Source organism: Streptosporangium sp. NPDC000239 (genome assembly GCF_040300765.1).
Taxonomy (GTDB): domain Bacteria; phylum Actinomycetota; class Actinomycetes; order Streptosporangiales; family Streptosporangiaceae; genus Streptosporangium.
In genome coordinates this window covers 112,472-227,814 of the sequence record NZ_JBEPEI010000009.1, presented here as the reverse complement: position 1 = coordinate 227,814, position 115,343 = coordinate 112,472, and the positions used below count along the sequence as shown (strand labels likewise).

100 protein-coding genes, 1 tRNA gene and 1 pseudogene (2 of these 102 running past the window's edge) are annotated in these 115,343 nt (G+C 69.0%); 44 read left to right on the top strand and 58 right to left on the bottom strand.

Going from position 1 to position 115,343, the window contains the following annotated elements; all coding sequences use genetic code 11:
• The 6 genes in view from ABT340_RS23335 to ABT340_RS23310 are tightly spaced (at most 50 nt apart) and all read right to left on the bottom strand, a layout consistent with a single transcriptional unit that may run on beyond the window.
• Nucleotides 1-69, bottom strand: the 5' end (the start) of a protein-coding gene (locus ABT340_RS23335) for a sugar phosphate isomerase/epimerase family protein (RefSeq protein WP_352012913.1). It extends 810 nt beyond the left edge of the window; the window shows 69 of its 879 coding nt (coding positions 1-69); it begins with the start codon at nt 67-69; the stop codon falls past the left edge of the window.
• Nucleotides 66-1,139, bottom strand: coding sequence for an alcohol dehydrogenase catalytic domain-containing protein (locus tag ABT340_RS23330; protein ID WP_352012912.1), 1,074 nt, complete (start codon nt 1,137-1,139; stop codon nt 66-68). Before ABT340_RS23330 ends, ABT340_RS23335 begins: the two co-directional genes overlap by 4 nt.
• Entirely contained in the window at nt 1,136-2,152 is a 1,017-nt protein-coding gene (locus ABT340_RS23325) for an arginase family protein (protein ID WP_352012911.1), read from the bottom strand. The genes ABT340_RS23330 and ABT340_RS23325 overlap by 4 nt, the downstream gene beginning before the upstream one ends.
• On the bottom strand, nt 2,149-3,942 hold the full coding sequence (locus ABT340_RS23320) for an ABC transporter permease subunit (RefSeq protein WP_352012910.1): 1,794 nt from the start codon (nt 3,940-3,942) through the stop codon (nt 2,149-2,151). Before ABT340_RS23320 ends, ABT340_RS23325 begins: the two co-directional genes overlap by 4 nt.
• Nucleotides 3,943-3,987: 45 nt before the next feature.
• Nucleotides 3,988-5,097, bottom strand: coding sequence for an ABC transporter substrate-binding protein (locus ABT340_RS23315; RefSeq protein ID WP_352012909.1), 1,110 nt, complete (start codon nt 5,095-5,097; stop codon nt 3,988-3,990).
• A gap of 50 nt (nt 5,098-5,147) precedes the next feature.
• Nucleotides 5,148-6,299 (bottom strand): ABC transporter ATP-binding protein, encoded by a 1,152-nt coding sequence (locus ABT340_RS23310; protein WP_352012908.1) that lies wholly within the window; start codon nt 6,297-6,299, stop codon nt 5,148-5,150.
• A 280-nt stretch (nt 6,300-6,579) separates the two neighbouring features.
• Here ABT340_RS23310 and ABT340_RS23305 point away from each other — a divergent pair, with 280 nt between their 5' ends.
• The 3 genes from ABT340_RS23305 to ABT340_RS23295 all read left to right on the top strand — a co-directional run bounded on the left by ABT340_RS23305 (nt 6,580) and on the right by ABT340_RS23295 (nt 9,469).
• Nucleotides 6,580-7,344, top strand: coding sequence for an IclR family transcriptional regulator (locus tag ABT340_RS23305; RefSeq protein ID WP_352012907.1), 765 nt, complete (start codon nt 6,580-6,582; stop codon nt 7,342-7,344).
• 130 nt (nt 7,345-7,474) lie between these two features.
• Nucleotides 7,475-8,056, top strand: coding sequence for a signal protein (locus ABT340_RS23300; RefSeq protein ID WP_352012906.1), 582 nt, complete (start codon nt 7,475-7,477; stop codon nt 8,054-8,056).
• Nucleotides 8,057-8,239: 183 nt separating this feature from the next.
• Nucleotides 8,240-9,469: a cytochrome P450 family protein gene (locus ABT340_RS23295; protein WP_352012905.1), complete on the top strand. Its 1,230-nt coding sequence runs from the start codon at nt 8,240-8,242 to the stop codon at nt 9,467-9,469.
• An 88-nt stretch (nt 9,470-9,557) separates the two neighbouring features.
• On the opposite strand, the gene ABT340_RS23290 is transcribed toward ABT340_RS23295, so the two are convergent.
• The 3 genes from ABT340_RS23290 to ABT340_RS23280 form a co-directional block, all read right to left on the bottom strand.
• Nucleotides 9,558-10,799, bottom strand: a complete 1,242-nt coding sequence (locus tag ABT340_RS23290; RefSeq protein WP_352012904.1) for a vWA domain-containing protein — start codon at nt 10,797-10,799, stop codon at nt 9,558-9,560.
• The gene (locus ABT340_RS23285; RefSeq protein ID WP_352012903.1) at nt 10,796-12,034 is read right to left on the bottom strand and encodes an AAA family ATPase; all 1,239 of its coding nucleotides are present in this window, start codon (nt 12,032-12,034) and stop codon (nt 10,796-10,798) included. Before ABT340_RS23285 ends, ABT340_RS23290 begins: the two co-directional genes overlap by 4 nt.
• A gap of 62 nt (nt 12,035-12,096) precedes the next feature.
• Nucleotides 12,097-13,446 (bottom strand): hypothetical protein, encoded by a 1,350-nt coding sequence (locus tag ABT340_RS23280; RefSeq protein ID WP_352012902.1) that lies wholly within the window; start codon nt 13,444-13,446, stop codon nt 12,097-12,099.
• Between the two features lie 329 nt (nt 13,447-13,775).
• Between ABT340_RS23280 and ABT340_RS23275 the strand changes: the two genes are divergently transcribed.
• The 5 genes from ABT340_RS23275 (at nt 13,776) to ABT340_RS23255 (ending at nt 20,500) form a co-directional block, all read left to right on the top strand.
• The gene (locus ABT340_RS23275; RefSeq protein ID WP_502992525.1) at nt 13,776-14,684 is read left to right on the top strand and encodes a prolipoprotein diacylglyceryl transferase family protein; all 909 of its coding nucleotides are present in this window, start codon (nt 13,776-13,778) and stop codon (nt 14,682-14,684) included.
• A 546-nt stretch (nt 14,685-15,230) separates the two neighbouring features.
• A complete protein-coding gene (locus tag ABT340_RS23270; protein ID WP_352012900.1) occupies nt 15,231-15,992 on the top strand; it encodes an ABC transporter ATP-binding protein in 762 nt (253 codons plus the stop codon).
• Nucleotides 15,989-18,838 (top strand): ABC transporter permease, encoded by a 2,850-nt coding sequence (locus tag ABT340_RS23265; RefSeq protein WP_352012899.1) that lies wholly within the window; start codon nt 15,989-15,991, stop codon nt 18,836-18,838. The genes ABT340_RS23270 and ABT340_RS23265 overlap by 4 nt, the downstream gene beginning before the upstream one ends.
• 145 nt (nt 18,839-18,983) lie before the next feature.
• The gene (locus tag ABT340_RS23260) at nt 18,984-19,712 is read left to right on the top strand and encodes a dienelactone hydrolase family protein (protein ID WP_352012898.1); all 729 of its coding nucleotides are present in this window, start codon (nt 18,984-18,986) and stop codon (nt 19,710-19,712) included.
• A 350-nt stretch (nt 19,713-20,062) separates the two neighbouring features.
• Entirely contained in the window at nt 20,063-20,500 is a 438-nt protein-coding gene (locus ABT340_RS23255) for a nuclear transport factor 2 family protein (protein ID WP_352012897.1), read from the top strand.
• A 149-nt stretch (nt 20,501-20,649) separates the two neighbouring features.
• Here ABT340_RS23255 and ABT340_RS23250 read toward each other — a convergent pair whose 3' ends face one another.
• Together ABT340_RS23250 and ABT340_RS23245 are read right to left on the bottom strand one after the other, a co-directional pair.
• Entirely contained in the window at nt 20,650-22,266 is a 1,617-nt protein-coding gene (locus tag ABT340_RS23250; RefSeq protein WP_352012896.1) for an RICIN domain-containing protein, read from the bottom strand.
• A gap of 313 nt (nt 22,267-22,579) precedes the next feature.
• Nucleotides 22,580-23,284: a DUF6461 domain-containing protein gene (locus ABT340_RS23245; protein WP_352012895.1), complete on the bottom strand. Its 705-nt coding sequence runs from the start codon at nt 23,282-23,284 to the stop codon at nt 22,580-22,582.
• A gap of 223 nt (nt 23,285-23,507) precedes the next feature.
• Between ABT340_RS23245 and ABT340_RS23240 the strand changes: the two genes are divergently transcribed.
• The 3 genes from ABT340_RS23240 to ABT340_RS23230 all read left to right on the top strand — a co-directional run bounded on the left by ABT340_RS23240 (nt 23,508) and on the right by ABT340_RS23230 (nt 26,005).
• A complete protein-coding gene (locus ABT340_RS23240) occupies nt 23,508-24,071 on the top strand; it encodes a hypothetical protein (protein WP_352012894.1) in 564 nt (187 codons plus the stop codon).
• A gap of 182 nt (nt 24,072-24,253) precedes the next feature.
• A complete protein-coding gene (locus ABT340_RS23235) occupies nt 24,254-25,330 on the top strand; it encodes a ParB-like protein (RefSeq protein WP_352012893.1) in 1,077 nt (358 codons plus the stop codon).
• A 219-nt stretch (nt 25,331-25,549) separates the two neighbouring features.
• Nucleotides 25,550-26,005, top strand: coding sequence for a hypothetical protein (locus ABT340_RS23230; RefSeq protein ID WP_352012892.1), 456 nt, complete (start codon nt 25,550-25,552; stop codon nt 26,003-26,005).
• 21 nt (nt 26,006-26,026) lie between these two features.
• On the opposite strand, the gene ABT340_RS23225 is transcribed toward ABT340_RS23230, so the two are convergent.
• Entirely contained in the window at nt 26,027-26,401 is a 375-nt protein-coding gene (locus tag ABT340_RS23225; RefSeq protein WP_352012891.1) for a DUF5997 family protein, read from the bottom strand.
• Nucleotides 26,402-26,456: 55 nt separating this feature from the next.
• Between ABT340_RS23225 and ABT340_RS23220 the strand changes: the two genes are divergently transcribed.
• Together ABT340_RS23220 and ABT340_RS23215 are read left to right on the top strand one after the other, a co-directional pair.
• Nucleotides 26,457-27,191 carry a LysR family substrate-binding domain-containing protein gene (locus ABT340_RS23220; RefSeq protein WP_352012890.1) on the top strand — a complete coding sequence of 245 codons (735 nt, stop codon included), beginning with the start codon at nt 26,457-26,459 and terminating at the stop codon, nt 27,189-27,191.
• Nucleotides 27,192-27,438: 247 nt separating this feature from the next.
• Nucleotides 27,439-28,401: a LysR family transcriptional regulator gene (locus tag ABT340_RS23215; protein WP_352012889.1), complete on the top strand. Its 963-nt coding sequence runs from the start codon at nt 27,439-27,441 to the stop codon at nt 28,399-28,401.
• On the opposite strand, the gene ABT340_RS23210 is transcribed toward ABT340_RS23215, so the two are convergent.
• Genes ABT340_RS23210 through ABT340_RS23185 form a run of 6 tightly spaced genes read right to left on the bottom strand, consistent with a single transcriptional unit; the run spans nt 28,388 to nt 34,784 of the window.
• Nucleotides 28,388-29,236 carry an alpha/beta fold hydrolase gene (locus tag ABT340_RS23210; protein ID WP_352012888.1) on the bottom strand — a complete coding sequence of 283 codons (849 nt, stop codon included), beginning with the start codon at nt 29,234-29,236 and terminating at the stop codon, nt 28,388-28,390. The two genes, ABT340_RS23215 and ABT340_RS23210, sit on opposite strands and share 14 nt — an antisense overlap.
• Nucleotides 29,237-29,246: 10 nt before the next feature.
• Complete coding sequence (locus ABT340_RS23205) at nt 29,247-30,146, bottom strand: ATP-binding cassette domain-containing protein (RefSeq protein WP_352012887.1); 900 nt, start codon at nt 30,144-30,146, stop codon at nt 29,247-29,249.
• Nucleotides 30,143-31,177, bottom strand: coding sequence for an ABC transporter ATP-binding protein (locus ABT340_RS23200; RefSeq protein ID WP_352012886.1), 1,035 nt, complete (start codon nt 31,175-31,177; stop codon nt 30,143-30,145). The genes ABT340_RS23205 and ABT340_RS23200 overlap by 4 nt, the downstream gene beginning before the upstream one ends.
• Nucleotides 31,170-32,156 carry an ABC transporter permease gene (locus ABT340_RS23195; protein ID WP_352012885.1) on the bottom strand — a complete coding sequence of 329 codons (987 nt, stop codon included), beginning with the start codon at nt 32,154-32,156 and terminating at the stop codon, nt 31,170-31,172. Before ABT340_RS23195 ends, ABT340_RS23200 begins: the two co-directional genes overlap by 8 nt.
• Nucleotides 32,153-33,082, bottom strand: a complete 930-nt coding sequence (locus ABT340_RS23190; RefSeq protein WP_352012884.1) for an ABC transporter permease — start codon at nt 33,080-33,082, stop codon at nt 32,153-32,155. Before ABT340_RS23190 ends, ABT340_RS23195 begins: the two co-directional genes overlap by 4 nt.
• Nucleotides 33,069-34,784 (bottom strand): ABC transporter substrate-binding protein, encoded by a 1,716-nt coding sequence (locus ABT340_RS23185; RefSeq protein ID WP_352012883.1) that lies wholly within the window; start codon nt 34,782-34,784, stop codon nt 33,069-33,071. The genes ABT340_RS23190 and ABT340_RS23185 overlap by 14 nt, the downstream gene beginning before the upstream one ends.
• A gap of 1,096 nt (nt 34,785-35,880) precedes the next feature.
• Here ABT340_RS23185 and ABT340_RS23180 point away from each other — a divergent pair.
• Both ABT340_RS23180 and ABT340_RS23175 read left to right on the top strand, forming a co-directional pair.
• On the top strand, nt 35,881-36,252 hold the full coding sequence (locus ABT340_RS23180; RefSeq protein ID WP_352012882.1) for a YciI family protein: 372 nt from the start codon (nt 35,881-35,883) through the stop codon (nt 36,250-36,252).
• Nucleotides 36,253-37,917: 1,665 nt separating this feature from the next.
• Nucleotides 37,918-38,745: a hypothetical protein gene (locus tag ABT340_RS23175; RefSeq protein ID WP_352012881.1), complete on the top strand. Its 828-nt coding sequence runs from the start codon at nt 37,918-37,920 to the stop codon at nt 38,743-38,745.
• Nucleotides 38,746-38,999: 254 nt separating this feature from the next.
• Here ABT340_RS23175 and ABT340_RS23170 read toward each other — a convergent pair.
• Nucleotides 39,000-39,260 (bottom strand): annotated as a pseudogene (locus tag ABT340_RS23170) (hypothetical protein); the annotation flags it as partial.
• 604 nt (nt 39,261-39,864) lie between these two features.
• Between ABT340_RS23170 and ABT340_RS23165 the strand changes: the two are divergent.
• Nucleotides 39,865-40,821 (top strand): HNH endonuclease, encoded by a 957-nt coding sequence (locus tag ABT340_RS23165; protein ID WP_352012880.1) that lies wholly within the window; start codon nt 39,865-39,867, stop codon nt 40,819-40,821.
• A gap of 137 nt (nt 40,822-40,958) precedes the next feature.
• Here the strand turns inward: ABT340_RS23165 and ABT340_RS23160 are convergent, their stop codons facing one another.
• From ABT340_RS23160 to ABT340_RS23135, 6 genes are all read right to left on the bottom strand, one after another.
• Nucleotides 40,959-42,170, bottom strand: coding sequence for a hypothetical protein (locus ABT340_RS23160; protein WP_352012879.1), 1,212 nt, complete (start codon nt 42,168-42,170; stop codon nt 40,959-40,961).
• A gap of 569 nt (nt 42,171-42,739) precedes the next feature.
• Nucleotides 42,740-46,102, bottom strand: coding sequence for a helicase-related protein (locus ABT340_RS23155; protein WP_352012878.1), 3,363 nt, complete (start codon nt 46,100-46,102; stop codon nt 42,740-42,742).
• An 81-nt stretch (nt 46,103-46,183) separates the two neighbouring features.
• A complete protein-coding gene (locus ABT340_RS23150; protein ID WP_352012877.1) occupies nt 46,184-50,170 on the bottom strand; it encodes an Eco57I restriction-modification methylase domain-containing protein in 3,987 nt (1,328 codons plus the stop codon).
• A 670-nt stretch (nt 50,171-50,840) separates the two neighbouring features.
• Entirely contained in the window at nt 50,841-51,314 is a 474-nt protein-coding gene (locus tag ABT340_RS23145) for an NUDIX hydrolase (protein ID WP_352012876.1), read from the bottom strand.
• A gap of 189 nt (nt 51,315-51,503) precedes the next feature.
• Complete coding sequence (locus ABT340_RS23140) at nt 51,504-52,406, bottom strand: phosphotransferase family protein (RefSeq protein ID WP_352012875.1); 903 nt, start codon at nt 52,404-52,406, stop codon at nt 51,504-51,506.
• Nucleotides 52,403-52,660 (bottom strand): hypothetical protein, encoded by a 258-nt coding sequence (locus tag ABT340_RS23135; protein ID WP_352012874.1) that lies wholly within the window; start codon nt 52,658-52,660, stop codon nt 52,403-52,405. The genes ABT340_RS23140 and ABT340_RS23135 overlap by 4 nt, the downstream gene beginning before the upstream one ends.
• Nucleotides 52,661-52,703: 43 nt before the next feature.
• Between ABT340_RS23135 and ABT340_RS23130 the strand changes: the two genes are divergently transcribed.
• Nucleotides 52,704-53,168 (top strand): site-specific integrase, encoded by a 465-nt coding sequence (locus ABT340_RS23130; protein WP_352012873.1) that lies wholly within the window; start codon nt 52,704-52,706, stop codon nt 53,166-53,168.
• A 55-nt stretch (nt 53,169-53,223) separates the two neighbouring features.
• Here the strand turns inward: ABT340_RS23130 and ABT340_RS23125 are convergent, their stop codons facing one another.
• The 5 genes from ABT340_RS23125 to ABT340_RS23105 all read right to left on the bottom strand — a co-directional run bounded on the left by ABT340_RS23125 (nt 53,224) and on the right by ABT340_RS23105 (nt 56,079).
• Nucleotides 53,224-54,033, bottom strand: a complete 810-nt coding sequence (locus ABT340_RS23125) for a hypothetical protein (protein WP_352012872.1) — start codon at nt 54,031-54,033, stop codon at nt 53,224-53,226.
• A gap of 62 nt (nt 54,034-54,095) precedes the next feature.
• Nucleotides 54,096-54,168: transfer RNA gene (locus tag ABT340_RS23120), tRNA-Arg, on the bottom strand.
• 108 nt (nt 54,169-54,276) lie between these two features.
• Nucleotides 54,277-54,579: an ArsR/SmtB family transcription factor gene (locus ABT340_RS23115; RefSeq protein ID WP_352012871.1), complete on the bottom strand. Its 303-nt coding sequence runs from the start codon at nt 54,577-54,579 to the stop codon at nt 54,277-54,279.
• A 63-nt stretch (nt 54,580-54,642) separates the two neighbouring features.
• The gene (locus tag ABT340_RS23110; RefSeq protein WP_502992526.1) at nt 54,643-54,975 is read right to left on the bottom strand and encodes an integrase core domain-containing protein; all 333 of its coding nucleotides are present in this window, start codon (nt 54,973-54,975) and stop codon (nt 54,643-54,645) included.
• A gap of 531 nt (nt 54,976-55,506) precedes the next feature.
• A complete protein-coding gene (locus ABT340_RS23105) occupies nt 55,507-56,079 on the bottom strand; it encodes a hypothetical protein (RefSeq protein WP_352012870.1) in 573 nt (190 codons plus the stop codon).
• A 141-nt stretch (nt 56,080-56,220) separates the two neighbouring features.
• On the opposite strand from ABT340_RS23105, the gene ABT340_RS23100 reads away from it, so the two are divergent.
• Nucleotides 56,221-57,447 (top strand): sensor histidine kinase, encoded by a 1,227-nt coding sequence (locus ABT340_RS23100; protein WP_352012869.1) that lies wholly within the window; start codon nt 56,221-56,223, stop codon nt 57,445-57,447.
• Between the two features lie 562 nt (nt 57,448-58,009).
• Nucleotides 58,010-58,651: a response regulator gene (locus ABT340_RS23095; protein ID WP_352012868.1), complete on the top strand. Its 642-nt coding sequence runs from the start codon at nt 58,010-58,012 to the stop codon at nt 58,649-58,651.
• Nucleotides 58,652-59,609: 958 nt separating this feature from the next.
• Here ABT340_RS23095 and ABT340_RS23090 read toward each other — a convergent pair.
• Complete coding sequence (locus tag ABT340_RS23090) at nt 59,610-60,914, bottom strand: hypothetical protein (protein WP_352012867.1); 1,305 nt, start codon at nt 60,912-60,914, stop codon at nt 59,610-59,612.
• Entirely contained in the window at nt 60,911-61,384 is a 474-nt protein-coding gene (locus ABT340_RS23085) for a SigE family RNA polymerase sigma factor (RefSeq protein WP_352012866.1), read from the bottom strand. Before ABT340_RS23085 ends, ABT340_RS23090 begins: the two co-directional genes overlap by 4 nt.
• Nucleotides 61,385-61,490: 106 nt before the next feature.
• Here ABT340_RS23085 and ABT340_RS23080 point away from each other — a divergent pair, with 106 nt between their 5' ends.
• Nucleotides 61,491-62,669, top strand: coding sequence for an esterase-like activity of phytase family protein (locus ABT340_RS23080; protein ID WP_352012865.1), 1,179 nt, complete (start codon nt 61,491-61,493; stop codon nt 62,667-62,669).
• Nucleotides 62,670-62,812: 143 nt separating this feature from the next.
• Nucleotides 62,813-63,622, top strand: coding sequence for a type IV toxin-antitoxin system AbiEi family antitoxin domain-containing protein (locus ABT340_RS23075; protein ID WP_352012864.1), 810 nt, complete (start codon nt 62,813-62,815; stop codon nt 63,620-63,622).
• Here ABT340_RS23075 and ABT340_RS23070 read toward each other — a convergent pair.
• The 6 genes from ABT340_RS23070 to ABT340_RS23045 form a co-directional block, all read right to left on the bottom strand.
• Nucleotides 63,603-63,884: a hypothetical protein gene (locus tag ABT340_RS23070; protein ID WP_352012863.1), complete on the bottom strand. Its 282-nt coding sequence runs from the start codon at nt 63,882-63,884 to the stop codon at nt 63,603-63,605. The genes ABT340_RS23075 and ABT340_RS23070 overlap by 20 nt on opposite strands.
• A complete protein-coding gene (locus tag ABT340_RS23065; RefSeq protein ID WP_352012862.1) occupies nt 63,881-71,485 on the bottom strand; it encodes a nucleotidyl transferase AbiEii/AbiGii toxin family protein in 7,605 nt (2,534 codons plus the stop codon). The genes ABT340_RS23070 and ABT340_RS23065 overlap by 4 nt, the downstream gene beginning before the upstream one ends.
• A 1-nt stretch (nt 71,486) precedes the next feature.
• Nucleotides 71,487-71,849, bottom strand: coding sequence for a hypothetical protein (locus ABT340_RS23060; protein WP_352012861.1), 363 nt, complete (start codon nt 71,847-71,849; stop codon nt 71,487-71,489).
• On the bottom strand, nt 71,836-72,279 hold the full coding sequence (locus tag ABT340_RS23055; RefSeq protein WP_352012860.1) for a YbaB/EbfC family nucleoid-associated protein: 444 nt from the start codon (nt 72,277-72,279) through the stop codon (nt 71,836-71,838). The genes ABT340_RS23060 and ABT340_RS23055 overlap by 14 nt, the downstream gene beginning before the upstream one ends.
• Before the next feature lie 99 nt (nt 72,280-72,378).
• Nucleotides 72,379-72,771 (bottom strand): hypothetical protein, encoded by a 393-nt coding sequence (locus ABT340_RS23050; protein ID WP_352012859.1) that lies wholly within the window; start codon nt 72,769-72,771, stop codon nt 72,379-72,381.
• Entirely contained in the window at nt 72,768-73,634 is an 867-nt protein-coding gene (locus ABT340_RS23045) for an SseB family protein (protein WP_352012858.1), read from the bottom strand. The genes ABT340_RS23050 and ABT340_RS23045 overlap by 4 nt, the downstream gene beginning before the upstream one ends.
• Before the next feature lie 297 nt (nt 73,635-73,931).
• Between ABT340_RS23045 and ABT340_RS23040 the strand changes: the two genes are divergently transcribed.
• On the top strand, nt 73,932-74,681 hold the full coding sequence (locus ABT340_RS23040; protein ID WP_352012857.1) for an SDR family NAD(P)-dependent oxidoreductase: 750 nt from the start codon (nt 73,932-73,934) through the stop codon (nt 74,679-74,681).
• A 192-nt stretch (nt 74,682-74,873) separates the two neighbouring features.
• Here the strand turns inward: ABT340_RS23040 and ABT340_RS23035 are convergent, their stop codons facing one another.
• Together ABT340_RS23035 and ABT340_RS23030 are read right to left on the bottom strand one after the other, a co-directional pair.
• Entirely contained in the window at nt 74,874-75,296 is a 423-nt protein-coding gene (locus ABT340_RS23035) for a YjdF family protein (RefSeq protein WP_352012856.1), read from the bottom strand.
• Between the two features lie 149 nt (nt 75,297-75,445).
• The gene (locus tag ABT340_RS23030; RefSeq protein ID WP_352012855.1) at nt 75,446-76,075 is read right to left on the bottom strand and encodes a histidine phosphatase family protein; all 630 of its coding nucleotides are present in this window, start codon (nt 76,073-76,075) and stop codon (nt 75,446-75,448) included.
• Nucleotides 76,076-76,215: 140 nt separating this feature from the next.
• Between ABT340_RS23030 and ABT340_RS23025 the strand changes: the two genes are divergently transcribed.
• Nucleotides 76,216-77,772 carry an alpha/beta hydrolase gene (locus tag ABT340_RS23025; RefSeq protein WP_352012854.1) on the top strand — a complete coding sequence of 519 codons (1,557 nt, stop codon included), beginning with the start codon at nt 76,216-76,218 and terminating at the stop codon, nt 77,770-77,772.
• 99 nt (nt 77,773-77,871) lie between these two features.
• Here the strand turns inward: ABT340_RS23025 and ABT340_RS23020 are convergent, their stop codons facing one another.
• The 6 genes from ABT340_RS23020 to ABT340_RS22995 form a co-directional block, all read right to left on the bottom strand.
• On the bottom strand, nt 77,872-78,543 hold the full coding sequence (locus tag ABT340_RS23020; RefSeq protein ID WP_352012853.1) for a hypothetical protein: 672 nt from the start codon (nt 78,541-78,543) through the stop codon (nt 77,872-77,874).
• A 4-nt stretch (nt 78,544-78,547) separates the two neighbouring features.
• Complete coding sequence (locus ABT340_RS23015; protein WP_352012852.1) at nt 78,548-80,470, bottom strand: M48 family metalloprotease; 1,923 nt, start codon at nt 80,468-80,470, stop codon at nt 78,548-78,550.
• Nucleotides 80,471-80,473: 3 nt separating this feature from the next.
• On the bottom strand, nt 80,474-80,959 hold the full coding sequence (locus ABT340_RS23010; RefSeq protein WP_352012851.1) for a hypothetical protein: 486 nt from the start codon (nt 80,957-80,959) through the stop codon (nt 80,474-80,476).
• Between the two features lie 180 nt (nt 80,960-81,139).
• Complete coding sequence (locus ABT340_RS23005) at nt 81,140-82,108, bottom strand: NAD(P)-dependent alcohol dehydrogenase (protein WP_352012850.1); 969 nt, start codon at nt 82,106-82,108, stop codon at nt 81,140-81,142.
• A 41-nt stretch (nt 82,109-82,149) separates the two neighbouring features.
• Complete coding sequence (locus ABT340_RS23000) at nt 82,150-82,374, bottom strand: helix-turn-helix transcriptional regulator (protein ID WP_352012849.1); 225 nt, start codon at nt 82,372-82,374, stop codon at nt 82,150-82,152.
• Entirely contained in the window at nt 82,368-82,796 is a 429-nt protein-coding gene (locus ABT340_RS22995) for a hypothetical protein (RefSeq protein WP_352012848.1), read from the bottom strand. Before ABT340_RS22995 ends, ABT340_RS23000 begins: the two co-directional genes overlap by 7 nt.
• A 130-nt stretch (nt 82,797-82,926) precedes the next feature.
• On the opposite strand from ABT340_RS22995, the gene ABT340_RS22990 reads away from it, so the two are divergent.
• The 9 genes from ABT340_RS22990 to helR all read left to right on the top strand — a co-directional run bounded on the left by ABT340_RS22990 (nt 82,927) and on the right by helR (nt 92,374).
• Nucleotides 82,927-83,160 carry a DUF2283 domain-containing protein gene (locus tag ABT340_RS22990; protein ID WP_352012973.1) on the top strand — a complete coding sequence of 78 codons (234 nt, stop codon included), beginning with the start codon at nt 82,927-82,929 and terminating at the stop codon, nt 83,158-83,160.
• A 98-nt stretch (nt 83,161-83,258) separates the two neighbouring features.
• The gene (locus ABT340_RS22985; RefSeq protein ID WP_352012847.1) at nt 83,259-83,849 is read left to right on the top strand and encodes an RNA polymerase sigma factor; all 591 of its coding nucleotides are present in this window, start codon (nt 83,259-83,261) and stop codon (nt 83,847-83,849) included.
• Nucleotides 83,842-84,957, top strand: a complete 1,116-nt coding sequence (locus ABT340_RS22980; RefSeq protein WP_352012846.1) for a CU044_5270 family protein — start codon at nt 83,842-83,844, stop codon at nt 84,955-84,957. Before ABT340_RS22985 ends, ABT340_RS22980 begins: the two co-directional genes overlap by 8 nt.
• 190 nt (nt 84,958-85,147) lie before the next feature.
• Nucleotides 85,148-86,407, top strand: a complete 1,260-nt coding sequence (locus tag ABT340_RS22975) for a sensor histidine kinase (RefSeq protein WP_352012845.1) — start codon at nt 85,148-85,150, stop codon at nt 86,405-86,407.
• Nucleotides 86,392-87,036, top strand: a complete 645-nt coding sequence (locus tag ABT340_RS22970; RefSeq protein WP_352012844.1) for a response regulator transcription factor — start codon at nt 86,392-86,394, stop codon at nt 87,034-87,036. The genes ABT340_RS22975 and ABT340_RS22970 overlap by 16 nt, the downstream gene beginning before the upstream one ends.
• Nucleotides 87,037-87,105: 69 nt before the next feature.
• Complete coding sequence (locus ABT340_RS22965) at nt 87,106-87,819, top strand: hypothetical protein (protein WP_352012843.1); 714 nt, start codon at nt 87,106-87,108, stop codon at nt 87,817-87,819.
• Nucleotides 87,820-87,853: 34 nt separating this feature from the next.
• Complete coding sequence (locus ABT340_RS22960; protein ID WP_352012842.1) at nt 87,854-88,810, top strand: inositol-3-phosphate synthase; 957 nt, start codon at nt 87,854-87,856, stop codon at nt 88,808-88,810.
• Between the two features lie 163 nt (nt 88,811-88,973).
• On the top strand, nt 88,974-90,194 hold the full coding sequence (locus ABT340_RS22955; protein ID WP_352012841.1) for a glycosyltransferase: 1,221 nt from the start codon (nt 88,974-88,976) through the stop codon (nt 90,192-90,194).
• Complete coding sequence (helR, locus tag ABT340_RS22950) at nt 90,191-92,374, top strand: RNA polymerase recycling motor ATPase HelR (protein WP_352012840.1); 2,184 nt, start codon at nt 90,191-90,193, stop codon at nt 92,372-92,374. Before ABT340_RS22955 ends, helR begins: the two co-directional genes overlap by 4 nt.
• Before the next feature lie 3 nt (nt 92,375-92,377).
• On the opposite strand, the gene ABT340_RS22945 is transcribed toward helR, so the two are convergent.
• Complete coding sequence (locus ABT340_RS22945; protein WP_352012839.1) at nt 92,378-93,913, bottom strand: DUF2079 domain-containing protein; 1,536 nt, start codon at nt 93,911-93,913, stop codon at nt 92,378-92,380.
• Nucleotides 93,914-94,366: 453 nt separating this feature from the next.
• Between ABT340_RS22945 and ABT340_RS22940 the strand changes: the two genes are divergently transcribed.
• From ABT340_RS22940 to ABT340_RS22930, 3 genes are all read left to right on the top strand, one after another.
• Complete coding sequence (locus ABT340_RS22940; protein ID WP_352012838.1) at nt 94,367-94,774, top strand: hypothetical protein; 408 nt, start codon at nt 94,367-94,369, stop codon at nt 94,772-94,774.
• 176 nt (nt 94,775-94,950) lie between these two features.
• A complete protein-coding gene (locus ABT340_RS22935; RefSeq protein WP_352012837.1) occupies nt 94,951-95,301 on the top strand; it encodes a hypothetical protein in 351 nt (116 codons plus the stop codon).
• Nucleotides 95,302-95,436: 135 nt separating this feature from the next.
• Nucleotides 95,437-95,880, top strand: a complete 444-nt coding sequence (locus tag ABT340_RS22930; protein ID WP_352012836.1) for a GNAT family N-acetyltransferase — start codon at nt 95,437-95,439, stop codon at nt 95,878-95,880.
• A gap of 49 nt (nt 95,881-95,929) precedes the next feature.
• On the opposite strand, the gene ABT340_RS22925 is transcribed toward ABT340_RS22930, so the two are convergent.
• The 4 genes from ABT340_RS22925 to ABT340_RS22910 all read right to left on the bottom strand — a co-directional run bounded on the left by ABT340_RS22925 (nt 95,930) and on the right by ABT340_RS22910 (nt 98,370).
• A complete protein-coding gene (locus ABT340_RS22925) occupies nt 95,930-96,349 on the bottom strand; it encodes a DUF4267 domain-containing protein (protein WP_352012835.1) in 420 nt (139 codons plus the stop codon).
• Nucleotides 96,349-96,858 (bottom strand): cupin domain-containing protein, encoded by a 510-nt coding sequence (locus ABT340_RS22920; RefSeq protein ID WP_352012834.1) that lies wholly within the window; start codon nt 96,856-96,858, stop codon nt 96,349-96,351. Before ABT340_RS22920 ends, ABT340_RS22925 begins: the two co-directional genes overlap by 1 nt.
• Nucleotides 96,849-97,460: a TetR/AcrR family transcriptional regulator gene (locus tag ABT340_RS22915; RefSeq protein ID WP_352012833.1), complete on the bottom strand. Its 612-nt coding sequence runs from the start codon at nt 97,458-97,460 to the stop codon at nt 96,849-96,851. The genes ABT340_RS22920 and ABT340_RS22915 overlap by 10 nt, the downstream gene beginning before the upstream one ends.
• Before the next feature lie 85 nt (nt 97,461-97,545).
• Nucleotides 97,546-98,370 carry an NAD(P)H-binding protein gene (locus tag ABT340_RS22910; RefSeq protein ID WP_352012832.1) on the bottom strand — a complete coding sequence of 275 codons (825 nt, stop codon included), beginning with the start codon at nt 98,368-98,370 and terminating at the stop codon, nt 97,546-97,548.
• Nucleotides 98,371-98,631: 261 nt separating this feature from the next.
• Here ABT340_RS22910 and ABT340_RS22905 point away from each other — a divergent pair, with 261 nt between their 5' ends.
• Nucleotides 98,632-98,919, top strand: coding sequence for a hypothetical protein (locus tag ABT340_RS22905; RefSeq protein WP_352012831.1), 288 nt, complete (start codon nt 98,632-98,634; stop codon nt 98,917-98,919).
• Between the two features lie 216 nt (nt 98,920-99,135).
• Nucleotides 99,136-99,531, top strand: a complete 396-nt coding sequence (locus tag ABT340_RS22900) for a winged helix-turn-helix transcriptional regulator (RefSeq protein WP_352012830.1) — start codon at nt 99,136-99,138, stop codon at nt 99,529-99,531.
• Here the strand turns inward: ABT340_RS22900 and ABT340_RS22895 are convergent.
• The 4 genes from ABT340_RS22895 to ABT340_RS22880 form a co-directional block, all read right to left on the bottom strand.
• Nucleotides 99,516-100,496 (bottom strand): hypothetical protein, encoded by a 981-nt coding sequence (locus tag ABT340_RS22895; protein WP_352012829.1) that lies wholly within the window; start codon nt 100,494-100,496, stop codon nt 99,516-99,518. The genes ABT340_RS22900 and ABT340_RS22895 overlap by 16 nt on opposite strands.
• Nucleotides 100,497-100,608: 112 nt before the next feature.
• Nucleotides 100,609-100,926: a hypothetical protein gene (locus ABT340_RS22890; protein WP_352012828.1), complete on the bottom strand. Its 318-nt coding sequence runs from the start codon at nt 100,924-100,926 to the stop codon at nt 100,609-100,611.
• Between the two features lie 247 nt (nt 100,927-101,173).
• Nucleotides 101,174-101,323: a hypothetical protein gene (locus ABT340_RS22885; RefSeq protein ID WP_352012827.1), complete on the bottom strand. Its 150-nt coding sequence runs from the start codon at nt 101,321-101,323 to the stop codon at nt 101,174-101,176.
• Between the two features lie 147 nt (nt 101,324-101,470).
• Nucleotides 101,471-102,220, bottom strand: coding sequence for an HXXEE domain-containing protein (locus ABT340_RS22880; protein ID WP_352012826.1), 750 nt, complete (start codon nt 102,218-102,220; stop codon nt 101,471-101,473).
• A 136-nt stretch (nt 102,221-102,356) separates the two neighbouring features.
• Here ABT340_RS22880 and ABT340_RS22875 point away from each other — a divergent pair, with 136 nt between their 5' ends.
• The 3 genes from ABT340_RS22875 to ABT340_RS22865 all read left to right on the top strand — a co-directional run bounded on the left by ABT340_RS22875 (nt 102,357) and on the right by ABT340_RS22865 (nt 106,107).
• Nucleotides 102,357-102,983, top strand: a complete 627-nt coding sequence (locus ABT340_RS22875; RefSeq protein ID WP_352012825.1) for a TetR/AcrR family transcriptional regulator — start codon at nt 102,357-102,359, stop codon at nt 102,981-102,983.
• A 402-nt stretch (nt 102,984-103,385) separates the two neighbouring features.
• Entirely contained in the window at nt 103,386-104,822 is a 1,437-nt protein-coding gene (locus tag ABT340_RS22870; protein ID WP_352012824.1) for an MFS transporter, read from the top strand.
• Between the two features lie 349 nt (nt 104,823-105,171).
• A complete protein-coding gene (locus tag ABT340_RS22865) occupies nt 105,172-106,107 on the top strand; it encodes a phosphotransferase family protein (protein ID WP_352012823.1) in 936 nt (311 codons plus the stop codon).
• A gap of 226 nt (nt 106,108-106,333) precedes the next feature.
• On the opposite strand, the gene ABT340_RS22860 is transcribed toward ABT340_RS22865, so the two are convergent.
• Together ABT340_RS22860 and ABT340_RS22855 are read right to left on the bottom strand one after the other, a co-directional pair.
• On the bottom strand, nt 106,334-107,845 hold the full coding sequence (locus ABT340_RS22860) for a DUF2079 domain-containing protein (RefSeq protein WP_352012822.1): 1,512 nt from the start codon (nt 107,843-107,845) through the stop codon (nt 106,334-106,336).
• Nucleotides 107,846-108,814: 969 nt separating this feature from the next.
• Nucleotides 108,815-108,976: a hypothetical protein gene (locus ABT340_RS22855; protein ID WP_352012821.1), complete on the bottom strand. Its 162-nt coding sequence runs from the start codon at nt 108,974-108,976 to the stop codon at nt 108,815-108,817.
• 208 nt (nt 108,977-109,184) lie between these two features.
• Here ABT340_RS22855 and ABT340_RS22850 point away from each other — a divergent pair, with 208 nt between their 5' ends.
• From ABT340_RS22850 to ABT340_RS22835, 4 genes are all read left to right on the top strand, one after another.
• Nucleotides 109,185-109,508, top strand: a complete 324-nt coding sequence (locus ABT340_RS22850; protein ID WP_352012820.1) for a PadR family transcriptional regulator — start codon at nt 109,185-109,187, stop codon at nt 109,506-109,508.
• Nucleotides 109,505-110,137, top strand: a complete 633-nt coding sequence (locus ABT340_RS22845; protein WP_352012819.1) for a hypothetical protein — start codon at nt 109,505-109,507, stop codon at nt 110,135-110,137. Before ABT340_RS22850 ends, ABT340_RS22845 begins: the two co-directional genes overlap by 4 nt.
• 73 nt (nt 110,138-110,210) lie before the next feature.
• On the top strand, nt 110,211-112,064 hold the full coding sequence (locus ABT340_RS22840; protein ID WP_352012818.1) for an asparagine synthase-related protein: 1,854 nt from the start codon (nt 110,211-110,213) through the stop codon (nt 112,062-112,064).
• Nucleotides 112,065-112,123: 59 nt separating this feature from the next.
• On the top strand, nt 112,124-112,726 hold the full coding sequence (locus ABT340_RS22835; protein ID WP_352012817.1) for a DUF6461 domain-containing protein: 603 nt from the start codon (nt 112,124-112,126) through the stop codon (nt 112,724-112,726).
• A 20-nt stretch (nt 112,727-112,746) separates the two neighbouring features.
• Here ABT340_RS22835 and ABT340_RS22830 read toward each other — a convergent pair whose 3' ends face one another.
• Nucleotides 112,747-115,343: the 3' portion of an AfsR/SARP family transcriptional regulator gene (locus ABT340_RS22830; RefSeq protein ID WP_352012816.1), read on the bottom strand. It continues 490 nt past the right edge of the window; the window shows 2,597 of its 3,087 coding nt (coding positions 491-3,087); the start codon falls outside the window, past its right edge; the stop codon is at nt 112,747-112,749.

The window sequence follows — 115,343 nt, the reverse complement described above, 5'->3', positions numbered from 1 at the left end:
CCGTACGGTCGAGAACACCGTGTCGATGGGGTGTGGACGCAGCATCCACGTGTCGGTCGCGATCTTCATCTCGTTCCTCGCTGGTCGTTGTGCGTGATGAGGACCCGGCCCCGTGCCTGGCCGCTTCGCAGCCGGGCGAGTGCCTCGTTGGCGCGGTCGAGGGGGTACTCCTCGTCCAGTGCCGGGGTGATGGCGCTCTCGGCGAGCAGCCGCAGCGCGTCGTGCTGGTCCTTCCTGTCGCCGTTGCGCGAGCCGACGATCTCCAGCTCGCGCTGGGCGAGGACCGTCGAGCTGACGCCGGGGAGGTCGGGCTCCTCGCCGACCACGACGATCCGGCCCCTGCGGCGTACGTACCGCGCGGCGTCGGCCATGGACTCCGACGTTCCGACCAGGTCGATCACCAGGTCGGCGCCGTCGGCGGGGCCCTCGTCACCGGCCCGGGACCCGGCCCAGGCGCACAGGGCGGACACCCGGTCCGCCGACGACGCGGGCACGACGTACTCGGCCCCGTTGTGTACGGCGAGCGCCAGGTTCTCCTGCCGCACGTCGACGGCCGCGGCGGAGATCCCGGCACCGGCCAGGAGTTGGAGGATGATCTGCCCGATGCCGCCCACGCCGATCACGACCGCGGTCCGCACCGGCGTCACGGTGCCGCGCCGGTAGGCGTGCACCGCCGTGACGACCGCGCAGCTCGACAGCCCGGCGATCCTGGGGTCGAGGCCTTCGGGAACCCTCAGCAGGTTCCTCGCGGGGGCCGCGAAGTACTCCGCGAAGCCTCCCGGCAGCGTCACACCGATGATCCCCCGCAGGTGCAGCGCCTGCGCGTCGGCCCCGGCCCGGGTGAAGCGGCACTCCCGCTCGGCGACGAACAGGTGGGGCACGACCACCTCGCCGATCTCGACCCCGGAGACGTCCCGGCCGCGTTCGACCACGACGCCCGCGGGTTCGTGGCCCATGATGTGCGGCAGTCCGGGCACGTAGGCCAGGCCGTCCTGGATGTGCAGGTCGGTACGGCACACGCCGCTGGACAGAGTCCGTACCAGGACCTCGTCCGGCCCGATCTCGGGGACGGGAACCTCGCGGATCTCCAGCGGCCCGCCGACGCGGGTCAGGAGCGCGGCGCGCATGGTGGCGCTCACCGCCATCCCTCGGCCCACCCCGCGAAGAAGGCGTCGGCGGCCTCGGCGGTCGAGTCATAGTAGCCGTAGCACCCCTCGGTGGTCACCAGCGTCGGCAGGCGCAGCCCGGCGATGCGGCGGCCGAGGACGCCGAAGTCCGCGACGTCCAGGCGCAGCAGCCCGAACCCCTGCTCCCGGTGGGCGTCGTAGCCCAGGGCCAGGACGAGGTGGTCGGGTTCGAAACGGGTGATCGCCTCAAGCGCCGTCTCGAACGCGGGCAGGTAGGCGTCGAAGCCCGAACCGGTCGGCAACGGCAGGTTGAGGTTGCCGCCGGGGGCGCCGGGGCCACCGGTCTCCTCGGCGAACCCGGCGACGTGCGGCCAGCCCTCGGCGTGGATCGAGACGGTCAGGACCGACGGGTCGTCGTAGAACACGGCCTGGGTGCCGTTGCCGTGGTCCTGGTCGATGTCGAGCACGGCGACCCGGCCGCTTCGGGAGAGTTCGCGGGCCGCGATGGCGGCGTTGGCGAACACGCACAGTCCGCCGCCCACGGTGGGCAGGGCGTGGTGGCCCGGGGGGCGGGACGGCACGAGCACCAGCCCCGGGGAGGACCGGTCGGCCCGCGCGAGCCTGCGGGCGCCCTGCTGGGCGGCCGCCGCGCTGTGCAGCGCCCCCTGGCAGACCGAGGGGGTGGCCTGGGTGATCTCGTCGAAGAAGTACTGGATGTGCCGTCCCACGAAGGTGCGCGGCTCGGAGACCTTCAGGGCGGGGACCGCGATGACGTTCAGCGGGAACTTCGTGGACCCCTCCTGCCGTCCGCTGCCCTCCTTGACGAAGTCGACGTATTCGGGGCTGTGCACGGTCAGCGCCGCGGCGCCGCCGTCCTCCTCGGGCGCGAGCCGTTCGGCGTCGGGGAACGACCGGCGGAAGGCCGCCAGCGTCGCCGTGACCGAGGTCGGGTAGACGATGCCGGGAAACTCCTGGTTCTCGACATAGGGGGAGGTCATCTCCGCGACGACCGAGGGGGTGTTCATGAGGCTCCCATCCGGCTCAGCGCCACCCGTACGGCGCGCACGAGCCAGGCCATGACGAACCGGAGGAGGACCGCGGCCGCCCCTGCTCCGAGCAGGACGACGGCGACGACGGCTGTCCTCGGGCTCACTTCGAGTTTGATGTCCTGGAACATCCGCAGCGGCAGCGTCACCGCGGTCGGCCCGGACATGAAGGTCGCGACGACGACGTCGTCGAACGCGGCGAGGAAGGCGAACACGAAGCCGCTGACCAGCGCCGGGCGCAGCGCGGGCAGCAGGACGTGTCTGAGCACCGACAGGGGTCCGGCGCCCAGGCTGCGCGCGGCGTTCTCCAGCCGCACGTCGAGGTTGCGCAGCGCCGCCGCCGTGATCGACACCGCGAAGGGCAGCCCCAGCACCACGTACGGCAGGACCAGGCCCAGCGGGGTGCCGACGAGGCCGTGCGGCGCCACGAGCACGAAGAACCCGAGGCTGTAGATCATCGGAGGGACGATCATCGGCATGGCGACCAGGACCGCGACCGGCACCCGCGAGCGCCGTGGGCCCCGTACGAGACCGAAAGCGCCGAGACCGCCGATGACCACGCCGATCGCCGCGGAGAGCGAGGCGATGCCCAGGCTGAGGAAGGTCGAGCCGATCCACGACTCGTCGGCGAGGTAGTCGGCGAACCACCGGGTGGAGTACTCCTCCGGCGGGAAGATCAGGTAGGTCGCGTCGCTGAAGGACCAGATGGCCACCACGACCAGCGGCGTGACCAGCAGGGCGGCGCCCACGAGCCAGCCGCCGACCAGGATGGGCAGGCGCAGCCGTCCGACGACGCCGAGGACGGTGTCGAGCACCCGGGCACGCAGGTCACGCAGCCGCTCATACCGTTCGTCCTGTTTCGCGGACTCCCGGCGGGGGCTCGCGGCGGTGCTCCCGATGGAGAGCGAGGGCGCGAGATAGCGGAAGAGGACGACGAACAGCACCAGGACGACCAGCAGGAGCAGTACGGCCTGCGCCGCGGCCCCGGCGGGATCGACGAGGTTGGAGAACTGGACGAGGATGGACTGGGCGATGAGCGTGTCACCGGGACCGCCGAGCAGCGCGGGCGTCACGTAGAAGCCGAGGGTGCTGATGAAGACCAGGGCGGCGGCGGCCAGGACCGCCGAGGAGGTCGCGGGCCGGTACACATGCCAGTGCGCGACCGCCGGTGAGGCCCCCAGGCTCTGCGCGGCCCGTACGGCGGCGCGGTCGATGCCGCTCATCACGCTGTAGATCGGCAGCAGCGCCAGCGGCAGCAGGATCTGCACGGTGCCGATCAGCATGCCGGTCTGGTTGAACACCAGGTCAGGAGGGTTGTCGATGCCGACAAGCGCGAGCGTTTTGGCGACGAGCCCGCTGGGGGCGAGGATCGCGATCCACGCGTAGGAGCGGATCAGGATGCTCGTGAAGTACGGCACGAGCACCACGACCATCAGCGCGCCGCGCAGCCGTTTGGGCATCCGGGTGAGCGCGTAGGCCATGCAGTACCCGAGGGCGACGCAGATGCCGGTCGAGAGCGCGGCGATGACCAGGGTGCGGCGCATCGCCCGCCAGAAGACCGGCGAGGTCACCTGCTCGTGGTAGTTCTCCAGGGTGAGTCCCTGCCCGCCGCGGAAACTGTCGACCAGCAGTGAGCACAGCGGGACGACGAACAGCAGGATCAGGACCGCCAGGAGCGGAACCAGGGTGAGCCACCGGCGATCCGGCCTGTGCCGTGGGGGGGCGGCCGGATCACCGGTGAACCGCTCCGGGGAGCTGTCGACCGACATGGATCTCCTAGGTCGAGGTCGTCTCGATCGCGGACGGGCCGTGGGCTACTTGGAGACCCACGCCTGCCAGCGCTCGATGGCGACTTCCTCATTGGACTTGGTCGACCCGGGGGCGGTGGAGGTCCACCAGTCGTAGTCCTGGGTCACGGCGGAGGCGACGTTCTTCGGTGACGTCGGCAGCAGGGCGGCGCGGTCCTCGGGGAGCAGGTCGAAGGCCGCCGAGTTCGCCGGCGAGTAGGTGATCGCGTTCGCGAAGTCCGCCTGGGCCTGCGGCTCCATCATGAAGGCCAGGAGCTTCTGGGCGTTCTTGGCGTTCTTGGCGCCCTTGAGGATCGCCCAGTTGTCGTACTGCAGGATCGACTGGTTCCACGTGCTCGCGACCGGTACGCCCTTCTCCTTGGCGCCCGCGACCCGGCCGTTCCACGCGCTGGCGACCGTGACCTGGCCGCCGGTGAGCAGCTGGATGGGCTCGGCGCCGGTCTCCCAGTACTTGACGAGGTTCGGCTTGAGCTTGTCCAGGCTCGCGAACACCCGGTCGTAGTCGATGGGGTAGAGGTCCTTCGGCGCGACGCCGTCGGCCAGTGCCGCGATCTCGAACGTCGCGCCGCCCGCGCCCCAGGCGCCCGGCGCGAGGGTCCGCTTCCCGGGGAACTTCGCGACGTCCCAGAAGTCCGCCCACGAGGTCAGCGCCTGGTCGCCGAGCTTGGCGGTGCTCCAGGCCGGGACGACGGAGATGTAGTAGGCGGGCACCGCGTCGTCGGCGGCCTTCACCGGGGAGATCTTCTCGCGATCCCCGGCCTTCCACAGCGTGTAGTCGACCGGTTCGAGGGCGGCGCCGTCGCGGAACCGCTGGAGTACGGCGCCGTTGATGTTCACCAGGTCGAAGGCGGGGGCACCGGCCTTGACGCCCGTGAGCACCACGGCGGCGTCGAACTCGCCGGGGCTGAGCACGACGTCGATCCCCGTCTTCTTCTCGAACGGGTCGAAGAAGGCCTTCTTCATCGCCTTGCCCAGGTCACCACCGGGGTCGGGGACGACGACCGTACCGGCGGAGGGGGCACCGCCGGTGTCGTCGCCGCTTCCACAGGCGGTGGTCGTGAGCAGGGCTCCGGCCGTCACCGCCGCCCCCAGCACGGTCTTCCGGGAGAACTTCATCAGCCGAACCTTTCTGTCTTGCACATCTCTGACGCGTCCTGGCCCGCGGCTTACCGCCGGCCGTCCGCGTGGTAGCCGCGTGCGGCGTAGGGGTCCCAGTGGACGGCGACCCGGTCGCCGACGGTCCATCTGGTCTCGGTGAGGTTCCTGAACGACAGGCGCGCGTTGAGGTTCCCGATCGCGGTCTCGACGACGTGCAGCGCCGTCGCGCCCTCGTACAGCACCTCGCTCACCACACCCGGTACGGCCTGCGCGCCCGTGCCGTCGGCGCCGTCGGGGGGCAGCAGCGAGACCTGTTCCGGGCGGACCCCGACCTCGACGCCCCGGTCGGGCCTGAGCGAGGCCGCGTTGGCCACCTCACGGCGGTGTTCCGACGAGTCGCCGTCGAGGACGACCCGGACCTGGCCGTCGGCGTCGAGGACGGAACGGCCCGTGAAGAAGTTGGTCTCCCCGACGAAGTCGGCCACGAAGGCGCTCGCGGGTCTCTCGTACAGGTCGGTCGGCGTGCCGAGTTGTTCGACGGCGCCGTCGTTCATCACCGCGACGCGGTCGGCCATGGTGAGGGCCTCGCCCTGGTCGTGGGTCACGTAGATGACGGTCGCGCCGAGGTTGCGCTGGAGGCGTTTGATCTCGACGCGCATGTGCTCGCGCAGCCGCTTGTCGAGCGCGCCGAGCGGCTCGTCCATGAGGAGCAGCGCGGGCCGGAACACGATCGCGCGGGCGAGCGCGACCCGTTGCTGCTGACCGCCGGAGAGCTGGTCGGGGAAGCGGGTCGCGTAGTCCTCAAGTTTGACCAGCTCAAGGGCGTGCTGGATGTGGCCGCGCTGTTCCCGGAGCGGCATCCGCCGCATCCGCAGCGGGAAGCCCACGTTCTGGGCGACGGTCATGTGCTTGAACAGGGCGTAGTGCTGGAACACGACGCCGATCTCGCGTCTGTGCGGCGCCAGCCGCGCGACGTCCCGGCCGTTGATGCGGATCGCACCGCTCGTCGGCTCCTCGAAGCCGGTGAGCATGTTGAGCAGCGTCGTCTTTCCCGCACCGGAGGGACCCAGGATCGCCAGGAACTCACCGCGTCGGATGTTCAGCGAGACACCGCGCACCGCCTCGACGGTCCCGTACTTCTTCGACAGGCCGTCCAGCTCAACCTCACCGCCCGTCGCGACCTGGTCGACGACCTGGACGCCCTCCGACACCTCGGACATCCTCAACTCCTCGGTAAAGTTGCAATCAATGCAACGCGTATGGCTGACGAACTTAGGCAGCCCCGCAAGGCGTGTCAAGGGGTCAACCAGGGGTGAAACAGCACAGATCCGGCACCTTGGACCGGTCCAGCTGCGAAATCGGGCGCTTCCTTGGCCCAACTTGAGCGTGCTATGTTGTCGGCAGCGCAACACACCTCAGTGCGCGGCGCACCCCTGCCCACACTGAGAAGATTCCGAGAAGACGGTCAGTCCAGGATCTTGGTAAGGAGAGAATTTCTCTATGCCAGACAATCCATCACGGGACAACAGCGACCTCGGGAGCATGTCGCACATCAGGCGCGGTCTCATGGTTCTTGAGCAACTGGCCACCAAGTCTGCGACGGCGGCCGAGGTAGGGCGGTTGGTCAACGTGAACCGCAGCAGTGCGCTGCGCATACTTGGCGATCTCGTGGACGCCGGCTACGTCGCCCGCGACGACGCCACCAAGGAGTTCACCATCCGCCCGGAGCGGTTCTACGGGCTGATCGTCAACCATCCCGCGCACGAACAGCTGATAGAGAAGGTCGGCCCGCTGCTCAAGCGGCTGACCGGCGGGACCGGCGAGGCCTCCCTCTTCGCCGCCCCGGCCAGCGGAAACATGGTCTACGTGCAGTACCAGCCCTCGTCCGAGGTGCTCACCCTGCGCGAACGGCTCGGCACCGTACGGCCCATCCACTGTTCGGCGGTCGGCAGGGCCTACCTGTCGACGTTCGACGACGTCGCCCTCGACGAGGTCCTCGGCACCCTGAGCTACTCGGGCGGCACGGACCGCGCCGCCAAGGGCCCGCTCGACCTGCGCCAACGGGTCGAGGAGTCCCGGCTCCTCGGCTACGCCCTCGACATCGACGAGACCCTCGTCGGCGCGTCCTGCGTCGCGGCCCCCCTGAACAACAACGGCAGGTGCATCGGTTCGATCGCCCTGTCCGGACCGACCTCCCGCATGCCCAAGGACCGCCTCGTCGAGCTCGGCTCCTTCCTCGTCGGCGAGATCGCGAACACGTTCTGACCTTCGGCGAGCGCCCACATCGGGGACGGCCCTCGCCGAACGTCACCCAGCGGGCACCGCGCCCTCCCCGGAGAAACCAACGTCACGGACGACACCGCCGACCCGAGATCCGGAGTCCTATGATTCCGGGATGCCCCTCAGATCCGTTCCGTTCCTTCTGCTGATCCTTGGGCTCGTCGCCGGTTGCGGGCTTCGCGGAGCCGGGGCGGAGACGTCGATCCAGGGACGCTGGTGGACCTGGGCGTCCTCGGAGCCCGAGAACACGAATCCGGTCACGGACCCGAGCGGAAGGTTCTGCCACCGGAACCAGCCGCAGGACGTGTGGTTCCTCGCTGGCACCTTCGGCGGTACGGCCCGGCGGACATGCGAGGTTCCCGAGGGACGGCCGATCGTGTTCCCCCTGGTGAACCGGACCGCCACCAGGGCCGAGTGCCGGAGGTTCATGGCCGCCGCCAAGGGTGAGGCCGTCCTCGACGGCGCGCCGGTCGCGTCCGAACGGCTGACCGAGGGCCGCGTCGCCATAACCGGCGTCGCGGGCAACCCGCTGACCGGCCGGAAGGGGAGGATGCTCTCCCCCGCGTGCGGCATCTGGGTACGGCTGCGACCGTTGAAGCCCGGCCGCCACACCCTGACCATCCGCGGCTCCTCCGAGGACTTCCGCACGGGCGTCGACTACACGCTCATCGTCGATCCCCCCGGCCCCCAGGCCTGAGGACCTGTTCCGGGGGCCCTCGCCACGGTGAAGATCGTCCTGGAGGGGAACGGTGGCCTTTCCCTCCGGTCGGGGGATGTACTGAGCGGTCCTCTGTCACAGATGGCCGGGCTGCCCTGTCAACTGTGCGCGGAGAATCGATCTTCAGTGTGCTTCGCCGTCGCGACCGTTAGGAGAAGGCACGTGTCCCACCCCCTCCCGTTCGTCATCGACCCCGCCGGCGCCGACCGGTACACCGAGTACCGGGCCCTGCGGGACCGAGGCCCGGCCACCCCGGTCGACGTCCTCGGCCTGCGCGTCTGGGCGGTCACCGACCCCGCCCTGCTCAGGACCCTGCTCACCAGCCCCGACGTCTCCAAGGACGGCCGCCTTCACTACCCGGCCTTCCAGCGGACGATGGAGACCTGGCCGCTCGCCCTGTGGATCGGGGTTCAGAACATGTTCACCGCCTACGGCGCCGACCACCGCAGGTTACGCCGCATGATCGCCCCCGCCTTCAGCGCGCGCCGCATCGCCGAGCTGAGGCCGACCGTCCAGGCCATGGTCACCGGGCTGGTCGACGACCTCGCCGCGGTTCCCCCGGGACAGGTGGTCGACCTGCGCGAGCGGCTGGCCTACCCGTTGCCCATCGCCGTGATCGGTCACCTGATGGGCGTCCCCGAGGAACGGCGCAACGACTTCCGGCAGCTCGTCGACAACATCTTCGACAGCACCCTCACCCCCGAGCAGGCCCAGGCCAACACCGCGCTGCTCTTCGAGACCATCGAACGGCTGATCACCGACAAACGCGACAACCCCGGCGACGACATGACCTCCCTCCTCATCGCGGCGCGCGACGAGGAGTCGGACGGCACCGGCCTCACCGACGCCGAACTGCGCGACACCATGATCCTGATGATCAGCGCCGGGTACGAGACGACCGTCAACGTCATCGACCAGGCCGTCTTCGCGATGCTGACCTCCCCCGACCAGCTCCACCTCGTCCACGAGGGCCGGGCCACCTGGGAGGACGTCGTCGAGGAGACCCTCCGCGCCGAACCCGCCATCAAATACCTGCCGCTGCGCTTCGCCGTGACCGACATCGAACTGCCCGGCGGGCAGGTCATCGCCGCGGGAGACCCCATCCTCGCCGCGTACGGCGCCGCCAACCGCCACCCCGACTGGCACGGGCAGGACGCCGACACCTTCGACGTCACCCGGGCGGCGAAGGACCACCTGACGTTCGGCTACGGCGTGCACTTCTGCCTCGGCGCCCCTCTTGCCCGCCTTGAGGTCGCCGAAGCCCTGCGGCAGCTCTTCGCGCGTTTCCCCGCCATGTCGCTCGCGGCGCCCGCCGACACGTTGCGGCCGGTCCCCAGCCTCATCAGCAACGGCCACCAGGAACTCCCCGTGCGCCTGCGCGCCGCCGAGTAGCCCGCCGTACGATCCCGGAGGACCTCTGGGCCGGCTACCCGTGCGGGTAGCCGGTCGCCCCGCGCAGGCCCGGTCGGCGACGACCGGGTCAGCCGATGGTCACCACCCGTGCCCACTCGGGTGGCCGATCCGGCACGTAGAAGGAGTCGTCCTCCTCCCACGAGCGAAGCCGCCCCCTCCTGGAGAACAGCCCGATCACCGTCCGGCACGGTGGCCGTACCTCCGGCCAGCGGGTCTGCCCGTCGGTCAGGACCACGACGACGTCCGGCGCGGGCCTCGTCCGCAGCGCTCCGGCGAAGCCCGTACGCAGATCCGTCCCGCCACCGCCGACCAGCGGGATCCCCTCCGCGCGGCACAGCCCGTGCACCGCCTGGACCGCCGCGTCGCACGACAGCACGCCGACCAGGTCACGCCTGCCGCCCACGGCCCGGACGATCGCGGCGATCTCCACGAGCGCGCCGCCCAGTTCGGCGTCGCTGACCGACCCCGAGGTGTCGACGACCACGGACACCCTGGGCGGTCTGCGCCGCAGGCTCGGCAGCACGACGCCGGGCAGGCTCGTCGAGCGCCGCGACGGCCTGCCGTACACGTAGTCCTCACCCGCGCCGGGGCCGGAGAGCGCGGAGCGGACCGCGGCGCCGAGCAGTTCGCGCCACGGCTGCGGCGGGTGGAACGCCTCCTCGGCCCACCTGCGCCATCCCTGCGGGGCGTCGCCGGGACGGCCGACGATGCCCTCCGCCACCCGGAAACGCACCGCGTCCCGCTCCTGCGGGCTGAGCCCGTACGCGCCGTCCGGCCCGAGCTCCCAATCCCGTTCCAGCCCGTCGGCCCCGCTGCCGCAGTCCAGCCAGACCAGCCCCTGCGTGTACGGCCCCAGCGTGAACCGGCGCAGGTAGTCCTCCATCAGCTTGCCCTCGGGCAGCCCGAGGGCCTTCGGATCGACGGCGTCCTCGGGCCTGACCAGCCCGTCCCCGTACACGTCGTCGTTGATCTCGCAGTCCGCGGCGATGTTCATCCGCAGCCGCTCCCCCGGCCCGGTCAGGCCCCGTTCCACGGCGACCCGGTCGCTGCGTCCGTGGTGGTCGCGCAGCAGGTGGGAGACTTCGTGCACCCACACGCCCGCCAGCTCCTCCACGGAGGTCGCGGCGACGAACGGCGGCGAGACGTAGCAGCGCCAGTACCTGTCGACGGCCATCGTCGGCACCCGCCGTGACTCGACCGGGTGCAGCGCGAACAGCGCCGTCGCCAGGTAGGGCCGGGCCCGGACGGCGAGCAGCCGGGCCGCGAAGAGCTTCTCCAGGTCCAGCGTCCCCGTCGCGACGGACGTCATCGGCCCCGCCCCGCGACGGCGGTGATCCGTGCCGCCGCCCTGTCGGCCTGCCCGCCCAGCGACACCACCCCGGCGAGCCTCTCGATCGACGCCGGGACCTCCCAGTCGGCCTGACGCAACGCGGCGAGCGTGGACGCGGGCACGACCACCAGGTCAGGGGCCCCGGTCTCCAGCGCCCTGGCCAGCAGTGCCCACGCCGCCTCCCACCTGGCCCGTTCAGGCCGCCTCCTGACCGCCTCGACCACCCCGTCGAGTACGGCCTGGCGCAGGTCACCCCGTTCCGGCAGGACGGCCGCCGCCGGGTCGGCCAGCAGCGTCTCCGGGTCGGGCAGGTCCATCCTGTCCGTCCAGGCCAGCAGCTCCAGCCCGGGACCGTCCCCGACCGTGCCCCTGACCAGCGTGGACAGCACCTCCCTTGAGGTGTTCGCCGCGGTGGCGAAGGCCGTGAGCCGCAGCGCCATCTCCCAGCTGCGGGGCGAGGGCCACGGCCCGCCCCTGCGGGTCTCCTCGCTCGGCAGCCGGTGCACGAGGGTGGGACGGGCGGCGAGGAGCCCGCACACCGCGCGCCTGGCGAACGTCACGGCCTGCGGCAACAGCTCCGGGTCGAGCCGGGGCAGCGTCGCCCTCGGCCAGGTCCCGCCGAGACCGCGCACCACCACGTCGTGGTCATGAGCCCACCGCAGGTGGACGAACCGGTTGGCCAGGGGCGCGCTCAGCTCCCAGCCGTCGGCCGCCGAGGAACGCGGGTTGGCCGCCGCCACGATCCGCACCCCGGGCGGAAGCCGCAGGGCGCCGACCCGGCGTTCGAGCACGAGACGGAGCAGGGCGGCCTGCACCGCGGGCGGTGCCGTGGACAGCTCGTCCAGGAAGAGCAGCCCCCTGCCCGCCGCGGCCAGCCGTACGGCCCAGTCCGGCGGGGCCATCGGGACGCCCTGGGTCGCGGGGTCGTCGCCGACCACCGGCAGGCCGGAGAAGTCGGACGGTTCGTGCACGCTGGCGATGACCGTGGTCAGCGGCAGGTCGAGGGCGTCGGCGAGCTGCTGGAGGGCCGCGGTCTTGCCGATCCCCGGCTCCCCCCACAGCAGCACCGGCAGGTCGGCCGCCACGGCCAGGGTCAGCGCCTCAAGTTGCGGGTCGGCACGCGGCTCCGTGGTCGTGTCGCCGAGCATGGCGATCAGGTCGGCGGCGACCTCCAGATCGCCGGCGTGAGCGGTACGGGACGAGAATTCGAGCATCGGATCACCTCTGGGTCTGAGAAGGGTTCAGCGGGATGTCCGCTGACGTTCGGTGGGGACGTTCAGCGGGACGTCGTGCGGCGCGAACGCGCGTGGTCGGCCTTGTCGCCTGTCTGGGGCACCTGACCAGGCCAGATGACCGATTCCTTGCCTGGCCCGGTCAGTCCGGTCCGGAACAGCCCGTGCGCGACCCGTCGCCGTGCCGCCGCCTCAAGCTCGTCCCGCAGGGCGCCCTCGGGCAGTGCGGCGCCGGGGCCGAGGAGGTCCTCGACGGCGGCCAGGGCACCGGCGACGTCGCCGTGCTCCAGCCGTGCGCGGATGCCGGGGAGGCCCTCCGGGGCACGGTGCGCCTCCTCGATCACCCGCAGGCAGGGCAGCGGGGTACCGGTCAGCGCGGACAGCAACCTCTCGCGGTGTATCTCGGCGGGGTCGTGGTCGAGCGGCACGAGCACCCCGTCGACGAGCCCGATCCGGTGCCGGGCACCACGGCACTCGACCAGCCGCCACGCCTCCCGGCCACCGGTTCGTGGTGGGCGGGACGGGGAGTGGTCCGGTGCGAGCGCCGACGCGACGAGCGGGTGCAGCCGGTCGGCCTCGATCAGTCCGGCGCGGAGCAGCATCAGGTCGGGCGGCACCCACGTCGCCGCGTCCGGCAGCACGGGCAGCGCCGACCGGCCGCCCCGTGTGGGAGCCGTCGTGATCCGTACCTCAGGGAACGCCGTCAGGTCCAGCACCAGCAGGCGCCGCCTCCCGAGCCGTACGGTGACCGCGTCCCCTTTCTCCTCCTGGAGAAGGGTCCACGCCTCGGCCGCCCACCGGTCCACGGCGCAGCCGGGCTCCAGCGGCACCCCCGGATCCTGAGAGGGAGGGTCGCCGGCCCCGGCGCGGACCCGCAGCTCACCGGCCCTGCGGGCGTCCCACAGGTGGCGGTGCAGGTCGAGGCGGAAACGTCGGTTCGGCCGGGGGTGCGGGTGCCGTCCGGCCCCGGACCCGTCCCACAGCGCCAGGCTGATCCGCTGCCCGGCGCCCGCCCAGGCGGGTGGGGTCCGGGCCACGAGGTGCACCGTGGCGCCGCCGCCGTACGACACAGGGAGGTATCGGGCCAGGGAGACGGTCAGGCCCGGCCGCAGCAGACCGTCGGGGACGATCCGCGGCATGTGCCAGCGCAGCAGGTCAGGAGCCAGGTGACGAAGGTCGTCTCGGACTCGGGCCATGAGCTCCCGGCCGTGGGTGCGAGCCGTGGAGCGCAGGTTCAGATCGATGTCGACGTGCGCCGCCGCGCACGCCCCCGCCCAGTCTCCGACGGTACGGCGGGCGGTCGCTGTCTCGATCATGGAGGGCGGCACGGCGAACTCGCGCACGTGCAGCCAGAGGGAGAGCCGGGAATCCTCGGTCACGGTCAAGGGGCGCATCAGCACTCACCTTGCCGGAACGAGACCCCCAATCCACAGGAGTAGGTATTCATCCCGGCCAGCATAGAGCCTTCCCCACCGGATCCGCCATGCACGAAATACCGGCCCCACCGGAAGGGGGACGATTTTCCGGAGGGATTTCCGTTTTCCGCGCGACCACCCGGCCATAAACCGGTCCTGTGGACAGATTGGTCGTTCCTGTACGCCCCGGTGGCGCGCCTGTAGTGTTCTCCACCGTGATACTCGCGAGCATTCCCAGCCCGGCGACAGCGGTCTGGTACGTGAATCTCGGGTTCTTCGAGATTCCGATCCGGGCTTACACGTTGTGCATGGTCGCCGGTGTCGTCGCCGCGAGCCTCATCACGAACAGACGCATGCGCAGCCGTGGCGCGCCCGCGACCGCCGCCCTCGACATCGCCGTGTGGGCGGTGCCCTTCGGCATCGTCGGCGCCCGCCTCTACCACGTCGTCACCACCCCGGAGAAATACTGGGGCGCAGGCGGCGAGGGCGTCATGGGCACCCTCAGGGTGTGGGAGGGCGGCATCGGCATCTGGGGCGCCGTCGCCGGAGGCGCGCTCGGCGCCTGGATCGCCTGCAGGAAAACGCGGTTGAGCTTCACGCTCCTCGCCGACTGCATCGCCGTCGGCCTCCCGATCGGCCAGGTGATCGCCCGGCTGGGCAACTGGTTCAACAACGAGCTCTACGGCGGCAGGACCGACCTGCCGTGGGGCCTTGAGGTGCACAGGATGTCCGGCGGCGGCCCGGGAGAACCGCCGATCGGCAGCGCGGCGGTCGACGCCGAGGGCAGGCCGGTCCTGCTGGAGGGCCTCTACCACCCCGCGTTCCTCTACGAGATGGTGTGGGACCTCGGCGTGGCCGGGTTCGTCTACTGGCTCGACCGTCGACACAGGTTCGGCAAGGGCCGCGCGTTCGCGCTCTACGTGATGGCCTACACCGCGGGCCGGGCCTGGATCGAGACCCTGAGGACGGACGAGGCCCTGATCCTCTTCGGCCAGCGTCTCAACTTCTGGGTCGCGATCGTGGTGTTCCTGTCCGCCCTGGCCTACTTCGTACTGTGCAGGGGGCCGAGGGACCATCTCGTTCCCGCTCCCGGCGGCGAGGGCTTCCTGACCGTCACCGAGGCGGAGTTCCTCGCCCACAGGGCGGCCGAACCCCGGACCGGCATCGGCGATTCCGCCCCCGCGGACGAGCCGGACGGGGCACAGGCCAAGAACTGACGACCCCTTTACTCTTTCAACGACAATTCATGACCGGAACGATTGTGTCGATTTCCTGAACAGACCGAAGAGAACGGTCGCCGTCCAGGAATCTTTCCTCTCATTCCTGCGAATGTGGACAAGCCATCGAACATGCCTCTCACATTCCATTCACCACATCAAGTGACATACATTATTCCACTTGTCGGACGTCAGAGCCGTCCTTATACTCGCCCGTAAGCCAAGCAGCCTGACGCGATCAGTCACGCGTCATCCCCCATCGGCGGACGCTCCACTCACCAACCCGTCGACGGATCGATGAAAAAGGCCTTCACCTCCGGTGCTTGTGCTCTTGTTGTCGCCATGGCCCCCCGGGCCGCCGACAACGCCACGCCGTACATCGGCGGGGTCTGGATTCACAGAAAAGTCACGAGTCAAAGAAAACAGGAATCAATGGCCACCGATAACCGCACGAAATCACCGGCGACGAGGAATGCCGCCTCCCTCGGCAGGGGCTCCGCGCAGGTTCCGAGACGTGATCGGCGAAGGTGGCCCGCGGCGTCCAAGGTGTGGTCGACGATCAGGGGCGGCGCGAACGGCACCGGCCCGCGGCCCGACGAGACCGGCCGGACGCTGATCCGCGCGAACGGCATCGTCAAGACGTATCGGTCCGGCGAGATGTCGGTGCCCGCGCTCAGAGGCGTGAGTCTCGAAATCCAGGCCGGTGAGTTCGTGGCCATCGTCGGCCCTTCGGGCACCGGGAAGTCGACGCTGATGAACTGCCTGTCCGGAATCGACACCGTCGACTCCGGCACGGTGATCGTCGACGGCCTCGACATCCACGCGCTCTCCGACCGGAGGCGTACGGAGCACCGGGCCAGGCGCATGGGGTTCGTGTTCCAGGGCTTCAACCTGATCCCGGTCCTCAACGCGGTGGAGAACGTCGAACTCCCCCTCCTGGCGGCGTCGGTCAGACCGGCCGAGGCACGCGAACGCGCCCACGCCATGCTGGCGAGGGTCGGCCTGACCGACCGGGCGAGACACCGGCCCGGCCAGCTCTCCGGAGGCCAGCGGCAGCGCGTGGCCATCGCCCGCGCCCTGGTCGGCGGCCCCGCCGTGATCTGGGCCGACGAGCCGACCGGGAACCTCGACTCCTCGACCGCCGCGGCCGTCGTCGAACTGTTCGCCGAACTGAACGAGGGCGGGCAGACGATCGTCATCGTCACCCACGACGACACGGTCGCCACGTGCGCCAACCGGACGATCGAGCTGATCGACGGCCGTGTCGCCACGGTCCCGGTCACCTGGGGTGACTGGAGGCAGTCGTGACGTACGCCGCCGTCGCCGTCCTGGCGCTGCTCGTCCCGCCGATCGTCTTCGACCTCGTGTTCCGCCCGGCCATCCGAAGGATCGGGCTGCGTGAGGTCCTGCGGCGTCCGAGAGCGGCGGCCCTGGTCGTCTTCGGCTCGATGCTCGCGACGGCCCTCATCACCGGGTCGTTCGTCGTCGGTGACTCCTTCGGGACCTCCTACCGCGTCCGGGCGGAGACCCACCTGGGGCCGCTGGACCTGCTCGTCACGTCCGAGAACGTCAAGGACGACCTCCGTACCCTGGACGCGTCGCGCCTGGTGGACCACAGCCCGATCGAGTCGGTCATGGCGGTGCGCGAAGGAGAGATCACCGCCACCGACGGCCACGGAAGGACGCGGCCCCGCACGAGGTTCTGGGAGCTGGAGCCCGCCGAGGCACGCGCGTTCGGCGACGACCTCGACGCCTCAGGCCTGACGCGGCTGCCCGCCAGGCTCGGACGCGACGAGGTGGCGATCAACACACGTCTGGCCCGGAGCCTGGACCTCACCCCCGGAGACGACCTCGAACTGACCGCCGGTCCGACCACCGTCAAACTGCGCGTCGCCAGGGTGCTCCGCGAGCGGGGAATCGCCGGATACGCACCGATCATCGTCACGAAGGGCACACTGAGCGACGCGCTGCCCCACCGGCCCGGCGTCGTCCGGGACATGATCGCCGTCTCGAACGTCGGCGGCACGTACGGCGGGGCGGACAGGACCGTCGAGGCGGAACTCTGGATCGTCGCGGCGCTCGGCGACCGGACCCCCGTCGTCTCCGTGAAGTCACCTGCCCTGGACCGGGCGAACCGGATCGGCGACGAGGCGAAGAACCGGTTCGGCATGGCCGGTGGCTTTCCCTTCGCCGCGGCCGTGCTCCTCGTCATCAGCCTCTTCGTCATGTTCGTGACGGAGCGGAGGGCCGAGCTGGGGACCCTGCGCGCCATCGGCCTGCGGAGGGGACACATCCGCAGGATCTTCGCCGTGAAGGGGCTGGTCCTCGGCCTGCCCGCCACCCTCCTGGGACTCGGGGCCGGGGTGGGCGTCGCGGCCCTGGTCGTCCGCGTGAGCCACGGCTCGTTCGGGGTGGACGAGAACCTCCGGCTCCACCTGGACGTCCAGCCCGCCGCCCTGCTGTCGGGGGCGCTCATCGGGCTGGCCGTCTCGCAGCTCACCGTGCTGGCCGCGACCCTGAGGACCACCGGAGCCGACATCATGGCCGCGATGCAGGACGCCGCGCCACACGGTTCCGGCGGGCCAAGGCGCTGGATCGTCCTCGGCCTGTCGCTGTCCTGCGTGGCGGCGGCAGGCTGGCTGCTGACGTCGGACCGTCAGTTCACGGCGTTCGCCGCGCCGATCGTGTTCGTGCTCGGCTTCCTCCCGCTGCTGATCGACAGGATGGGCCGCAAGGTCGCCGTGACCCTCTGCTGCGGGCTGGCCCTCGTCTGGGCGAGCACCGTCTTCGGCATCCTGACCGGCACCTTCGAGGAGGTCGACCTCAAGCTGCTCATCGTGCGGGGCGTCGTCCTGGTGGGGTTGTCGTCGGTCGTCGTCGCGGTGTTCGACGGATGGCTGGTCGCCCCGATCCTGGCGGTCACCCGGAGGTTCGTCGCACCCCGTCTCGGTCTGGCGACCGTGCTGGCGCGACCGGTCAGGACCGCGTTGCTCACCTCCTTGTACGCGCTCGTCGCCTTCGCGCTGACCTTCACCGCGATCCTCAACACGGTCCTCAGGCAGGAGGAGCCGAACGACGTCGCCCGCGCGGGCGGGGGCTACGACGTCGTCCTGTTCAGCAGCCGTCTGTCCCCGATGACGACGAAGCAGCTGAGAGCGCGGAGCGACGTCGCGTCGGCGATCAGGCTGACCGACGGCTACGCCATGATCACCTCAGCCGCCCTGGACAGGTACGAGGCCGCGCAGGGCCACCGGCACGCCTGGGACTCCGGCACGCCCCGGCCGCTGCGCAGGACCGTCACCCTCGTCACGCCCGAACTCGCGGGCAACCGCCCCCCGAGGCTGGCGGAGCGTTCGCAGGAGTTCGGCTCCGACGCCGAGGTCTGGGCCCACGTCGCCGCCGACGCCTCCGCGGTCATCGTTCCGAAGTACGTCGGCCTCGAAGTCGGCGACAGCGTGCGGCTCGTCGACCGGTCGAACCGTCCGGCCGAGCTAAAGGTCGTCGGCCTCAGCGACTGGAACCGGCTCGTCGGGGCCGGGCTGTACGTCTCGGAGAAACAGGCCGGATCGCTCCTGACCGAGGTGCCGCCCCTGCGCCGTCAGTACGTCGCGGCCGCGCCCGGCACGACGGCGGACGCCCTCGCCGATGCGCTGAACACCGACTACGTGACCGCCGGGGCCGACGCCCACTCCTTCGCCGCGGACGTCGCCGCCGAGTCGGCGAAGACGGGGGCGTTCGTTCAGACCCTGCGGGGTTCCATCGGTCTGGGGCTGCTGGTCGGCATGGCCGGGCTGGCCGTCGTGCTGGTCCGCGGCGTCCGCGAACGACGTGGGCAGCTCGCGATGCTGCGAACCATCGGGTTCAGGCCCGGCGCGCTCAGGAACGCCCTCCTCGTCGAGGTGTCGTTCGTCGGCGTCCAGGGCACCGTGCTGGGCGCCGGGCTGGGCGTGCTGAGCGTGTGGCAGGTCCTGGCGCCGCGGACCGCCACGGCGCGCGGCCTCGGCTTCACGGACCTCACGGACCTCACGGTGCCGGTCGCCTTCCTCGTGGTGCTGGCGCTGTCAGCCCTGGCCGCGGCCCTGCTCGCCGTCCGGGCGGGACGCGCCGTCTCCGCCGAAGCGCTCCGGCCGTCCCACTCCGGCCTTCTCATCTGAACCACTGTGATACCTTCGGCGACGCCGTGCATTATTGCGAATTCGAGGAGGTGAGTCCGATCAACGCTGTGACAGGCCGGGGCTCCCTCCTTCGCATGGCCTAGGGAGCGCCCGCACAAGGCATCCCGAAAGGTCCGAAACGCTGATGCGCTTCACCTCCCAGACGTCGTCGGACGGCGTCACCGAGCAGTTCTTCACCCTCGACGAGATCCCCGGCGTGCTGTGGACGCCGGATGACGCCCCCGGCACGCGGCCGCTGATCCTGCTGGGCCACGGCGGCGGGCAGCACAAAACGGCTCCCGCCATCGTGTCCCAGGCGCGTCGCTACGCCGCCGAGGGCTTCGCGGTCGTCGCGATCGACGCGCCCAACCACGGCGACCGCCCCAAGGACGAGGAGTTCGGCCGCGTCGTGGCCGAGATGCGGGCCGGTATGGCCTCCGGCGAGAACCCGGGCGTCGCGGTCGCCGGCATGCACGGCCACCTGACCGGTCGGTCCGTCGCGGACTGGCGGGCGGTCCTCACCGAGGTCCAGCGTCTCGACCGGGTCGGCGCCGGCCCGGTGGGCTACTGCGGCATGTCGATGGGCTGCGGGCTCGGCATCCCCCTCGTCGCCGCGGAGCCCAGGATCCGCGCCGCGGTGCTGGGCCTGCTCGGCGTGTACGGCCTGGCCGAAGAGGCCGCGCGGGTCACCGTACCGGTGCGGTTCCTGATGCAGTGGGACGACCGGCTGGTGCCGCGTGACCAGGGCCTGGCCCTGTTCGACGCCCTGGCCTCCCCCCAGAAGACACTGCACGTCAACCCCGGCGCACACGGGGACGTGCCGTCGTTCGAGATGGACAGCGCCCTGAGGTTCCTCGCCCGGCACCTGACCTGACCTGCCAGGACGCGCCGGCCGGACCCTCGCTTCCGGCCGGCGCGCACCGGTACGCCGAACCACGTGCGCGTCCGGTACGGCCAAGCCGGGACACCCGGCACGTCCCTGCTCCGACAGAGCGGGGACACCCGTTCGGGCGGGGAGGGGTGTCCGTTCGGGTTAGTCAGGGCGCCCGTTCCAGTGGGCGGGGCACCCGTTCGGGCGAGACGGGGCGGCCGTTCCGATGGGCCGGGGCGTCCGTTTCGGGGCGTCCCTCGGCGACATGATCCCCACCCTGTGGATAGTTGTGCGTCCTTCCTCGCCCCGTATCGTCCTCACCAGTGATCACAGCCGTGTGGGAAAGGGAGGGTATGACCGACGACGTGGTGCGACGCGTTTTCCAGGCGGTGGACTCCTTCGACCCCGAGGAGTTCGTGCGACTGCTGACCGAGGACGCCAGGTTCGTGTTCGGCAACGCCGAACCGCTGGTGGGCCGTACGGCCATCGTCGCCGGGCTGCGGGCGTTCTTCTCCACCATCGGCGGCCTGCGGCACCGGATCGTCAGAAGCTGGCAGGTCGACGCCGACGTCATCGCCGAGACCGAGGTGACCTACCAACGCCTCGACGGCAGGGAGACCGGCGTCGTCGCCGTGTCGATCTGGCGCACCCACGACAACGGCCTCATCTCCGACTACCGAATATTCGTCGACCTCACCCCTCTTTACGCGCCTTGGAACCCGCCTCCAAAGCGTCACGACCACGCCAACAGCTCGGTGGTCTTGCCTGCCCGGGATCTGCCGAGGGCGTGATCCGCCTCCCCTTTCGGCCTCCGGCGGCATGCCGGTGGGCGCGCCGGGTGGCTCCGCCGGACCCTGCTGGTGCGCCCTCGCCTTCTCCGTCCCCCCTTTTCAGCGGGTCGACGATCGAGCGCGGGCAGGCGCACCAGCCGGTCATCGGGTCAGGAGACGCAGCGGCGCAGGGCCACCCGGCCACCGTCCTTGGTCACATCGCTGGAATGCGGGGCCAGACAGAGCTTCGTCCACTGGTTGGAGAAGGTGTAGCGCCCGCCCGGCATCGGGTTGACCGACCAGTACTGGTTGGCCGAGTCCCAGCGGGTCTCGCAGCCCCACCACATGAGCTGCGTGTTCTCCCCGGGCGGGGTGCCGTTGTTGTACGGCGCGGTCAGGCAGTAGCCGTTGGCGTTCTTGATGTTGAACCATCCGCCGTTGCGCGGGGCGGCAGTCCACTTCTGCGACGACTTGCCGTTGCACGAGCGCTGCACGACCATGCCGCCGCCGGAAATCGTCGAACCGCGGTCGAGACACTTGCCGCTCAGCACGTTCTTGTAGGCGGTCGTGTTCACCGACCACAGGTCGTACGCCCCGGTGGGCTTCGGCTTGGGCAGGCTGCCGCAGTCGTACTGCTGCAGCGGCGCGTCGTTGCTCAGCAGGTTGTTGTGGTCGAGCGCCATGCACTTACCGCTCTTGCGGTTGTAGAGATAGAACGCAGGCTGCGCGTCGTAGTGCGGCGGGATCTTCACCGTCACCCGCATCACCGCCCAGTTCTGCTGCGGCGCCGACGGCGTGCAGTTCTGCTGGTCGAGGCTGAGCCAGTCGGCCATCTCATCGCCGGTGACGTCCGCGCACTTGCCGGAGGCGTCGTTCTTCTGCAGGAACGACCCGTCGGCCTGCTTGACCCGGGTCCAGCGCAACGCCGAGGACGTCCCGGTCGGGCAGTCGCGCTGCACGATCCTCGCCCCCGCCGTCTTGCTGTCGTCCTTGACCACCATGCACTTGCCGCTGTGCGCGTTGAACAGCCGGTACTGGCTCGGCAGCCACAGACGGAAGTCCCCATAGGACGACTCAAACGAGGTCGACTCGGTGTAGCCGCTGTCCCCGCCCCCGCCGCTGCCGCAGTACTTGGAGATCTCCCAGTCGCTCATCGGCCGCGAGTTCAGCGCCCAGTCGTAGGAGCGGCTCTTGTCGGGCACGTACACGGTGAGGTTCTTGCCGTACTGCATGCCGTTGCCGTCGTCGTAGTCAGCGGCGATGTCCACGACGGCCTTGATGAGCGGCCGACGTACGGTGATCCACGCGACACCCCAGCCGGGCACGTTCGCGGTGTTGGTGTAGGTGTCGCTGGTGCTCCAGCTCCATGACCAGCCGAGCTTCGGCCCGACGGACGCCTCCCAGTCGCCGAACTTCTTCTTCCCGCCGATGTCGAGCCCGAAGGAGAAGGAGGTCGACGAGCTCTTCATTCCCGCGACCCCGACGCTGCCGCCCGCGGCCCCGCAGGAGCGGGCGACCGGGCGAGGCTTGTTGGAGTCGCCGATCGCGTCGGGGATCTCCGCCTCACCGAGCACCTGCTGGGAACTCTTGTAGGTGAGCCTGCACTCGGGCACCTCGTACACGAGGTCGCCCGCCTGCCGGTAGGTGACGTTGAGGCAGTCGCGAGCGATCTGCTCGGGGGATCTGGCCGCGGCGGCGGGTGAAGGTGAGATGACCATCGTGCCGAAGACGGCGGTGGCCGCCGCGAGCATGACGGCACCGGCGCGAAGCCGGGGGAGGACGTGCATGACGCTCCTGATCAGAGTATTCAACGTGCTCGCGCAGGCTAGAAGTCCAGGGAGGCGCCGGACTGAACGGCTCAGGAACACGACTTGAAATGATCATTCAGGGGCTGGGTGTCGGCTGTCGGCGCGTGCCGCGGTGGTGAAGGCTGGCGGAGCTCGGATCTCGGCTTCGGATATCCGGAGTTTTGGCGTCCCCGCCGTGCGCCCGATCGTCGTGCGGTGGCGCCCACCGCCCCCAACAGCCGCACCCGGTGACCCGGTACCGCCGACCGGCCGCGGCTGTCTCCACCGAGCCGGACCGTTCCCCTTGGCGGTCTCACCGCTCGCGGATCACGTAGCGGGTGTGGGCCCCGTCCATCCACTCCCGGTCGATCTCCCGGTCGATCTCCCGGCCCGTCACCCTGCCGACGAGCGCCAGAGCTGATGTGAGGCAGGTGGCCATGGGCGGGCTGTACCCGTTGAGAGCGAGCGAGATGAAGTCCTGCCACCCGTCGGGAATGTCGTCCTCGTAGTCCTCCTGCCCGCTCTCCAGGCGGGCCTCCTCCCACGCGCAGTACTCCAGCCACCCCGCCGGCAGCTCCGGATCGCTCGTCCAGCCGGTGTCGTTCAGGTCGAACTGCAGTCCCCGCGCGTAGGAGTCGAGCGCCTGCGGATCGCGTCCCCACCGCTCTCCGGGAACGGTGACGCTGAAGCCCGTCACGTGGTCACCGTTGACCGCGTAATCGAGATCACGTGGCCCGTTGATGTTCCAGCTCATCCGCAGCGCCCGCCCGCCGTACGAAAGCTCCCGTAGAGCCCGATCGCAGTCGAACCCCCGCACCTGGATGATCTGCGTCCAGTCCGCCGTCAGCCGACCGGCCCAGACAACCCCCGCGTCACCGTCGGCGGGCCTCCCGCGTACGGCGTCCGCCCAGACGCACTCAACCGCGTCATCCACGTCGGCGACCGAAACCCCCAGGCGTCGTGCCGCCTCCCACACCTCCAGCCCCTCGACCCAGGCCGCCATGAACCATTCGCCCATGCGGTAGGACCGGACAAGATGCCAAAGACGCTCTGATCGCCGCATTCCCGTCCCCGCCTGCTCGGCACTCGTTCCTGAGGCGACCCAATCAGGCACCCCCGACAGTCACCGTGGGAGCGGGCGCCACAACGGGATTCGTCACCCGGTCGTCCGCACCGCCGTCCGGGTCGTGCTCGGGCTCGGTTCCCAGTGGGTCACAAGTCCCGGTCCATAGCGTGCCGCCATGAGTCTACGCACACGGGTCGCCGGTGCTTTCTTCGTTCTGGCGGTCCTCGCGGTGGCGGGCGCCCTGGTCGGCGCCCTCGGGCACTACACGGTTCTCGACCGGCCGGTCCTGCTGGGAACCCTGGCCGTGAGCCTGGTCGTCCTCGCCGGAGCGCTCGTTTTCGGCGGAGGGCCCCGCGGACCCGCCGTCGCGCTCGGGATGATCTGGGCGGCGGTGGGGCTGGTCACCTACGTGAACAGCTGGCAGGTGTACGCCCGGATCCCCGGCCCGACCGGCAGCGGGCTGGAGGTGCGTGTCCTGTACGACGACTGGATCATCCCCGACTGGGCGCTCGTGGTTCGCAGGAACGACGGCCTGCTGACGCGTGAGTGGCCCCTGGTCGAGCGCTTCAGCTCCGAACACTCCGACGGCCTGCCCACGGTGACCTGGGTCGATCCCTCACACGTGCGCCTGGACGACAGGCCGGGTGACGACCGGGCGCCCTGGGGCGGGCAGGTGATCGTCCTGGACCCCGGGACTGGGCGGCCGCTCAAGCCGGACCACCCGGTGAGCGCCTTCTGAGATCCGACCGTCCGGGAGCCGTTGACGTCGGCCGGTGAAAGTCCGCACCTCCTTCGTTCCCCGAAGAAGAACACGAAGTTCGCCGCCGGTTCCCCTGGATGTCATGAACATGCACTCGTACGTTGGTTGGTTACCGGCACTCTCACCGTCGATAGACTCAATGCCGACGAGGAGCACGTGTTATGCGCTTCAGTTCTCCGTACCGCCTGGCCTCGGCACTTGGGGCAGCCGTCGCCGTCACCGTCGGCTCCGGCGCCGCCCTGGCGCCATCCGCTCTGGCCGCACCCGGTGCGCCGGGCACCCGGCCGTCCTTCTGTGAGCACGACAACCGCGACACGCCGTTCGCGAAGTACCTGTGCGCCAAGCCCGGTGACCTGCTCGACGTCCGCATCGGCGACGTGCACCCGACCCAGCCGTCGCTCGGTTACGACGAGGTGTACTACAAGCTCGGCCGCTACACCCTCGGCAAGGACGCGATCAACAAGAAGTTCGACGACTGGTGCGAGGCCGACGGCCGGGAGGAGGCGGCGTCCGTTTCGCCCGGCGCGCGCCTGGACGACCCGTCCTCGTTCACGTGTCAGATCCCGGTCGGCGCGGAGACGCCGGACAGCGTCGCCGCCATGAAGACCGTCGTCATCGGCCCCCATGGCGAGCCGTTCCTCACCGACGGGCACCACACGCTCACCTCCTTCTTCGAGACCCCTGACGGCGGCGCCGACCTGCACGTACGACTGCGGGTGCAGGCCAACCTGAGCACCTTCACCCGGCAGAGGTTCTGGAACGAGATGCAGGCGCGGAAGTGGGTGTGGCTGCGCGGCCCCAACGGCAAGCCGGTCACCGTGAACAAGCTGCCGACCGGCGTGGGCCTGGCCAACTTCACCGACGACAAGTACCGCAGCCTGCTCTACTTCGGCCGTGACATCGGCTACGAGCAGAACGGGCTGCCGTTCCAGGAGTTCTACTGGGGCAGCTGGGTCCGCGACGCCAAGCCGATCGACCTGGCCGGCTGGAACCAGAACGACCACGGCAGCTACCTGGCCACCGTCAAGGCGCTGACCGAGGCGATCACCGCGCTGCCCAAGGGCACCGTCGTCGACAACGGCCTCACCGCCGCCCAGCTGGGCGCGCTGGCCCAGTGGAACAACGGCAAGGCCGCCAACAAGGGCGAGTTCGACAAGCTGAGCAAGCCGTACTCCGACGCCAAGCCAGGAAAGCTGGCCTACACCCTGGAGTACAAGCGCGCGCACGGCCTGGGCTGAGACCTCCGAGACCGTACGGCCGGGCCGCCGGGCGACCGTGCTCGACGGCCCGGCCGGTGTTTCGGCCAGGGGCCGGTTCTCACCCGCTCGCAGGACACGAACGGCCAGGTGGGGCGCGGCGATCTGTTCGCCCGGCACCACGGCGTCCCGAAGATCCACGCGCCGTGGCCGGATCGGGCGGGCGCCGTGTTGTCGTACCCGGTGACTACTCTTCGGCGCATGACGGTCCCCGAGGTCATTCCCATCGCCCACGAGCCCGGCTATCACACCGACACGATCGGCCACTGGGACGGCGGGCAGTTCCTCGGCTCCGTCGTCGCCGCCTTCCCGAACGGCTACACCGTCACCGACGACTGGCCCGCCCACAAGCGCTGGCACGCCGTCCTGCACACCTTCGACGCCTCAGGCCACCACCTCGGCTCCCGCGTCGAACGCACCGGCACCGACGAGAACCACCGGACAGCCGTCGAAACCGCCGAGAACCTGCTGACGCGGTGGCTCGACGCCCTCCCCGGCCACCGTTACGGCGACATCGCCATCCGGCCCTTCCGGCACGAGGTCGACGACGTGCTGTTCGGCCTTGTCATCGAGACCTTCGAAGGCACGGAACACGCCGAGCTCTACCCGGACACCCTGGGCTTCTACGAACCCTGGGACGGTTCGTACGACACCTGACCGTCCCCGGATCTCAGCTGTCTAGCCCTGTTGCTTGAGGCGGAGCGCCTCTTTGCGAACCTTGACCTGGAGGGCCTGCTCGCGCTCCAGCCACTCCGGGTTCTCCGCCTTCAGCGCGTCGATCTCGGCGGTGGTGAGCGGTTCGGTGATCCCGTTCCTGAGCAGACCGGCGACGGAGACCTTGAGCTTCGCGGCGATGACCTGCTTGGTGTGCGGGCCGTTGCGGCGCAGGTCGACAAGCCAGGCCGGGGGCGTCGACTGCAGCTCGTTCAGCTCGTCCCTGGAGACGACACTCGCCTGGAACTCGGCGGGAGTGGCCGAGAGGGGGACACCCAGCTTCTTGGCCGCCGTCGAAGGCTTCATCGTCTGGGTGGTCTTCGGTTTGGGCGAGGTCATGGCGTCAAGAGTAGCCAGCCGGAACGGGTTCTCCTGACATCGATACCCTGGGGAAGTGACCGATGGAGAGACCGGCAGGGTGTTCCGACTGGCGTACGTGCCCGGGGTGACACCCGCGAAATGGGTCAACATCTGGAACGAGAGAATGCCCGGGGTGCCGCTCACCCTGGTCGCGGTTCCCGCCGCCGAGGTGGTGGAACTCCTGCGGAGCGGCGGCGCCGACGCCGGGTTCGTCCGGCTGCCGATCGACCGGGACGGGCTCAGCGTGATTCCTCTCTATGTGGAGGACACGGTGGTCATGGTGCCCAAGGGGCACGTGGTGACCGCCGCCGACGAGGTGACCGTCGCCGATCTCGCCGACGACGAGGTGTTCCACCCTCTTGACGACACCATCGAGTGGGCGGTCCGACCCGGGCAGCCCGCGTTCACCCGCCCTGCCACGACGGCGGAGGCGGTCGAGCTGGTGGCGAGCGGCACTGGGATTCTCCCCGTACCGCTGTCGCTGGCGCGCCTCCACCACCGCAAGGACCTCGCCTACCGGCCGGTGTCGGACGCGCCGCAGTCCCAGGTCGCGCTGAGCTGGCCCACGGACGCGACCACCGACCTGGTGGAGGACTTCATCGGCATCGTCCGCGGTCGTACGGTGAACAGTTCGCGAGGCCGTACCCCCGAAACCCCTGCCTCCTCGGCGAAGAAACCGGCACAGCGGCAGGCGCAGAAACCCGCGCAGAACGGCTCCGGCCGCCGGGCCGTACCGGCCGGTCGTAAGAAGAAGGGCCACCGCCGGTAACGGAGCCCGGTGCGTCGATCGGTCCCGGCGGCGCCTCCCGACCGTGCCCGTCGTGGTCACCCACGCCGACGCGAGAGGAGCGCCCCGGCAGGGTTAGTGATCAAGGACCGGGCCCTTGTGGGCGGCGAAAAGCCCAGGCCGGGACGTTTCACGTCCTGAGGCGCCCGCTAGCATCGGGGTTCCCCGGTCCCGCCTCGCGGACGCTCCTACCGCGACGGACGCCCGGCCGACTCGCGACGGAGCCCGCGTGCCCACGATCGATCCCCGCCGTCTCCTCATCCTCCGCGCCTTCGTGCTGTCCGACTCGGTCACCGCGACCGCGGCGGCGCTGCACCTGACGCCGTCCGCGGTGTCGCAGCAGCTCGCGGCGCTCGAACGCGAGGTCGGTCACGTGCTCGTCGTACGCGCGGGGCGCAAGCTGGCGCTCACCCCGGCCGGGCGCATCCTCGCCGAGCACGCCGAGGAGATCAGCTCCCGGTTGAAGGTCGCCGAGGCCGACCTGGCCGCGCACGCGGGCGGTGTCCTGGGACAGCTCAGGATCGGCGCCTTCCCCACGGCGATCAGCTGGTTGGTTGCGCCCGCCATCGTCGAACTGCGCCGTCAGGCACCGGGCGTCGACGTCACGGTCGTCGACGCGGAGGCCCACATGAGCCACCGGATGCTGATGCGCGGCGACATCGACGTGACCGTGACCATGGAGTACGAGTCCAGCCCTGAGCGCGACTCCCCCGACATCGTGAAGTTCCCGCTCTACATCGAGCGGTTCAAAGTCGTTCTCCCCCACACGCACCCGCTGGCCGGTGAGGAGGGCGTCGGGCTCACCCAGCTCGCCGAGGAGAACTGGATCATGCCCTCACCCGGTAACCCGTGCCGCACGATGGTGTTGCAGGCGTGCGCCGAACTCGGCTTCCACCCGTCGATCACCCATGTCTCGGACGACTACCGCGCCGCGCTGGCACTGGTCGCCGCCGAGGCGGGGATCTGCCTGGCGCCGGAGTCCGCGCTCTCCGCCCGCGACGCCGACTGGGTGGCGATCCTGCCGACGCGCGGCGTCGCGCCGCTGCGCAAGGTGATCATGACGACGCGACGCGACAACCAGGGTCATCCCGTCGTACGCGCGGGGCTTGAGGCGATGCGAGCCGCCGTCGCCTCGCCGGACGCGGAGATCTACGGCCCGCTCGCGCGGTCCGACACCTTCAGTGTCGAGTGACGGCTCCGGCCGGTGGCGCGTTCTCGCGGAGGAAGGCGTCGACGTGCCGGTGGTACTCGTCCGGCTTGTCGCGGCGCACACAGTGGTGGGCACCCTCGATCACGACGACGTCGAAGCCGGGCGCGACGGCCGTGAGACGCTCACGGGAGTGCTTGTCGACGATGACGTCGCCGGTACCGGTGACGAGCAGCGCGGGCACGCCCGCCGGACCGACCGTGATCTGCCGCGCGGTCGGCGTCCAGATCCGGCGCTTCTCGTGGAGCCGCTGCTCCATGTAGTCGGTGTCGACGGCCTTCATCGCCTCGGCGAGCGGACGCAGCTCCTGCTCCGCCCAGTGGGGATAGAGCTCGCGCTGTATCTCCACGAGTTCCTCGACCGACGCCGTGTCGGCGTAGTCGAAGGGGTCCTTGATGGTCTGCTCGACGCTGAGCCACGGGTTGGGACCTGCCTCGGGCACCCACCACGGCGGGTCCTCAAGCACGACGCCGGCCACGAGGTGCGGGGCGTCGGCGGCGACGAAGGCGGCGATCCGCGCACCCATGGAGTGCCCGACGACGAGCGTCCTGCGCCCGGTCTCGTCGAGCATGTCCTTGAGGATGTCGATCGCGTCCTGCACCATCACGTCGGTCGACGGAACACCCTCGTGTTCGGGCAGGCGGCCGGGTGACTTCCCGTGGCCCCGGGCGTCAGGCGCCACGATGTGGTAGTCGCCCCCCCAGCGGTCGACGGCGTCACCGTAACAGGCGCCGGACTCCACGGCGCCGTGCAGGATGAGAATGGCGGGCGCATCTGCTGCGTCCCGCCCGTACTCTCGGACGAACAGGTCGGTTCCCACGTGTCCTCATTCAGTGCTCTGTGGCGCCGGCCTCCGGCCGGCTCACAACAGGGTGATCGTTTGGTGAGACATGGTCGTGATCGTGGCACGCCTCGTCGGCGTCGCGCAACGCTCCCGCAGGCCAGGGGGGCGGCTCCGCCTCCGGTGTCGCCTCGACCAGCGCGCGCGTGCAGGGGTGCCGCGGGGAGCGGAAGATCTCGTCGGACGGACCGGTCTCGACGATACGGCCACGCTGCATGACGGCGACGCGGTCGCTGTAGAGCCGGATCACCGCCAGGTCGTGGCTGACGTGGAGGAACGAGATCCCCTGGTCGCGCTGCAGGTCGGCCAGCAGGTTGAGGATCTGGGCGCGCACCGACACGTCGAGCGCCGAGGTCGGCTCGTCCGCGATGATCAGATCCGGTTTGAGGGCCAGCGCGCGGGCCACGGCGACGCGCTGGAGCTGCCCGCCGGACGCCTCGTGCGGGAAACGCCCCAGGTACTCGGCGCCGAGGCCGACCGACTCCAGCAGTGTGACCAGCTCGGCGGTCGACGTCGTCTCGCCGTGCGCGCGGAAGACGTTCTCCAGCGTCTGCCGTACGGTCTGCCGCGGGTTCAGCGACGCCAACGGGTCCTGGAAGACCATGGCGACGTTGCGCCGCAGCCGCCGTAGTCCTCGCCTGCCGAGGCGGGCGAGGTCCTGCCCGCCCGTACGGACGGTGCCGGACGTCGGCACCACCAGGCCGTTGGCCATCCGCGCCAGTGTGGACTTGCCCGAGCCGGACTCGCCGACCAGGCCGAGCGCCTCGCCTCGCTCGACGTGGAGCGAGACGCCGTCGACGGCGAGGAAACCCCCGCGCCCACGGCCGAAGCCACCGAACGTGCGGTAGCGCTTGCTGACGTCGGTCATCTCCAGGATCGGCTCACTCACCGGGTGACCTCCTGCGGTGCGGGGAGACGATCGAGGTGGCAGGCCGCGAGGTGCAGCCCGCCGACCTCGCTGGTCGGGCGGGCGGTGGGCAGCGGCGCCTCGACGAGGCAGCGTTCGCCGACCTGGTCGGCGAGGCCGCAGCGCGGCGCGAAGGCGCAACCCGGTCCGGCGTCGCGCAGCGACGTGGGCGCGCCGGGGATGGCGCGCAGCCGGGTCCGCCTCCCTCCGGTTTCGAGCCGGGCGTCCAGTCGCGGCGTGGCCGCGCGGAGACCGGCGGTGTACGGGTGGGCGGGCCGGTGGAAGATGTCGCGGAGGCTGCCGTACTCGGCCTGGCGGCCCGCGTAGAGCACCAGGACCTCGTCCGCCGCGCTCCCCACCACCCCGAAGTCGTGGCTGATCAGGAGCATCGCCATGCCGTACTCCTGCTGGAGTTCGCGGAGCAGGGCCAGGATCTGCGCCTGCACCGTCACGTCGAGCGCGGTGGTCGGTTCGTCGGCGATGAGGAGCGCGGGCCGGTTCACCAGGGCCATCGCGATCACCGCGCGCTGCCGCATGCCGCCGGAGAACTCGTGCGGGAAGCGGCGTACGGCGTCCGCGGGCTCGGGGATGCCGACCCGGTCGAGCATCTCGACCGCACGGGCCCGCGCGGCGCGGCGGGTGACCGACGCGTCGTGCAGGCGGAGCGCCTGGGCGATGTGCGCGCCGATGTCGAGGTACGGGCTGAGCGCGGACATCGAGTCCTGGAACACCATGGCGACGTCGCGGCCGCGGGCCCGGCGCAGTTCGCGCTCGTCGGCGGAGAGCATCTCCCGGCCCGCGACGACGATCCGGCCCCTGGCGCTCGCCCCGCGCGGCAGCAGCCGCATGATCGCCCGGCCGGTGATCGTCTTGCCCGAACCCGACTCACCGACCACGGCGAGGGTGCGGCCGCCGTCCAGGCTCACGGAGAGATCCCGGACCACATCGGCGGTGACGCCGCCACTGGTGAACGAGACACACAGGTCCTCGATCTGGAGTACGGGGTCAGACACGGCGGATCCTCGGATCGAGAAGCGGCATCAGCAGATCGGCGACCAGGTTGCCGACGATGATGAGGAAGGCGGAGAAGAGCGTCACCCCGACGACGATGCTCAGGTCGGACTCGTTCACGCCGGACAACAGCAGGTCACCGAGCCCGTGCAGGCTGAACACCTTCTCCGCGATCACCGATCCGCCCAGCAGCGCGGTGACGTCGAGCGCGAACATCGCCGCGACCGGCACCATCACACCGCGGACGGCGTGCCGGTTCACCTGCCGGTTCGACGCGCCGCGCGCGGTCATCGCGACGAGGTGGTCGGCCGAGAGCTCGTTGAGGAGCTGGGTACGGGTGACCCGGATGTATCCGGCGGCGAGGATGAACGACAGCACCATCCACGGGCCGATCAGGTGCCAGGCCCAGTCCGCCGGCGACTCCGAGAACGACACGAAGCCGGAGTACGGCAGCGCGTTGAGCATGAAGCCGAAGACCTGCAGGACGAGCAGGCCGACGAGGAAGGTCGGCACCGACAGCCCGAACATCGCGAAACCGGTCGAGAACCGGTCGACGACCCCGCCCTTGCGTATCGCCGACAACGCGCCGAGGCCGATGCCCACGACGAGGCACAGGACGGCCGCGCCGAGCGCGAGCGACAACGTGACGGGCAGCCGCTCGGCGATGAGCGTCGTGACGTCGCTGCGGTTCGGGAACGAGTAGCCGAAGCAGGGCGCGGGACAGTGCACCTGCTGGGCGCCCTGGCCGTACGTACGGCCGGCGAAGAGGCCCTTCACGAACTCGGTGTACTGCCACAGCACGCTCTGGTCGGTCTGCATGTAGGCGCTGACCTTGGCCCGGGTCTCGGGCGGGCACGGCTTGCCGCACATGGAGCGGGCCGGGTCCTTCGAGGCCCCGAAGAAGAGACAGATCGTCACGAAGGCGATCGAGAGGAGCATGAACACCGCGGTGACCATGCGGCGGGCTATGTAGACGATCATGCGGCATCCTCCGTGCGCACATCGAGGACGTCGCGGAGCGCGTCACCGGCGAGCGTGGCGCCGAACACGATCAGGAACACCACGGCTCCCGGGAAGAGCATGTACCAGACGTCCGCGCCGCTGTAGATCCACGGCAGCGAGTCCGAGAGCAGTTTGCCCAGGTCGGGGACATCACCACGCAGACCGACGCCGAGGAACGACAGCCCCGCGACAACGCTGACGTTGCCGGGCAGCGACATCGCGAACAGGACGACGACCAGGCCGAAGAGGTGCGGCAGCATCTCGCGGCGGATGATCTGCCAGGGCGGGGCCCCGGTCGCGCGCGCCGCCTCGACGAAGGCGCGGGCGTTGACGGCTCCGGCCTGGGCGCCGATGATCCGGGCCGGGACGGTCCAGCCGAAGAAGGCCAGCACCAGCACGAGGACCAGGCCCCGAGGCATCTCCTCGGGCACGATCGCCATGATCGCGATGACGAACATCAGGCCGGGGAAGCCGAACATGAAGTCGATCAGCCGCCCGGCGACGGCACCGAACCAGCCGCCGAAGTAGCCGATCGCCGTACCGAGGACGGCGGCGAAGGCGATCGACAGGATGCTCGCCCCGAACGCGATGAACAGCGACGAGCGGATGCCGTAGACGATCTGGGCGAACAGGTCGACACCCGTCACCGGGACGACGCCGAACCAGTGGTCGGCGCTGACGCCGCCGAAGGCGCCCAGCGGACGGCCGCCGTCCGGGTCGAGCAGGTCGGTGTGCAGGGTGCTCGGGTCCTGTCCCTCGATCCACACGAGCAGCGGGGCGCAGAGTCCCGCGACGAGCGGCACGACCAGCATGACCAGGCCGGCGACGCCGGACCGCTTCCTGAGGAAGCGGCGGAGGGCCGACGTGCCCCGGCCCTCCGCCTGCCGGATCTCAGCTACCGACACCGACGACCAACTCGTTCGCGAACGGTGGGTAGGCGGGGATGAAGTAGTTCATGATCTTCGAACCGGCCAGGGCCTGCGTGCGCTGCACGAGGATCGGCACGATCGGGGCGTCCTCCATGATCTGCTTGTCGATCGCGGCCCACATCGTGGCGGCCTTGCCGAGGTCCGGCTCCGCGACGGCGGCGTCGATCGCGGCGTCCACCTTGGGGTTGGAGTACTTGGAGGCGTTGCCGCCGCCGTCGCCGATCTCACTCGACGCGAACAGCGGCTGGATGGTGCTCATTCCGCTCGGGAAGTCCGCTCCCCAGCCGTTCGTCGTCATGTCGTAGTCGCCGTCGTCGGAAGAGATGAGCTCGAACCAGGTGTCTCCGTCGAGGCCCTTGAGCTCGACCTTGACGCCGATCCGCGCCAGCGAGTTCTTGATGCTCTGGGCCTCCTTCTCCTCGATCGCGCTCACGTCGGTCGGGTAGGTGAGTGTGAGCTTCAGGTCGGAGACCCCGGCCTCGGTGAGCAGCTCCTTCGCCTTGTCGACGTTGCCGGTTTCGCCGCCGTCGTACAGGTTGTACTCGGTGCGGCCGGGGATGCCGGGCGTCATGATGGTCGAGGTGATCTGGCCGCCGAACTTCGGGCCGCCGTACACACTCTGCAGCTCGGCCTTGTTGATCGCGTAGTTGATCGCCTTCCGGACGCGGACGTCGGAGAGGCTCGGGCGCTTGACGTTCATGGCGAGGTAGCGGAAGTAGCCCGACGGGCTGTTGGCCATGCGGTTGGAGATCGACGGGTCGGACTCGATCCGCTGGAACTGCGACGGCGAGATGAGCGCGTTGCTGATCGCGTTCTTGTCCGCACCCTTGTCGTCGATGAGGCGCTGCACGATCGTGTCGTTGTTCAGGCCCATGTCGAGGACGATCTTGTCCGGACCGGCGAGCCGTACCTGGTCGGTGTCGGCCTTCCAGTTCGGGTTGCGTTCCAGTACGGCCTGCGAGCCCTTGCGGAAGCTCGTCACCTGGTACGGGCCGCTGGCGACCGGGCGCTCGCCGTACGTCTCCGGCTTGGTGTCGGCCGCGGCGGGCACCGGCGCGAAGGCCGGCATGCTGACGATCCACGGCCAGTTGCCGAACGGGCGCGCCAGACGGAAGACGATCTTGCGGTCGTCGACGACCTCGATGGAGTCGAGCTTCTTGCCGTCGTACGGGCCGTCGTAGTCGGCGCCACCGACCAGCAGCGTCTTGTGGTAACCGAGGCCGCCCTGGAACATCGGCGCGAACGACCGCTCGATGCCGTACTTCACGTCCTGCGCGGTGATCGGGCTGCCGTCGGAGAACTTCAGGCCCTCCTTCAGCGTGAAGGTCCACGTCTTGCCGCCGTCGTCCGTCGTACCGGTGTCGGTGGCGAGGTCCGGCACGAGGACCGTGTCCTTGTCCGGGAACGTCTGCCACGACGTCAGCCCGCGGTGCACCCACCGCAACCGGCTGGTCGGCACCATCTGCGCGTTGGCTGTCTCGAAGGACTCGTTCGCGCGCCGCGAGAGGTAGTGCAGAGTCTGGCCCTTCGGCACGGACTCAAGCGCCGTCGCGTTCTTGTCCTTCGTCGGCCCGGTGGACTGCGAGCTGGACTGCGAGTTCGCGTTGCAGCCCGCCGTCACGAGGGCCAGGACGAGCGCGAGCCCTACGGGCGCCACTCTCCGGGATCGATTCGCCATAGATCGCGCTTCCTGTGAGGCGGTCCCAATCGTTCGGGTCCGCTGCTGGATCTCAGGAAGGGAGTCTGTTGGCGGGCGAGAGCGCCCGTCCATCGAGGAGTTCTACACGGGATCTTTAAGAAAATCTGATAGATCGCGGAGGCCTGTGCGTGTGACACCCACGATACCCCCCTCTCCGGGTGGCTGGAAGATCACGACGCACACCCGCGGGCGGAGCCCCCTCCTCCGCGCACCGACCCCCTGCACTGGGCCATGGAACCGCGCCTGCCTGTAGCGATATTTGGGACGTTTTCATACCGTTGTCAGGCTTCTGTCATGCCGTTCTCATCCTCACGACACGTTCATTCGCCGGATGAAACGATTAAATACCACAGATAGTGAACTATGCCCCAATATGGCGAAAACCGCATTTAAATCCAGGCCTGCCGTGAAGTGACCACAGGCACGTACAGGCCGTGCACAGGACCACCAGGAGCGGCGACACCGTCTTCACCGAGCAGAACGGCAACCAATGAAACCGCAGAACTTTAACCAGAACTTCAAAATCAACTACCCCTGAACGAGCAGCCCAACGACTCAAGCCCCACCACCCGGCGCACCCTGGCGCCGTTCCCAACCGCCTTCACACCACCCGGTCCGCGCCTCGTCCCCGGGCTACTCCCGCGCCACCCAACACACCCTCACGTCACCCCTGGCCACTTCCACGTCGCCTCTGATCGTCCTCGCGCCGCTCCTGGCCGTCCCCACACCACCCGGCCCGCGCCTCACCTCCGACCACTCCCACGCATCGCCCCTGGCTGTCCCTTCGTCGCTCTTGGCCACCCCCGCGTCGCCTCCGGCCACCCTCACGTCGCTTCTGGCCGCCCCCGCTGTCGCGATGCGCATCCTGCTGTGCTCACGGATTCCCACCCCGAAAACCGGGGCTCAATCACCGCGGCCATCGCGCAGGGGTCACTTCGGCGGGTGAAACGCGGACCGGAAAGATCAGCCACGTCACGGTGAGAGATTTCCCCGAGGCCGTGTCGATTCGCAGGTCGCTCATTCGACGTGTAGATGAGGGAGCCGAGAGGCGGCCCCGACGGACGAGGAGAACGCGATGTCGAAGTACCTGCTGATCATGCGGGGCACCGACGCGTCGAACGCGGCCATGATGGCCGATATCGACGAGATGATGGTCACGACCCGCCTATTCATCGAGGACGCGGTCAAGGCCGGTGTTCTCCTGGCGGCGGAAGGGCTGGACGATCCGGGCCAGGGCGTCGTGGTCGACTTCAGCGGCGAGACCCCGGTGGTCACGGACGGACCGTACGGCGAGACCAAGGAACTGTTCGGAGGCTTCTTCATGCTCGACGTCGCCTCGAAACAGGAGGCGATCGAATGGGCCAAGCGGGTCCCGGTGGCTCGCGGGTCCAAGATCGAGGTTCGGCGGGTACCCGGGGACGACGAGGTCCCGCAGACCAACGATTGACCACCCAGATCTGGACCGGCGGCCGGATCCGATGGGCATGACCGGCACCGAGGCCGTCCTACGGGTTGGTCGGCACGGACTGTCGTCGAGTCGGCCCGATTCACCGGCGACTTCGAGCCGACCGAAGCCTCGACCGGGAGACGGTGACGTCATGGCCGCTCGCCCCTCCGGCGAACCCGGCCGACCAGCTGGACCGTGGAGGATCGACCCGCTCCACCACCCGACCACCTTCCAGAATCGATGCGCCCCGCCGTCGGCCGACTCGACGGTCAACTCAGCCGTCAACGAAGAACCGATCCCGGCAAGACCGATGACGGCGTGTCGGCACCGACGTTCGTCGGCTACCGCCCCGTGTTCTTCCCCGGGGCCAGGGCCGGGCGGGCCGACCCCACGCGAGATCGGTGGCCTGTCCAGCGAGGAGATCGCCCGCGCGTTCCCCGCACCGGCCCGCGTCACCCGGGACGAGAACGGCCGTTGCGCCATCCAAGCTGCCGCCGGCCACCAAGAGCGGGTGGACGGCGTGCCCAGAACCACCTACATGATCTTCTCCAAGGAGCCAACGACCGCGTCGAGGACCGGCCGCCGCGCCCCGACATCGCATACGAGGCGATCCGGCCTTCGCACCGGCCACGCCGCGGCCGGACGAGCTTGGAGGTGCCCGGCCTGATCGAGAGGTCCTCCAAGACCGCAGACCGAACGCCCAAGTACGCGACAGCGGTCACCCTCGAATCCCGGAAAGGCGAGAAGCGCTTCTCGAAGCGTTCGCGGCTCTCACCGTACGAACAGTACGGAAGCCCATCAAGGGCGTGATCCACACCAGCGAGCGGGGCCGAGAAGCCGCACCGGACGTGCCAACGCCTCGCCGTACTGACCTGCCCGGCTCCTGGAAACCACCTGACGGTACAGAACGGTGTGCGCCTCCCGTCAGCGAAGAAGGGGACACCGGGGATCAGCAAGGAGCGGCTCGATCAGGCCTTCCCCATCGAGTGGATCCGCCGCCTCCGAGGTGACCTCGGAAGTCTGACCTCGCGTCCTCAGCCCTGAAAAAGCCCCAGCCTCAACACGTGATACCCACGGATGGTTCTCTGTGTGAGACCGCGTTGCCGTGTCCCGCTGCCGCACGGACAGGAAAGAGGCTTTCGGGAGGGTGCAGAGGGCTCCGACCTGCTACGCGGCCGAGAAAACGCCTTCTGATCCGTAGCCGGTCCGAGAACGTCCGCCCGCGTCTACCAGTGTCAGAAACGCCTGCTCATTGATGCCTTCGCCGCGATCACGTTCTACGAACGTCCATCAGTTTCCAGGCCCGTCGTTGGCAACCGCGCTGGCGGGAGCAGCCGTCATCGTGGCGCGCATGCTCCAACTGAGGGCGCGGGCGGCGGAACTCGGCCGGCAAACGCGAGACATCGGACTGCGCGCGCACGATAAGCACCGCCAACGATGCGAAATGCCCCTTCACCCACTGAGGAGGGCAAGGTCAGCCCGTGGGAGAGATTGGGTTAACCGAAATCACGAGAGCGGACGCAAGAACCACCCCGACCGCCTTCATCGAGGGCCATCACCGCTTGGTGGTCACCGTCCTGCAAAGATTGTTACATCATATCCCTTGTCTCATCTGTACCACCCTCTACTCTTTTCCCTGCTGTATCCCCCTAAGCAAGGACGTTGATGAAACTCTTCTTCGCAGGCCTCGTGGCGACAGCCGTGGCCGTGGGCACGGTGGCCATACCCGCTCAGGCGGCATCCGCCACAACCGTGCAGGCCGCTCCGGTGGACCCGGTGAAAGCCCTGAAGGCCCAACTGGTCCCGGGCAAGGGCGTAAAGATCACCGAATCAGGTGGCATCACCCTCGATTTCACCGTCGACGACCAGGCCATGCAGGTACAGGTGAACACCAGCTCGACCGGCACCGTGGCTTTCGGCAAAGGCAACATAGCGGCTGCCGACCTCCGTGTCCGCACGTCCTCACGCCTGAAAGGGTCCAAACCTCCCTACCGCGTCATCACCGAAGGCAGAAACGCCTACGTGACCAACGCCGACATCGCCAAGGCACTGCCCTCCGGTCGTTCCTGGATCCAGTCGAAGACCAGTGAGCGCGAGAACACCATCCTTAATTTGGGTGTCACCCCAGCGGAATTGAAGTTCATGCTGGACAACGCATCAGAAGTGGCGACCGGCGAATATCAGGGCACCGCCAAACTCACCGACTTCCGGCACGACAAGTCCGCTGGGGAAGGCGATGTCGAGTTCCACCTGTACTTCGACGAACACAACCTGCTCACCCGCACGGTCGTCGACACGACGGCCTACCCGGACAGCGGCAGCTCGGCCTATGACCAGATGGCCTTCCACACCGACACCAGGTATTCGGGCTGGGGCACCAAGGTGAAGATCTCCGCACCGGCAGCCGGCAAGGTCATCAGCGAAAAGAAACTCAACGCGAAGACCCGCAAGGCCGTCACAAAGGCCGGCTACCCGGAGGACGGCCCCTTCTGACCTACGCCAAGAGGGGGCCGACGTCGCCAGGCGAACCCGTGTACGTCCTTCCCATCTGAGCGGTGCCCCCTTCGGAGAGGCACTGAGCCTCCTCATCCATGGCTGAGCCAGTCCCTGCGGATCCGGCGAAGGTCAGCGAGACGACTCGGGGTACCGAGGACCACGCCTCACTGCCTGCCTCTCCGCATGGCTCAACGCGGGCATTCCGTCGAAGCAGGTCGGAGTGGACAGGCAACAGCTGGAGGCTCTTCATGGGGTTCCAGACAGGTCGGCCCGATCCCGTTGAAGCGGTGAATCACATCGCGGACAGTGTCGTCATCGGCGGCCACCAGGCGGGCGATGACCGAGACGGTGTTGCCGCCGGCCGAGGCTGGCAGCATCATCGCCCACCGGTAGCGCACCGAGCTGGTACTGCCCCGGCGCACGACCTGCTGGAGCTTCCACCCTTCCTGGTCGGTCAGCTTGTGGTTCTGCCGCTGCGCTCCCTGCGCCGAGCCGGAGCTGACGACTAACATCCAATCCGCTCAGGCTCAGCGACCGCGAGCAGCGACCCGATGACCCTTCCCTGTCACCACACCAGAGATGCTCGGAGAACGTCGTCCGCCTCACGACGTTGTGCTGGATGACCTCGCCCGTCTTCCGCTCAATGAACCAGTGCAACGCCTTGCGGCAAGACCACGCGGATCCCATCGCCCAAGACGCGAAGGCGCGCTCAACCGGCTGAACAACAACTGGACGGTGACGGCTGAACCCGTAGCTGTACGGACATGAAAGAGGCCCTCCGGGACGATCCCGGAGGGCCTCTGATCTACTGCGCGGCCCAGAGGACTCGAGCCCCTAACCTTCTGATCCGTAGGGAAGCGCAGACGCCTCGTCAAGGGCCTTCTGCCCTGGTGAGGCGGCAGATACGGTCCGGTGCTGTGCGATCGCATAAGACGGCGTTGCTGTACGCAGCTGCTGTACACCGCTTCCGCGGTCATGACCTCGGCCGGGCCGCTACGGCGGTAAAGAAGGCGAGTTCGTCTGCGGCTTCAGCGAGGCGACGTAGGGCCTGTGATGACTTGCTGGATGTGTCAGCAGGGCTACCCATAATGATCATCAGGCTGCACAATTCACTGCATGCGCGCATATGTCGGAGTCACTGACGGCAACTGGTATCGCTTCCTCGCAGACCGCCCGGCCTTGACCGAAGCCAACTTCTGGCGCCCGTCGGGAGGCATGCATTTCCGCGCGCTCAAGCCCGGAGAGCCGTTCTTCTTCAAAACCCATCACGAGGACAAGCGAGTAGTACGCCACGGCCCACACAACCGCGTGGTTGGCGGCGGCTTCTTCGACGCCTTTGAGCCGCTGCCTCTCTCCGAGGCCTGGCAGATATTCGGTGAGGCCAACGGCGCTGCCGACATGGAACAGATGAGACAGCGGATCAGTCAGTACCGCAAGCAACCTATATCCGAGGGTGAAGATCCTGTCATCGGCTGCATCTTGCTCCGAGACACTCGCTTCTTCGACCCTCCTGCGCCGGCTCCTCCTGGCTTCGCCCCCAACATCGTTCAGGGCAAGGGCTATGACCTGGCCGCTCCTGAGGCTGGCTACTTTCATGAGCTGGTTGCCCGCCTGCTCGGCGCCCGCCACGTCGAGGGCGATCTCACGCAACCATGGCGGCGCGAAGGCCCAGTCTTCGGCGATCCCCGACTGGTTCCACAGCGCCTCGGGCAGGGAGCTTTTCAAGCAGTCGTCCTCAACGCCTACCACCGGCAATGCGCGATCACCGGCAGTAAGATCCTCCCTGCCCTCCAAGCCGCTCACATCCGCCCGGTCTCCTCTGGCGGTCAGCATCGCCTGGACAACGGCATTCTGTTGCGCTCAGACGTACACACGCTGCTTGATCGTGGCTATCTGGGCATTGATGCGGAGTATCGGCTATGTGTTAGCCCCCGCCTGCGAGAAAAGTTCGGTGATGGCGATGAGTTCTATCAGCGCGCCGGAGCTGTGATCGCGCTACCCGATGAGCGGCATGACCGCCCCAATCGCGACGCCTTGGGGTGGCATCTAAAAGAGGTATTCTTAGCCTCGTGAGGATCGTGCGCGGGACGCCATCAGTAGAGTTCTCGTCGCACGCGACAGATAAGTGCGGAAATCGCAAAACGAAGGATCGATGAGGCATTCATTGACTGATCGCCTCACCTCCTCGGCATCGCAGGTTCCTGATTACATTACACCCAGAAAGCCTCAAGTGGGGGCAATCCTACGGCGGTAAGATCCTCATCCAGCCATGAGGGTTCGTTGGCGTAAGCAGCAGCCCAAGCATGCGCCATCGAATCAGCCTCCGGCTGGAGAGAGACTATGACCATCTCTCGCGCCAAATGCGGCCCGAGGAGGCGTCGCAGCATTGCGCCATTTGACGTCTCGACGGTGACTTCTTCCACAATCCGATCTGTGGCCCCAATAGAAACAGCCAGACCCGAGCTACAAATAACACCATGCAAATGCGGAGCAACAGAAATAACCGGCTGGAGAACATCATGTAAGAGCGCTACTCGCTCGGTTCCTGGCATACGCGCCCATTCTGTGAACTGAAACACGCCGTCAAGCGCGTCGACTCGAAGCCACGTTGGAACTGACCCAAGGCTCTGGAGGGCTTTTACTCTAACCGTGTGACAAAGACGGCGGCCGATGTCGCGTTCGCGTAGTGCCCCCCGGAATGTTACGGTTTCAGGCGGAGCTGCGTTAACCTGCAGCTTGACCTTCCCGACGTCACTGACGACAGTATGCGTCTCCCTCGCATCCCGGACTTCAGCAGCGGCAGCTTCTATGGCCTCGACCCAGTCTGCGGTGACGGTCTCGTCAACGTGCTGGAAAAGTTCGCTTATCGCATAGATGCCGAAACATCTCTCGACAGCCCGAATCTGCTCGAGAAACCGCTCTTCATATTTCTCACTATTGAGATCTTGTTGAGTGCGGAAGAGCGTTGTCGTTTCCACAAAGAACTCTTGCCCCAGTGCGGAAATGATCAGGTCCGCCCTATGGTCTGATCCAGATAGCACAGGCTCAAAACTGTACGCCCAGCTCGCCGCCTTGGCAGCACGTGCCACCTCCAGCTGAAGTAGAGCATGGCGCCAATCAGAACTGGTGGGTTCCTTTCTCAAGCCACCTAGCACAGGCCTGAACGTTGGCTCGATCGCGGCAGCGCGAAGCCGCATTCCTAGCGTCAGAAACTGCGGGAGGGCGGCACGGTGAGACGCAAACAGCACCACTTCCGCGGGCAACCGCCCACGCTTCCGATACTGCCGTCGAACCCATGAGGTACCGAGTATGTCCTCAAGCAGGTGAAGTACGTGTTCGAGTGCAAGCTTGCCCGCATCGCTGAATCCGGGATTATCAATGAAGCGCTTCAGTAGATCCCATTCGGGCACGTCAACATCCATAGGATCCAGCATGGGGCTTGAGTCACTCAGCTGCCATCAGTTTTCTCGGCGATCATAAGCTGACTTCGAAGAAGAGTGGTACTCATGCTCTCGGTCTGCCATCACTTTGCTGTCAGCTTGTCGTCACAACCGCTCATAACACTCAAGGACCTCGATAGCTTGGAGCACGTCAGTCACCGCGAGGTCGGTATGGTGGTCGGCGCCGGGCCAGGCGCCTCGGTCAATCTAGATCGTTCGGAGCCCTGAAGCGCGTCGGTCGGCTATGTCGGCGGTGAGCTTGTCACCAATCCCCACCCGCCTTCGGCGGAGACTCACGCCATACCCCTTTGACGGGTGATCTCGAATAGGCCAATTTTCAGGCTTGCGGATGCCCTGGGCTCCCGAGAGCGCATAGACGTCGACTGCCTCGGCCAACCCGCTCTGCCGAGTCTTCCCAAAGTTGATACATCTTCGAACATTTAAGAACTGGTGCGCCCCTAATTTTGCGAAGTCGACTTCTTGGAGTTATTGTGCCATTCTTGAGAAGAGAATGGCATGGAACAGAGCGACTAGAGGGTGTCTCGCGCAGATCATCCAGGAGTAACGGCGATCCAGCACACCAAATGGACATCGTCTTCGGTGATCTGCGGGAGAGGCTCAGGAGCGGTTTGGCGAACCAGTCCAAGCCGATCTGCGAGTTCTGCCAGGTGATCCACTCTCTGCCTGACGGTTCCGGGGTGGGCCAGCCCTGCACGGATATCGCGCAAAATTCGGGGGCTGTAAGGCGCTTGAAGACGTCCAACAAGCTCGTCCTGACCTTCGCCGAGATGAATACCATGCTGCCGAACCAGCTCAGCCGCATCCCTCATCACCTTCGGGATACGCGGCTGCAGATTGGCTGGATCAGCATTATGCATCCAGGAATCGCGGATGTGCCGCCTAGCATGCATCCAGGCAGGGAAGGCTGCTTGATAGATCGGGTCAGCTAGGGCCGCCAGCGCCTCAGGATCACCGGGATCGGCGGCGGACAGACAGGACAGGGTGTCGTCCACGACGACAACGTACCCCTGCTCGTCATAGGTGACATTGAGATCGTTGGTGAGAGGAAGGTATCGGAACCACGGCCGGGGATAGTCGCCAATCCGGGCGCAGAATACCAGACCTGGATGAATTCCTCCGATGCGGACGAACCCGGTACCGCTGCCCCAAGGCAGACACCGTACAGCTTCATCGATATGTGGGTTAGCGAGCTGGGCCTGCAGCCGACGCCGATACTCCTCACCGGAGAGGGCCGAAGCACCACCTGTTTCAAAGAGGGCGGCGTCTTCGCGGCGGAGCCGATCGATCTCCTCACGAGTCTCGGTGATGTTGATGTCACGGCCGACGAATCCGGGAAGGACTTCGCCGACTCCAGTGGCAGCGGATGCCTGCTTAAGCTTGTGCTGCAGCCGCTCTTCCAAGCCGAGGAAACGTTCAAGCTGCTGGTCAGGGAAGAAGCAGCGTAGGAAGACTTCCTGATGGTCGGAGCCAATCCGGTCGATCCGGCCATGCCGCTGGACGAGCCGCATTGGATTCCATGGCAGGTCATAGTTGACGATGTGTCGAGCTTGTTGCAGGTTGACGCCTTCAGCCAGCACATCGGTGGCAATGATCAGATCGAACAAATCCTCGTCGGTTCCGCCGCCCGCGGTACGGGGAGCAAATCCGGCGATGACCTGAGAACGTCCGGCTCGGTCCGGACCGGAGGCGGTGGCGACCCGGCCGCGATAGCAGGCAAGACGTGGATCGGACTCGATCGCGGTTAGCAGTCGGCCATGCACGTGTTCGACGGTGTCGGAGTAATAAGAGAAGACGAGAACCTTGAGCTTGTCCCGGGCCTGCTGCTCGGTGATCCCTTCTGTAGCCGCCTCGGTCGCGATAGCCGCGAGCTCCTCGACGAGCGCTTCAGCCTTAGGGTCGGGGCCGACCTGATGCGCCTGCACTTCGTCACGAAAAGACGTCAACAGGGTGAGATCAGCCTCGACGGCAGCGCGAAGCTCTGGTACGTCGAACTGGTCGGCGTTCTTCACCCCATCGGTGTCGTCATCGAGTACGTCGAGGAAGTCGTCGATGGTATCGCTGTCAGAGGACGTCCACTCCCGGAAGGCATCGCCGGTGAGGACCACCCCCTGGTCGAGCGCGGACAGGAACGCCTCATGACCACTGATCATCTTGTCCAGGGTGCGCTGGAAGGCATAAGCCGATGATTCGAATCGCTTGAGCAGCGCGGATCTCAGCAGTCCGGCGTTCTGCTGCTCGTACTGTTTCTCGCGTTCCCCGCGCTGGAAGCGAGAAGGCACGTAGCGGGCCAGGGTGAGGACTTCGCCGGGAGCGTCAAGGATGACCGCCGAGCCGTCGTCATGGTGGTTCAGATGATCTCCGAGGGCGATGGCAAGCCGGTCGAAGAGGCCGGGGAGCGCGTCGTCGAGGTTGTAGTCGACACGGTGCACGCGGGGCGTTGGGAAGCTGATTTGACGCTCGACGCCGTTGATGACCACACGGTCTCCGACATAGTGATTCCGGACGAATCGCCTAGTACGTCGGACCGCTACCTTATCCAGGACGTCAAAGAGATGCTCAGGCGACAGATCGTCGGGATTCATTGCCATTGCTCGGTCAAAGTACCCCTTCAGCGAGGGCACCCCAGAGTCGGCGAACGTTGCGTCGTTAGTGACGAAGTAGGAGATCAAGTTGTACAGGTCGTAGAGGGTGTTGTTGACCGGGGTTGCAGTGAGCATCACCAGTCGTTTCGGGGTGCTGCCAACAAGCAGTTGGCGCAGCGCCTCAGCCCGCTGGGTGGTGGCGTTGCGAAGCGCGTGTGCTTCGTCCACCACGACCACGGCGTATTCATCGGGATCCTGGAGAGCCGCACCGAGCTGTCCGGCGTTCTGCAGGCCGCCAGTCAGCTGCTCGTATGAGACGACGTCCGCGCGAAGGTTCTTATCGCGCAGAAAAGGACCCCAGGTGGAATCGCGGAGCGTCGCCGGCGCGACGATGAGCGCCTTCTGCCGGTTAGTGATCACCGCCTCATGCAAGATTTCTCCGGCGATGAAGGTCTTCCCCAGGCCGACCTCGTCGGCGATGATCACGCCGTTGAGTCGGTCCAGGATTCTCTGGGCACGCCAGACACCGTCGGATTGGAAGCCAGTGAGGTTGAGTCGGGAACGCGTGCGGGCCGACTGCTCCTGCTCCACATCCGTGCCATACAGCTCGTACAGCATCCGGAGGAAGACCTCCCACGGCTGGTGCTGCTGCCACCGCGACTCGTACAGGCCCGCCAGGTCGTATGGGGAGGCTGCCTGCCACATCTCCTCAAACCAGTCCCGTACGGCCTGCACCGTACCGGGCTGGTATTGGCCGAGGTTGAGCTCCTTGTTGCGAGCCAGCCCCGCGTAGGTGAAGTTGCTCGATCCGGCGATGACGCCGGGTATCGAGCTGTCCACGATGAACGCTTTGCCGTGCAGGAACCCCTTCTCGTACCGGCGAACCTCAACTCGGCCAGAGTGCAGCCAGGTGACCAGACGCCGAGCGGCGGCATCAGACTCGAAGGTGAAGCCGAGCAAGTCACGGTCCTCCTCCAGGCGGCGCTGGTGGCCTTCCAACGCCCGCTTGACCTGCTCCCGTTCGGCCCGTCGGCCCAGCCCGGTGGCCAGCGGTCGGATCCTGGGGCGGTCCTGATCTGGGTCGGCGCCCAGCAACAGCCGGACCGGTCCAGTCTGCTCCAACTCGTCGGCCAGCAGCCCGAACCCGCCGGGGTTGAAGTAGGCGGACGCGATCGACACTGGCGGCAGTGAGACGAGGTGCGTGCGCATTCCCTCCAGCAGGGTATTGATCGCATCGGCGACTGTCTGCCCGTCCTCAGGGTGATTGGTGGCGAACGTCGGCCGGAAGTCGTCGGAGGGCGTGACCGACACTGGGTCTTCTCCTGTCTCGGCCGATGCTTCTGCATGGCCACTGCTCAATGACGGTTCGGGGACATGTCGTGACGGATCACGTCATCGCTTGGTTTTGGGCGGAACATGATCGACGCCCAGTTCCACACGCAAATCCATCGGGAGTCCGGTCTCATTGAAGTCCGCCGCGATTAGCTCAAGGGCCTGCTGATCAAGGCCATAACCGTCCAGCGTCAAGCGTTCCAGTCGGGCGCGGAGTGCCGTTTCGGAGGCGCTCCGACCATCAGTGACGGTGATACCGCCAGCCAGGCGGGTGTAACCGTGGCGGGCAAGCAGACAACTCGTGATTTGAGCTGCTTCGTCGATCTGCTCGGGGGACCAGCTGGGAAGAGGAATTTGATTAACAACCGGAGCTGTGACATGTCGATCAACGAACCGGCGAGCCCACCAGTCGACCGCCACCGTGTTTAACAGGCCCAGAAGGGCAAGCCTTTCGCTCGCACTGGAATCAGGGTCATGCATCGCGGCGTGAATATAACCCTTGTTATGGAGCAGTCCAGCCTCGGGCAGAGCAGCCGCAATGATTGTGCGAGAGTCAACGCTGCGACTTGGCCGACGAATGATGATCAGAGGATGCTGGTCCGTAAGGACTGGGACCTTTTTTTCCTTAGCGACCCCGCGTCTCTTCGCAACTAATGCGTCCAGATTACTGACGAACTGTTTGAATTTCACGCTTGGATCGAAGGAAAATTGATCGACATGTGCAGTCATCAGAATTTTCCATGACAGCACGTCCTCCTTTTGATCAGCAAGGCCCTTGTCTGGTCCGCTGCCAGTGAAATCCCAGCGAGCATCATGCGATGCTTTGATCCAGCCCTTACCGGATGCTAGTCGGGGCTTGTGCCGCATGGTATCGAACACCTGCCGGTCGACGGCGCTAGCGAACCAGGGAATGACGTGCGTCTCGGAGAATGAGGCGATGTCGTCCTGGGACAGGAGGATCGCCGTCTCATCTGTCGCAGCGGTGACGTCAGCGGGGCTGTTGGCAACCCAGATACGAGTCATGGGCTCTGGGACTGGTGATGTGCTCAGAAACACCACAGCGTAGGCCGCGTGGACATCTTCGAAGATCCACTCGGCGTGGTTACGGCCTTGTACGATCCGCAGGTCATGTCGGCTGGTCAATTCCTCACGGAGTTTCTTCCACCCTGCGAGAACCATGCTCTGGCGTGGTAGAACCAGTCCCATATGGCCGGAGTCGCGGCGTAGCTTGATAGCCCGCTCTAGCATCAGCTGTGATATTTCCAGGTGCGTGCCGCCGCGGAGCGTGTACGACGTCTTGAAGAGATCTTGGAGAACCGCTCGATGAGTCATCTCTTCTTGCTCCTGAATGGCCTCCATCGGATGGTTCGCTCGGAGTTCTTCGATCTTCGCGTCCCGCGCCTTGTCTTGCAAGGCTATGAGTCCGGGAAAGATCCCGGCCCAGAATGGAGCCGCCTCCCATCGGACTTTGTCCCAGGGCGGGTTGCCAAGGATCACGTCGAACCCCGGACGGGACCGTATAAAAATCTCTGGGAATTGGTAGGGCAGGTGGGTTACACCGAACTGGTCCAGCTTCTCGCGGATCGCCTGGGCCTGCTCGTCATCGGCGGAGATTGAAGCGATGGCCTCGTCAGCGTCAAGGGGAAGGGGAAGGAGACCTAACCGGACGGCCACAGCCGCATCGAGGATGTGCTTGGCGTCGGTGGCATCGACGAGTGCTTGTCGGTAGGCGAGCACAGCATCCTGTACCTCTGCCTTCTTGGCCTCATCGGTACGTGCCACCCGCTGGAGCCGTTCACTGGCGATACGGAGAGCATCCTCGATCTTGTCGGCGTACAGCGACATTTGTCCGAAGGCTGATTTCGGTTCGAGGACTTCGAGTGCTTCGGAAAGAGTGCCGATGCCAGTGAGGCTGTTACCGACGATCAGTCCGTGGTCTAGGGAGGACATCGGCAGGCCCGGCACGAAGGTGTGGATCCAGATACCGAGACGGGCCAGCTCGACCGCCATGAGGTTGAGGTCTAGACCGTAGATGCAGCGGCGGGCGATCTGGCGGCGCAGCAACGCGGAGGTTTCGATCTCTACTTCGGTGGCGTGGTCGCCGAGGGCATCGTGAGCGGCTTGGGAGAGCCGGATCAACTCTTGGCTGACGGCGGTGATGGGGTGCTCGGCGAGGAATGCGGTGAACCGAGCCTCAATCCGGTCAATCGCCGCGACCAGGAAGTGACCTGAGCCCATCGCCAGGTCCGCCACCCGGAAGTCGAAGAACAGCTCGGCCGCCGCAGCCTCGTCTCCGACTTCCAGCAGCGTGCGGATCCGGCCGAGATGCTCGGTGAGCGCCGGCTCCAAGGCGGCCCTTAGCAGGTGCTCGACCGCGAATGATTTCGTGAAATACGAGCCGGTCGACTTCCGCTTACCGGAGCGGTTGTGGAAGTAGACCTGTCCAGCGCGGACTTCGACACGGTCGTTGTCATTCGCCGGAACGAAGGCTCCGTCCTTGTCTACCGTAAGCGGTTCCGGTGCGATCGACAGCGACGATTCCAGAAGCCCTTCGTAGAGGGTGCCGAATTCACGGACGCTCAACGAGCGGAAGTCCACCGGGCCCTGGGTGCCGTCAGGACCGGTGTCCACCAGCAGGGCGCGCAGTACAGGACCGAACTCGGCGTCAGTCAGGTGCATGGCGGCTAGGGCCGCGCCGGACGGACTCGACTCCGGGTCGCGGGAGAATAGGCCGCCGTTGTAGGCGGGCACATCCCAGTTGCTGTTGCCGCCGTCTACTGCATTCCACACACTGACCATGCCGTCCCAAAGGGCGGTAGCTGTATCGTCGAAGGACTGCGTGAGGTCGGCGGCGAAGTCTTTAGCTAGCGTCTTGATCGCGTGCCGGTCGTAGCGGGGATTCCGTCCGTACGGCAACAGAGCACGGTCTTCGGCATAGGAAACGAAGAGCAGCCGGAACAGGATCATCAACGTGCGGTGGTAGGCCTCCTGCAGGTCCGCCTCGGTAGTGCCATTCATCTGCCGGGCGACCGCGACAGCGAGACCTGGCACGACGTCGCGATAGACCCGCTCGCGGAGCCGGCCTCCGAGGTCAGCAGCGAAGTTCGAAGAGGCGCGCAGGATCTCGGTGACCGTCCCCTCGGGGGCGAGCGCCTCGGGCGAGAACAGCAGGTGTAGGTAGGCTGCGTCGCTCTCGGAGAGCAGCGTCAGGTCCAGCTCGGTGAAGGTCTCGCCCTGGCTCTTACGGCCAACGCCGATGGTGGGGTTCACCGGGTGCAGCCGGATCTGGTTGCCACGTAGCACAATCACCCACGGCAGACTCTCTCGGGCGGCCACGGAGATCGCGTGTGAGACGGGGGAGACCGCTCCGAACCGGGGTGAAGGACGGTCGAAGACCTCGTCGTGTTCCAGCAGAACGGCGATCGATCGAGAGGTGCCCTGGTGGGTGAGGAGTAGCGCGGCCGATCCCCGAGCGGTCGTGCCATATCCGAGTGCCTGGATCAGCGAGAGGCCGCTGAGGCCCAGCAGCGGACGGGCCGCCGCAGCCGCAGCCGACCAGTCGGCCCGGCGCGGGACCCCGTTACGGAGTTCGTGCGTGGCAAACAGGCCTTGGTTGATCAGACCTGGCGTGAGCTGCTCCTTAACGGTGGTGAGGAGCCGTTCCAGGGTGCGCAGCGCGGTGTGGCGATCTGGTTCAGCGAGTGTGGCACGGCAGATCCGGCCAAGCTGGTCCACAGTCAGTTCGGTGATCGGGTCGCCGTCGTTTCCACAGGCCGCTGCCCTGGTTGTGCCTGCATCGCTGTATAGGACCACGAGCAGAACTGGAGACGGGCGGTTCCCATGCCGAAGCTTCCACAGACGACGGAGATCCTCCGTCTTGGGTACGCCAGCCTTGCTAAAGGCAATCGCTACTTCTAAGGCCGCGTCTCCGTTGCCAAACAGAATTCGTTCGGTGGCCAGCTCGGGCGGCGTGCCCGTTGGTTCGTTCCACTGCAGGTCGCGGGTGTCGACATCGTCCAGGAACTGCTCCGCGACATCTGCGATCACGCCCGCGACCTTTCGCCCAACACGAAGGAGCACCAATATTGATTCGCTCCGGTAGGCGCGGATTCTCTAACAAATCGATCCCATTTAGCAAGTAGGACTAAAAGAGCTTCTGTCGCGAAAATACCTAAGCACCCGACAGTTCATCCCCTCGCCTGCAAAATGTGACAAATATAATTAAAGTGATATAATGGACACCTGGCTTGTACAGAGAGACGAGGGCGACGGTGTGCTCGACGACTCGCCGATGTCGGCTCGGCCGTCGATTGGAGTCCACGCAGCGGCGGGCGACGCATGCGGTGATCGCATCCGACGGTGGTCACGTACGTGATCGCAGCCAGGATTACACAGCCACCCACGTGTCGCCGTCCGCCGCCTTGCGACCGGGCGGATGTTGGCGGGACCACCCACCGGAGGGAACGTGCCCGCGACTGTCATTAAGGAAGGGAAGCGGCGCGGCAGTCTTACGTAGGGACCGCCTCGGCTTCCGGAAGACTTCTCCGGCCCAAGATGTTCGCCTGATGGACTTGGCCCGCGGGCGGCGCCGATCGCGACCGGCCAAAGAACCGCAGCGCGGCCAGCGGCCGCCCACCGCACGGTGGGCCGCGGAGCGGACCGCCCTTGAACCAGTACAGAGAAGCCACGCTCTACAGTAAGTTGGAAGGTAATGGCGTTAGCCGATATGTATGCCACTTTCGGTCGAATCGTGCGTGATACGTAGACGCATTGAGCGGTCTATGACTATTTTCTTGATTTCGCTAGGCGACACCCAACGGACTTCGCGAGATTCATCGCTGGGAGTAGGCTGGCCGGCTTGGTAGCGGGCGGTGAGGACGAGGGAGAACTCTTGGCGGGCCTCGCTGTTGCTGGTGTAGAGGATGATGTGGCGGGGGTCGGAGTAGGTGCCGGAGATGCCGGCGATCTCGCGCTGGATGCCGGTTTCCTCAAGGGCCTCCCGGACAGCAGCCTGAGGGATGGACTCGCCCAGATCGATGGCTCCGCCGGGAAGGGCCCAGTTGTGGTTATCGGTGCGGCGGATCATGAGGATGTCGCCGGCGTCGTTGGTAATGATGACGTTGACTGAAGGAACCAAACTGTTGGCCTTCGGAGCGTCGGGTTCGTCGAAGAAGTCGATCCGCTTAGCCACAGGTCACGACCTTAATGACATGGCATCGCCTGCGATGACCCTCTGCTGTTCATGCGGAGCAGTGCCCCTGCTCTCCTGAATCGGCACAGGGTTAGAGGGATGTGGACGGCTGTCGCCGTGCGCTCGTGGTGGCCGACGTTGTCGTCAGCGTTGTCATCACCCCTCATGACGTCTCTGCGCAGGTCAGCGTCACCGGCTCACCGCTTTCCAGTGCCAGGGACGGGGACCACTCTCACCGCGGATCGCGGCCAGCCGTACGGCCGCCTCACCTCTGACCCCGTCGTCCTCCATGCCGACCTGGGCCGCCATGGTGACCAGGCGAAGCTCCCGGATGTCCCGCAGCACCTGGTACCCCTCCCACGTCATGACGTCGTAGCCGTAGACCTCGATGAACGCGGCGTAGTCCTCCTTGGAGATCCCGCCGAGGGTGGCGTACTTGACCGCCATGGACACCAGGTCCCATTCCGGCGGCCCGAACGCGCTGCGCTCGAAGTCGGCCAGAACCGCCCGACCGTCCTCAGTTACCAGCACGTTGCCGATCCAGGCGTCCCCATGCACCACACAGGCAGGCAACCCCGACGGCAGCGCGGCGTACCCGCGTTCGAGATCGGCCAGGCGCTCACGCAGCCACTGCCGTTCCTCTGCGGTGTACATACGCGCCTGGTCGATCCGGTCGGTCAGCCGTACGAACGGGTCCAGAGCGGGAAGCGTGAAGTGCTCGGGCGGAGGCAGCCCATGCAACTTCCTCAGCAGGGCGGCGACATCTGCGGCGGTGCCTGGCCGGTGCGGTGGAAGCTCTCGCCAGAACGTCACCGCCCTGCCCTCGGCCTCCACCGGCTGCTCCACATCAGGGAGCGTCCGTACGGCGGGCACCCCGGCGCCTTCCAGCCAGCGGGCCACCTGGACCTCTTTGGCCGCGGCCGGTAGTTGACCGACTCGGCTGACGCGGGCGACGACGCCGTACGGTAACCGGTAGATGGCGTTCTCACTGAAACGGATCGGCTCGGCGTCGCGTGCATCGATCCCGGCTTGCCGACAGGTGCTACGCAGCGCGTTCAGGCTCGCCTGCTCCACGGTGTCGGTCTGGCTCATGCGCCCGAGACCACCTCGACGATGCGGTGCCGCAGCTCGGCCACCTCGGTCAAACGCTCGTGCGGGGCGGCGAGCCGGTGGAGCTCGCGCAGCTCGCCGGCGGTTCTGCGGGAGCGTACGGCGACCGCGTCCCGCAACGCACGGACACCGATCGCGGCGACCTCCTCCGGAGCGCCGGTCACCATGGTCAGCGAGGCGAGCTTGATGCCGCTGAAGGCCCGGGAGCGCACGTAGGTGTCACCGTGACCGGCCACCGCGGCCGAGAGCCGGTTGGACGCCTCCCCGGCGAACCGGCCGTTGACGGCGAGGTCGTACAGGGCGTGCCCAGTCCAGCTTCTTCACCGGGAGACGACCAAGACCGACGACTCGACGGCGTCGCTGCCGCTCCTCGGTCTGTGCGTCACCGCGCTCAAGCACCGTCAGCACGTCCAGGAGGACGCTCGTAAGGCCGCCGGGGAGAAGTGGCAGGACTCCGATCTCGTCTTCACCACGCGGAACGGCACGCCGATCGAGCCGCGTAACTTCAACCGGGCCTTCGAGGCCCACTGCCTCCGGGCGAGCGTGCCGACGATCCGTGTCCACGACACCCGGCACACCTGCGCCTCACTCCTGGCCGCCCTCGACGTCCATCCCCGCGTCGCGATGCGCGTCCTGCGGCACTCACAGATCTCGATGACCATGGGTGTCTACACGCAGATCCCGTCGCCCGAGACCCGGAAGGCGCTCGATCGGCTGAATCAGCGGCTGGACGGAAGCATCTGATCAGGTTGCCGTGGAAGACAGCGGAGGGCCTCCGGGAAAATCAGGAGGTCTTCCGCTATTCCGCAGGATGCCTCCAGAACTGGATCTTAAAGAAGTCCACTTCGTAGGCGTCGGCAGGGAAATCCGGTTCCCGGTCGTTCTTCAGGAACTTCGCCTGCACACGGATCTGCCACGTCGTCTCTCGTCGCCCCAGATCGAAGAAAAGGCGGTCATCGAGTATCCCCCCTGTCTCATCCTCCAGGGGGTAGATGATGCCCGACTGCGAGGAGAGCTCTCCCTCCCATGATCGATGCCAGGACGTATCCGCGGAAGGCGCTGCACTCCACAGTTCGAGGCGTACATAACCTGTCTTCCATCGTCTGCCTCTGAAGCGGACGCTGTTGGAGCCAACGTCGAGCCAATCCTGCCCCGGAGGACTGACCTCATGGCCCCATGGGACAGGCCCATCCGGGTGCCCTCCTTCAACGACCCCCTTGTCGAGCACGTAGAAGGATCCCTCCACCTTGTGCACCGCACTGGCCAGGAGTTTTCCCATGAAGACCACCTTCTCGGCCTTGAAAGGCGCATCGTCTCGGGCGGGTTCGTCTCTTCTCCTGATCACCCAAACAGACGGATGCGACAGTTTCCGGCGGACGGCTCGCGCTGCGCTCATGCCCTCCCTGTCCGACAGCGCGTATGGCGCGTTGCGGTCGAGAAATACGACATGCGCGACTCCGCTGCCGCCACCAGTCGCCTTCTCCTGCTCCGCGAGGCCAGCGACGCACCGGTCGAGCCCGGGAGATTCGGCTACCGGTCTCGTCCGGATGAAGGCATGCCGAACCATGGCTGTCGGAGGGGAGTGAAGGCTTACGGCGTTGCCGTACAACGTTGCTGTACGGACATGAAAGAGGCCCTCCGGGATGATCCCGGAGGGCCTCTGACGTGCTGCGCGGCCGAGAGGACTCGAACCCCTAACCTTCTGATCCGTAGTCAGATGCTCTATCCATTGAGCTACGGCCGCTTGCCTGTCGTTTTGGCCTGGTGGCCTTGGCGACGGGGATAACTCTACCAGGCGTGGGTGGGTGCTCAGCCAAATTATCGGCTGTGGCACCGGAGGTCCCCAAAGTCCTCAGGGGGCGGTCTTGAGGATCGAGGACAGGACGCCGGGGAAGCGGGCCTCCATCTCGGGGAGGCGGAGTTCGTGACGACGGAAACTCCCCTCGGGCGTGACGCGGAGGAGCCCGGCCTCGCGCAGGACCTTCAGGTGATGGGAGAGCGTGGACATGCTCACGGGGACGTCGAACTGGCCGCAGACCACGCCCCCGGCCTCGGCGAGCCGACGGACGACCGTCAGGCGGACCTCGTCGGCCAGGGCGCTCAGCATCATGGGCAGTGTGATCGTCGAGACATCCGGGTGCTGGAGGGGACGCATATCCCGCATGGTACGCAGCGGGGCCTTGGCGAGCATGGTGCCACTTTGACGGGTATCGAGGCATCAGAACTCAGCGAAGCTCACCGGGGTGCCTGGGTTTTTACGGACAGGTGGGTTGGGGGCGTGTGGAGTGCTCAGGGAGTACTTCGAGAGGGTGCGGTAGCCGAGTGCCGAGTGCAGGCGGCGCCGGTTGTAGAAGCCTTCGATGTAGCGGATGACCTGCTGTCTGGCCGTGGTGCGGGTGATGAGGACGAACCGGTCCGGCCACTCGGTCTTGATCATGGCGAAGAACGATTCGGCTGTCGTGTCAGACGCCGGTACCGCCGGCCGAGCGGTGGATCTGCCGGTTGGCGCAGGACTGGTCGAAGGCGTCGTTGGTGTGGTGGGAGCCGTGATCGGTGTGAATGCCCTGCGGTGTCGACGACGGGTGAGGACTGGCCCTGTGGCGACGCCCGGGTTCCAGGGAGAGATTCAGCCGTCGTCGACGCAGGGGAGGGTTCCCGGTCACCAACGCGAGGGTGCCTACGCGGTCCTCCTGAACAGAGCACATTAAGGGCCCCTCCACAGGGAGTCCCACGATTTCCGGACAGGCCTGACCGAAAGCCTGGAAGAGGTAAACACGTGACGCGACGTCGCAGGCAGTTCTCGCCCGAGTTCGGAGAGGAAGTCGTCCGCATGGTGCTGGACGGCCTTCGCTCCGTCGCCGCGGTGGCCCGGGAGTTCGGCATGAACCGCCACTGGATCAACATCCGCAAAGCCACCTGTCCGGAAACCCCCGGGCACCCTACCAGCGAACGGAGCCCTTCGAGAGAACGACCCGGACCCCGGGCAGCGGCACCCGCCAAGAGAACGACTCCCTCTCCACCCGTTGAGGACGCCCCCGCGGCTCGTCCTCAACAGGGCCCCCATGGGAGCGGCCCCGGTCCCTTACCGAACGGAGTGGTCCGAGGGAACGGAGTTCTCCACAGGGGCTTCCTTCTTGGGGAAGAGGGTGTAGCTGAGGGGCCACAGGAGGGAGATGAGGACGATCCTTGGGAGGACGCTTCCGAACTCCAGCAGACCGCTCGCCTTCGACCAGTCGCCGACCAGCCAGCCCAGGCCGTACAGCACGGCGGCGGCGATGGCGCAGGCCAGGACGGTGCGCAGCCACATCATCCATTCGTAGCGGGCCCTGGCCTTGCCGCCGGGTGGGGGCTTCCAGGGCGGCGGCCCTCCGGCGAAACGGTGGGCGAAGCGCTGGTCGGCCCACTTGAGGGTCCGATGGCCGAAGACGATCGAGTAGGCGAGGTAGCCCGCGGCCAGACCGTGGCGCCAGTCCGCCTCGGCGCCGCCGCGGATGTCGACCACCGAGGCGGCCAACAGGATCACGTCGAGCAACGGCACTGCGAGCAGCAGGGCCGTACTGAGACGTCTCATGCGCAGCAGGTAACGCGTGACGAGACCGAGTCCGAGAAGAACCCAGAAGCCGATCTCGCAACCGATGATCACCGCCAGAACCATGGTTCAAGGATCGGCGCGTGCCCCCGGTTCGGGCATCGTCTGCGCTGACGAAGTCCGTGGCCCCGCCTACATCCTTGTGTGTACGACGAACCCGCCCGCCGCCGGATGAGTCGCCGGCCTCGGGATGATGGGATGGAACCCATGAGACGGGACGCCCTGTGGGCCGTGATCGCCCTGGTGATGGGGCTGATCCTGCTCGCCGCCGGAGCCTACAACCGCCAGCCGTTGTCGGCCGCCCTGGCGGACCTCGTGCCCTTCCTGCCCTCGACCGTGCCCGTCCAGTTGCTTGCCGTCCCGCTGCTGCTCACCTGTCTCGGCGTCGTGGTACGGCGCAGCCACCCGGTGAGCGCCCTCGCGCTGGGCACGACGGGGATGACGCTGGATCTGATCTTCGGCTACTCCCTGGGCACGATCGTCGTCTTCACCGACAACCTCTACTCCGCCGCCCTGTACGGCCCGGCCAGGCTGGGCAGGTGGATGTTCGGCACCATCTCGGCCCTGGCGATCCTCATCGGCTGCGTGATCGCGATCCTCTCCCACGACGTGAGGGTCTTCGCGATCGCCGCGGCGCAGTTCGGCCTGCTCGGCACCGCGCCGGTCGTCAGCGCGCTCATCGTCAGGCAGTTCAGGACCCAGGCCGAGCTTGAGCGGGCCAGAGCCGAGCAGGTCGCGCGGCTGGCCGAGCTCGACCGGCGGGAGGCGGTGGAGGCCGAACGGGCCAGGATGGCCCGTGAGCTGCACGACATGATCGCCAACCACTTCAGCGCGATCGCCATCCAGTCCACGGCGGTACTCTCCCGCAAGGATCTCGACATGGCGACCGTCCGGGGCATCCTTGAGTCGGTCCGGGAGAACAGTGTCCAGGGCATGGCCGAGATGCGTTCCATGATCGGGCTGCTCAGGCAGAGCGGGGACGGGGAGAAGGCCGAGGCGATCCGGCGCCGGGTGGCGGAAGTGGACGAGTTGGCGACGCGGGCCCGGGAGGCGGGCCTGGACGTACGGCTGCGCGTCGAGGGCGAGCCCAGGGAACTGCCCGCCGCCGTCGATCTCGCCGGATACCGGATCATTCAGGAGTCCCTGACGAACGCCCTCAAACACGGCGAGGAGAAGGTCGATCTGGTGGTCGAGTACGGCGCCGGGACGATCACCCTGGTCGCCGACAACCCGGTGGGAGCGGCCAGGAGGGCCTCCAGGCGGTACGGTTCCCCCGACCTGCCCAGCGCCGGGGCCGGGATCGTCGGGATGCGGGAGCGCGCGAGCCTGGTCGGCGGCTCCTTCGAGGCAGGGCCGTACGAGGAGGGCTGGCGGGTCCACGCCGAACTGCCGACCGAGGAGTCCTCGGTACTGCCTGGAGGGATGGTGTTGTGACAACCTCCAGGACCAAGTCGGGCAGGGGAACGAGCCCACGCCGAACCGCCGACCATACCGCCCGGCGGCAAAGCGCCGTGACGGCCTCCGAGGCCAGGCCGAACAAAGCACACCGAACCGGCGACCATGCCACCCGAAGAAACCTTCAGGATCAGGCCGGACAAGGGCGCGGTGCCACATCGGCCCAACCGGCGGGAAAGCACCGGACGACCCCCACGACCAGGCCATACGAAGCGCACCGAACCATCGATACCGTTCGAAGAAAAAGCACCATGACGACCACCAGGGCCAAGACTGACAAAAACGCGGGCCCACGCCGAACCGGCGACGATGCCGCCCGGAGAAAGGGTCCCGTGGCAGCCTCCGAGGCCAGGCCACACAGAACACACCGATCCGCCCCGCGGGAAAACATCGTCGCGACCCCCACGACCAGCCCGGACAAGGACACAGGGCCACGCCGGACCATCGGCGATGTCGCCCGGAGAAAGAGTGCCGTGGCGGTCTTTGGGGCCGGGGTGTGCGAGCGTCGGAGGGTGTGTACTGGGCCCGGGGGGAGGGTGTTGTGACTGTCAGGGTTCTGGTGGCCGACGACCATGCGGCGGTGCGTAGTGGGATCGTGCTGATCCTCGACGGGCACGACGACATCGAGGTGGTCGGTCAGGCCGAGGACGGCGAGCGGGCCGTGGCGATGGCCCGTGACCTGCGGCCCGACGTGGTGCTGATGGACATCAGGATGCCCAGGCTCGACGGGATCTCCGCGACCCGCGCGCTGAGCGGGATCACGGACGTGCTGATCCTGACCACGTTCGACCTCGACGAGTACGTCTTCGGCGCGCTGCGGGCCGGGGCGGCCGGGTTCCTGCTCAAGAACACCGACGCCGACGGGCTGGTCGAGGCGGTGCGGGTGGTCGCGCGGGGGGACGGGCTGATCTCCCCGACGGTGACCCGGCGGCTGATCGCGGCCTTCAGGGGGGCGGTTCCGACGCGCGGGCCGGTCCCGGAGGTCGGCGGCCTGACGCCGCGCGAACGCGAGGTGCTGGCGTGCATCGGCCGGGGCCTGTCCAACGCGGAGATCGCCGTCGAACTGGACATGGCGGAGGCGACCACGAAGACCCACGTCAGCAGGCTGCTGAACAAACTGGGCCTGCGCAGCCGCGTCCAGGCCGCGATCCTCGCCCAGGAGTTGTCCCCCGACATCTCCTGATATTTACGACCTCGCCCCTCCCAGTACAGCCCCGCTCCTCCCCATACGGCTTCGCCCCTCCCCGTACGGCTCCCGTACGGGGCCGCCCACTTTCAATACGGCGCGCCCCTTTCAGTACGGCTTCGCCCCTCCCCATCCGCGTCCTCATACTCCCGTCAGGCCGGTTGACCTCTCTCCCGCGCCCGCCCCACCCGTGACAACCACCCGGCCCGCGATGGTGACCGCCCATTCCCCTCATCACGACCGTCCAGCCCGCCAGAGTGACCGCCCGGCTCCTTGTGGTGACCACCCGGTCCTCACCACGACCGCCCTGCCCGCCAGAGCGACCGCCCGGCCCCGATGGGGAGGGCCGGGTGACACGGAGAACCCGGCCCTGACGACCACCCGGCCCCTTGTGGTGACCACCCGGCCCCCATCCACGACCACCCGGCCCCGGCGGCGGGGGGACCGGGCGACGCGAAGCGCCCGGTCCTGACGGCCCCCGGCCTCAGCGTGGGCGAAACGCCGGGGCACCGGACGATGCCGGAACCTGTGTCCTGGCCTCCGTGCGGACGAACCCCGAGAGGGTCGGGGACGGCTGCGGGAGGCATCGGGGCAGGAGGATGGGCGGGGTCTGTCGGAGCCGACGATGTGAACGCCGTCGCGGCACGCCCGGCCGTGTCGCGATGGCGGCCAGGGGGTGTGCCGGGCGCGTCCGCACGGACGCCCAGGGATGCACGGACGCCCGGGGACACACAGACGCCCGGGGATGCACGGACACTCAGGGAAACACAGACACCCAGGGATGCACGAGCACCCGGGGATGCACGGGCCGATTCCTCCGTTGATGTCTGGGGCCGCCTCACCCGGCCCTCCGTGGAGAAGGTCGGGGACGGCCTCGGGAGGCATCGGGGGTGTCTGGCCTGGTTCCTTCGGTCGTCGGCGTCTTGTCGGTGGCCGGAAAGAGCGTGGTGACGAGTCAGGGGGTGAGGATGGCCAGGAGGTTGACGACGAGGTATTTCTCCGTCGTGCACTTCTCCTCGCACGTCGGCTCCGAGGCGTCCGGCCCCTTCGGGATGATCCCCTTGGGGGTCGTGTAGAGGACCGAAGGGAGCGTGGAGGACCTGCCGACGCCGTACCAGCCCTGGTCCTTCGTGGTTCGCTCACCGAATCCCGCAGCCTTGTCGGTCTCCGGGTCGTAGAGGACCGACAGGCGGGGGCTCGGACCCTGGGCGGGGCCCAGGAAACCCGTCGTGAGCATGCGCAGAGGAGCCGCCGACGGACCGGAGAAGGCGGATGGGATCCTGCGGTCGCTTCCGTCGACACGTTGCACGATGTTTCCCTCCTTCGTCAGGCCGGAGCACCAGACGGGACCACACCGGAACTGCTCGGCTCCCTCCGGCGGGTTGACGGGGAGCGTCTGCCCTGTGGAGAGGTTGACCAGTTTCGTCTGGTTCCTGTCGTCGTGCAGGGAGACGTCGGACGCCCAGGGCCATGAGATCAGCGTGAGTCCCTCCGCCCCCGGAACCGGCTGGGGGGCGCCGCCCTCCAGTGGCATGCGATACACCCCGCCGCCGCGTACCGACCACACCAGGGAGTCCCGCGTGACGCCGAACCCCTCCACCTTGGCGAGCGCCCCCGTGACCTCGCCGACCTGCCTGGCCGTACCGCCTGTTCTGGGGGCCACCCAGAAGTCGGCCCACGTGTCGTCGTCCTGGACGTCGCCCCACCAGGCGATGGTGTCGGTCCCCACCTCGATCCTCTGGACGTAGTAGTTCCGCCTGCCCTCGGGCGAGGGTAGCCGGACGAGTGGCTCGCTGTGGCCCGTCGTCGTGTCGTAGGTGTCCAGCCTGGCCGCCCTCTCGAAGGAGGACTCGGCGATCAGCAGCAGCGTCGTCGGGCTCAGTGCCGCCGCGGGCTGGTACGTCAGACCGTCCGCCGCTTTCGTCGGGATCCTGGACACCGCCTTGGGCCAGACCTCGGAGACGGGACGCGGGATGGGCCTCCTGGAGACCTCGACCGTGCCGGGGGCCTCGGAGGCGCCCGCGAACACACCGCCTTCCGGTCCGCTCCCGCCGGGAAGGACGCCTCTGATCGCCCAAGGGCTTGTCGCGATCGCCACCACGGCCGCACAGACGAGCGCCACCCGCGCCCTGTGGGTGCGCCGTCTGGCCTGGGTCCTTACCCGGACCGCCCCGGCCAGGTCCCGGGTGAGGGCGGGCGCGTGGTCGGCTGCGTCGGCCAGTACGCGAATCAGGTCCGCCTCGTTCCTGTCATTCGTCACAACGCCTCCGCCTTCACGGGGGTCATCCGGACCCTGAGCTTTTCGAGGGCGCGGAACGCCTGGCTGCGCACCGTGCCGCGGGAGATGCCGAGCAGGTCGGCGATCTCCTGGTCGGAGAGGTCCTCGTAGTACCGCAGGACCAGCACGGCCCGTTGTTTCGGCGGCAGGCCCCGCAGTTCGTTCCACAGGCCGGTCTCGTCCGGGTGGACGTCGGCGTGGGCTCCCTCGGGGACGGCCGCGACCAGCCGTTCCCTGCGCAGCCTGCGCCAGATGCTGATGTGCAGCCGTGCCATGGTCGTACGGACATATCCCTCCGGATCATCTTTTTTCTTGATTCGGGGCCATGCGTTCCCCAAGCGCATCAACGCCTCCTGGGTCAGGTCGGCCGCGTCCTCGGCGTTGCCGGTCAGGACGTATCCGTACCGGTACAACGCGTCCCCGCGCGCGGCGACGAAATCGGCGAATTCCACGCCCCAGGGACGTATGACCCCGCCCATCTGTTGCACCCCGGATTTCTTCTCCGTACGGCCTGCGGCGCACCACCGCCCGTTCATCCGCGATGCCTAGCGTGCCGCCATGAGACGACGCATGGCGATCACGGTCGGCGCCGCCGTACTGGCGCTGACGATGTCCACCCCCGCGGTGGCCGACCACCGGCCCGATCGCGGCAGGGCCGTGCTGACGGGGTTCGCCTCGCTGCCTGCCCGGACGTTCGTGCCCGGCAGCGAGCCCTCGGGCGCCCAGCTCGGCACGGCGCCGGTCAACGGGGTGACCCCGCCCTTCCCCGGACAGCCGGTGCAGGGTTTCAGCGGGGTCGTACGGCGTGGCGACGGCACCTTCGACGTGCTGTCGGACAACGGCTACGGCGCCAAGGCCAACAGCGCCGACTTCCTGCTCCGGGTCCACCGGATCAGGCCGGACCTCCGGCGGGGGACGGTCAGGGTGCTCGGCGGGTTCGACCTGAGCGACCCGGACGGCCGCGTGACCTGGCCGCTGACCCGCCCCGACCGGAAGCTGACCGGCGCCGACTTCGACGTCGAGTCGATCGTGCGGACCTCCGACGGGACCTACTGGATCGGTGACGAGTTCGGCCCGTTCCTGCTGCACTTCTCGGCAACCGGCAGGCTGCTTGAGACGCCGGTCCCGCTGCCCGGTGTCAGGGCGCCGGAGAACCCGTCCCTGAACGGCGAGCAGCCGAACCTCGCCTCAAGCAAGGGCTTCGAGGGCATGGCCCGTTCGGTCGACGGGCGCACCCTCTACCCGTTGCTTGAGGGGACCGTGGCGGGCGACCCCGCGGGGACGCTGCGGATCAACGAGTTCGACCTGCGCTCGCGCTCCTACACCGGCAGGCGGTGGACCTACCGGCTGGAGAGTCCGGGCAACGCGATCGGCGACATGATCGCGGTGGACGGGAGCCGTTTCCTGGTCATCGAGCGGGACAACCTCCAGGGGGACGCGGCGGCGTTCAAGCGGATCTACCAGGTGGACCTGCGCGACGGGCGCAAGACCCTGGTCGCCGACCTGCTCGACCTGGCCAACCCGGCCGGGCTCGGCGGGTTCGGGGAGACCTTCCGCTTCCCGTTCCAGACCATCGAGGACGTGGTGATCCTCGACGACCGGACCCTGGGGGTGCTGAACGACAACAACTTCCCGTTCTCCGCGGGCCGTACTCCGGGCGAACCCGACAACGACGAGTTCATCACCGTACGGCTGCCGCGCCCGCTGAGGGCCGACCCGCGCGTCCACCGTTCCTGAACCGGCGCGGAGGGGTCGTGTGACGTATCGCTCTCCCGCCTCCGCGAGGCCCCGCACGGCGGATCGCGCGTTAGGTTGGCCATCGACGGTTCACCGCGTGGACATCGTGAAGGCCACGAAGACGGGCGGGAGACGGTGGAGGAATGATGTGGGAAGAGCGGTTCGCCGAGCTGTCGGCCGTCGCCGCGCGCCAGAACGGGATGGTCACCGCGGCGCAGGCGGCCAGGGTCGGCGTCGACGACCGGGGGCTCGCCCACTTCGCCGCCTCGGGGCTGCTCGTCGAGCTTGACTGGTCGGTGTACCAGCTCGCGTGGTCGTCGACGGGGCCGCGCTACGCCTACCCCTACGCCGCCTGGCTGGCGCTGCTGCCCGAGCTCTACCGCTGGGAGCGGCCGCGTTCGGCCGACGAGGACGCCGTGCTCTCCCACGAGTCGGCCTGCCGCCTGCTGGGACTCGGCTCGGTCGCGAGTCCTCTGATGATCTTCACCTCCCCCGAGGCGCTTGAGGCGCCGCGGGCGGTGAAGATCCACCTCGCGCGTCTCACGCCGGAGGAGGTGACCGTGGTCGAGGAAATCCCGGTGACGACGGCGCACCGCACCGTCGTCGACCTGGTGGCCGACTGGACCGACCACGGCGACCTGCGCAGGGTCCTCATGGACGCCGTGCTGAAGGACCTCGTCGACCTGCGCGCGCTCCACGCCGACCTGGCCCCCCTGGCGGAGCGGCACGAGTTCCCCGGCGACGGCGCGCGGTTCGTCGAGTACTTCATCCCGGACGTCGACCCGGCGACCCTCTCCCCACGGAACCGGCGGGGTCACGCCGCCCTGGTCCACCCGGAGCGGATCGCCGCCGTCGAACCGAGGGTGGCCCACATGCTCACGGAGGCCGGGGCCGTACCCGACGAGACCCTGAGCCGGGACATCGCCGCGGAGATCATCTCCCGGGTGGGTTAGGCACCGGCTCGTCCGGATACAGGTCCCCCCACAGTCGCCGCAGGAAGCGTTCGGCGCTGCCGTCGTCGTACCGGACAGCCGTGTACAGCGACGGCGGCACCTGGTCCGGGTCGGTGAGAGCACGGCACAGTTCCGCCTTGAACAGCGCCATCTCCCGGTCGCCGGGCCGTACGGCCAGCCGTCTCAGGCTGTCGTAGGCGTCCTGGTCGGCCTCGGGGTGACAGTAGGTGGCGCACACCCGCAGCAGCACGGAGTCCGTCATGCCGGGTCCGCGAACATGGTGGTGATCTCGTAGCCGTCACCTTGGCGGTTCGGCTGGAAGAAGTACTGCATGCTTCCCCCCTCCAAGCTCGCGATGGGCACGGCCTGCGGCTCGGGGCCGGTCGGCCTGCGGTCCTCCGGCAGGTTCGCGGGGTCGCGGCGCTCCATGACCCAGGACGCCCGGTTCGCGATCGCGGCCTCAAGGCTACCGTTGAGGGGCACGATCCTGTATCCGGAGAAGTACAGGTGGCCGTCGGGGCCGAGCAGTTCCTCGATCGGCACGGTGACCCGGTCCGGACGCCTGTCGGGGTCGAACGGCGTCGTCAGGGCGTTCCGCACGGCCGGGTGCTCGATGCTCCGCGCGACGGCGACGGCGAACGCGACGGGGTCGCTGATCGCCGTGGCCGCGTCGGCGCAGCCGTGCTCCCTGTCCCCCGGCTTGAACGCGTCGGTCGAGCGTGCCCGCTCCCCCTCGTCGAGCTGCGCGGGGTCCTCCAGCCAGGTGACGCGGCGTTCCAGCCTGCCGTCCGCGGCGAAGCCCTCGTGCCGGGCGAGGTGGTGTCCCTGCCCCTGGTCGACGGCGACCAGGACACGCTGGACGGCCGGGTCCAGGTCCGCGACGCCGGCGAGCCACGGCCGGGTGGCGACGTTGTCGGCGATGTACCGCGCGGCCTCCTCCGGCGTGACCTCGGGAAGTCCCGCGACGGTCGGGTCGAAGCGTTCGAGCACCTCCCGTGGCGTCGGCTGCCCCTCGGCGATGGGGATCTCCAGCCGTTCCGCGTACGGCCGGACGGCGTTGCCGGTCGCCCTGTCGATCTCCTCCCCCAGGGTGAGGAGTTCCGCCGGGGTGAGCTGGAACAGCCGTAGCTCCTCCAGCGCCCGCCGGGCCAGGTCGGGCGAGGCGAGCAGCGGCCTGAGCGCCTCGGTGACGGCGACGCCGCGCTCCTCCTGGGCGGTGTCGTAGGCCTGGGCGATCCGGGCGGCGGCGGGGTCGATCTCAGTGTTCGCCGACGTGTTCGCCGGGGAGGTCTCCAGGCTCAGGACCGCGTAGGGGTGCGCGAGGGACAGGCCCTCGTACTCCTGGTCGGCGATGAACTGCGGTTCCAGCACGCCGAGCAGGGCGAGCCGTACGCCGTGCCACTTCCTGCCGACCTCGTCGGGCGTCGTGGCGTCGGTGCCCAGCCACAGCCGGAGCTGGTTGGCGTAGTAGGCGCTGCGCCTCCAGTCCTCGGCGGTCCAGTCGATCCACTCCTTGCCGTCGAGTGAGGAGCTCCGGCCGAGCCGCAGCGGCCACTGGTCGAGCTGGCCGCTGCTCACCAGCCGGGCGATCCGGTCCACGGTGACCGCGAGCCGCGCCGAGTGGTAGACGGCGACCGGCTGTCCTCTCCGGTTGGTGGGGTCGGACAGGTCGGGACCGAACGACACCCTCCGCATCCCGGTCAGCGGGGCGGGACTCGTCTCCTCGACGACGAACCTCGTGACGGGGCGTCCCATCCGGTCGAAGAGCGGGTTGCCCTGGTCGTCGAGGACCTGCTCCGGCCTGCCGAACGTCCAGTCCTGCCAGTAGAGCAGCCAGCGGTTGCCCTTGTTCCCGTCGTGTTCCAGGGCCTCGAAGTAGACCGTGGGCACGCCGAGCATCGCGGGGATCTCCAGCGCCCCGCTCTCCATGCCGATCTGGACCACGTCGTGCTGGGCCGCCAGCCGGGCGAAGAACAGGCCCTGTTCCGCGTAGTTCAGGGCCACCCCCTCGTTGTGCTCCGGCTTCCAGAACTCCACCAGCGTCCGGATGTCGACGCCGTCCAGCACGCCCTCGCGCCGCCAGGCCTCCTCAAGCCCGGGACGACCGGCGAAGACGTCGTCACCGAGCAGGACGACACGCCGCCCCGGGTGCCGTTCGCGCAGCGTCTCGATCGTCTGACGCAGGATCTCGGGCCGGGTGTCCAGGTGCGGGCCGTGCCTGCCGCCGACCGGCTGTCCCCTGGTGTCGCGCACCCAGAGCAGGGCGTACTCCTCGGGATTCCCGTTGGCCGCGCCGAGCCGGTCGACCACCGCCTGCGCGCGGGCCGTACGGCGGGCGGCGCTCTCCTCGTCCGGTCCGAGCATCCTGTCCACCATGCGCCGCCTGGCCTGCTCGGCGTCGGTCTGGATCGCCTGCAGCGTGAGGAGCTGGGCCCGCATCCACTGGGTCTCGGCGTAGTGGCTCTTCTGACTGGTGTTGGCGAAGGCCAGCCGGACCCGGTGCGGCTCGATGCCGTAGTCCTCGATCAGACGCCGCCGCAGCTCCAGGGCGTCCTTGAGCGGCTGGGCGTGCAGGTCGACGAAGTGGTCGGCCAGCGTGGCGGGGTCGAGGTCCGTGACGTCCGGGGTCTTGAGCAGGGCGCGCAGGAAGGCGGCGTTGGCCTGGTCGGCGGTGAGGCCCGCCGGGAGGTCGCCGAGGAAGGCCAGGTGGGTCTGGTGGGAGTCCCACTGGTAGGTCTTGAAGCCCCGGTCGGGTTCGAAGGCGATCTCGACCGTCGTCTCCGGGTCCGCCATCAGCGCCGCCGCGTGGCTGTACAGCTCGCCACGCTGGTGCGCATAGAAGCGCAGGTGCTTGTAGTTCTCGTTCTCCGGGCCGGGGACACGGGTCAGTTCCGTGTAGCCGTTGTCGTACATCAGCCGGCCCTTGACGAACTCCGCCTTCTCCTCGGGGGAGAGGTCGGTCCGTTCCTTGAGCAGCCGCAGTTCCTCGTCGAGGCCTCCCCGGGTCAGGTGGTCCCACCGCTCGACCATGTCGGGGTCGGCGTGGACCGTGGACGCCGGTGCGACGCTGGGGCCCTCCAGCTGCCGGACCCTCGGCGTTCCCGTGGGGGCGGTCGACTCCCCGGCGTCGGTCATGGGAGCGGGGGTCGTCCCGTCGGTCTCGACCCACTGGCGGGTCTGCGGGTCCCAGCGGCTGGCCGGCGGCGCCTCCGGCCGCAGGAGGGGGTCGAGGAACGCCTGCGCGACCGGGATGGCCTCGGCCAGCCCGCCGTACGGCAGGCCGGGTGTCGTCCTGGCGTACTGGTCGAACTTCCTGAACCAGTCGGGGTTGGGGATCTCGAAGGACTCGGGCACCTTCATGTTCTCGCCCTGTTCGAGCCGCCAGGCGAACTCCGCGTGCAGCATGGCGTGCGTCGCGGGCCCGTCCCACGACGAGCTCAGGATGATCATCAGGACGTCGACCAGGTCCTGGCACCGGTACGGCAGGTCACCCGACTTGCAGCTGAACAGGCCGCCCCCACGGGCGGTGCAGTCGAGACAGCGTGTCTCCAGCGTCCTGATGCCGTGCGTGTAGATGCCGGAGACCTTGTGCGCCAGGGTGTCCTCGTAGGAGATGACCCTGATGGCGGGGGCCTCGTCCGGGTGGCCGGTCGACATGATCTGCGGGGGGAAGGCGATGAGGTCCGGCTCCTTCCACACGGGCCTGGTGCGCGGCGGGGCGATGTCGACGCTGAGCTGCATGATCTCCATGTCGCCGCAGTAGACCCTGTGCACCATCCTGACGGCCTTGCCGTGCAGGATGGGGACCTTCGACACCCGTTCGAACCGCAGCATGTCGCCGTGGTCACGGGCCAGCGCGGCCTCGTACTCGGCGGCCATCACCTCGGGGTCGGTGTCCCCCGAGATCCTGACGAGGTCGATGTCGCTGCTCGCGCGCCCCCCGGGGTTCCTGGAGAGCATCGCCTGGCCGCCCTTGAGCATCCAGTCGTCGGGGTTGGCGGTGAAGATCCTGCCGAGCGCGCGCTGGAGGGTGAACTGCTGGAGCTCGTCGAGCACCCCCGTCCCACGGCGGTGCGCCTCGGCCCGCACCTGGTTCATCAGGGTGTTCCAGAACCTCTGGAAAACCCTGGGATCACTGTCGGAGCCACTGTCCGCGCCACGGGAGTCGTCCGGGCTGAGGGCGGACCGCATGGCGAGGGCCGGGTCCGTCGCGACCTGGGGGATCCTGATCCCGGCGCGGCGGAGTTCGAGGACACCGCTCAGCGAGCCCCGGCGTTCGAGAACGGCCCTGCGCGCGGTCTGCCTGCCCGTCTCCCCCGGCCTGGGCGTCACGTCGGCCACGATGCCGGCCAGGGTGTGGATCTTCCGGTTCTCCACCGTGGTGTCCCGGTCCCGGCCGAGCAGTTCGTTGACCTGTTCGGCCAGCGCGTCCAGCCGTGGCGGGGCGTCGCCGAGCAGCAGCTCGGACAGGCCCCGCAGCCGGGCCAGTTCGGTGGTGGAGAAGGAGTACTCCGGTCCGGTGTCGTAGACCTCCTGCGCCATCCGGACCAGCGCGTCGGTGTAGGCCAGGTGGTACGGCGTCAGCGGCCCCTCGTCGGCGAAGAGGGCGTCGGCGCGCTCCAGGAGCCTGAGGTGCTCAAGCAGCGGACGGTCTCCGGCGGGGAACTCCTCAAGGAGCGTCCGCAGGTTCCCCGGCAACCGGCCGGGCTCGTAGTCGGGCCGCGACCACTCCTCGGGCCGGGTCTCGTCCTGAGTCTCGGGCCGGGTCTCGTTTCGCGTTTCAGCCTCGGGACCGGGCCGGGTCTCGGGGTTGTCGGTCGTGGAGTTCTCAGGAGCGAGGTTCTCTGACGTGGAGGCCTCGGGCTCGGAGTTCTCGGCCGTGGAGGACGCGGAGTTCACGGGTCCTGAGGTCGCGGGCGCGGTCTCGGGGCGGGCGGTGAAGGCTCCGCTCTCCGGCAGCAGGCCGTAGACGTGCTCCAGGTGACGGTCGCGGAGCCCGACGGCCTCCGGCACCGGGTGACCGTCCCGGTCGAGCACCGGGTTGCCCCCCGACCAGAGGAGGACCGTGTGCCCCAGCAGGTTGGCGTCGCCCCGGACGCCCGCCGCGCCGAGGTCGGCCCGGTTCCCGTCACGCGCGTCGACGTACTCGTCGAGCATGCCGAGCAGGTGCATCGTCTCGTGCGCGAAGACCACGGGCGGCATCTCCGCGTACCAGCTCGTGTGGTCGATGGGGGCGCGGGAACGGTAGTCCGCCAGCTGGTCCAGCGGTGCGGTGATCACTTCGCCCTCGCCCGACCAGCTCTGGAGGTCCGCGAAGTCGAAGGCGCGGACCCCGGTCCCGGGGTGCAGGTGGACGACCTCGCCGGTCGGGGCCGAGTCAGGCGCGACCACGAACTCCATCCGCACGTGCAGTTGTGAACCGTCAGGCAGCCGGTGCTGGTGGTTGCAGTAGAGGTCAACCCCTTCGAGCACCCTGGCGTAGGCGGCGGCGATCTCCTCGGGACTCATCCGGGGATCGGCGCGGACGCTCACCCGGACGGTGATCTCGGTGACGGGACGCCGCTGTCCCCGCCACGGGACGGACAGTCTGCGCGCCTCCAGGCGGACCGCCCCCGAGGCGTGCGGGACGGTGACCGGTTCCGGGGCGACCGATCCGCGCAGTCCCTCCCAGTCCCTGGCCGAAGGCACCTCGCGGGGGTCGTGGGCGTTGGCCAGCGTCTGCTCCGGTCCCGAGGCGGGCTCCACGTTGAGCTTCGGTACCCGGACCCCGTGGTCGATCTCCTCGGGCGGTGCGGGCCGTCCCCTGTTGATGAGGGCGTCGATGCTCCCCGCGGGCCGGATTCCGCCCCTCGAACCCACGAGCGGTACGGCGGCCTCCGGCGTGCCGTCCGGGGCCGTCCGCGCGGGTGTCCCGCCCGGCACCGGGTCGCCCTGCTGGTCGGCCACGGGTGCGGAGGCGGACGGGGTCGGCCCGGCGAGCGCCGTGTTCCCCTGTCCACCGGAGGCCGGACCCGCCGGGCCCTCCGGTGCCGTCGAGGTCGCCGGGGCCGTCGTGTCGGCCGGGTTCGCGGCGGCGGTCCCCTGGTGACCGGTGTTCGCCGGGCTCTGCTGGCTCTGCGGGTTCGCCGGGTTCTGCGAGGTGGGGGACTGGGTGGTCGAGGTGGGGTCGGTGACGTCCGGTGCGGCCGCCTGGTCGGGGCGTCCCTGCTGTTCCGTCGTGGTGGCGCCGTTCCCCTGCGTCCCCCCGGCCTGCGGAACACCGCCCGTCGGCTGCGCGCCCGTCTGCTGCGTGTCCGGGGAAACCTGCGCGCCCGGGGGAACCTGCGTGTCCGGGGCGACCTGCGTGTCCGGAGCGGTGTCCGAGGCAGCGTCCGGGGCGGTGTCCGGGGCAGGGTGCGTGGTCGGGGAGACGTGCGTGGTCGAGGAGGTCTTCGTCCCCAGGGAGACGTGCGGGGCCGTACCGGGGGAGGCGTGTGTACCCGGCGGGGTCGTGGGAGTGGAGGAGGACTTCGGCGTGGTGGGGGAGACCGGCCCCTGCACCGGCCCCTGCGAGGAGTGCGACCCGCTCCCGGGTCCGTTCCCAGGCCCGCTCCCGGGCCCGGTTCCGGGGCCGGTCCCCGGGCCGCCCCCTGAGTCGTTCCCGGGAGCGCCCCCGGATGACGGGTCCGTCCCGACGCTCGCCAGGTCGGTGGCCGCGGCGGCGTCGATGGCGGAGTTCAACGCGCCCGCCGGGTTCACGAACGCCCCGACCACGTCGGCGTTGAACGGGCTGACCGTGTTCGTCCGGCCGGCTCCGCCCATGAAGCCGCCGACAAGCGAATCGGCCGTCGGGGGCGCCCACTGCCCGTACACCAGGCCGTTGGCGACGAAGCTGCCCGCGGGCGAGGCCACCACGTTGTTCAGGCCGGTGTTCAACGCCCGGCCGGGGAAGCGCTTGAAGGCGTTGCCCCACCCCGGCAGGTCGCCCGCGCTCCGGTTCAACTGGCGGATGCCCGGCAGTCTGTTGGTGAGCCCGGAGACCGAGCCGCCTATCTTGGTCCCGACGACCGCGCCCGCGCCGGCGCCGATGACGGCGGCCATGGTCTTGTTCCAGTCCCAGCTCTTCCTGGTGCCCAGCTGGATCTGCTTGTACTGGGTGTAGGCGTCGATGAAGGTCTCTTCACCGATCTCCTCGAACAGTTCGCGGGCCAACGCGCCGGACAGCAGCTTGCCCCCCGCGCCGCCCGCCAGGGTGGTCAGCTTGCTCGCCGCGGCGACCCCGGCCGGGCGTGCCGCCATGATGCCGAGGCGGGTGAGGATCTTCCTGATCACCTCCCGCAGGGCCGTCGCGGTCGAGCCGACCATCGGGGTGGTCGTCCCCGCGGAGAAGAAGGCCGCGAGCAGTGCGATGGCGATCGCGATGACGGCCACCCAGAAGGCCACGTTGATGGAGATCTTGGAGTACTGCGTCTCCAGTGCGAAGGCGTCCGTCTGCTGGGCGTACCGGTGGTGACCGGCCATCTTGGACAGCACGCCGGTCTTCTCGTCGTACATCTGCCCGATTCGGGAGAACGTGACGGGCTTGACGGGGGCCTCCCAGTCCGCCGCGATCGTCCGCACCGCCGTGCTCGTGGGCTCGAAGGAGGCCGCGTAGACCTCGACGGCCCGCCGGTGCACCTCCCGCAGCTTCCACAGCCCGCTCTCGCTGGCCTCGGGCCAGGCCTGTCCCGACATGAGCATCGGGATCAGCCAGTGGACCACCCAGTCCGGCAGCTGTTCCGTCTCCCACACCGGTCGCACGTCCGTCGCGGACACGCCGCCGAAGTCGTCCTCCGACGGCAGGCCGCCCGGCGTCTGTGAGTTGACGTCCCCCCTACCGGCCATCTCAGGCCGTCACACGTCCCTGGGCCACTGCCTTCGCGTGGCGGGTCATGTCCTCGACGTTCCTGGCGTCGGCCGCCCGGGAGTTGGCGATGGTCTTGCGCAGCAGCGTCCCGGCGTCCGTGATGTGGCCGACCAGTTCGGCTCCCGTCTCGACCAGCCGGTTGGGGCCGTCCCCCTTGAGGTACTGGGCGGCGAACGCCCGCCCCTCGGGGCCGTTCCCCCACGGCGCCGTCGCGTTGAGCGCTTTCAGCTCGGCGGACACCGGCGACAACGCCTCGCTGAGGTCGGAGGCCATGGTGTCCCACTGAGAGATCCCGTTCTCGATGACCGCGCCCAGGTAGAGGACGGGCTCAGAGGTCGCCACTGGTCCTCCCCGCCATCATGCCGGCCAGCTGGTCCATCATCTTCTCCACGTCGCCTTCGATGTAGGCCCGCATCTGGTCGGCGGGGACCAGCGGCTCGAACACCTCGACGACCTTCTGCTGCGCCTTCTCGCCCGCGCGGTGGACGGTGTCGGTGATGGTGTCGGCCAGGGCCCTGGCGTCGGGGTGGCGGTAGATCCTCGGGTCGATGTCGAGCCGGACGAGTTCGCCGCGCGAGTTCACCGTGACCGTGATCAGGCCGTCCTTGGACCTCTCGGTCACCTGTACGGCCTTCGCGTTCCGCAGCAGGTCGAGTCCCTCGTCCTGCAGGCTCATGAAGGTCCGACGCAGTTCGTCGGCGTAGGCCTGCATACCTGTCGCGTCCGCTCTCTCGACCGGCTGCACGTTCTCCCCCGTGGTAAACGCTGTCACTGTGTTCACTCGAACAACACGATCAAGCTACCTAACGTCCACCACAAAGTTCGCTTCTGTTATTTAAATCACAGAACAGCTACAGAAGCCGTACATAAGTCACGAAATCGTGACAGAACGCGCCTCTTCCCTCGCATTCCCCGTTTCCACGCGGGGGGTCCAGCGGCGATAAACTCCCCGCTCGACCCTTTCGAACCCCAGCGAGAGAGCCACCGGCGCCAGACCGCCGGGATACTCCAGCAGCACCTCGTCCTCCCTCTCGCCGACCACCAGGAAGGGTTCGCCGCGCCATTCGCAGACCGTCGTCACGAGGTCGATCCGCTCGCACTCCCCGGCGGGCACCACCACGATCCACCGCCCGGCGACCACCTCCTCGGCCCCCTCGACGGCGTACGGACTCCACAGACGCAGCCACAGTCCGTCCCCGCGGAGTTCGGGAGAGGCCCGGTAGGGGCTCCCGCGCCAGTGGGCCCGGTAGAAGGAGCCGGTCACCGCGCCGCCTCAAGGAGAATCCATCCTCCGAGGTCCCCGTCGTAGACCGCGCGCCGCCGGGTCACCCCGTCGTCGCCCAGCTCCACGATCTCCGCCCCGTACGGCAACGCGACCCCGGCCACCTTGTACTCCCTGATCGTCTGGTCGACGTTCGGCACCAGCCCCAGCCCGACGAAGGGCGGCTCCTCGACCACCCACCCGCCCACGGCGCGCATCGTCTCCTCGTCCACCCCGCCGTAGGGCGTCCGGTAGAGGTCGAACCCGATCGCGGGCCAGCGCAGCACGTTCACCGATCCGCGATCGGTGATCATCTCCTCCTGCAGCAGGGCCTCGGCGAGCACGGCCGGCGTCGCGATGTGCGCCACGTCGAGGGCGTGGTGACAGTATCCGGACACACTCGGCGCGCCGTCGTCGAGCAGCGCCCGGATCTCCTCCGGCCCGACCAGTTTCTGCACGATCGGGATCCCCGGATCGACCGCGTTGTCCTGCGCGAGGGTGGGCGCCGCGAGCCGGGCCACCGTACCCGACTCAAGGAGGAAGGAGGGCTCAAGCCCCGGGTTGACCGCCAGTCCCCAGTGGGGGTCGGGCCATCCCGCGGCGAGTTCGGCCATCAGGACGATCCGGTGGTCGCCGACGGCTCCGCCGGTGCCCGTCAGCAGCGCCTCCTGTGAGGTGTAGGCGATCAGCCAGGTCCGTTCGCCGTCCGTCCAGGTCGGCCAGGCCACGGGCTCGTCCCCCGCCGCCGCGGCTCTGGAGATCGGCATCGCGAAGTCGGCCGCGGCCAGCAGGCCCAGGCACCGGGCGAGGTTCCCTCCTGTCTGCGCCGCGCGGAGCCGCTCTTCGAAAGGAGTGAACCGCCACATACGGCACACCGTAGTCGAGGGAAGTCCGCGGGCCCTCCCCGGCAGGAGGGGAGAGCCCGCGGGGTCCAGATGCCCGCCGCCCCTTTGTGCGAAACGCAAATTACATATATGGGGCGTCCGTTACAAGCCTAATTCGAACAGCCGTTGACAGTGCCCGAGGGGAGCGGAGTATGGAGGGGCGGGGTCAGGCGCCGCCCGCACCAATGCCGGACACCCGGGGTACCCACCCTGGCGACATTCCTCCCCTGCTCCGATGCTTCGATGTTGCGAAGCAAACCAATCGGTTAAGGGGTTTTCATGGACCTGGGACTTGACGGCCGTACCGTGATCGTGACCGGAGCGTCGGGCGGCATCGGCCGGGAGGTCGCGCGGGGTTTCGCCGCCGAGGGTGCCGACGTGGTGCTCACCTATCGCAGCTCACCCGAGGAAGCCGGGCGGGTGGCCAAGGAGATCGGGGAACACGCCCTGGTCGTCCCCTACGAGCTCGGCGACCTCGATTCGGCCCGCGCCGTGGTCTCCGCCGCGCTCGACTGGACCGGCCGGATCGACGTGCTGGTCAACAACGCCCTCTTCACCTGGGGATGGGAGCCCGGCGAGTCGTTCGACAAGGTCGAGGAGGACGCCTGGCGTGAGATGGTGCGGCGCAACGTCGAGGGCTACCTGGAGCTGAGCAGGCTGGTCACCCCCGGGATGCGCGAACGCCGTTTCGGACGCCTCGTGCACATCTCCAGCGGTCTCGTCGACGAGGGCATGGCCGGTGCGGAGTACTACACGACGGCCAAGGCCGCGGTCCACGGGTTCAGCCGGTCCGCGGCCTTCAGCCTCGGCCGGGACGGCGACATCCTGTCCAACGTCGTACTGCCCGGCCTCACCGCGACCGCGCGCAACGAGGAGCGGATCGAGCCGTTCAGCCAGCGCTACATCAACCTGTCGGCCGTCGGCCGGCTGCTCGACGCCCGTGAGGTGGCCAACGCGGTCGTCTACCTCGGTTCGGCCGCCAACACCGGCATCACCGGCCAGACCATCTCCGTCACCGGCGGCGTCTGACCCGCCCGTCCCCGGCGGCGACACCCGAACCCGCCGGGGACGCCGGTCCCTCGGACGGGCGGCGAACCGGACAGGCGGCTCCCCTGGCGGGCGGCTCCCAGGGCGGGCGGCTCCCAGGGCGGGCGGCTCCCAGGGCGGGCGGCTCCCGGGGCGGGCGGTGAACCGGTGACGCGGCCGAAACCGGCCCGCCGGTCAGGTGTCCCGGTGCCGTTCGACGCGCTTGCGCCTGGCGACCTCGCGCTTGTACTCGGCCAGTTCCCGCCTCCTCTCCCGCTGGTCGGTGGCCGCCTCACGCTTGCGGCCCTCCAGCTCGATCCGCATCGCCTCCTGCGAGGCCGTACTCCTGGTGGAGACCCGGGCGGCCTGGCGGGCGGCGAGCTTGGCGGCGCGTTTGGGGTTGACCCGCCGCTCGGCGCGCTCCCCCGCCGGTACGGCGCGCGACTCCGCGGTCCGCGCGAGCAGCGCGCTACCGTGCCGCATCAGGAACTCGTACAGCTCCGGGTCGGTCGGCTCAGAGCCGAGGACGAACCGCGTCACCCGCAGTTCGTCGCCCTCGACCATCTCCAGGACACCGACCCAGAAGGGGCCCTCGTAGTAAACAGCCAGTGAGATCACAACGCCCTCCCAGGTGTATGCCGACGAACGGTCTGACGAGACCGTTTCCGGCACACCGGACATCCCTGGAGAGGGCGGTTACGAGAGCGACATGCCCGGGCTACCAACCGGACCGCGTTTTCGTGTGCGGCCCCATGGTACGCCCCGGATCAGGTGTCGTTGAAGCGGGTGAGCGTCCACCGGGGCGGCGGCCACCGGCCCGGGTCCTCGTCGGTGACCCACTCCGTCACGGAGGCCGGGGAGACCTCCAGGTCGAAGGGCCTGTAGGCGGGCAGCAGCCCGAACACGTTGAAGGAGACCTCGACCGTCTCCGCGTGGCCGACGACGATGACGGTCTCACCGCGATGGCGGTAGGCGAGGTCGGCGACGGTACGGCTGACGCGCGTCACCAGCTCGGCCCAGCTCTCGTTGCCCACCTGGAAGGGCCGGTGGACGCCGCCGCCGTCGGCGTGGAAACGCCGCAGGAACTCCTCGCTCGGCAGCCCGTCCGCCTCCGGCGGGATGTGCCAGGTGCACAGCCCGCAGTCCTGGAAGTCCTGGGAGAAGGGCAGGCCGCAGGCCGCCGAGATCGCGACGGCCGTCTCGACCGCCCTGGGCAGGATCGAGGAGTAGACCGAGGTCCTGGCCTCCCCGATCTCGGCGGCGAGCCGCCTCCCGAGCCGTTCCGCCTGCTGCCTGCCGGTCTCGGTGAGCCCCCGGCAGCCCTTCGGGCCGCCTGTCACCCGCTCGTGCTTGTGCAGGGAGTCTCCGTGTCGCACGAAAAGGACGCGGGTCCGCATGATCTCGATCATGCCGGCCTTCGTGGGGCGGGCGAGAGAGGAATGTCCATATGGTCGAGTTCCATCGACCATATGACCGATCATGATCGACCGCGCGGAACCTAGCTTCGGGGGTGACGACATTCGACAGGGGGCTTTCCGTGCGTGCACGAAAGATCGTCACGGCCGTCGCCGCGGGGGCGACGCTGATGACGGGGATGGCGGTCACCGGCCAGGCGTCAGCGGACGCCGCGGACCTCACAGGGGCCGTAGGAACGTTCCACCGCCAGACACTCACCTGGCACGGCTGCAGGACCGGGCCGGACGACGAGACCGGCGAGAAGCTGGACGCGGCGGGCGCCCAGTGCGCCGAGGTCACCGTCCCGCTGGACTACCGCAATCCCCGGGGGCGGACCATCTCGGTGGCGATCTCCCGGATCAGGGCGACCGACCCGGCCAGGCGCAGAGGCGCCCTGCTGATCAACCCCGGTGGTCCCGGCGGGAGCGGGGTGCCCCAGGTGCTCCTGGCCGGGTACATGCCCACCGTCGCGGCCCGTTACGACCTGATCGGGATGGACCCGCGCTTCGTCGGCCGCAACAGGCAGATCCGCTGCCGGTGGACGACCGACACCCCGACCCGGTCCGCCGGTCCGACCCGCCGCACCTTCGACGAGAGCGTGACCCTCATGAAGGAGCTGGCGGACGAGTGCGCCCAGGGCGACCGTGACCTGCTGCCCCACGCCACGACCCGCAACACCGCCCGCGACATGGACGTCGTCCGCGAGGTCCTCGGCGAGCCCAAACTGTCCTACCTCGGCTACTCCTACGGCACCTACCTGGGCGCCGTCTACACGCAGATGTTCGGCGCCCGCGCCGACCGGGTCGTGCTGGACAGCGCGGTCGGACCGGACGTCTACGGCCCCGACCTGCTGTCGGAGAACGGCCCGGCGATCGCCGCCGCGTTGCGGAACTGGGCGTCGTGGGCCGCCGCGCGCGACGCCGAGTACGGCCTGGGCACGACCGAGGCCGAGGTCCTGGCCACCGTGGAGCGTGTCAACCAGGCCGCCACCCGGAGCCCGCTGCGGGTCGGCCCGTATCGGCTCGGCTCCCAGCACGTCCCCTATCTGCTGTTCATCCGCCTCTACGACGACCGCCCCGAGGCGTACGCCGGCCTCGCCGCCGAGGTGCGGGTGCTGGCCGACGCCGCCCGGGGGAGAACCGTCACCGTCCCGGCGTCGTTGAAGGAGACTCTCGACGGCCTGTTCACCGGTTCGGGGTCGGCGGAGGACCGGGCGGGGACCCCGATCATCTGCGCCGACAAGCCCGCCACCCGCGACCCGCAGTCCTACTTCCGCGACATCCAGGCCCACCGCGCCGACGAGCCGCTGTTCGGGCCGATGACCCGCAACGTCAGTCCCTGCTCCTTCTGGCCGACCGCACCGGTCGAGGCGCCGACCACGATCGGCAACGACGTCCCGCTGCTGGTCGTCGGCGCGACCGGCGACCCGGTGACCCCCTACCCCGGCCAGCGGGCCATGCACCGGGCGTTGACCGGTTCCCGTATGGTCACCTTGCGCGGCGCCTACCGTCACGGCGCCTACCTCGCGGCGGGCGACACCTGCGTCGACGCCACCGTCAACCGGTATCTGGTCGACGGTGTCCTGCCCGGCGGTGACACCGTCTGCGACAGGGACGGTGCCCCGGCCGGGCGACGGTGAGCCGTGCCCGTGTCCCACGGTGGTCCGGCACTCGTGGGACGCGGGCACCTTGACGTGTTCCGCGGGTCCTCACCATGGTGAGGACCCGCGGAACACGTCTCAGACCTTGGCCGCGCGGAGTCTCGCGACCGCTCTGGCGGCGACCGCCTGGGCGGCCGCGGCCTTCGGCGGCCGGAAGGCGAGCTGGCTGAGGACCATGAGGGTGGCGCGCACCCTGGCCAGAACCAGCACCTCCCCGTAGGCCCACTCGCCGTTGACGTTCACGGTGATCCACATGGCCCGGCTCCGGTCGCCGAGGGCGGCCGTCCTGATCGGGGTGACCCGCACGACGGAGACGGCCGGTCGCTCACCCCGGTAGGCGAGGCTGAACGACGAGCAGCGGGGCAGCACCCTCAGGACGCGGTCGAGGTCGTGGTCGGCGACGACGGCCGTCGGGTAGCGCCGCAGGTTCTCCACGACCCACGGGCCGAAGGCCCCCTTGGCGGCGAACCCGGCGAAGGCGTAGTCGATGCCACGGTATCGGGGCCTGCCGAACTCCAGTTCGTCGAGTACGGCGGCGCACTCCGGACTGGTGCTGGTGCTGTAGGGCCTGTACTCGGGCTTCCAGGGGGCGTAACCGGCGGGCAGGTCGGCGAGGGTGAGCAGCCCGCGGCCGAGCGCGGGCACGGCCCTGCCCGTGGTGCCGTCGGCCCGTCCGGCCGACGGCACGAGCAGGACGAGCAGCAGAGGGACGGCCAGGAGAGTACGGCCAAGCGTCCCGGCACGGGACATGGCGTCACCACCCTTCGGTGGGAAACGGGGAGACGGGTTCCGGCACTGGTGCGTCGCGGTAGCGCCTGAGGTGGTCGCAGCGTCTGACGAACGCGGTCCACGCCAGTCCCTCCAGGTCCTGGGACCGGGTGCGGGCGCCGCGCAGGAACAGTTCGCCGACCTGGCGCAGAAGGCCGTCGTCCGAGTCACGCAGCGTCTCCCCCAGCCGCGCCCTGGCGGCGTGGTCGGCGGGAGCGCCGAATCCGGACACACCGACGGTGAACAGCCCCAGGCAGATCACGCCCGCCTGGGGTGAGTCGGGGAGCGCCGCCGCGCGCGTCGTCACGGGCGGAGGGGGCGCGGGAGAGAGGATCAGCAGGCTTGGCGGGAGCACGAGGACGAGGACGAGGAGGGGCGCAGCCGTACGGAGGGGCAGGCGCGGGGCGAGCAGCGCGACCAGCGCGAGGACCAGCAGGAACAGCGCCGCCTGGGGGGTGATCATCAGGCGGGCGAGGTCGGCGGCGCCCCACTGCTCGGAGGCGGCCAGGCGGGCGGCGAGGGACCAGGTGCCCAGCACAACGGCGAGCATCAGGGCCGCCAGGGGCGCCGTGTACCGCCAGGCGCGCGTCCCCGCCCTGGGCGCCCACGCGCGGGCGGCCAGGGCGAGCCAGCCGGTCACCGCCGTGGTCAGCGCCAGGAGCGTCACCGTCATCCAGATCGCGGTGCCCGGCTGGATCTCGGTCGGCTCGGCGACGGTCGTGAAGTCGGGCGCCGTGGGGATCCAGCGGCTCCACCGCACACCCGACCTGGGCGCCAGGACCAGCCCGGCCACCAGTCCCACGCCCAGCCCGAGGCCGCAGGCCAGCACCCGGAGCCGGGTGAGGACCCGGGCCGCCCCCGCCCGCCAGACGGCCAGGCCGACGATCCCGGAGACGGGCACCGCGGCGACGAGACCGGCCACCCAGTAGGCGACGAGCGGCGGCACGGGCAGCAGCGTCCGCAGGCTCACACCGAGTTCGGTGACGACGACGCCCGCCGCGATCCCGGTGGCGACGGCCTCGACGGCGGAGGGCCGCAGCAGCAGGTCCGGGTCGAGCAGCACCCTCAGCCGCCGTTCGTGGGGCGGGTGCAGGCGCAGCAGGCCGCGGCGTTCCTGCTTTCCGCCGGTCAGCAGGGCGAGCATGCCGCCGGGCTGCAGGTCGCCGCCCCACAGGTCGGCGTCGTGCTCGCGTGCCCTGACCACGGCCGCCCAGGTGCCCGTGACCAGCAGTGCGAGCACGAGGTCGCGCCAGGTGACGGCGAACGCCGGGGTGGGGCCGGTGACCAGCAGCGCGGAGAGCCCGACCGGCGCGATCGTCACCAGCGCCAGGCTCGCGACGGCGAAGACGGCCAGGTAGGTACGGTCGACGTCCCGGTTGCGCAGGTGGCCGAGTTCGTGGGCGAGCGTCGCGGTGACCCGCTCGGTGTCCGTCACGGCGCACAGGGGGGTGTCGGAGGAGAGCATGACGCGGTGCCGGTTCCCGCGGCCGTAGACGAACATCCACAGCGGCCCGCTCTGTTCGCTGAGCATCAGCGTCGGCGTCCGGTCGAGTCCCGCCCGCTCGACGGTCTCCCGTATGGCCCGGGGCCAGGGGTCGAGCGGACGGGCGCCGTGCCGGTGGGTGATCACGGTGGGCGCCGCCAGGTGGGCCGACACGGTCAGGACCGCGACCAGCGCGGGACCGGCCAGCGGGACCAGCGCCTGGAGCACCAGGATCCGGGTCGAGCAGTCGAGGAACTCCTCGATCCCGGGCAGTGCGCCGCAGGCCCGGTTACGTTCGCTCCAGCCGTCCTGGACGAGCACCAGGAACCAGTAACCGCCGAAGAGCGCCCCCGCCGCGACGGTGAGGAACAGCAGCCGCAGGCGTTCTACGCTCGTCGAGGGCAGGGTGGGGCCGTTCCCCCGCACGGGTCACCCCCCGGACGCGTCGGGTGGGGCGTCGAGCCCGAGCTCGCGGTGGAGCGCGCCGACGACCGCGTCGGCCAGGAGCCGGGCCCGGGGCTCGGCCAGGCCCGCCGCGAGGGCGTTGGACAGGACGGCCTCCCCGATCCTGCGGCGTTGCCGGTCGTCGAAGGGCGGTAGCGGCTCCTCGATGAGCCGTTTCCTGCCGCGCCGGGTCACCCGGCCGAAGAGGCCGCGTATCCCGGTGCGGGTCTGGTCGGAGATCTCGTCCTTGGCGGCGTCCAGGAGGGCACCGCCGACGAAGGAGAGGACCACGGGTGTCCAGGCGGTGATCTCCACCAGGATTCCGGAGCCCATGAGCCGCTCCCGGGACCGGCCGTCCGTGGGGTTCCTGACGTGGACCGCCCAGAGCCGGGGCAGGAAGGGGAGTTCCTCGGGGCCGAGGTCGGCGATGACCGCCTCGACGATTTCGTAGGGTGTGCGCCGTTGCGACACTGACGCTCCCGATGCCAAGGGAGAATGAGGCGTATCAGAAGGTACTCCTCCCGCCGGAGAATCGCCCCACCCGCCATGGCCTTTCTGCCGGATAAGCCATACCAAAACTGAATATTAACCTTTAAGGAAGATATATCCCTTAAGGGCGATATTTCGTTGTATAGCGGGTTGAACGCCTGGTCAGGGGACGGTGACCACCACCTTGCCCCGCGCGTTCCCCTCCTGGACATAACGGATGGCCTCGGCCACCCGCTCCAGCGGATACGTACGGTCGACGACGGGGGTGACCTTTCCCGCCTCGATGAGTTCTTTCATGAGAAGAAGGTCGGCGCGGTCGTCGGTGTGCACCCGCACCCGCAGGCTCTGCCCGACGAACGGCGACAGCGCGAAGGCCCTGAACCAGCGGTCGGTCCCCCAGAACCAGGGGCCGCCGGTCCCTCCGACGATCACGAGGGTCCCGCGCGGCTTCAGCGCGCGACGGCACTCGGCCAGGGACGGGCTCCCCTGCACGTCGAGGATGAGGTCGTAGCGCTCCCCCCGGTCGGCGAACCTCTCCCTGGTGTGGTCGACGACGTCCTCGGCCCCCAGGGAACGCACGAGGTCGGCCTTGGCCGGGCCGCAGACGCCGGTGACGGTGGCGCCGTACGAACGGGCGATCTGCACGGCGAACGTGCCGACGCCGCCGGAGGCGCCGTTGACCAGGACCCGCTGCCCCGGGCCGATCCGCCCGTCGCGCAGCCCCTGCAGGGCGGTGAACGACGAGATGGGTACGGCGGCGGCCTGCTCCAGGGAGAGATTGACCGGTTTCGGCAGGAGTTGCCCCTCGGGGACGGCGACGTACTCGGCGAAGGAGCCGGCACACCAGCCGAAGACCTCGTCACCCGGCTCGAACTCCGTGACGTTCGCGCCGACCTCCTCGACCCGTCCGGCGACCTCAAGCCCGGCGACGGGGTTCCTCGGCCTGCGCAGCCCGGTCACGAACCGGGCGACGTACGGCATGCCCCGCATGAGGTGCCAGTCGTCTCCCCCGATGGGGGCCGCGTGGACCCTGACCAGCACCTCCCCGTCCCGGGGGACCGGCCTGGGGATCTCCTTGAGCCGTAACACCTCGTCGGGCGGGCCGTACCGCTCGTGGGTGATCGCACGCATGACCGTCTCTCCTCACTGACTGGGGGTCGCGAGGAGCGGGGTCACTCCTCCGTTTCGGGGTACTGGAAGACGTCGTCGAGCGGGACGCCGAAGACCCGGGCGATGCGGAAGGCCATCTCCAGGGACGGCGAGTAGCGGCCCTGCTCGATGGCGATGACGGTCTGACGGGTCACACCGACGCGTTCGGCGAGCTCCGCCTGCGTCATCTCACCCTGGGCGAATCTGAGGGACCGGATCGTGTTCGTGATCCTGGTCGGCTTCACCACGTCTGGAAACCCCTGCGGTAGGCGATGATCTTGGCCGCCGATCCGAGGACCGACGACAGGACGAACGCCAGATAGATCACGTTGGCGATCCAGAAGTGGTCCAGCCTGGCCATGGCCATGCCGAGCGCCGCCACGCCACCCGCGACGACGAACGACCGGCCGACGTACTCGCCGAACCGGTAGATCTCCCGGTCGCGCTGGTCCTTCCTGTCGGCGTCCCCGGGTGAGGCTATCGCGAGCGCCACATCGAGCACGATCGTCGCCACGATCGCCGAGCCGACGGTCCACAGCAGCACCGGAACGTACGGCACGGCGGCCAAGGCGCCCTCTCCCACCCGTCCGAGGACGACCAACACGTAGGTCACGTAGGACACGACCGTGACCACCAGCATGACCCAGGCGCGCTTCTCTTCCGCCGACATGCCTTCAATGTAAAGCAAACAAAACATCATGTCTACTTTTCTTTACATCGCCGATCGTGGCCAGGATGTACGGAGGCGGGGCACTCTGTCAGTGACAGCACGATCGAACATCCGGGGGCCGACCTTGCGCGTGGAACACGACGGGGAGAACGACGTCGCCTACGTCCACCTGGCCGAGGAGATCGCCCCGGGCGCGGCGAGAACCCGGATCGTGGTCGAGGACCCGGCGCTGCGGGGTGAGGTGATCCTCGACCTCGACGAACACGGCCGCCTGCTGGGCGTCGAGGTCGCCGGCGCCTCCGCCGCGCTGTTCCCCGAGACCCTGGCCGAGTCCGAGCAGGAGGGCACACCGTACGAGGGGTGACGCGGCGGTCGCCGTGAAGAAGATGTGCCCGTTTCAGTAAGTAGGGGTGTGAACCCACGAAGAACACCTCTGACGGCCATCGACGCCACCGGTAGAAGATGATCACAACCCCATCGCGAGAGGCCGAGGACGCCCATGCGATCGAGGAGTCCCTCCACGTCCCCGAACGGTTCGCCGTCCTCTACGACCGTTATTTTCCGGACATCCACCGCTACGTCGCGGGCAGGCTGGGCACCCAGACCGCCGACGACCTGACGGCGGAGGTCTTCCTCGCGGCCTTCCGCGGCCGCGAGGGCTTCGACCCCGCCCGGGGAACGGTCCGCGGCTGGCTGTACGGCATCGCCACCAACCTCCTCGCCCGCCACCGTGGCCAGGAGGCACACCACCTGAGCGTCCTGCGCCGGATGTCGGCCGACGACGGGATCGACGCCGGACACGAGGAACTGGTGGCCGGACGGCTCACCGCCGCGGGCGTGCGGGGGCCGCTCGCGGAGGCCCTGGAGGCGATGCCGGAGGCCGACCGTGACGCGCTGTTGCTCCTCGCGCTGGCCGAGCTCAGCTACGAGGAGATCGCGCACGCCCTCGGCGTCCCCACGGGAACCGTCGGATCGCGGCTCAACCGCGTCCGCAGAAAACTGCGAGCCGCCCTCGGCGGCGTCAACCCCTTGATCGGAGCATCGGATGGATGACCTCGCCCAGATCCGCGCGCTGATGTCGGTGCGGCCGCCCACGCCGGAGGTGGTCGCCGAAGGCAGGACACGACTCACCGCCGCCTTCCAGGAGCCCCTCCGGGAAACCGTTTCCCGGGAACCCGTTCTCCCCGAGCCCACCGTCGGCCGGATCCGCAGGGCCATCCGGGCGGCCAGGTGGACCGCCCTCGGCGCGGGCCTGCTCGGCGTCGCGGCCACCACGGCCGTCGTGCTCTCGCAGGGGGCCCCGGATCCCGCGCCCACGCGCTCCGTGGCGGTGCTGTCCGCCAAGGACGTCTTCCTGGCCGCCGCGAACTCGACCGTCAGGATGCCCACGACCGGGAAGTACTGGGTGCGCAAGGCCGTCAACGGCCGCCGGCTCGACTCTCCCGACAAGCGCTACCGCCTTGCGAAGACCACCGCGGTCGAGTCCTGGGTCCCGCGGGCACCGGGTGGACGCGCGTGGACGATCACGCAGGAGCAGGGAATCGCCCCGGCGACGCCCGAGGACGAGAAGGCCTGGCGGGCCGCGGGCTCCCCGCGGAGCTGGACCTACCCCGATCGGAAGGTCACGCTCCATGCCGAACCTGGTGAACGCCAGGCCGTGTGGAACGACGCCGGTAAGTCGATGACCCTGCTCGACACCCCCATGACCCCGCAGGCGCTGAAGGCGCTGCCGACGACCCCCGAGGGGATGCGGGCCTACCTGGAGAAGGTCGTCGCCGACGGGTACGGCGCCGAGCCGGTCAACATGAACGCCAACGTCTTCCAGTACGGCACCCAGCTCGTCATGGACTTCCCCGTCTCCGCCGAGGTGCGGGCCGCGGTCTACCGCATGTGCGCCGTGTTGCCCGGTGTGAAGTCCCTCGGCACGGTCACCGATCCGCTCGGCCGTACCGGTCAGGCGGTCGGTTTCCAGGAGGGGGCCGCCGCGCGGACCCGGTTCGTGCTGGACACCACCACGGGACAACCACTCGCGTCCGAGTCGGCCAACTCCTACCGTGGCGAGCTGATCGAGTCCTACGCGGCGGTCAGCTCCCTCACCTGGACCGACGAGGAGCCCGACCTCCCCGCCAAGCAGAGCCCTCAGGACCGCCCGGCCGACTGACCCGCGTACGGCCACTCCGCCCGGCCACGCCTCATCCGGCGTGGCCGGGCGGAGCTTTCCCATCTACTTCACAAAGCGGACAGGGGGCCTAATATCGGTCTGGACGCACGAACGAGTGGGGCTGGACCCACTGTGATCGCTCGCCCCGCACGGTGCACAGTTGAGGCACCGAACAAAAGCGAGGAAAGACATGAAACGCCTGGCATCGTGGCTGACATGTGCGGGGACGGGCTTCGTACGGTCATGTGTCGTGGTGGCCGTCAGCCTGCTGGTCCCGGCCGTGTGGGCGGTCGCCGTGGCACTGTGGATCCGGGTGTGGCACGGAGACCCTTGGTCGGGGATCGTCCCGCTCCTGTGGGCCTGCGTCGGCACCCTCGCCCTGGTCCGCCCGGTCTGCCGGATGGTCCGCTCCCTCGTCGCGAGGTGGACGGGAACCGTCATCCCCGCCGGGTACCGGCAGCCGGGACCGGTGACGCAGCTGTCCACCGGATACTGGTGGAACGGCCACTCCTACGAGCGCAGCGATCGCGACGCCCTCATGGACCAGAAGTGGCGGCTCCGCTGGAAGGACCCGGCGAACTGGCGTGACCTGCGGTTCGTGGCCATCATGCCGTTCACCGCGGGAGTGTCCGCGGTCATCCCACCGGCCGGGATCGCGGGAGCGATCGTCGGACTCTCCCAGCCGTCACCCGTCATGCGCCTCCTCGGCGTGTTCAGCGGCGCCGTGGCCGTCTTCCGCTCCCCGGACGCCTGGCGGGTCGTCGAGCCGGTGGCCGTCCGCTTCCTGCGCCCGTCGTCCGCGATGGCGCTGGCGGAACGGGTCGACGAACTGACCGCCCAGCGCGCGGACACCACGGTCGCGCAGGCCGCCGAGATCCGCCGGATCGAGCGGGACCTGCACGACGGGGCGCAGGCACGCCTGGTCGCGCTCGGGATGTCGCTGGCGACCGTGGAGAAACTGATGAGGACCGACCCCGACCAGGCCGCCGAACTGCTGCGGGGAGCACGGGCGGGCGCCGCCACCTCCCTGGCCGAACTGCGCGACCTGGTCAGGGGCATCAACCCGCCGGTGCTGAGCGAGCGGGGCCTCCTCGACGCCGTCCGCGCCCTCGCCCTGGACAGCCCCCTCGAAACGACCGTCAGCGCCGACGCCCGGCTGAGCCTGGACCTGCCGATCGAGTCCGCCCTCTACTTCGGGATCGCCGAGCTGCTGACCAACGCGGCCAAGCACGCCCACGCGAGCCTGGCGCGCGTCTCCATCGTCCGGGACGACACCGGCGTCGTCGTCGACGTCGAGGACGACGGCCGGGGCGGGGCCGACATGCGGACCGGCGGCGGACTCGACGGGCTGCGCCGCCGCCTCGCCGTCTTCGACGGCACCCTGGCGGTCACCAGCCCGGCAGGCGGTCCGACCCACGTGAGGATGATGGTGCCATGCGCGTCGTTGTAGCCGAAGACCTCTATCTCCTGCGTGACGGGATGATCCGCCTCCTCCAGGCGTACGGGCACGAGGTCGTGGCGACGGCCACCACCGGCCCCGAGACGCTCGACGCGCTGCTGAAGTGGCGGCCGGACGTCTCCGTGGTCGACGTCCGGATGCCGCCGACCCAGTCGGACGAGGGCCTGAAGGCCGCGCTCGCCGCCCGCCGCGAGGTGCCCGGCCTGCCGGTCCTCATCCTCTCCCAGCACGTCGAACAGCTCTACGCCCGGGAACTCCTGGCCGACGGCGCCGGAGGGGTCGGCTACCTCCTCAAGGAGAGCGTGTTCGACGCCGACCAGTTCGTCGACGCCATGGAACGCGTCGCCGGAGGCGGGACCGCCATGGACCCGGCCGTCATCGCCAGGCTGCTCTCCAGCGGCTCCACGAACAGGCGGCTCGAAGGCCTCACCGAACGCGAGCACTCCGTACTCGCCCTGATGGCCGAAGGACTGTCCAACCAGGCCATCCGCCGGCGGCTCTTCCTCAGCGAGAGCGCCATCAGCAAGTACACGACCTCGATGTTCGACAAACTCGGCATCACCGACGACCACCACAACCGCCGCGTCCTGGCCGTCCTCACCTATCTCAACAAAGCCTGATATTTCCGTCGCCGGGCGCCGTGGGCGCAGGTACGACCTTCACCCACGAAGATCACGGACTGGACGGGGATGACGAGGAGAAGACCCAACGGTCTCACCGCTCTGCCGGTGGCCGTCCTGCTGCTCACCGGATGCGCGGACCAGGGCGCCGAGAGGGCGGCCGAAGCCCCCAGGAGGCCTCTGGACGTCTCCGTCCTGCGTATCTCCGAGGCGGACTACGACCCCGCCCTCTCACCGGAGGCCCTGGCCGGACAGGAACCCGTCGTCGTGGCCGGGGTGGTGGACGGCTGGCAGCGGGGACCCGCCCTGGAGAGCTACGAGGACGGCCCCCTCGACCACCGCGTGGTGCTGAGGATCAGGGCCACCGACGTCCTCAAGGGCACGGTCCCCGGCGGAGTGGTCTTCGTGGAGCTTGACCAGGGGGCGGTCGTCCGGGACGACTCCCTGCCCGCCGAGAAGTGGAAGCCCGCGAAGTCGGTGGCCGACTTCGCCACGGCGATCCCCGCCGGGACGAAGGCCATGGCGTTCCTCGCCGAGAGGCCGCCCCACGAGCAGCGGGTCCTCGACGCGGGCGAGCCGCTTCCCGCGCGGGCGCACCTGATGAGCGCGCCACCGCAGGGCCTGGTCTTCGAGGACCCTTTCCTGGCCGCCCGGCAGCCCGACCGCCCCGCACTCGTCGGCGGCAAGGAGCCCCTCGACGCCGCGGGCCGTACGCCATGGCTGGAACCGAGAAACATGACCGAACTGATCGACCGCCTGAAGGACAAGGGCTTCTCCGGATAGCCCTTCGGAGGGCGCGCCGCCGTACCTTGAAAGCATGATCGAACGGGCTAGGGTCGCGGTTGTCGGTGTCGGTAACAACGTGTCCGCGTTTCTGCAGGGGATGGCGCTGTACCGGGCCACGGGGGAGTTGGTCGGGGTCCGGCGGCCGGTGCTCGGGGGGATGGGCGTCGGTGACATCGACTTCGTGGCGGCGTTCGCCATGTCCCCGGGGAAGGTCGGGAAGGACCTCGCCGAGGCGATCTTCGCACCGCCCAACAACTTCCCCCGGATCGTCGACGACCTGCCGCCGTCGGGTGTCACGGTACGGCGTGGCCTCACGGCCGACGACGCAGGTGCCGACGCCGCCGAGGTGGAGCGGGTGGCCGGGGAGCTCGCCGGGGCCGAGGTGGTGCTCTACGCGGCCCCCAGCGGAAGGCAGCGAACGGCGGAGGCCTACGCCGAAGCGGCGCTGCGGGCGGGTGCGGCGTTCGTCAACATCACCTCGGACACGGTGGCCCGTGATCCGCGGTGGCTTGACCGGTTCACCGAGGCCGGGCTTCCCCTGCTGGGGGACGACCTGACCAGCCAGTTCGGCACGTCCATCGTGCACCACGCCCTGTTGCGGCTGCTGGAGGAGCGCGGGCTCACCCTGGTCAGCTCCTACCAGGTCAACCTGGGCGGCACCGAGGACTTCCGCAACCTGGCGGAGAACGACAACACCAAGATGGAGTCCAAGCTCAACGCCCTGGGCACGGCCGGGCGGGTTGAGCTGGCCCCGCTCGGATACCTGCCGCACCTGGAGTCGCACAAGGTGGCGCACATCAACATCGAGGCGCAGGCGTGGGGCGGGGCACCGGTCAGCCTGGACCTGAAGCTGAAGGTGCACGACCCCAGCGGCGGCGCCGGGGTGATCGTCGACCTGGTCCGCATCGCGGCACACGCGCTCCGGCGGCGGCGCGGCGGCTGTCCGCCCGAGACGGCGTCACTGCTCAAGTCCCCGCCCACCGTCTAGGCCTCCCCACCATCTTGCCAGGGCGGTCAGCGGGCATGAAAAAAGGGGCCTTCGCCCCTTTCCACTCTCAACGTATAGCGCATGGGGGGACTTGCCACAAGGCCCCGGGTATGCCGCAGAATCGTCGGCCGAGGCCAGGATCTGCGAAAACGGGGGACGCGGAATGCGTGTGGTGTTGTCGACGTACGGCTCGCGAGGGGACGTCGAACCACTGGTGGCGCTGGCGGTGCGGCTGCGGGAACACGGCGTGGAGGTGCGGGTGTGCGCGCCGCCGGACGAGGACTTCGCCCGGCGGCTGGCCGGGGTCGGTGTCCCGCTGGTTCCGGTCGGGCCGTCGGCCCGTGCGCTGACGACGGCGGCTCCGCCGTCCGCGGGAGACCTGCCCCGGCGTGCGGCCGAGGTGATCGCCGGCCAGTTCGAGGCGCTCGTCCCGGCGGCCGAGGGGTGCGACGCGCTGGTGGCGACCGGCATGATGCCCGCCGCCGCGGGCGCGCTCTCGGTGGCCGAACGGCTGGGCGTCCCCTCGGTCTCCGTGACCTTCCAGCAGCTCACCCTGCCGTCGCCGTACCACGCGCCGCTGGCCTATCCGGGCAGGCCGTTCCCGCCCGAGGTGACCGACAGGCGGACGCTGTGGGACCTGGACGCCCGCAATATCAACGAACTGTTCGGTGAGGCGCTCAACGTCAACCGGACGGCGGCCGGGCTGCCGCCGGTCGACGACGTCCGTGGCTACGTCGTCGGCGAGCGGCCATGGCTGGCGACGGACCCGGTCCTGGACCCGTGGCGGGAGACGCCGGAACTCGACGTCGTGCAGACCGGCGCGTGGACGCTGCCCGACGAACGGCCGCTCCCGGCCGAGCTGACGGCCTTCCTCGACGCCGGGGAGCCCCCGGTCTACGTGGGCTTCGGCAGCATGCCCATGCGGTCCGTGAAAGCCGAGGCGGTCGTCGAGGCGGTCCGGGCACGGGGCCGTCGTGTGGTCCTCGCCCGTGGCTGGGCCGACCTGGCCCCGATCGGCGGCCGGGACGACTGTTTCGTCGTCGGCGAGGTCAACCACCAGGCGCTGTTCGCCCGGGTGGCCGCCGTCGTGCACCACGGCGGCGCGGGCACCACGACGACGGCCACCCGGGCGGGCGCGCTCCAGGTGGTCGTGCCCCAGGCCGCCGACCAGCCGTACTGGGCGGGCAGGGTGGCCGAACTGGGCGTCGGCGTGGCGCACGACGGCCCGGCCCCGACGGCCGAGTCCCTGTCGGCCGCGCTCGGGGCCATACTGAGCCCCGAGACCCGGGCGCGGGCGACCGCCGTGGCCGACACGGTCCGCGCCGACGGTACGGCGGTGGCCGCGCGGCTGCTGCTCGACATGATCGGCGGGAAGAGGCCGTGAACCGCTCAGAACCGCCGAACAAGATCGGAACCGATGTGAAGACCGTCAGCGCGTTCGACCTTCCCGAGGGCCTCGCCGCCAAGGCCGTACCGGCGCTGATCGCCCGTGACGAGCGGCACTTCGCGGCCATCGCGGAGAGTCTCGAACAGTCGATCGCCGAACTGTCCGACCGGCTCGACGCCGAACTCAAGGCTCCCGGCGGCGCGGGACGGCAGGCGATGGACCGGGACATGCAGGTCCACCGGCTGACCGCCCGCCTGCGCACCCTGCGCCGCTTCGGCCTGGACCTGTGCCTCGGGCACATGGTCGGTACGGACGACCCCGAACCCGTCTACATCGGGCGGCTCGGTCTCACCGACAGTGAGGGCCGCAGACTGCTGCTCGACTGGCGTTCCCCGGCGGCGGAGCCGTTCTTCGGCGCCACCCACGCCAACCCGATGGGGCTGGCCAGCCGCAGGAGATACCGCTGGACCCGGGGCCGGATCAACGACTACTGGGACGAGGTGTTCACCCAGGACGGGTTCGAGGGGCACGCCGCACTCGACGACCAGTCCGCCTTCATCGCCAGCCTGGGGACCAACCGGTCGGCCAGGATGCGGGACGTGCTGGGCACCATCCAGGCCGACCAGGACGCCATCATCCGCGCCGGGTCCCGTGGCGCCCTCGTCGTGGACGGCGGCCCCGGCACCGGCAAGACCGTCGTCGCCCTGCACCGTTCGGCCTACCTCCTCTACTCCGACCCGCGTCTCGGGCACAACCGGGGCGGCGTGCTGTTCGTCGGCCCCCACCAGCCGTACCTCGCCTACGTCGCCGACGTCCTGCCCAGCCTCGGCGAGGAGGGCGTACGGCTGTGCACCCTGCGTGACCTCGTCCCCGAGGGGGGCTCCGCGGCGGTCGAGGCCGATCCCGAGGTGGCCCGGCTGAAGTCGTCCGCCGACCTGGTGGGGGCGATCGACAAGGCCGTCAGGTTCTACGAGAACCCGCCGACCGAGGGGATGACGGTCACGACGCACTGGTCGGACATCTGGCTGGGCGCCGACGACTGGGCCGAGGCGTTCGCCGTACCGGACCCAGGCACCCCGCACAACGAGGCGCGCGGCCAGATCTGGGAGGAGCTGCTCACGATCCTGGTGGACAAGCACGGCGACGAGGAGGCCCCCGCCCATCTGCTGCGCAGGTCGTTGACGGGCAACCGGGAGCTGGTCAAGGCCTTCAACCGCGCGTGGCCGCTGCTTGAGGCGACCGACCTCGTCGGGGACCTCTGGACGGTGCCGGCCTACCTGCGGCTGTGCGCCCCCTGGCTCGACCGCGACGAGATCCGCAGGCTCCAGCGGGAGAACGCCCAGGCCTGGACGGTCTCCGACCTGCCGCTGCTCGACGCGGCACGCCAGCGGCTCGGCGACCCCGAGGCGGCCCGGCGCAGGCGTCGGCAGAACGCCGCCCTCGCCGCCCAGCGTGAGCGCATGTCACGGGTCGTGGACAACCTGATCGAGGCCGACCCCGACGGTGAGGGACTGGTGACGATGCTGCGCGGGGAGGACATGCGCAACTCCCTGGACGACGAGACCGTACTGCCCGGCGCCGAGAAGGACCCGCTGGCCGGGCCGTTCGCGCACATCGTCGTGGACGAGGCCCAGGAGCTGACCGACGCCGAATGGCAGATGCTGCTCTCCCGCTGCCCGTCCCGCAGTTTCACCGTCGTCGGAGACCGCGCCCAGGCCAGGCACGGGTTCACCGAGTCGTGGCAGGAACGCCTCGAACGCGTCGGTCTCGACCAGATCGCCCTGGCCTCCCTCAGCGTCAACTACCGGACGCCTGAGGAGGTCATGGCCGAGGCCGAACCGGTCATCCGGGCCGCGCTTCCCGACGCCAACGTGCCGGTCTCCATCCGCAGTGTCGGCGTCCCCGTCCTGCACGGCCCCGTCTCCGACCTGGACACGATCCTCGGCACCTGGCTCGCCGAGCACGCCGAGGGGGTCGCCTGCGTCATCGGCCATCCCGCCTTCCGGGAAACCCCCCGCGTCCGCTCCCTCACCCCGGAACTGGCCAAGGGCCTGGAGTTCGACCTGGTCGTCCTCGTCGATCCCGACAGGTACGGCGAAGGCATAGCGGGAGCCGTGGACCGCTACGTCGCCATGACCCGGGCCACCCAACGCCTGGTCATCCTCACGACCCCCTGAGCATCAGCTCCGGACCCGGGAGAGCACCACGTAGCCGCCCGACGAGAAGGCGACGCGGTAGTCGTTCCTGAGCAGGAAGTCGACCCGTGCGGTCTGCTCGTCGAGTGACGGGAACGGGAAGGCGTGCTTTCCGACGTCCGCGACCACCCAGGGGGCCCAGCGTACGGTTCTGTCCCACAACAACGTCCTGGTCCGGCTTGAGAGAGCGGGGGCGACATTGTTCGCGGCTTCGACCAGGGCGTTATCGGGAACGACGGCAACGGCTGCGGCAGCCGCCTCCGTCCGGGTCGTCGAGGCGTGGAAACCCACGCTGAAGAACCTTCCGAACGCGAAGAAGGGAATCATCGCGACACTGACCAGAAGGACCAGTGAAGGCCATCCTCGAACGACGCGGAGAAGCCGTCCGGGGTTCTTCGCGTCTGGCTCCGGTGACGTCCGGGATCGTATGCGGGCCGCCATTCTTCGATATCCGTCGACTCCCCCGATGAACACCACCATCACGATGAATGCGTTGTAGTGGTATTTCGGCTCCCACCAGTTCGGGAAAGAGCTTGAGAGCATTCGCTCCATCAGCAACGGAACGGCGGCGACGGTGACGGGCGACATGACCGAGGCGAAAAGGAGCGGGGCGAGGAGCAGAACCACGGTCTGGATCTTGACGGGAGGCGTGGCGAGCAGGGAGACGGCGTCGAACGGATGCGTCAAAGCACGCAGCGCGGCCTCTCTGAAATCACGGCCCAGCCCCGAGTAGGCCCAGTAGTAGTCCGCCCGGCCGCCGAAGTGCGGGATGAGGACCTGGGTGCACAGACAGGCCGCCGTCGCGCCGACCAGCACGAAGAGCGTCCCGAGGGCGCGGTCCCCCTTCCTGGTGATGAAGAACAGTCCCACACCGGCCACGAGAAGCCCCATGTCCTCCTTGACCTGCAGGATCAGGAAGGCGGCCAGCAGGACGTGCCACCTCCTGCCCGCCTGGTGGCGCTCAAGGAGAACGGCCGTCAGCAGCGGAACGAAGGCGACCTCGTGGAAGTCGAAGGCGACGGCCTCCGCGACGGGCCAGGAGATCGCATAGGCGACGGCGACGCAGTACGCCATGCGCTCGGCGCCGTACCTGGAGACCACAGGACCGGCGCCGAACGCCCTGAAGGCGTATCTCCAGAGAAACGGTATCGCCGACGCCAGAAGTATCGCCTGCAGGACGAGCAGGGTCTCCGGACCGTCGTGCACCCAGTAGAACGGGGAAAGCAGGGCCAGGATGGGCGACCAGTGGTCCCCCAATATCGAGAACTGGTCACCGAAGCCGTTGTGGACACCTTTCACCATGGCCACCGGCGGCCCCAGGTGCGAATACGAACGCACCGCCTGATCGAAGATCACCAAATCGTAGGCGCTCGCCCGGAACCTGGCGAACGATATGAGGGAGTACGCGGAGTAGAACACGGCGGAAAGAACGGTGAGGACAAGAAGAGGTGCCCTGCTCAGCCTCTCCTCCGGGGCCCGGAACGCCGCCGGCGATTTCCTTCTGCTCAGAGTTCCGGCCATGCGTCCTCTCCGTACGGAGACCTCGGGAAAACAAGAAAGCTGCTGATCTCCCCCTGTGACGGGATTCGACCGGCAGCTTCTTCGGTACATGATCAGCTTACCTACCTTTTGGCAGGAATGCCGACTTTTTGGTGATTTATCGGCCGAAGTCCGGCAGGATCAACGCCCTCGGCGGCCTCGGACCCCGTACGTGTTTTCTCCCTGAAATCGAGATTTCCTGAATCTTTCCGGCATCCGACACAGCCGATCCGACCGATCGGCACTCACCGAGAAGGACCGGTGACCCAAGGCGTCGGCTGTGGAAACCCTCGACACGGACACCGACGCGGGCGGCCGAACGACGGCCCGCTCGAGAGTGGGTCTAGCCCCACCCTTCCGTACGGCCACCCTCATACTGGGCCGGTTGGGATCTCCGTAGCGTCGTCACCACAGCGACACGGAGGAGAAGGACCCATGAACGAGATGACGAGCACCGGCGACGCCCGCGCCCAGGAGGCCTTCGCGGCGGCGAGGAAGTACGTCCTGCTCTTCGGTGCCATCAGCGCCGTCGTCCTGGGAACGGTCGCCGTGATGGCCCTCATCGGCGGCGAGGCGACCTCGTTCATGTGGGTCCGGGCGGTCGTCATGCTCGCGATCGCCCCGCTGCTCCACCGGATGACCGTCCGGGCCGAGGAGGGGTCCGCCAAGGCCTTCGACCGGGTGCGCACCCTGTCCGTCGTCATGCCGATCGCGATCATCGGCGTCGACCTGATCCCCGGCCTCTGCCCCGCGTGGTACGCCGTGCTCCAGGGCCTGTCGGGGCTCGCCCTCATCGCCGTCGCCGTCATCACCCGCGGCCCCGCCTTCCCCAGGAAGAAGTGACCGCTCCGCCTGGGGAGCCTCCCGGCCACCCAACTGTCGGCAATAGACGGATATGGCCGGATATGGACAGCGGCTCCCGATGACGACTCGGCGCCGGTGACGGATGCTGACAGGTGGATACCCGCCGTCCGTCGTGTGGGTGCCCCTGATCCGCGAAAGGCAAGGGAAGAGGTTTGTTGAAACTCAGGAGCCTGACCCGCACCGTCGCCGTCACGATGGCGGTGACCGTCGCCGGAACGACTCTCACCGCGCAACCCGCCGCGGCCGCCACCACCGTCTACTACAAGAGCAGCCAGGCCCAGTTCGACAACAACCCGGGCAGCGGGGCCGAGTCGTGGGTCTGGGTGTGGACCGGCGGTTCCAGCTCGGCCAAGGTCAACTGGGAGTACTACGACGGAGGCGGCGGAACGCTCACCACCGGCCCGGGGCCCGGCCTGAGCGCGAACCTCTCCAAGGACATCCGGAGGATCGAGCTCTGCGAGCTGAAGCCCGGATGGGGATACTCCTGCGCGGACTGGAAGCCCTGATCCGGCCAGGCGGTTCCGAGCCGGGGCGCCCGTCCTACACGTGCGTACGAGGGGCGGCCGGTACAGACCGGTTGTCCCTTCTCATACGCCGACAAGGACGCCTGAGGCCGGGTACGGAGGCGTTAGTCTGCGGCCATGATCGTCTTCCGTGAGGCCGTGCCCGATGACTTCGCCGGTGTCATGCGTCTCTATCGGCAGTTGCAGCCGAAGGACCCGGTCCTGAGTGACGGGTCCGACGTAGTGACCTTCACGCGGATCCTGGACTCGCCCGGCCTGCATCTGTTCGTACTCGAAGCCGAGGGGGCCGTGGTCGCCACGGCGTATCTGAACGTGATCCCGAATCTCACCCGCTCCGCGTCGCCGTACGCCGTCATCGAGAACGTCGTGGTCGAGGAGAGCCTGCGGGGCACGGGGCTGGGCAAACAGGTCATGGCCGGTACGCTTCGGGCCGCCTGGGACGCGGGCTGTTACAAGGTGATGCTGCTGACGGGGTCGAGCAGGCCCGCCACCCACGCGTTCTACCGGGCGTGCGGTTTCTCCTCCGACGCCAAGACGGCCTACCTCGCCCGCCCCTCGTGAGGCCGTGGACTCACGAGGGGCGTTCACCCGGCCCGGCCGGTAGCGAGGATCACGAGACCAGCGGGGTCGTGAAGGACGTGGCGGGCTTGGGGCGGGGGCCGCTCAGCAGGAGACCTCCGGTGAGGGCGACCATGGCCGCGGTCGCGCCGTGCACGCCGAAGGCGATCGCGGGCGTTCCACCGGAGAGCAGCACGAGGAGCATGTCACCGACCGGAGTGAGCGCGATGGCCAGCATGGCCCACCCCAGGACTCGGCGGTTGCCGGTCAGGGTGATCGCGAGGATCACCAGGCCGGAGACCACGTCCCGGATCCCCTTGACCGCGAGGAAGCCGGCTCCTTCGCCCTGCGGCCAGCTCGGCAGGCCGAAGTCGGGCGCCATGGACTGGGGTGCGACAAGGTAGCTCACCCCGATGTAGCCGATGAACAGGGCGCCGACGACGGCGAGGACGGTACCGATCTTCGTGAGCATCAGAGCCCTCCTCCACCGTTGGTGGACGCCTGGCGGTCACGGGTCCAGACCGGGCTGTCGAGGAAGTGGTTGTCGTACAGCTCCTGGGAGGCCAGCAGTTCCTCAAGCGTGGCCTCTCCCCTGCGCAGCCGGTCGAGCAGCCGGAAGTACTCGAAGCGCTGGATGCCCGGGGCGACGACGATGAGGAGGTCGGCGGTGTGGCCGGGAGCGGCGGCGAAGGCGTGCGGCGTCATCGGGGGCACGGCCGCCACGTCACCCGCCCCCAGCGTCACGATCTCCTCGCCCGCCAGGATGCGGGCCTTGCCGTCCAGGATGTAGAACAGCTCGGTCGAGGTGGCGTGGTGGTGGGGCACGGCACCGTCCGCGCCCTCGGTGAGGGTCATCCTGAGGGTGCTCAGCGCGCCGCCGGTGTCGCTGGAGTCGAGCAGCAACCGCCCGGTGGCGGTGGCCGAGACGATGGTCTCGGCGTCGACCTCTCGGACGACGGCGGTTTCCGCGATCAGCGACATGTCATGTTCCCTTCGAGCGCGCAGGAGACGAGCCGTTCCGCGTAGGCCCGGTCGATCGGTGCGCCGGTGATCATTACTCGGTAGTAGAGGGCCCCCGCGAGCTGGTCGAACAGCACCTCGGCGTCGAGGTCGGCGCGCAGTTCGCCGCGTAGCCGGGCGCGCTCGATCAGGGCGAGCGCGATGGCGTTGCGTCTGGCGTACTGCTCACGGCCCAACCGGCCGATGTCCTCGTGCCTGGCCGCGGCGCCCACGAGTTCGCCGACGGCTCCCGCGGACGGGCCCCTGTTGCCACCCGCGGCACGCATCCGGTTGAGCCCGGCGGCGATCTTCTCCAGGTAGTCGACGAGGTCGGTCCGGATGTCCCCGGTGTCGGTGATCTCGTCGTCGGCCTGCAGCCGGGCCACCACCGCGACGGCCAGGTGGTCCTTGGTCGGCCAGCGGCGGTACAGCGTGGTCTTGGCCACGCCCGCCTGCTCGGCCACCTCGTCGACGGACAGCCCGGCGTAACCGCGCTCGAAGATCAGCGCGGCGGCGATCCGGAGCACCCGTTCGTCCACCTGCGTGTCACGCGGTCGTCCGCGCGGCGCCATCGCGACCCCCATTTACGAAACCCTTGTTGCGAAATAAAAGCTACCCCTCCGCCCTCCAATTGCGCAACTCTGGTTTCGTAAAAGACGCGGGGGCCGGTCAGCGGAACGCGGCGGCGTTGCGCGTCGCCCAGGCGGCGAACGGCGTGGCCGGACGGCCGAGGACGCGCTCCACGTCGGGGCTGACCGCCTGCTCGGCCTCGGTGGGCTCGCCGAGGATGGACAGCGTGCCCTCCACCACCGGGGCGGGCATGAACGCCGACATCTGCGCGTGCGCCTGCTCGCGGGTCTGCTCGACGAACGTCACCGGCTCGCCGATCGCCCGCCCGATCGCCTCGGCCCGCTGCCTCGGCGTGGTCGGCGCCGGGCCGGTGAGCACGTAGGTCGCGCCATCGTGCCCGTCACCGGTCAGTACGGCGGCGGCCACCGCCGCGACGTCGTCGGGGTCGACGAACGGCAGCCCGACCTCGGCGAACGGGGCGGCGGCGGTCCGGTGCGCGCGGATCGGCTCGGCCCAGGCGAACGCGTTGGAGGCCATTCCGCCCGAACGCAGCACCGTGAACTCCAACCCGGAGGCGGCCACGGCCTGCTCGAAACCGGCGGCGTGCGCGTAGGCGCCGCCGGGCCGGGTGCCCACCCCCTGGGAGGACAGCAGCACCACCCTGGCCACCCCTGCGGCCTTCGCCCTCGCCAGCACCCCGGCCGGGTCCTCCCCGGCGACCAGCAGGAACAGCGCCTTGGCACCGGAAAGCGCGCCGGAAAGACTGTCGGCGTCTCCCAGGTCCGCGGTCACGGCGCGAACCCCGGCCGGGACGTCGGTCGCCTCGATCCGGCGGGCCACCGCCGTCACCTGCTGCCCGGCCTCGACGAGCTCCCGCACCAGCGCACGGCCGACGTTCCCGGTGGCACCCGTAACAACGATCATGACTCTCCCCGTTCCAGGATGGCGAATCGCTTCGCCGCTTTGTTAGTTAGTTGACCAACTGAAAACAAAGCTAGCGGACCGCCTCTTGCTTGTCCAATCTGAGTTGGGCAACTGACTCACAACGGATCGCGTGGGACCGCCGGGCTCGGAGGCGTGACCGTTCCCGGAGCCGCCGACCGGCGACGGGCGGCTCCGCCAGGAGGGCGAGACCGGATCGGCGAACAATCGAGGGAAACGCCAGGTGCCTCAGGAAGGACGCTGATGGTCGAGATCCCCGTGGAGAAGCTCAAAGGCGTCTTCGACCTGCTCATGGAACGGATCAACGCCGGTGGGCAGGTGGTGGAGATCAACGCCGAGGAGTTCTGGTCCGTGCCCCGCGACCAGGCCTACGACGTCTACAACGAGCCGCGAGACCTCACGATCGGCGCGCTGTCCGATTCGTGGGGCTACCTGGACGACATGCTCTCCGATCCCGACCGCGTCGTGGGATACGGGTTCGTCTGGCTCTCCGAGGTCCTCCGCGCCATCGGCGACGAGGCATCCTCCTGAAGGCCGTCCAGCGGCCGATGCCGTCCAGTTCGGCCAGGTCACCCAGGGTCCAGGAGCCACCGGGTGTACTCATCGTGACGCCTCTCGTCGTGCGCCCAAGGCGGCGCCTGCATCGGCATCGGCATCGGCATCGGCATCGGCATCGGAGAGGAACTTCCCATGGGGAAGTAGGTACTTTGGAGCGCGTAACCCGTCCGCCGGTGAGAGGTGCGACCAGTGACGACGAAGGCGGCCCAGGCCAAGGTGGAGTACGACGCGTTCCTGGCGGAGTGCCCCAGCCGGCAACTGCTCGCCCGGATCTCGGACAAGTGGGTCGTCCTGATCCTGTGCGCGCTGGGCGGCGACGACGACCCCGGTAGGGCGATGCGCTACTCCGAACTCGCCCGGCTTCTGGCCGGGGTCAGCCAGAAGATGCTGACCCAGACGCTACGGTCACTGGAGCGCGACGGCCTGCTCACCCGCACCGTGACGCCGACCGTCCCCGTCACCGTCTCCTACGAGCTGACCGACCTCGGCCGCTCGCTCCACCACATGACGCGCGGGCTCAGAAGCTGGGCGCAGACACACATGGCCGAGGTTCTCGCGAACCGCGACGACTACGACGCCCGCTGAGCTCCGGCCCGGGACCGGTACACCTGGAGCACGGCGCCCACCATGACGACCCCGGCGGCGACCGCCAGGACGTTCCCGGCGAACGCGACGGGAAGGTGTTCCCGGGGCGCGAAGCCGTCGGGACCGAAGGCGGAGATGCCCAGCTTCCAGCCGCTCCACGCGGTCAGGAAGCCCGATCCGGCGAAGGCCACCGCCATCGGGAACCACACGGGCAGCCGCCTGGCCACCCGGGCGGTCAGCACACAGACGCCTCCCGCCGCGGCGAACGCCCACACACCGGAGGTGGCGGCGAGCAACCGGCCGTTCAGACCGAGGTCGGCGCGGAGCCCCACGGTGCCGCCGACCGCCCAGAACGACCACATCACCCCCAAGCCCGCCGCGACGGCAAGTGCCGCCCGTACGGCGTTCGCCCGCCAGGTGGGACGGACCCGGGGGAGGTCGCCGACCCGGCCCAGGAACGCCCAGGGCCACCGTTCCCGCAGATAGATCGGCAGTCCGACGGCCAGGCCCAGCCCCATCCCGGCGAAACCGACGGCCAGGAACGCCATCTCCCATCCGGCCGCCGCAGGCTCGGCGACGCTCACGGCACGTGCTCCCTCCTCGGTGTTCCCGTCGCCGAGCAGAGCGCTCACCACCATGTAGGGCAGCATCGGCACCAGGAAACCCGCGGCCGTCCAGGCGGGGAGCAGCAGCAACGGCGCCGGGATCCGCATTCCCCAGGGCCGGGCCAGTGACAGCCCGAGCGCCACCCCGGCCGCCGCCATCACCACGGTCAACGCGTTGAGCAGCGCCCAGTCGGCCACCTGCGTCTCGGCCTCCCACGAACCGCCGCCGAGCAGCAGCCTCGCCACCCAGATCACCTTGACCAGCAGATACAACGACATCGTCCCGGCCGCGCAGTATCCGGCGCCCTGCCGTACGGCACGCCACCTCGGCCCCACGGACGCCGCCTCTGGAATCGACATGTACTGGAGTATGACGAGACGGGACACTGACCTTTAGGTCGCTCTCAGCCTCCTCTCAGAGGGTCTCAGCCCCCTCTCAGAAACGGCCCGGGACCCTTGGTTCCCGGAAATGTCAGAAACGACGCCAGTCGTAACCGACGGCGGCGTATCCGGTCGGGCAGTCGGCGGTCAGGCCGGTGGTGTCGCCGAAGTCCTTCGCGAAAAGGCTCCAGTACCAGAGACCGTTCGCGCACTTGACGCCGATCTGGTATTTCTCCGGTCCGGTGCCGCCGCACCAGCCGGTGGCATGGCCGGTTCCGGACTGCTGGTAGTAGGAAATGGCACAGGTACCGTTCCAGTCGGCATTGGCGGCGGGGGCGGCGAGCAGGGCGGCACCGAAGGCCGCCGAGGCGATCCCACCCAGGAGAGCTGCGCGTATGCGTGTCCGCATAGTAACCTCCCTAATACGTCTACGGATTTTTCCGTGGGCGGGTGTGTTTTCCAGGCCTCCCGCCCGCGGCAGTCCTGCCATGCGCCAGAATTCCGGCCAAGGCCTTTGTTTCCGCCTTATCCAGTTTCAGGCCCGACTCTGCGCCTGATTACATCCGGCCACTTGAAGAACCGAAACCATGAATATATTCGGCATTATGGCCGGAGAGCTCCTGGTCGCTTATCAACCAAAGAAGTATCACGCGCGATTATCGCCACACCAGACGGCAAAACTGCCATTCTCGATGGCAGAGGAGACCGCTCAGGCCGAAGACGTCGGCGATGGCGAAGGCCAGGGGCGGGCCGGGGTCGTACCGCTCGGTCTCGATGACGTTGACGGCCGCCAGGAGACCTGGCACCGGTCCGCCTGACCCCATCGGCGGGCCGCACGCGGTTCGCGCAGCCGGTTCTTCATGGTGCCCCGTCATCGACGACCACGGTGCCGCGACCCTCGGCCGCCGACGGCTCCTGGCCGGCGGCCGTGTGCGGAAAGGGTCTCGCGTCGTTCAGCGGGCGGCTTGGGTGCCGGTCTTCGCCGTCGCGGCGTGTGCCGGGGGCAGGGACCTTTGGAGGAGGGCGCCGACCAGCAGGACGAGGCCTGCGTTGAGGAGCTGCAGCAGGTCGAGGACGGGTCCGGAGATGACGTCGTTCAGGAACAGGTTGATCGTGAGCAGCAGGGCGCCGTGGGCGGCCACACCGATGCCGACGACGCCGAGCAGGCGCCACTTGCCGAGCGGCGGGTCCTGGTGCTTGAGGAAGACGCCGATCATCCAGGCCGAGGCGGGCAGGAACATCACGACCGCGGTGAGCAGCCCCGGGTTGTACGTGCCGGTGGCGAGGGCGGGGACGATGTGGACGAAGCAGTTGACGATGACGATGCTGTAGAACGCGAACCCCATCATCACGTACTTGCCGGCGAGCAGGGCGCAGATCACCGCCACGACCCAGACCAATCCGATGTTGACGAACAGATAGAACTCTGTCGGGATCGGGCATTCCGGATAGGCGCCCCGGTTGAGCGTGGTGCACAGGAAGTCGGGGAAGGCGTGGTGGGCGCCGTCGGCGGCGATGCCGTACTCCTCGATGTTGTGGAACAGGTACACGACGACGGCGACCCAGCCCAGCCAGGTCGGGTCCTTCCACCGGGGCAGGGCGCGGCCGCCGCGCAGCGCATCGGTCGTCAGGAGGGCGACCGTCAGGACGATCGCGGCTCCGAGGCCGATCCAGGCGAATTCAAGATCGAATGTGGAGAACATGCGCGGGGTGCCTTCCAGGGGTTCTCGGTGCGGATCCGCTGCCGGACGCGGGTCGCCCATCGGGATCCGGACCACCACACTGTATTTCAACACTTGTTGATGTCAACAGCTGTTGATATCGGATAGAGTGCCTGACATGGGCGAGAAGGACTCCGAGCGTCCCGGGCGGCCGCCCGGCGGCGATGGCCGTAACCGGGACCGCATCCTGGCCGCGGCCAGGCACGAGTTCGCGGCCAAGGGGTTCCGGGGGGCGACCATGCGGTCGATCGCCGCGGCGGCGGGGGTCGACGTCGCGCTGCTGGCCCACTACTTCGGCAACAAGGACGGCCTGTTCGCCGCCACCCTCCAGCTGCCCGGCCAGGCGGTCCAGCAGGTCCGGGGGGCCTTCGACGGGCCCGTCGGAGAGCTCGGCGAGCGCCTGACCCTCGCCTACCTGTCGCTGTGGGAGGACCCCGGCCTGGCCGGGTCCCTGAGCGCCACGGTGACGTCGGCCTTCGCCCACGAAGGCGCCCGCGAGCAGCTGCGCGCGCAGCTCACCGCCGCCCTGCCCGAAGACGTCCTCTCCCTGCTGCCCGGCGACGACCCGGACCTGCGCCTGGCCCTGGCACTCAACCACCTGTTCGGCATCGCGCTGGGCCGCCACCTGCTCCGGCTCCCTGCCCTGGCCGACCGCGACCTGCCCGTCCTCCTCGCCGCCGTCGCCCCCACCGTCCAGCACTACCTCGCCGGCCCCCTGGGCCGCCCCGAGCCCGCCACCACCTGAGCCGAGCAGCCACCGCCCAAGGCCCCGTCCCGCCGCAAACACCCCAGAACATCAAAGGAACATCACACGCGACCGTCGCCGCACCGGACGGCAGACGGGATCACCCAGGCAAGCCCTCCAGGGCTCGGGTCGTTCGGAGCGGAAGGTCCACAAAACAGGTCCTAGGTCCAAGGTCCCGGATCGCGCCGACCGGGCGTCCGATGCCGTGGAACACGGCGAGCGGCATAGTCGTGCCAGACAGCGCAGCGCACGTGAAGAGGGGAGGGGCGATGACCGGACCGGACGGGCCAAGTCCGGGCGCCGCCCACCCCAGCGCCCTCAGAGGGTGTGCCAACAAGTGTCCGCCGGTCCCGGTGCAGCCATGACAGGCCACCGAACCACACACGGACGAAAGGCACACCCATGTCCACGACCCAGTCCCCGCCCCGCAGCCGACGGCCGGGGCGGAGCCTCGCGCTGCTCGCGCTCGGGCACCTGATCATCAGTCTCGACTTCACCATCATCTATGTGGCTCTGCCCGACATCGCGACCGATGTTGGCTTCACACCGCACACCCTGCAATGGGTGATCACCGCGTACGCCGTCCTCTACGGAGGCTTCCTGCTGTTCGGCGGCCGGCTGTCCGACCTGATCGGGCGTCGGCGGATGTTCGTGCTCGGCATGGCGCTGTACGGCGTGGCCTCCGTACTGGGCGGCCTGGCCACGACCCCGGCGGTACTGCTCACCGCGCGCGCCTTGCAGGGCCTCGCCGGCGCGGTGCTGTTCCCCGCGGTGCTGGCCCTGGTCAACACCACCTTCGCCGAGGGCAGGGAACGCAACCGCGCCCTGACGGTCTGGGCCATGGCGGGCGCAGGCGGGCTCACCGTGGGCGCGCTGGTCGGCGGGGTGCTCACCCAGGCGCTGGGCTGGCAGGCCGTGTTCTACGTCAACGTCCCGTTGGCCACCGTGGGGGCCGTCGCCGCCTTCGCCCTGCTGCCCTCCGACGGCCGTGTCACCAGAGGAGGCGTCGACGTTCCGGGAACCCTGACCGGTACCGCGGGCGTCACGCTGTTGATCTTCGCGGTGGCGCACGGCTCCGAGGTCGGCTGGGGACGGACCGAGGTGATCGCCGCGGCCGCTCTCGCGGTGGTCCTGCTGGTCGTGTTCCTGCGCGTCCAGGCCCGCGGCCGGACACCGCTGATGCCGCTGCGGCTGTTCCGCAACCGCGCGTTCAGCGGAGGGGTCGTGGTCATCCTCGTCTTCGGGTTGACGATGCAGGCCGTGCCGTACTTCCTGACGCTGTACTTCCAGAACGTCCTCGGCTTCAGCGCCCTGGAGACCGGGCTGGCGTTCCTCGGCCCGACGCTGTCGATCACCGCGGGCAACTTCCTCAGCGAGCGGCTGATCCACCGGTTCGGCACCCGGAACACGCTGGTCGTCGGCATCGTCCTCAACGCCGTGGGCGCCGTGCTCCTGGCCCCCGGCATGCACGTGGGCGGATCCTTCCTCACCGTCCTGACCGGGGTCGTCGTCATCGGCCTGGGCATGGGCGTCACCTACGAGGCCATGTGGATCGCCGCGGGCACCGGCGTCCCGGCGGACGAACAGGGCCTGGCCTCCGGGGTCGCCTCAACCGCGCTGCAGGTGGGAACCGCCGTGGGCCTGGCGGTGCTTGTGGCCGTCGCCAACCGTGACATCGAAGGGCAGGCCCTGGCCGCCACCTCCGCCGAGGGAATGCGCGTCGCCGTCCACGTCCTGGGCGCCGTCATGCTGACAGCCGTCCTGGCCGCCCTCAGGCTCCCCGGCTCGCGTGCCGGGGGCACCGTTGTCTTGAGTGACTCTCGGCGGTCGGACATGTAGGGCATGTGAGGGTTCGGGACACACGCCTGACCGGTATCCAAGGGTTGTCGGGCATGTTGATCACGTCAGGAGCGAGGTCGATCGTCATCTAGGGTCGTCGAGCGAACCTGCCGGCCGGCCGCCTGAAAGCCTGTCGGGCGGCAGGTTCGTCCTGGTCCGCCGCTGCCGCGTCGTCTTGGGACCGGGTGACCTCAGCGGGCACAACGGGCGCATCGCAGGGCATCGATCAGACCAGGAGGTCCAGGGTTCCGGGCGTTTCGATCACCCCGACCTTGTGTGAGACCCCGCCGCCGTCAGCGGTCGAAAAGGGGGAAACGGCGCCCAGCCGTCTGTGCCAGCATGCTTCGTCATGGTGGAACACGAGACGAGCAACGAGATCTTGGCCGCCATCGCCGGCCTGCACGGGATCAGCGCCGAGCAGGTGCGGCCCCTCCCGCAGGGGGTGGCCAACCATGTCTTCCTTCTCGGAGACGACCTGGTCCTGCGCGTCCCACGGGCCGAGCGGTTCCTCCCGGACCTGGTCAAGGAGTCCGCGGTCATTCCCCTCGCCCTGCACGTCGGCGTGCGCGCTCCGGAAGTCGTCGCCTTCGATGACACCTGTTCGGTGGTGGACGTGCCCTACATGGTGCTCACCCGAACGCGGGGAGTAGATCTCGCACGCCTCGAACCACCCGCCGCCGACACCGAGCATCTCTTCCGGAACGTGGGGCGAGAGCTGGGCAAACTGCACCGGCTCTCCCCGGCCACCGCGCCGGCCCTTACCGGCGTCCCCGTGGACAACGACGTCACAGACCCCTGGGCGCTCACCGACCGCCTCCTCAAGGACGGCTGGATCGACGCCGGGACCGCCCGCTGGCTCACCGGATGGTTCGACCGGCTCTCGCCCCATCTCCCCACCAGCCCGCCCATGGTCCTGGTTCACGGCGACATCGCTCCGCAGAACCTGCTCGTCTCCCCGAAGACGACCCAGCTCAACGGCATCGTGGACTGGGGTGATGCCGCATGGGCCGACCCCGCTGTCGACTTCGCCAAGGTGCCCCTCGCCGGCGTCCCGGCCATGCTCGACGGCTACCGACAGCAAACCGGCCAGGAAACCTCAACGAGCGCGCCGATCTGGGAAGCCCGCGTGCTGTGGTTCCACCTCACCTGGGCACTTGGACGCCTGAAAGATCCCGTCCCGCGCCCGGACGAACGCCACTGGACCGCCCCTCCGGCCAGCCGGCTTCTTGGCCTCCTCCGCTTCTTCGCCTCAGCTCCACCGGCCCCTTGGGCCGATCTGTCCTGATGCCTCGCCCGGACCTCCCCGACGACCCGGACGGCCTTCTGCCGTCCGTCACCGTGGGCGCCGACCGCCCTTTCCCGCTCTTCGGCGGCGACCCCGGCCCGGTTCTGGGCCACCCAGTACGGCTCTCGCCCCGTCGGCTCCACCGGCATCTCGTTCACCGACCTGAAGACACTGCTCCCCCAGGCCGCGCCAGGCCAGGTGGCACAGGCGATCGGCACCCGTGGCGTCAGCGGCACGCCGCCGGAGCGCACAGGACCACGTATCCCTTTTCGGAGAAGACCTTGCGGTAACCACGTTTCTGCAGAGCCGCCACATCCGAAGCCTGGTCGGCGACCGAGGCGAAATGGGGTTGCCTCTCGTCGAGATCGGCGACGACCCACGGCGCTCTCTGGGGCCGTTCGGCGGTTTTCGCGGCCCAGGCCACGACGTGTGTTCTCGCGGAGATCTGTGGCCCCAGACTGTTCGCGGTCTCGACCAGTACCCCGTCCGGGACAGTGGCCAGCGCCGCGACGGCGGCGGGTACGCGGTCGGGCGTTCGGTACCACGCGGGTGAGAACAGATTCCCCAACGCGAAGAACGGCACTGTCCCGACCATCATGAGCGCCATTCCCGCCGGGAGGTACAGCGTGGCAGGGCGCGACACCTCCTTACGCGCACGACGCCGAACACGTGCCAGGCCGTCGACCCCCGCACAGACGAGTGCCATGACGACGGCGGAGTTGTAGTGGTAATGGGTGCTCCACCAGCCGGACGCGCCAGGGTCGGTGGCCAGCATCCTGGCCAGCAGCACCGCTCCCGGAGCGAGCATGTACGGCGAGGCCAGGCACAGAAAGAACAACGGCCCCAGGAGGAGCAGCACGGTCCACGCCTTGACGCCGGGGCTGAAAAGAGTGGTCACCACATCGTGCGGCCGGGTGATGACCCCGACGATCGCATCCGACTGATCGGCCCCCCAGAACGAGTAGTACCAGTAGCGATCGGCCTGGCCACCGAAAAACGGAATCACCACATGCGTGGCGAGGTACATGTAGAGGGCACCACAGACGAACAGCGTGGCCCCGAACAAACGCCTTCCACGCGTCAACGCCAGCCCGACACCAAGTCCGGCCACGAAAATTCCCATGTCCTCTTTGACCGCAAGGACAAGGGCCAGGAACGGGATCGTCTGAGCGAGCTTTCCGGCGCTTATCCTCTCGAAAACCAGGGCGGTCAGGAGAGGGACGAAAGCGTACTCGTGGAAGTGGAACGAAACCGCCTCCGCGATGGGCCACGAGAGCAGGTAGGCGACGGACACGAAATAGGCGGCGGGCACTCCCAGAGTCCGGCGCACGAACGTCCAGAGGGGCACCACGGCCAGGGAGAAAAGTATCGCCTGCGCGACGATCAGTGTCTCCGGACCGTCATATATCCAGTACAAGGGCGCCAGCAGCACCAGTATCGGAGATAAATGATCCCCCAGCAGGGAGAACGGAACACCCGGGGTTTCCCAGTTTCCCTTGACGTACGACAGAGGTTCCGAAAAATTCGCATAGCCACGGACGCCCTGATCGAATATCACCAGATCGTAGACGCCCACGCGGAACGTGTAGAACTTGACAAGCCCCAGCGTACCGTACACGACGGCCCCCACGACCACCATCAAACCCACGAAAACCCGGTGGCGAAAAAACGGGGAACCGCCGGAGAGGCCCAAGGACGGCTCTGTCCGCACGCTTTCATCTTCGGCTCTTGATCGCATGCGCTCCATACTGAACGAAAACGCCGCGGTTGGCCGACGTATCGGCCAACCGCGACAAGTGAATGTCAGTACCGGCGCCAGCCGTGGTTGAGGGAGGCGTACCCACTCGGGCAGTAGGCACTCAGGCCGGTCCGGTCGCCGAAGGCCTTCGCTCCGGCGCTCCAGTACCAGACGTTGTTCCCACACTTGACGCCGATCTGGTATTTCTGCGGCCCAGTGCCGTCACACCAGCCGGTACCGGAGCCCTGACAGTGGGCAATGGCGCAGCCACCGTTGTAATCAGCGTTGGCGGCGAGCAGGGCGGCGCCAAAAGCCACCGAGGCGGTCCCGCCCGGGAGAGCTGCGCGATTAGCCTCTCTACTGCATCTACGGATGCCCCGTGGCGGGTGTGGTTCCCAGGCCTCCCGCCCGCGGCAACCCTGCTGTGCACTTGAATCTTGACAATGCCTTTTTTCGCTTCAGGGCGGCCCAAGTGCACGATCGCAAACCGGAACCCGACGCATCGAAAACCCGTGTGGCCACAACATACGGTCCGCGACCTTTTCAGATTACTGTCGAGAAACCCCGAACCGGATTTCCCCGCCAATTCACCTATTCGCCGACAACGTGCCGCATGCGATTACCGTTGTGCCGGGACGTCAGGGCGGCCATTCAGATGGGCCGTCATTCAGCCTCCGTTCCCGACGGCGACGGCCTGCGCCCCGGACCGCCGGGCGCCCCACGAACCGGCCAGAGCGGCGACCCCGGAGCCGTACCGCCGATCGCTCCCGTGTCGCTCGACCGACACCGTTGTCCACAGGCGAACAGGTGAATGTGGACGTACGGCAGGGCCCCAGGAGCCCAGGAAGCCCAGGAAGCCCTTGGACAAGAGGGCACCGGTGAACGCGCCGTGGGATGTCTCAGGTCTGCGGTGTTTCGTCGATCGCTGCGCCGTAGCTCACCTGGCACCGGTCCACGGGGATCACGATGTCAGCCGATGGGCGTCCCCTTGACCAGGGCGAAGGGTTCCCAGCTTGTGGAGAGCATCACCGGTTCGTCGTCGGCGGTGAACACGCCGGAACGGGTGGAACCGCCTGGTAGCACCGCAGTGGCGGAGACGGCCGGTACGCCTTCTCCTACCGCGTCGAACATCCCAGCCCGCAGGCGGACGCGTGGCTCTACGGCTACCGCACCGAGTGCGTGTCCCCCAGTCCAACTACGTCCGGGGACGACGTGAGGTGACGGGAACGGTCTTCTGCCGATCTCTCGCTGACAAATCCTTCGCGGTCTGTTCCCGGCCCTGGACGTTCTCCACGTCCGGGACACAGCGGACGTATTGTCATCAATATGGGGGTGCCCGATGATCGATCCGCCACCGAAGATCCGATTGACCACCACCACACGACTTGTCCTTGATCTGTTCCTGGCCACCGATCCCGACGACCCGCTGTGGGGATACCGCGTCACCGAGGAGACCGGGCTCGGCCCCGGCACGGTCTATCCCTTTCTCGAACGGCTGGAGAAGGCCGGGTGGATCACCGGCTCCTGGGAGGCGGATGTCCCCGAGGGCCGGCCCCGGCGCCGTCTCTACACCCTGTCCGGCACCGGCCGCCAGGAGTACGCCGCCCTTCGGCGGGGCCGTACCTCGCTGTGGTCCTGGAGTCCGAGGAGGGCCGGACGGTGATCGACGACCCGGTCGGCACGGCGGGCTGGTTCGACTCCGACGACTCGGCGTCCGCCGAGATCAGCGACCACGAACGTCTCATGATCATCGGCATCGCCGTCGCCGCCACCCTTCTTCTCCTCGCCTTCAGCGTCTACGTCTGGCTGGACAGCGGCGACCTGTCAGGCAGTCTGTCCTTCGCCGGGATGGCCCTGTTCGTCGGTGGCTCCATCGTCTCGGTCAACGTCCTCGACAGTCCGGCCTTCCGGAACAGGACACGCGGCCTCCTCGCGCTACGCCTCGCCCTGCGCGTCGGTGGCCGCGCCCGGCGGTGGCAGGCCGAAGACTGGCAGGCCGCCGTCGAGGCCTCCCCGAACCCCGTCCGGTACGGCCTCGGCCTGGTCCGCGCCGCCCTGCTGATGAGGCTGTACGACCTCGGCACCCTGCTGCTGAGGGCCGCGTGCTGGGTGCTCGCCTCCAACCACCGCACCTGGTGGCCCCTGGGTTCGGTGCTGGCCTTCGCCGCGGTCAACGTCCACCTCGCCCAGGGCTGGGGTTCGGCCTTCTACACGCTGCCCACCATCGTCGCCTTCCACCTGGGCGTCGAGCACCTTCGCCGCCGCTGGAACATCCCCAGGAAGCGCGACTGACCCGTCCTGCGTGAAGGCGAACCCGGGCATCGGCGGAACAGGGATGTGGATCACCGATGTCCGGGAGGTCGCCTTGCGTGTCCATCTGATGATCGTCGCCAGACGTACGGGCGTCCCGCTGCCGCCCGTGGTCCTCGACGCGGCACGCCGGGGGATCGCCCGTGCCTTCCCGGTGCCCGCCTCGACCCTGGCCTCGGAGGAGTGGCACTCGGCCACCGGTGACACGGCGCTGCTGTCCTGGTCGAACGAGCCCGAGGGGCACGGGTCGCCGATCATGTGCTCCGGTGGCGGCCGGGTCGCGGCCCTCACCGGGCACCTGGCCGAACCGTCCGAGGTGGACCGGCTGCTCGCCGTACCCCGGCTCGGCGAGGCCGTCACCCGCACCGGTGGTGTCTTCTCGATCTTCCGGGTCGCCGGGACGGAGGTGAGCGCCGCCACCGGGCTCACCCGGGCCTGTCCCGTCTTCCACGCCGAGACCCCGGACGTCCACGTCATCGGCAGCCGCGCGCTGCTCGTGCACCTCGTCGCCAGGGCCGCCGAGACGTCGTCGAGCCGCCCCGCGATCGTCTGGGACCTGGCCGCCCTTGAGTCGATGGTGCGGGCGGGCTACTTCCTGTCCGACGAGACGCCGTTCCACGGGGTCGGCGCGCTGCCCCCGGCCGCCGAGATCAGGATCGAGGGCGGGCGCCGTACCGTCACCGAGACCCCGCTCCCCGAGGCCCGCGAGGCCCCCGCCTCCCGACGCGCGGCACGCGCCCAGGTCGACGAACTCGCCGACGCGCTGCTCACCGCCGTACGGCCGCTGCGCCACACCACCGAGCCGGTACGGCTGTCGCTCACCGGCGGCCGTGACAGCCGTCTTCTCGCCGCGCTGCTGCACAGGGCCGGCATCCCGTTCGTGACGGCCACCTCCGGACATGACGACAGCCCCGACGTGGTGCTCGCCGAACGTGTCGCGCGGGCCCTCGGCGTACGGCACAGCGTCGCCCGGCCGAAACGGTCCGACGACGGCACGGAGCTGGTCGTCCCCCATCCCCACGTTCGCGGCCACAACGTCCTGTTCGCCTGCGAGGGCATGATCTCGGTCTACGAGAACATCCCGGCCGGCGTACGGTTCGACCCCACGCCACGGATGTCCGGGCACGGCGGGGAGGTCCTGCGGGGCGGGTTCCTGCACAACCAGGCCGGTCTGGACGCCAAGGCCGTCAGGCGGCGGATCGACGGCCTCTTCAGCAGGAACGCCGACCTGCTGACCGACCAGGGCAGACAGCACGCCCAGGCCCTGGCCTCCCCCTGGCGGGACCTGGACGGCCCCGGCGCCCTGGACCGGCTGTATCTGGCGCACCGTGTGGGCCGCTGGCACGCCGCCTCGCGGGCGTCGTTGCTGCGCGGCCAGAACCCGGTCCCGCCGTTCCTCGACAACCTGGTCGTCAGGACCGCGCTCGGGATCGACCCGCTGTGGCGACGCTCGGAGGCGCTCATCCACGGGGTGATCAACGCCTTCGCGCCCTCGCTGCGGGACGTGCCCGTCGAGGGGCGTCCGTGGCGGTTCACCGAGGAGAGCCGCCCGAGCCTGTGGGACCGGCTCCGCTCACGCGGCCTGTCCCTGCGTCCCGGCCCTTCTGCCGGTTCCTCTGCCGGTTTCCTGAAAGCCTCCGCGGCTTCCGCGGGGAAGCCCTGGAACTGGCGGACCGAGCCCTCGGCCGAGCTGACCGGCCTGCTGCGCGCGGCCGTGATCGACGACCGCGGGGAACTGCGGGCGGACGGGCTGGCACACGTCGTGGACGCGGCCCAGGTGGCACGGCTGCCGGACTCCCGGATGGACGTCCTGTGGCACCTCTACACCGTCTCCACGATGCTCACCGACGCCTTCGCCACCCCCGACCCCCCTGACCTGCCTTCCCTGCGCATCCCCGTTCCGCGTTGATCGAATGGTTGACTTCCCCCATGCGTCTTCGGCAGGAAACACGTCTCTATCGGCTCCTCGTGTCGACCGTGTTCACCGAGGGACTCGACCACGACATGGACCTGTGGGCGCTGGGATTCGGTGCCACATGGGTTCAGGGAATGGACACCGCGGCCATCACGGCGAAGTTCTCCCTGGACCCGAGCACCCGCACGCCCTGCCGTCTGAGCGAGATCCTCGACCGCAGCATCGACGACGGTTCCGTCTGGGTCGCCGAGGTCGGAGACTGGCTCTGCGTCGTGCCCGGAACCTACGACGACCGGTCTTTGCCGCCTCTCAGCGCCAACGGCGGGCAGGCCGTCGGCCTCACCATGGACGTCAACCACACCGAGCGGTTCGCGTACGCCCGCGACGGACGCATGGTCGTCTCCTTCGACCCCCTGTCGCCCGACGAGAGGTCCGGTGACGACCCGCACGCGCTCGACCATCTGATGGAGGGGCTGCGTTTCCAGCTCAACGACCCGTACGACCCCGCGACCCCGGGAGGCCCCGAGGACCTCGTGGAAGAGGACGAGAGCATCAGCTCGACGCTGACGCTCATCGGACGGCTGACGGGAACGGACATCGCCGCCGACTGGTTCGACGCCCCGCATTCCTGTTTCAGGCCCGCCTCGCAGCGGTGACCGTAGGCCCTCGCGCCGCGTCACCGCCGGGTACGGTGCCCGTCCTCCTCGTAGCGTGCCGGCCGTGGCTTCCCTTCGAGGTCGGCCAGGAGTGACAGCGCCAGGTCCTCCAGCAGGAGGTAGCCCGTCGAGGACGCCTGGTCCAGAGCTTGACGGGCGTACCGGATCGCGCGGTCGTGCGTGCCCAGGTCGGCGTGCGCGCGGGCGAGGCCGAGCAGCGGCCTGACCTGCAGGTGCACCATGCCCGCCGTGACGGCGTACGTGAGTGCTCGCTGGTGGGCGTCGAGAGCCTCGCCGTGCTGTCCGGTCATCGCCTGGACGGTGCCGAGGACGTGCGTGGCGCGGCACATGGCGTAAACGTGGCGCGCGCCCTCCGCGCGCTCACCGGCCGAGACCACGGCCTCAAGGGCGAGGTCGAGACGGCCGCGGTCACGGTGGATCTCCGCCAGCGTGGTCAGGCTCTTGGCCTCGGGCACGTGCAGGCCGCTCTCGCGGTCGTGGCCGAGCGCCTCGGTGGCGAGGGCCAGCGCCTCGTCCAGGTCGCCGCTGAGACGCCGGACGGTCGCGAGCTCGTTGAGGGAGTGGCTCAGCTCGCTGCCGCGCAGGTGACGGTGGAGGGCGAGGGCGTCGCGCAGGTGCCGTTCCGCCTCCTCCAGGTCGCCGCATTCCAGGTGCACGGTACCCAGGTTGCCCATGGCGCGGGCCTCGCCGTAGGTGTCGCCGATCTCGCGGTTGAGCTCGACGGACCTGACGAGGTGGTCGATGGCCTGGCGCAGCCTGCCCAGGTCATGACAGGCGGTGGCGGCGTTGTTGTGCGCGGCGGCGGCGCCCGCGGACCAGCCCGCGTGCTCGCTGTACCGAATGGCCAGCTCACAGGCGGCGTGGGCGGCGGAGTAGTCGGCGCGGCACAGAGCGGCCGTGCCCGCGCAGAGGTGCGCCGCCGCCAGGCCGAGCGGGTCGTCCTCGACGGTGGCCGCGTGTGTCGCGGCGTCGGCGATCGCCACGATGTCGGCCAGGCTGGTGGCGGTGTGGTGGACGAGGTGGCCACGCAGGGCGTCGGCGATCAGCCAGGCGTGTCGTCTGGGGCCGGTGACCGGAGGCCTGCGGGTGGCGGAGGAGGGGTCGACGGCACCGGCGGCGTGCAGGGCGAAGGCGACGAGGTTGGCCTGCTCGGCGCTGAACCAGGCCATCGCCTCGGCGCGGGGCCCGAGCCCGGACGGGACGGGGAGCGGCAGGCGGGTGATCGAGGGATAGGCGCTCTCCGCCGCCGCGACGGCCTCGGCCAGGTACCGGTCGCCGAGGCGTTCGAGGGCCCGGACGCCGGTCGCGGGGTCGTCGTCGCGGAGTGTGAGCTCTCCCGCGTACTGCCGGAGCAGGTCGTGACAGGTGTACCGGTACGGCCGGTACTCCTCGATCAGGTGGGCGGCGGCGAGGCGGTCCAGGAGCCGTTCGGCCTCGGCGATCTCGATGTCGGCCAGGGAGGCGACGGCCGACGCGGTGACGTCGGGCCCCTGGACCAGCCCCAGCAGCCTGAACAGGCGCCGCTCCGCCTCCGGCAGGCCCGTGTACGACAGCTCGAACGCCGCCCGGACCGCCACGTCGCCGTCGATCCGCAGCAGGTCCAGCCCTCGCGCGGACAACGCGGCGGCGTACTCGCCCAGCGACCTTCGCGGACGCGTCGCCAGCGTCGCGGCGGCCACACGCAGGGCCAGCGGGAGTCCTCCGCACAGCCGTACGATCCGCTCGGCCGCCTCCGGCTCCGCCGACAACCGTTGTTCCCCGACCATGGAGGCCAGCAGCCGGGCGCTGTTGTCCCGGTCGAGCACGCCGAGTGACAGGTTCCAGGCGCCGTGGGAGACGGTCAGCCCGGCGAGCGCGTTGCGGCTGGTGACGACGACCAGGCAACCGGGATCGCCGGGTAACAGGGGCCGTACCTGTTCGGCCGTCCGCGCGTCGTCGAGCAGCACCAGCATCCGGCGGCCCGACAGGCGCGAGCGGTACAGACCGGCCGCGGCCTCCTCCTGCTCGGGGATCCGCTCCGGAGGTATCCCGAGCGAACCGAGCATCCGCACGAGGGCCTCCAGCGGCGACATGGGCGGGCGGGCCGCGTGCCCGCGCAGGTTCACGTAGAGCCGGCCGTCGGGGAACTCCTCGGCCACGAGATGGCCGAACCGTACGGCCAGGGCGGTCTTGCCCGCGCCGGCCGCGCCGGTGACGGTCGCGATGGAGGGGGCGTCCACGGCGAGGGCATTCCGGCGCAGCAGAGCCAGGTCGTGTTCACGCCCCACGAAGCCGGTCACGTCGGCGGGTAGCTCGGCGGGCACCTGCCTCGCCTCCTCGCGTCCGTGGAACGGCTCGGGGTCGGGGGCGTCGGCGAGGACGGTCGCCTCCAACCGGCGCAGCTCGGGCCCGGGGTCGAGGCCGAGTTCGTCCGCGAGCAGGGTTCGCCCCTCGCGGTACACCTCCAGCGCGTCGGACCGCCGCCCGGAGCCGTGCAGCGCCGTCATGAGCAGTGCCCGCAGATGTTCCCTCAGCGGATGCTCGGCGAGCAGTTCGGACAGCTCACCGACCAGGTCGCGATGCCGGCCGAGGGCCAGGCCCAGTTCGGCCCGCTCCT

What these genes read in the sequence shown, in the direction of transcription:
- ABT340_RS23325 (WP_352012911.1), bottom strand. Translation starts at nt 2,152, where the DNA reads ATGAACACCCCCTCGGTCGTCGCGGAGATGACCTCCCCCTATGTCGAG.
- ABT340_RS23320 (WP_352012910.1), bottom strand. Translation starts at nt 3,942, where the DNA reads ATGTCGGTCGACAGCTCCCCGGAGCGGTTCACCGGTGATCCGGCCGCC.
- ABT340_RS23315 (WP_352012909.1), bottom strand. Translation starts at nt 5,097, where the DNA reads ATGAAGTTCTCCCGGAAGACCGTGCTGGGGGCGGCGGTGACGGCCGGA.
- ABT340_RS23310 (WP_352012908.1), bottom strand. Translation starts at nt 6,299, where the DNA reads ATGTCCGAGGTGTCGGAGGGCGTCCAGGTCGTCGACCAGGTCGCGACG.
- ABT340_RS23305 (WP_352012907.1), top strand. Translation starts at nt 6,580, where the DNA reads ATGCCAGACAATCCATCACGGGACAACAGCGACCTCGGGAGCATGTCG.
- ABT340_RS23300 (WP_352012906.1), top strand. Translation starts at nt 7,475, where the DNA reads ATGCCCCTCAGATCCGTTCCGTTCCTTCTGCTGATCCTTGGGCTCGTC.
- ABT340_RS23290 (WP_352012904.1), bottom strand. Translation starts at nt 10,799, where the DNA reads ATGACGTCCGTCGCGACGGGGACGCTGGACCTGGAGAAGCTCTTCGCG.
- ABT340_RS23285 (WP_352012903.1), bottom strand. Translation starts at nt 12,034, where the DNA reads ATGCTCGAATTCTCGTCCCGTACCGCTCACGCCGGCGATCTGGAGGTC.
- ABT340_RS23280 (WP_352012902.1), bottom strand. Translation starts at nt 13,446, where the DNA reads ATGCGCCCCTTGACCGTGACCGAGGATTCCCGGCTCTCCCTCTGGCTG.
- ABT340_RS23275 (WP_502992525.1), top strand. Translation starts at nt 13,776, where the DNA reads ATGGTCGCCGGTGTCGTCGCCGCGAGCCTCATCACGAACAGACGCATG.
- ABT340_RS23260 (WP_352012898.1), top strand. Translation starts at nt 18,984, where the DNA reads ATGCGCTTCACCTCCCAGACGTCGTCGGACGGCGTCACCGAGCAGTTC.
- ABT340_RS23255 (WP_352012897.1), top strand. Translation starts at nt 20,063, where the DNA reads ATGACCGACGACGTGGTGCGACGCGTTTTCCAGGCGGTGGACTCCTTC.
- ABT340_RS23250 (WP_352012896.1), bottom strand. Translation starts at nt 22,266, where the DNA reads ATGCACGTCCTCCCCCGGCTTCGCGCCGGTGCCGTCATGCTCGCGGCG.
- ABT340_RS23245 (WP_352012895.1), bottom strand. Translation starts at nt 23,284, where the DNA reads ATGGGCGAATGGTTCATGGCGGCCTGGGTCGAGGGGCTGGAGGTGTGG.
- ABT340_RS23240 (WP_352012894.1), top strand. Translation starts at nt 23,508, where the DNA reads ATGAGTCTACGCACACGGGTCGCCGGTGCTTTCTTCGTTCTGGCGGTC.
- ABT340_RS23235 (WP_352012893.1), top strand. Translation starts at nt 24,254, where the DNA reads ATGCGCTTCAGTTCTCCGTACCGCCTGGCCTCGGCACTTGGGGCAGCC.
- ABT340_RS23230 (WP_352012892.1), top strand. Translation starts at nt 25,550, where the DNA reads ATGACGGTCCCCGAGGTCATTCCCATCGCCCACGAGCCCGGCTATCAC.
- ABT340_RS23225 (WP_352012891.1), bottom strand. Translation starts at nt 26,401, where the DNA reads ATGACCTCGCCCAAACCGAAGACCACCCAGACGATGAAGCCTTCGACG.
- ABT340_RS23195 (WP_352012885.1), bottom strand. Translation starts at nt 32,156, where the DNA reads ATGATCGTCTACATAGCCCGCCGCATGGTCACCGCGGTGTTCATGCTC.
- ABT340_RS23185 (WP_352012883.1), bottom strand. Translation starts at nt 34,784, where the DNA reads ATGGCGAATCGATCCCGGAGAGTGGCGCCCGTAGGGCTCGCGCTCGTC.
- ABT340_RS23180 (WP_352012882.1), top strand. Translation starts at nt 35,881, where the DNA reads ATGTCGAAGTACCTGCTGATCATGCGGGGCACCGACGCGTCGAACGCG.
- ABT340_RS23175 (WP_352012881.1), top strand. Translation starts at nt 37,918, where the DNA reads ATGAAACTCTTCTTCGCAGGCCTCGTGGCGACAGCCGTGGCCGTGGGC.
- ABT340_RS23165 (WP_352012880.1), top strand. Translation starts at nt 39,865, where the DNA reads ATGCGCGCATATGTCGGAGTCACTGACGGCAACTGGTATCGCTTCCTC.
- ABT340_RS23160 (WP_352012879.1), bottom strand. Translation starts at nt 42,170, where the DNA reads ATGGATGTTGACGTGCCCGAATGGGATCTACTGAAGCGCTTCATTGAT.
- ABT340_RS23140 (WP_352012875.1), bottom strand. Translation starts at nt 52,406, where the DNA reads ATGAGCCAGACCGACACCGTGGAGCAGGCGAGCCTGAACGCGCTGCGT.
- ABT340_RS23115 (WP_352012871.1), bottom strand. Translation starts at nt 54,579, where the DNA reads ATGCGTCCCCTCCAGCACCCGGATGTCTCGACGATCACACTGCCCATG.
- ABT340_RS23105 (WP_352012870.1), bottom strand. Translation starts at nt 56,079, where the DNA reads ATGGTTCTGGCGGTGATCATCGGTTGCGAGATCGGCTTCTGGGTTCTT.
- ABT340_RS23100 (WP_352012869.1), top strand. Translation starts at nt 56,221, where the DNA reads ATGAGACGGGACGCCCTGTGGGCCGTGATCGCCCTGGTGATGGGGCTG.
- ABT340_RS23080 (WP_352012865.1), top strand. Translation starts at nt 61,491, where the DNA reads ATGAGACGACGCATGGCGATCACGGTCGGCGCCGCCGTACTGGCGCTG.
- ABT340_RS23075 (WP_352012864.1), top strand. Translation starts at nt 62,813, where the DNA reads ATGATGTGGGAAGAGCGGTTCGCCGAGCTGTCGGCCGTCGCCGCGCGC.
- ABT340_RS23070 (WP_352012863.1), bottom strand. Translation starts at nt 63,884, where the DNA reads ATGACGGACTCCGTGCTGCTGCGGGTGTGCGCCACCTACTGTCACCCC.
- ABT340_RS23065 (WP_352012862.1), bottom strand. Translation starts at nt 71,485, where the DNA reads ATGGCCGGTAGGGGGGACGTCAACTCACAGACGCCGGGCGGCCTGCCG.
- ABT340_RS23045 (WP_352012858.1), bottom strand. Translation starts at nt 73,634, where the DNA reads ATGTGGCGGTTCACTCCTTTCGAAGAGCGGCTCCGCGCGGCGCAGACA.
- ABT340_RS23040 (WP_352012857.1), top strand. Translation starts at nt 73,932, where the DNA reads ATGGACCTGGGACTTGACGGCCGTACCGTGATCGTGACCGGAGCGTCG.
- ABT340_RS23030 (WP_352012855.1), bottom strand. Translation starts at nt 76,075, where the DNA reads ATGCGGACCCGCGTCCTTTTCGTGCGACACGGAGACTCCCTGCACAAG.
- ABT340_RS23020 (WP_352012853.1), bottom strand. Translation starts at nt 78,543, where the DNA reads ATGTCCCGTGCCGGGACGCTTGGCCGTACTCTCCTGGCCGTCCCTCTG.
- ABT340_RS23005 (WP_352012850.1), bottom strand. Translation starts at nt 82,108, where the DNA reads ATGCGTGCGATCACCCACGAGCGGTACGGCCCGCCCGACGAGGTGTTA.
- ABT340_RS22995 (WP_352012848.1), bottom strand. Translation starts at nt 82,796, where the DNA reads ATGTCGGCGGAAGAGAAGCGCGCCTGGGTCATGCTGGTGGTCACGGTC.
- ABT340_RS22985 (WP_352012847.1), top strand. Translation starts at nt 83,259, where the DNA reads ATGATCACAACCCCATCGCGAGAGGCCGAGGACGCCCATGCGATCGAG.
- ABT340_RS22980 (WP_352012846.1), top strand. Translation starts at nt 83,842, where the DNA reads ATGGATGACCTCGCCCAGATCCGCGCGCTGATGTCGGTGCGGCCGCCC.
- ABT340_RS22975 (WP_352012845.1), top strand. Translation starts at nt 85,148, where the DNA reads ATGAAACGCCTGGCATCGTGGCTGACATGTGCGGGGACGGGCTTCGTA.
- ABT340_RS22970 (WP_352012844.1), top strand. Translation starts at nt 86,392, where the DNA reads ATGCGCGTCGTTGTAGCCGAAGACCTCTATCTCCTGCGTGACGGGATG.
- ABT340_RS22965 (WP_352012843.1), top strand. Translation starts at nt 87,106, where the DNA reads ATGACGAGGAGAAGACCCAACGGTCTCACCGCTCTGCCGGTGGCCGTC.
- ABT340_RS22960 (WP_352012842.1), top strand. Translation starts at nt 87,854, where the DNA reads ATGATCGAACGGGCTAGGGTCGCGGTTGTCGGTGTCGGTAACAACGTG.
- ABT340_RS22955 (WP_352012841.1), top strand. Translation starts at nt 88,974, where the DNA reads ATGCGTGTGGTGTTGTCGACGTACGGCTCGCGAGGGGACGTCGAACCA.
- ABT340_RS22945 (WP_352012839.1), bottom strand. Translation starts at nt 93,913, where the DNA reads ATGGCCGGAACTCTGAGCAGAAGGAAATCGCCGGCGGCGTTCCGGGCC.
- ABT340_RS22940 (WP_352012838.1), top strand. Translation starts at nt 94,367, where the DNA reads ATGAACGAGATGACGAGCACCGGCGACGCCCGCGCCCAGGAGGCCTTC.
- ABT340_RS22930 (WP_352012836.1), top strand. Translation starts at nt 95,437, where the DNA reads ATGATCGTCTTCCGTGAGGCCGTGCCCGATGACTTCGCCGGTGTCATG.
- ABT340_RS22925 (WP_352012835.1), bottom strand. Translation starts at nt 96,349, where the DNA reads ATGCTCACGAAGATCGGTACCGTCCTCGCCGTCGTCGGCGCCCTGTTC.
- ABT340_RS22920 (WP_352012834.1), bottom strand. Translation starts at nt 96,858, where the DNA reads ATGTCGCTGATCGCGGAAACCGCCGTCGTCCGAGAGGTCGACGCCGAG.
- ABT340_RS22915 (WP_352012833.1), bottom strand. Translation starts at nt 97,460, where the DNA reads ATGGGGGTCGCGATGGCGCCGCGCGGACGACCGCGTGACACGCAGGTG.
- ABT340_RS22910 (WP_352012832.1), bottom strand. Translation starts at nt 98,370, where the DNA reads ATGATCGTTGTTACGGGTGCCACCGGGAACGTCGGCCGTGCGCTGGTG.
- ABT340_RS22905 (WP_352012831.1), top strand. Translation starts at nt 98,632, where the DNA reads ATGGTCGAGATCCCCGTGGAGAAGCTCAAAGGCGTCTTCGACCTGCTC.
- ABT340_RS22895 (WP_352012829.1), bottom strand. Translation starts at nt 100,496, where the DNA reads ATGTCGATTCCAGAGGCGGCGTCCGTGGGGCCGAGGTGGCGTGCCGTA.
- ABT340_RS22890 (WP_352012828.1), bottom strand. Translation starts at nt 100,926, where the DNA reads ATGCGGACACGCATACGCGCAGCTCTCCTGGGTGGGATCGCCTCGGCG.
- ABT340_RS22880 (WP_352012826.1), bottom strand. Translation starts at nt 102,220, where the DNA reads ATGTTCTCCACATTCGATCTTGAATTCGCCTGGATCGGCCTCGGAGCC.
- ABT340_RS22875 (WP_352012825.1), top strand. Translation starts at nt 102,357, where the DNA reads ATGGGCGAGAAGGACTCCGAGCGTCCCGGGCGGCCGCCCGGCGGCGAT.
- ABT340_RS22870 (WP_352012824.1), top strand. Translation starts at nt 103,386, where the DNA reads ATGTCCACGACCCAGTCCCCGCCCCGCAGCCGACGGCCGGGGCGGAGC.
- ABT340_RS22865 (WP_352012823.1), top strand. Translation starts at nt 105,172, where the DNA reads ATGGTGGAACACGAGACGAGCAACGAGATCTTGGCCGCCATCGCCGGC.
- ABT340_RS22860 (WP_352012822.1), bottom strand. Translation starts at nt 107,845, where the DNA reads ATGCGATCAAGAGCCGAAGATGAAAGCGTGCGGACAGAGCCGTCCTTG.
- ABT340_RS22855 (WP_352012821.1), bottom strand. Translation starts at nt 108,976, where the DNA reads ATGTTCGACGCGGTAGGAGAAGGCGTACCGGCCGTCTCCGCCACTGCG.
- ABT340_RS22850 (WP_352012820.1), top strand. Translation starts at nt 109,185, where the DNA reads ATGATCGATCCGCCACCGAAGATCCGATTGACCACCACCACACGACTT.